At 70.3% G+C, this 112415-nt stretch carries 107 protein-coding genes, 2 tRNA genes and 1 pseudogene (1 of these 110 cut by a window edge); 44 read left to right on the forward strand and 66 right to left on the reverse strand.

All coding sequences use genetic code 11. From position 1 onward, the window contains the following. Positions 1 to 167: 167 nt before the first annotated feature. Entirely contained in the window at positions 168 to 896 is a 729-nt protein-coding gene (locus AB0230_RS04725) for an SDR family oxidoreductase (protein WP_366374240.1), read from the forward strand. Positions 897 to 898: 2 nt separating this feature from the next. On the opposite strand, the gene AB0230_RS04730 is transcribed toward AB0230_RS04725, so the two are convergent. Together AB0230_RS04730 and AB0230_RS04735 are read right to left on the reverse strand one after the other, a co-directional pair. Beyond that, a complete protein-coding gene (locus AB0230_RS04730) occupies positions 899 to 2473 on the reverse strand; it encodes an MFS transporter (protein ID WP_366374242.1) in 1575 nt (524 codons plus the stop codon). Positions 2474 to 2546: 73 nt separating this feature from the next. Further along, positions 2547 to 3371, reverse strand: coding sequence for an SDR family NAD(P)-dependent oxidoreductase (locus tag AB0230_RS04735; RefSeq protein ID WP_366374244.1), 825 nt, complete (start codon positions 3369 to 3371; stop codon positions 2547 to 2549). 57 nt (positions 3372 to 3428) lie between these two features. Here AB0230_RS04735 and AB0230_RS04740 point away from each other — a divergent pair, with 57 nt between their 5' ends. After that, positions 3429 to 3974, forward strand: coding sequence for a TetR/AcrR family transcriptional regulator C-terminal ligand-binding domain-containing protein (locus AB0230_RS04740; RefSeq protein WP_366374246.1), 546 nt, complete (start codon positions 3429 to 3431; stop codon positions 3972 to 3974). 113 nt (positions 3975 to 4087) lie between these two features. On the opposite strand, the gene AB0230_RS04745 is transcribed toward AB0230_RS04740, so the two are convergent. Further along, positions 4088 to 7285: a DEAD/DEAH box helicase gene (locus AB0230_RS04745; RefSeq protein WP_366374248.1), complete on the reverse strand. Its 3198-nt coding sequence runs from the start codon at positions 7283 to 7285 to the stop codon at positions 4088 to 4090. A gap of 101 nt (positions 7286 to 7386) precedes the next feature. Between AB0230_RS04745 and AB0230_RS04750 the strand changes: the two genes are divergently transcribed. Next, the gene (locus AB0230_RS04750; RefSeq protein ID WP_363387224.1) at positions 7387 to 8454 is read left to right on the forward strand and encodes a low specificity L-threonine aldolase; all 1068 of its coding nucleotides are present in this window, start codon (positions 7387 to 7389) and stop codon (positions 8452 to 8454) included. 89 nt (positions 8455 to 8543) lie between these two features. Here AB0230_RS04750 and AB0230_RS04755 read toward each other — a convergent pair whose 3' ends face one another. After that, positions 8544 to 10466 (reverse strand): M3 family metallopeptidase, encoded by a 1923-nt coding sequence (locus tag AB0230_RS04755; RefSeq protein ID WP_366374250.1) that lies wholly within the window; start codon positions 10464 to 10466, stop codon positions 8544 to 8546. Positions 10467 to 10548: 82 nt separating this feature from the next. After that, positions 10549 to 11163, reverse strand: a complete 615-nt coding sequence (locus AB0230_RS04760; protein ID WP_315993683.1) for an NUDIX hydrolase family protein — start codon at positions 11161 to 11163, stop codon at positions 10549 to 10551. A gap of 162 nt (positions 11164 to 11325) precedes the next feature. Between AB0230_RS04760 and AB0230_RS04765 the strand changes: the two genes are divergently transcribed. The 5 genes from AB0230_RS04765 (at position 11326) to AB0230_RS04785 (ending at position 20317) form a co-directional block, all read left to right on the forward strand. Beyond that, positions 11326 to 11994, forward strand: coding sequence for an alpha/beta fold hydrolase (locus tag AB0230_RS04765; RefSeq protein ID WP_366374253.1), 669 nt, complete (start codon positions 11326 to 11328; stop codon positions 11992 to 11994). 280 nt (positions 11995 to 12274) lie between these two features. Continuing rightward, a complete protein-coding gene (locus tag AB0230_RS04770) occupies positions 12275 to 13870 on the forward strand; it encodes an ABC-F family ATP-binding cassette domain-containing protein (protein ID WP_366374255.1) in 1596 nt (531 codons plus the stop codon). 180 nt (positions 13871 to 14050) lie between these two features. Continuing rightward, positions 14051 to 18742, forward strand: a complete 4692-nt coding sequence (locus tag AB0230_RS04775) for an ATP-dependent helicase (RefSeq protein ID WP_366374256.1) — start codon at positions 14051 to 14053, stop codon at positions 18740 to 18742. Continuing rightward, complete coding sequence (locus AB0230_RS04780) at positions 18735 to 19511, forward strand: DNA-formamidopyrimidine glycosylase family protein (RefSeq protein ID WP_366374258.1); 777 nt, start codon at positions 18735 to 18737, stop codon at positions 19509 to 19511. Before AB0230_RS04775 ends, AB0230_RS04780 begins: the two co-directional genes overlap by 8 nt. 398 nt (positions 19512 to 19909) lie before the next feature. After that, positions 19910 to 20317 (forward strand): transferase, encoded by a 408-nt coding sequence (locus tag AB0230_RS04785; protein ID WP_076673580.1) that lies wholly within the window; start codon positions 19910 to 19912, stop codon positions 20315 to 20317. A gap of 110 nt (positions 20318 to 20427) precedes the next feature. On the opposite strand, the gene AB0230_RS04790 is transcribed toward AB0230_RS04785, so the two are convergent. Then, positions 20428 to 20817: a DUF1304 domain-containing protein gene (locus tag AB0230_RS04790; RefSeq protein ID WP_366374260.1), complete on the reverse strand. Its 390-nt coding sequence runs from the start codon at positions 20815 to 20817 to the stop codon at positions 20428 to 20430. 34 nt (positions 20818 to 20851) lie between these two features. On the opposite strand from AB0230_RS04790, the gene AB0230_RS04795 reads away from it, so the two are divergent. From AB0230_RS04795 to AB0230_RS04810, 4 genes are all read left to right on the forward strand, one after another. Further along, positions 20852 to 21574, forward strand: a complete 723-nt coding sequence (locus AB0230_RS04795; protein ID WP_366374262.1) for a LysR substrate-binding domain-containing protein — start codon at positions 20852 to 20854, stop codon at positions 21572 to 21574. A 208-nt stretch (positions 21575 to 21782) separates the two neighbouring features. Further along, a complete protein-coding gene (locus AB0230_RS04800) occupies positions 21783 to 22511 on the forward strand; it encodes a GMP synthase (RefSeq protein WP_315993694.1) in 729 nt (242 codons plus the stop codon). A 230-nt stretch (positions 22512 to 22741) separates the two neighbouring features. Further along, positions 22742 to 23557, forward strand: a complete 816-nt coding sequence (locus AB0230_RS04805) for a tryptophan-rich sensory protein (RefSeq protein WP_366374264.1) — start codon at positions 22742 to 22744, stop codon at positions 23555 to 23557. Positions 23558 to 23714: 157 nt separating this feature from the next. Then, on the forward strand, positions 23715 to 24755 hold the full coding sequence (locus tag AB0230_RS04810; protein ID WP_363387253.1) for a sodium:calcium antiporter: 1041 nt from the start codon (positions 23715 to 23717) through the stop codon (positions 24753 to 24755). A 27-nt stretch (positions 24756 to 24782) separates the two neighbouring features. On the opposite strand, the gene AB0230_RS04815 is transcribed toward AB0230_RS04810, so the two are convergent. Then, entirely contained in the window at positions 24783 to 26921 is a 2139-nt protein-coding gene (locus AB0230_RS04815; RefSeq protein WP_366374266.1) for an alpha-galactosidase, read from the reverse strand. Between the two features lie 53 nt (positions 26922 to 26974). On the opposite strand from AB0230_RS04815, the gene AB0230_RS04820 reads away from it, so the two are divergent. Beyond that, on the forward strand, positions 26975 to 28090 hold the full coding sequence (locus AB0230_RS04820) for an ROK family transcriptional regulator (protein WP_366374268.1): 1116 nt from the start codon (positions 26975 to 26977) through the stop codon (positions 28088 to 28090). A 39-nt stretch (positions 28091 to 28129) separates the two neighbouring features. Here AB0230_RS04820 and treZ read toward each other — a convergent pair whose 3' ends face one another. The 7 genes from treZ to AB0230_RS04855 form a co-directional block, all read right to left on the reverse strand. Then, positions 28130 to 29881, reverse strand: a complete 1752-nt coding sequence (gene treZ / locus AB0230_RS04825) for a malto-oligosyltrehalose trehalohydrolase (RefSeq protein ID WP_366374270.1) — start codon at positions 29879 to 29881, stop codon at positions 28130 to 28132. A gap of 84 nt (positions 29882 to 29965) precedes the next feature. Further along, positions 29966 to 32371, reverse strand: a complete 2406-nt coding sequence (gene treY, locus AB0230_RS04830; protein ID WP_366374272.1) for a malto-oligosyltrehalose synthase — start codon at positions 32369 to 32371, stop codon at positions 29966 to 29968. Positions 32372 to 32376: 5 nt separating this feature from the next. After that, positions 32377 to 34599 carry a glycogen debranching protein GlgX gene (gene glgX / locus AB0230_RS04835; protein WP_315993701.1) on the reverse strand — a complete coding sequence of 741 codons (2223 nt, stop codon included), beginning with the start codon at positions 34597 to 34599 and terminating at the stop codon, positions 32377 to 32379. 97 nt (positions 34600 to 34696) lie between these two features. Continuing rightward, entirely contained in the window at positions 34697 to 35179 is a 483-nt protein-coding gene (locus AB0230_RS04840; protein WP_363387269.1) for a glutaminase, read from the reverse strand. Further along, entirely contained in the window at positions 35176 to 36027 is an 852-nt protein-coding gene (locus tag AB0230_RS04845) for a transposase (RefSeq protein WP_366374275.1), read from the reverse strand. Before AB0230_RS04845 ends, AB0230_RS04840 begins: the two co-directional genes overlap by 4 nt. Positions 36028 to 36070: 43 nt before the next feature. Then, positions 36071 to 36748, reverse strand: a complete 678-nt coding sequence (locus tag AB0230_RS04850) for a GTP pyrophosphokinase family protein (protein WP_315993704.1) — start codon at positions 36746 to 36748, stop codon at positions 36071 to 36073. A gap of 43 nt (positions 36749 to 36791) precedes the next feature. Continuing rightward, positions 36792 to 36944, reverse strand: a complete 153-nt coding sequence (locus tag AB0230_RS04855; RefSeq protein WP_366374277.1) for a hypothetical protein — start codon at positions 36942 to 36944, stop codon at positions 36792 to 36794. A gap of 115 nt (positions 36945 to 37059) precedes the next feature. Between AB0230_RS04855 and AB0230_RS04860 the strand changes: the two genes are divergently transcribed. Then, positions 37060 to 37386: a hypothetical protein gene (locus AB0230_RS04860; RefSeq protein WP_315993706.1), complete on the forward strand. Its 327-nt coding sequence runs from the start codon at positions 37060 to 37062 to the stop codon at positions 37384 to 37386. Positions 37387 to 37389: 3 nt separating this feature from the next. Here the strand turns inward: AB0230_RS04860 and AB0230_RS04865 are convergent, their stop codons facing one another. Beyond that, on the reverse strand, positions 37390 to 37707 hold the full coding sequence (locus AB0230_RS04865) for a hypothetical protein (RefSeq protein ID WP_055959437.1): 318 nt from the start codon (positions 37705 to 37707) through the stop codon (positions 37390 to 37392). 127 nt (positions 37708 to 37834) lie between these two features. On the opposite strand from AB0230_RS04865, the gene AB0230_RS04870 reads away from it, so the two are divergent. After that, a complete protein-coding gene (locus AB0230_RS04870; RefSeq protein ID WP_315993707.1) occupies positions 37835 to 38146 on the forward strand; it encodes a hypothetical protein in 312 nt (103 codons plus the stop codon). A gap of 42 nt (positions 38147 to 38188) precedes the next feature. On the opposite strand, the gene AB0230_RS04875 is transcribed toward AB0230_RS04870, so the two are convergent. Both AB0230_RS04875 and AB0230_RS04880 read right to left on the reverse strand, forming a co-directional pair. Beyond that, positions 38189 to 38443 (reverse strand): hypothetical protein, encoded by a 255-nt coding sequence (locus AB0230_RS04875; protein WP_366374280.1) that lies wholly within the window; start codon positions 38441 to 38443, stop codon positions 38189 to 38191. Positions 38444 to 38536: 93 nt separating this feature from the next. After that, positions 38537 to 39064, reverse strand: coding sequence for a MarR family transcriptional regulator (locus AB0230_RS04880; protein ID WP_315993709.1), 528 nt, complete (start codon positions 39062 to 39064; stop codon positions 38537 to 38539). A gap of 148 nt (positions 39065 to 39212) precedes the next feature. Between AB0230_RS04880 and AB0230_RS04885 the strand changes: the two genes are divergently transcribed. After that, entirely contained in the window at positions 39213 to 39701 is a 489-nt protein-coding gene (locus tag AB0230_RS04885) for a MarR family transcriptional regulator (protein ID WP_315993710.1), read from the forward strand. A 31-nt stretch (positions 39702 to 39732) separates the two neighbouring features. On the opposite strand, the gene AB0230_RS04890 is transcribed toward AB0230_RS04885, so the two are convergent. Continuing rightward, complete coding sequence (locus tag AB0230_RS04890; RefSeq protein ID WP_315993711.1) at positions 39733 to 39972, reverse strand: DUF3072 domain-containing protein; 240 nt, start codon at positions 39970 to 39972, stop codon at positions 39733 to 39735. A 79-nt stretch (positions 39973 to 40051) separates the two neighbouring features. Between AB0230_RS04890 and AB0230_RS04895 the strand changes: the two genes are divergently transcribed. Next, the gene (locus AB0230_RS04895) at positions 40052 to 41017 is read left to right on the forward strand and encodes an alpha/beta fold hydrolase (RefSeq protein WP_315993712.1); all 966 of its coding nucleotides are present in this window, start codon (positions 40052 to 40054) and stop codon (positions 41015 to 41017) included. Between the two features lie 96 nt (positions 41018 to 41113). Next, complete coding sequence (locus AB0230_RS04900) at positions 41114 to 42217, forward strand: FUSC family protein (RefSeq protein ID WP_366374283.1); 1104 nt, start codon at positions 41114 to 41116, stop codon at positions 42215 to 42217. Between the two features lie 15 nt (positions 42218 to 42232). Here the strand turns inward: AB0230_RS04900 and AB0230_RS04905 are convergent, their stop codons facing one another. The 5 genes from AB0230_RS04905 to AB0230_RS04925 form a co-directional block, all read right to left on the reverse strand. Then, positions 42233 to 43477, reverse strand: a complete 1245-nt coding sequence (locus AB0230_RS04905) for an ADP-dependent glucokinase/phosphofructokinase (RefSeq protein ID WP_366374285.1) — start codon at positions 43475 to 43477, stop codon at positions 42233 to 42235. A gap of 19 nt (positions 43478 to 43496) precedes the next feature. Further along, positions 43497 to 44360 (reverse strand): ketose-bisphosphate aldolase, encoded by an 864-nt coding sequence (locus tag AB0230_RS04910; protein WP_076673539.1) that lies wholly within the window; start codon positions 44358 to 44360, stop codon positions 43497 to 43499. 33 nt (positions 44361 to 44393) lie between these two features. After that, positions 44394 to 45293 carry a carbohydrate ABC transporter permease gene (locus tag AB0230_RS04915; protein WP_366374288.1) on the reverse strand — a complete coding sequence of 300 codons (900 nt, stop codon included), beginning with the start codon at positions 45291 to 45293 and terminating at the stop codon, positions 44394 to 44396. 1 nt (position 45294) lies between these two features. Continuing rightward, positions 45295 to 46224, reverse strand: coding sequence for a sugar ABC transporter permease (locus tag AB0230_RS04920; RefSeq protein WP_315993716.1), 930 nt, complete (start codon positions 46222 to 46224; stop codon positions 45295 to 45297). 73 nt (positions 46225 to 46297) lie between these two features. Continuing rightward, the gene (locus AB0230_RS04925; RefSeq protein WP_363577800.1) at positions 46298 to 47590 is read right to left on the reverse strand and encodes a sugar ABC transporter substrate-binding protein; all 1293 of its coding nucleotides are present in this window, start codon (positions 47588 to 47590) and stop codon (positions 46298 to 46300) included. Between the two features lie 234 nt (positions 47591 to 47824). Here AB0230_RS04925 and AB0230_RS04930 point away from each other — a divergent pair, with 234 nt between their 5' ends. Next, on the forward strand, positions 47825 to 48631 hold the full coding sequence (locus AB0230_RS04930) for a DeoR/GlpR family DNA-binding transcription regulator (RefSeq protein ID WP_363387303.1): 807 nt from the start codon (positions 47825 to 47827) through the stop codon (positions 48629 to 48631). 6 nt (positions 48632 to 48637) lie between these two features. On the opposite strand, the gene AB0230_RS04935 is transcribed toward AB0230_RS04930, so the two are convergent. Further along, a complete protein-coding gene (locus AB0230_RS04935; protein WP_363387306.1) occupies positions 48638 to 49750 on the reverse strand; it encodes a PQQ-dependent sugar dehydrogenase in 1113 nt (370 codons plus the stop codon). Between the two features lie 195 nt (positions 49751 to 49945). Between AB0230_RS04935 and AB0230_RS04940 the strand changes: the two genes are divergently transcribed. Further along, complete coding sequence (locus AB0230_RS04940; protein WP_315993720.1) at positions 49946 to 50572, forward strand: TetR/AcrR family transcriptional regulator C-terminal domain-containing protein; 627 nt, start codon at positions 49946 to 49948, stop codon at positions 50570 to 50572. A gap of 10 nt (positions 50573 to 50582) precedes the next feature. On the opposite strand, the gene AB0230_RS04945 is transcribed toward AB0230_RS04940, so the two are convergent. Together AB0230_RS04945 and AB0230_RS04950 are read right to left on the reverse strand one after the other, a co-directional pair. Continuing rightward, positions 50583 to 51392 (reverse strand): DUF1206 domain-containing protein, encoded by an 810-nt coding sequence (locus tag AB0230_RS04945; RefSeq protein WP_315993721.1) that lies wholly within the window; start codon positions 51390 to 51392, stop codon positions 50583 to 50585. Between the two features lie 16 nt (positions 51393 to 51408). After that, complete coding sequence (locus AB0230_RS04950) at positions 51409 to 52089, reverse strand: phosphatase PAP2 family protein (protein WP_315993722.1); 681 nt, start codon at positions 52087 to 52089, stop codon at positions 51409 to 51411. A 119-nt stretch (positions 52090 to 52208) separates the two neighbouring features. Here AB0230_RS04950 and AB0230_RS04955 point away from each other — a divergent pair. The 3 genes and pseudogenes from AB0230_RS04955 to AB0230_RS04965 all read left to right on the forward strand — a co-directional run. Continuing rightward, positions 52209 to 53882 (forward strand): annotated as a pseudogene (locus AB0230_RS04955) (amidase); the annotation flags it as partial. A gap of 365 nt (positions 53883 to 54247) precedes the next feature. After that, a complete protein-coding gene (locus AB0230_RS04960) occupies positions 54248 to 57121 on the forward strand; it encodes an aminotransferase (RefSeq protein ID WP_366374293.1) in 2874 nt (957 codons plus the stop codon). A 58-nt stretch (positions 57122 to 57179) separates the two neighbouring features. Continuing rightward, complete coding sequence (locus tag AB0230_RS04965) at positions 57180 to 58208, forward strand: agmatine deiminase family protein (protein ID WP_315993724.1); 1029 nt, start codon at positions 57180 to 57182, stop codon at positions 58206 to 58208. A gap of 14 nt (positions 58209 to 58222) precedes the next feature. On the opposite strand, the gene AB0230_RS04970 is transcribed toward AB0230_RS04965, so the two are convergent. Beyond that, complete coding sequence (locus AB0230_RS04970) at positions 58223 to 60973, reverse strand: family 78 glycoside hydrolase catalytic domain (protein ID WP_366374296.1); 2751 nt, start codon at positions 60971 to 60973, stop codon at positions 58223 to 58225. A gap of 58 nt (positions 60974 to 61031) precedes the next feature. Beyond that, positions 61032 to 64010, reverse strand: a complete 2979-nt coding sequence (locus tag AB0230_RS04975) for a sugar-binding protein (protein ID WP_366374298.1) — start codon at positions 64008 to 64010, stop codon at positions 61032 to 61034. A gap of 202 nt (positions 64011 to 64212) precedes the next feature. On the opposite strand from AB0230_RS04975, the gene AB0230_RS04980 reads away from it, so the two are divergent. Genes AB0230_RS04980 through AB0230_RS05020 form a run of 9 tightly spaced genes read left to right on the forward strand, consistent with a single transcriptional unit; the run spans position 64213 to position 73721 of the window. Then, entirely contained in the window at positions 64213 to 65574 is a 1362-nt protein-coding gene (locus AB0230_RS04980) for an extracellular solute-binding protein (RefSeq protein WP_363387329.1), read from the forward strand. 58 nt (positions 65575 to 65632) lie between these two features. Then, positions 65633 to 66577 (forward strand): sugar ABC transporter permease, encoded by a 945-nt coding sequence (locus AB0230_RS04985; RefSeq protein WP_315993728.1) that lies wholly within the window; start codon positions 65633 to 65635, stop codon positions 66575 to 66577. Continuing rightward, positions 66574 to 67503 (forward strand): carbohydrate ABC transporter permease, encoded by a 930-nt coding sequence (locus AB0230_RS04990; RefSeq protein WP_315993729.1) that lies wholly within the window; start codon positions 66574 to 66576, stop codon positions 67501 to 67503. Before AB0230_RS04985 ends, AB0230_RS04990 begins: the two co-directional genes overlap by 4 nt. Beyond that, positions 67500 to 68381, forward strand: a complete 882-nt coding sequence (locus tag AB0230_RS04995; RefSeq protein ID WP_366374301.1) for an NAD(P)-dependent oxidoreductase — start codon at positions 67500 to 67502, stop codon at positions 68379 to 68381. Before AB0230_RS04990 ends, AB0230_RS04995 begins: the two co-directional genes overlap by 4 nt. Further along, positions 68378 to 69643 carry an enolase C-terminal domain-like protein gene (locus AB0230_RS05000; RefSeq protein WP_363577784.1) on the forward strand — a complete coding sequence of 422 codons (1266 nt, stop codon included), beginning with the start codon at positions 68378 to 68380 and terminating at the stop codon, positions 69641 to 69643. The genes AB0230_RS04995 and AB0230_RS05000 overlap by 4 nt, the downstream gene beginning before the upstream one ends. A gap of 30 nt (positions 69644 to 69673) precedes the next feature. Continuing rightward, positions 69674 to 70954, forward strand: a complete 1281-nt coding sequence (locus tag AB0230_RS05005) for a DUF4038 domain-containing protein (protein WP_366374304.1) — start codon at positions 69674 to 69676, stop codon at positions 70952 to 70954. Then, complete coding sequence (locus tag AB0230_RS05010; protein ID WP_366374306.1) at positions 70954 to 71868, forward strand: sugar kinase; 915 nt, start codon at positions 70954 to 70956, stop codon at positions 71866 to 71868. The genes AB0230_RS05005 and AB0230_RS05010 overlap by 1 nt, the downstream gene beginning before the upstream one ends. Continuing rightward, positions 71865 to 72698 carry a hypothetical protein gene (locus tag AB0230_RS05015; RefSeq protein WP_366374308.1) on the forward strand — a complete coding sequence of 278 codons (834 nt, stop codon included), beginning with the start codon at positions 71865 to 71867 and terminating at the stop codon, positions 72696 to 72698. The genes AB0230_RS05010 and AB0230_RS05015 overlap by 4 nt, the downstream gene beginning before the upstream one ends. Positions 72699 to 72710: 12 nt before the next feature. Further along, the gene (locus tag AB0230_RS05020) at positions 72711 to 73721 is read left to right on the forward strand and encodes a LacI family DNA-binding transcriptional regulator (RefSeq protein ID WP_315993735.1); all 1011 of its coding nucleotides are present in this window, start codon (positions 72711 to 72713) and stop codon (positions 73719 to 73721) included. 123 nt (positions 73722 to 73844) lie between these two features. Here the strand turns inward: AB0230_RS05020 and AB0230_RS05025 are convergent, their stop codons facing one another. Next, positions 73845 to 74321 carry an SRPBCC family protein gene (locus AB0230_RS05025; protein ID WP_366374311.1) on the reverse strand — a complete coding sequence of 159 codons (477 nt, stop codon included), beginning with the start codon at positions 74319 to 74321 and terminating at the stop codon, positions 73845 to 73847. A 303-nt stretch (positions 74322 to 74624) separates the two neighbouring features. Beyond that, entirely contained in the window at positions 74625 to 75794 is a 1170-nt protein-coding gene (locus AB0230_RS05030; protein ID WP_366374313.1) for a Fic/DOC family N-terminal domain-containing protein, read from the reverse strand. A 394-nt stretch (positions 75795 to 76188) separates the two neighbouring features. On the opposite strand from AB0230_RS05030, the gene AB0230_RS05035 reads away from it, so the two are divergent. Then, a complete protein-coding gene (locus AB0230_RS05035) occupies positions 76189 to 77145 on the forward strand; it encodes a hypothetical protein (RefSeq protein WP_366374315.1) in 957 nt (318 codons plus the stop codon). A 102-nt stretch (positions 77146 to 77247) separates the two neighbouring features. Here the strand turns inward: AB0230_RS05035 and AB0230_RS05040 are convergent, their stop codons facing one another. Continuing rightward, entirely contained in the window at positions 77248 to 77892 is a 645-nt protein-coding gene (locus tag AB0230_RS05040) for a hypothetical protein (protein WP_366374317.1), read from the reverse strand. A 205-nt stretch (positions 77893 to 78097) separates the two neighbouring features. Between AB0230_RS05040 and AB0230_RS05045 the strand changes: the two genes are divergently transcribed. Beyond that, a complete protein-coding gene (locus AB0230_RS05045; protein WP_366374319.1) occupies positions 78098 to 78382 on the forward strand; it encodes a hypothetical protein in 285 nt (94 codons plus the stop codon). A 10-nt stretch (positions 78383 to 78392) separates the two neighbouring features. On the opposite strand, the gene AB0230_RS05050 is transcribed toward AB0230_RS05045, so the two are convergent. Next, positions 78393 to 78701: a hypothetical protein gene (locus tag AB0230_RS05050; protein WP_366374321.1), complete on the reverse strand. Its 309-nt coding sequence runs from the start codon at positions 78699 to 78701 to the stop codon at positions 78393 to 78395. Positions 78702 to 78845: 144 nt separating this feature from the next. Between AB0230_RS05050 and AB0230_RS05055 the strand changes: the two genes are divergently transcribed. Then, entirely contained in the window at positions 78846 to 79223 is a 378-nt protein-coding gene (locus tag AB0230_RS05055) for an ATP-dependent DNA ligase (protein ID WP_366374323.1), read from the forward strand. A 93-nt stretch (positions 79224 to 79316) separates the two neighbouring features. Here AB0230_RS05055 and AB0230_RS05060 read toward each other — a convergent pair whose 3' ends face one another. The 3 genes from AB0230_RS05060 to AB0230_RS05070 form a co-directional block, all read right to left on the reverse strand. Next, the gene (locus AB0230_RS05060; RefSeq protein ID WP_366374325.1) at positions 79317 to 79658 is read right to left on the reverse strand and encodes a hypothetical protein; all 342 of its coding nucleotides are present in this window, start codon (positions 79656 to 79658) and stop codon (positions 79317 to 79319) included. A gap of 186 nt (positions 79659 to 79844) precedes the next feature. Next, the gene (locus AB0230_RS05065; RefSeq protein WP_363391226.1) at positions 79845 to 80021 is read right to left on the reverse strand and encodes a hypothetical protein; all 177 of its coding nucleotides are present in this window, start codon (positions 80019 to 80021) and stop codon (positions 79845 to 79847) included. Positions 80022 to 80405: 384 nt separating this feature from the next. Further along, positions 80406 to 80603 (reverse strand): hypothetical protein, encoded by a 198-nt coding sequence (locus AB0230_RS05070; RefSeq protein WP_363390724.1) that lies wholly within the window; start codon positions 80601 to 80603, stop codon positions 80406 to 80408. A 180-nt stretch (positions 80604 to 80783) separates the two neighbouring features. On the opposite strand from AB0230_RS05070, the gene AB0230_RS05075 reads away from it, so the two are divergent. Further along, entirely contained in the window at positions 80784 to 81026 is a 243-nt protein-coding gene (locus AB0230_RS05075; protein ID WP_366374328.1) for a hypothetical protein, read from the forward strand. A gap of 73 nt (positions 81027 to 81099) precedes the next feature. Here AB0230_RS05075 and AB0230_RS05080 read toward each other — a convergent pair whose 3' ends face one another. From AB0230_RS05080 to AB0230_RS05145, 14 genes are all read right to left on the reverse strand, one after another. Continuing rightward, the gene (locus AB0230_RS05080; protein ID WP_366374330.1) at positions 81100 to 81495 is read right to left on the reverse strand and encodes a hypothetical protein; all 396 of its coding nucleotides are present in this window, start codon (positions 81493 to 81495) and stop codon (positions 81100 to 81102) included. Positions 81496 to 81603: 108 nt separating this feature from the next. Next, positions 81604 to 82317 carry a hypothetical protein gene (locus AB0230_RS05085; RefSeq protein ID WP_366374332.1) on the reverse strand — a complete coding sequence of 238 codons (714 nt, stop codon included), beginning with the start codon at positions 82315 to 82317 and terminating at the stop codon, positions 81604 to 81606. A 22-nt stretch (positions 82318 to 82339) separates the two neighbouring features. Next, complete coding sequence (locus AB0230_RS05090) at positions 82340 to 82963, reverse strand: hypothetical protein (protein WP_366374334.1); 624 nt, start codon at positions 82961 to 82963, stop codon at positions 82340 to 82342. Positions 82964 to 83025: 62 nt separating this feature from the next. Further along, positions 83026 to 83241, reverse strand: a complete 216-nt coding sequence (locus tag AB0230_RS05095; RefSeq protein WP_366374336.1) for a hypothetical protein — start codon at positions 83239 to 83241, stop codon at positions 83026 to 83028. Further along, on the reverse strand, positions 83238 to 83783 hold the full coding sequence (locus tag AB0230_RS05100; RefSeq protein ID WP_366374338.1) for a hypothetical protein: 546 nt from the start codon (positions 83781 to 83783) through the stop codon (positions 83238 to 83240). The genes AB0230_RS05095 and AB0230_RS05100 overlap by 4 nt, the downstream gene beginning before the upstream one ends. Then, positions 83780 to 84166, reverse strand: coding sequence for a hypothetical protein (locus tag AB0230_RS05105; protein ID WP_366374340.1), 387 nt, complete (start codon positions 84164 to 84166; stop codon positions 83780 to 83782). Before AB0230_RS05105 ends, AB0230_RS05100 begins: the two co-directional genes overlap by 4 nt. 33 nt (positions 84167 to 84199) lie before the next feature. After that, positions 84200 to 84272, reverse strand: a tRNA-Arg gene (locus AB0230_RS05110). A gap of 31 nt (positions 84273 to 84303) precedes the next feature. After that, positions 84304 to 84585 carry a WhiB family transcriptional regulator gene (locus tag AB0230_RS05115; protein ID WP_366374342.1) on the reverse strand — a complete coding sequence of 94 codons (282 nt, stop codon included), beginning with the start codon at positions 84583 to 84585 and terminating at the stop codon, positions 84304 to 84306. A 176-nt stretch (positions 84586 to 84761) separates the two neighbouring features. Next, positions 84762 to 85256, reverse strand: a complete 495-nt coding sequence (locus AB0230_RS05120) for a hypothetical protein (protein ID WP_366374344.1) — start codon at positions 85254 to 85256, stop codon at positions 84762 to 84764. 75 nt (positions 85257 to 85331) lie between these two features. Next, entirely contained in the window at positions 85332 to 85577 is a 246-nt protein-coding gene (locus AB0230_RS05125) for a hypothetical protein (protein ID WP_366374346.1), read from the reverse strand. Beyond that, the gene (locus tag AB0230_RS05130; RefSeq protein WP_366374348.1) at positions 85574 to 86032 is read right to left on the reverse strand and encodes a hypothetical protein; all 459 of its coding nucleotides are present in this window, start codon (positions 86030 to 86032) and stop codon (positions 85574 to 85576) included. The genes AB0230_RS05125 and AB0230_RS05130 overlap by 4 nt, the downstream gene beginning before the upstream one ends. After that, on the reverse strand, positions 86032 to 86457 hold the full coding sequence (locus tag AB0230_RS05135; protein ID WP_366374350.1) for a hypothetical protein: 426 nt from the start codon (positions 86455 to 86457) through the stop codon (positions 86032 to 86034). The genes AB0230_RS05130 and AB0230_RS05135 overlap by 1 nt, the downstream gene beginning before the upstream one ends. A 125-nt stretch (positions 86458 to 86582) precedes the next feature. Next, positions 86583 to 86900 (reverse strand): hypothetical protein, encoded by a 318-nt coding sequence (locus AB0230_RS05140; protein WP_366374352.1) that lies wholly within the window; start codon positions 86898 to 86900, stop codon positions 86583 to 86585. After that, complete coding sequence (locus AB0230_RS05145) at positions 86897 to 87034, reverse strand: hypothetical protein (protein WP_366374354.1); 138 nt, start codon at positions 87032 to 87034, stop codon at positions 86897 to 86899. The genes AB0230_RS05140 and AB0230_RS05145 overlap by 4 nt, the downstream gene beginning before the upstream one ends. 140 nt (positions 87035 to 87174) lie before the next feature. Between AB0230_RS05145 and AB0230_RS05150 the strand changes: the two genes are divergently transcribed. Both AB0230_RS05150 and AB0230_RS05155 read left to right on the forward strand, forming a co-directional pair. Further along, positions 87175 to 87756 carry a helix-turn-helix transcriptional regulator gene (locus AB0230_RS05150; RefSeq protein WP_366374356.1) on the forward strand — a complete coding sequence of 194 codons (582 nt, stop codon included), beginning with the start codon at positions 87175 to 87177 and terminating at the stop codon, positions 87754 to 87756. Continuing rightward, a complete protein-coding gene (locus tag AB0230_RS05155) occupies positions 87756 to 88871 on the forward strand; it encodes a site-specific integrase (protein ID WP_366374358.1) in 1116 nt (371 codons plus the stop codon). The genes AB0230_RS05150 and AB0230_RS05155 overlap by 1 nt, the downstream gene beginning before the upstream one ends. 59 nt (positions 88872 to 88930) lie before the next feature. Here AB0230_RS05155 and AB0230_RS05160 read toward each other — a convergent pair. Further along, positions 88931 to 89020 (reverse strand) — tRNA-Ser (locus tag AB0230_RS05160). 125 nt (positions 89021 to 89145) lie between these two features. Between AB0230_RS05160 and AB0230_RS05165 the strand changes: the two genes are divergently transcribed. After that, positions 89146 to 90099, forward strand: a complete 954-nt coding sequence (locus tag AB0230_RS05165) for an L-lactate dehydrogenase (protein WP_363577774.1) — start codon at positions 89146 to 89148, stop codon at positions 90097 to 90099. 167 nt (positions 90100 to 90266) lie between these two features. After that, the gene (radA, locus tag AB0230_RS05170; RefSeq protein ID WP_315993737.1) at positions 90267 to 91634 is read left to right on the forward strand and encodes a DNA repair protein RadA; all 1368 of its coding nucleotides are present in this window, start codon (positions 90267 to 90269) and stop codon (positions 91632 to 91634) included. A 484-nt stretch (positions 91635 to 92118) separates the two neighbouring features. Here the strand turns inward: radA and AB0230_RS05175 are convergent, their stop codons facing one another. The 6 genes from AB0230_RS05175 to AB0230_RS05200 form a co-directional block, all read right to left on the reverse strand. Further along, positions 92119 to 92529 (reverse strand): dehydrogenase, encoded by a 411-nt coding sequence (locus AB0230_RS05175; RefSeq protein WP_315993738.1) that lies wholly within the window; start codon positions 92527 to 92529, stop codon positions 92119 to 92121. A gap of 186 nt (positions 92530 to 92715) precedes the next feature. Next, entirely contained in the window at positions 92716 to 93432 is a 717-nt protein-coding gene (locus AB0230_RS05180) for a GntR family transcriptional regulator (RefSeq protein ID WP_363387362.1), read from the reverse strand. A 24-nt stretch (positions 93433 to 93456) separates the two neighbouring features. Next, positions 93457 to 94236, reverse strand: a complete 780-nt coding sequence (locus AB0230_RS05185) for a 3-oxoacyl-ACP reductase (protein WP_366374362.1) — start codon at positions 94234 to 94236, stop codon at positions 93457 to 93459. A 119-nt stretch (positions 94237 to 94355) separates the two neighbouring features. Then, positions 94356 to 95711 (reverse strand): aldehyde dehydrogenase family protein, encoded by a 1356-nt coding sequence (locus tag AB0230_RS05190; RefSeq protein WP_363577767.1) that lies wholly within the window; start codon positions 95709 to 95711, stop codon positions 94356 to 94358. Further along, positions 95708 to 96484, reverse strand: coding sequence for a gamma-glutamyl-gamma-aminobutyrate hydrolase family protein (locus AB0230_RS05195; RefSeq protein ID WP_315993742.1), 777 nt, complete (start codon positions 96482 to 96484; stop codon positions 95708 to 95710). The genes AB0230_RS05190 and AB0230_RS05195 overlap by 4 nt, the downstream gene beginning before the upstream one ends. Continuing rightward, positions 96465 to 97820 (reverse strand): glutamine synthetase family protein, encoded by a 1356-nt coding sequence (locus AB0230_RS05200; RefSeq protein WP_315993743.1) that lies wholly within the window; start codon positions 97818 to 97820, stop codon positions 96465 to 96467. The genes AB0230_RS05195 and AB0230_RS05200 overlap by 20 nt, the downstream gene beginning before the upstream one ends. A 151-nt stretch (positions 97821 to 97971) precedes the next feature. On the opposite strand from AB0230_RS05200, the gene AB0230_RS05205 reads away from it, so the two are divergent. Further along, entirely contained in the window at positions 97972 to 99507 is a 1536-nt protein-coding gene (locus tag AB0230_RS05205) for an amino acid permease (RefSeq protein ID WP_363577761.1), read from the forward strand. Positions 99508 to 99646: 139 nt separating this feature from the next. Here the strand turns inward: AB0230_RS05205 and AB0230_RS05210 are convergent, their stop codons facing one another. The 3 genes from AB0230_RS05210 to AB0230_RS05220 all read right to left on the reverse strand — a co-directional run bounded on the left by AB0230_RS05210 (position 99647) and on the right by AB0230_RS05220 (position 103516). After that, positions 99647 to 100309 (reverse strand): hypothetical protein, encoded by a 663-nt coding sequence (locus AB0230_RS05210; protein ID WP_315993745.1) that lies wholly within the window; start codon positions 100307 to 100309, stop codon positions 99647 to 99649. Positions 100310 to 100409: 100 nt separating this feature from the next. Next, positions 100410 to 100919 (reverse strand): amino-acid N-acetyltransferase, encoded by a 510-nt coding sequence (locus AB0230_RS05215; RefSeq protein ID WP_366374366.1) that lies wholly within the window; start codon positions 100917 to 100919, stop codon positions 100410 to 100412. A gap of 71 nt (positions 100920 to 100990) precedes the next feature. After that, a complete protein-coding gene (locus AB0230_RS05220; RefSeq protein ID WP_315993747.1) occupies positions 100991 to 103516 on the reverse strand; it encodes an ATP-dependent Clp protease ATP-binding subunit in 2526 nt (841 codons plus the stop codon). A 189-nt stretch (positions 103517 to 103705) separates the two neighbouring features. Here AB0230_RS05220 and AB0230_RS05225 point away from each other — a divergent pair, with 189 nt between their 5' ends. After that, positions 103706 to 104332 (forward strand): hypothetical protein, encoded by a 627-nt coding sequence (locus AB0230_RS05225; RefSeq protein ID WP_366374368.1) that lies wholly within the window; start codon positions 103706 to 103708, stop codon positions 104330 to 104332. Then, entirely contained in the window at positions 104329 to 104562 is a 234-nt protein-coding gene (locus AB0230_RS05230) for a helix-turn-helix domain-containing protein (RefSeq protein ID WP_315993749.1), read from the forward strand. Before AB0230_RS05225 ends, AB0230_RS05230 begins: the two co-directional genes overlap by 4 nt. 17 nt (positions 104563 to 104579) lie before the next feature. Here AB0230_RS05230 and AB0230_RS05235 read toward each other — a convergent pair whose 3' ends face one another. The 3 genes from AB0230_RS05235 to AB0230_RS05245 all read right to left on the reverse strand — a co-directional run bounded on the left by AB0230_RS05235 (position 104580) and on the right by AB0230_RS05245 (position 107149). Further along, positions 104580 to 105332 (reverse strand): hypothetical protein, encoded by a 753-nt coding sequence (locus AB0230_RS05235; protein WP_363387385.1) that lies wholly within the window; start codon positions 105330 to 105332, stop codon positions 104580 to 104582. Positions 105333 to 105419: 87 nt separating this feature from the next. Further along, a complete protein-coding gene (gene cls, locus AB0230_RS05240) occupies positions 105420 to 106886 on the reverse strand; it encodes a cardiolipin synthase (RefSeq protein WP_315993751.1) in 1467 nt (488 codons plus the stop codon). A 65-nt stretch (positions 106887 to 106951) separates the two neighbouring features. Further along, positions 106952 to 107149, reverse strand: coding sequence for a hypothetical protein (locus tag AB0230_RS05245; RefSeq protein ID WP_315993752.1), 198 nt, complete (start codon positions 107147 to 107149; stop codon positions 106952 to 106954). Positions 107150 to 107263: 114 nt separating this feature from the next. Here AB0230_RS05245 and AB0230_RS05250 point away from each other — a divergent pair, with 114 nt between their 5' ends. Then, positions 107264 to 108418, forward strand: a complete 1155-nt coding sequence (locus tag AB0230_RS05250) for a DUF4192 family protein (RefSeq protein WP_315993753.1) — start codon at positions 107264 to 107266, stop codon at positions 108416 to 108418. Here AB0230_RS05250 and lysS read toward each other — a convergent pair. The 4 genes from lysS to AB0230_RS05270 form a co-directional block, all read right to left on the reverse strand. Continuing rightward, positions 108369 to 109889, reverse strand: a complete 1521-nt coding sequence (gene lysS / locus AB0230_RS05255) for a lysine--tRNA ligase (protein WP_363387392.1) — start codon at positions 109887 to 109889, stop codon at positions 108369 to 108371. The genes AB0230_RS05250 and lysS overlap by 50 nt on opposite strands. Before the next feature lie 156 nt (positions 109890 to 110045). Then, entirely contained in the window at positions 110046 to 110900 is an 855-nt protein-coding gene (gene panC / locus AB0230_RS05260; RefSeq protein WP_315993755.1) for a pantoate--beta-alanine ligase, read from the reverse strand. Continuing rightward, positions 110897 to 111619: a DUF2520 domain-containing protein gene (locus tag AB0230_RS05265; RefSeq protein ID WP_363577750.1), complete on the reverse strand. Its 723-nt coding sequence runs from the start codon at positions 111617 to 111619 to the stop codon at positions 110897 to 110899. Before AB0230_RS05265 ends, panC begins: the two co-directional genes overlap by 4 nt. Then, positions 111616 to 112415, reverse strand: the final stretch of a protein-coding gene (locus AB0230_RS05270) for a PH domain-containing protein (RefSeq protein ID WP_366374374.1). Its footprint extends 952 nt past the window's final position; the window shows 800 of its 1752 coding nt (coding positions 953-1752); the start codon falls outside the window, past its right edge; it ends in the stop codon at positions 111616 to 111618. The genes AB0230_RS05265 and AB0230_RS05270 overlap by 4 nt, the downstream gene beginning before the upstream one ends.

Below are 112415 nucleotides of genomic sequence, written 5' to 3' on the forward strand. Positions count from 1 at the left end.
CGAGCGTTCGAGTGTCCAGGACACGCCGCGTTGGGCCGCGAGGAGCGGCGTGTCTTGGACACTCGTCGGGGTCGCGGCCCCTGGCACGAGCCGCGGGGCACTCGCGCGCGCGGCTTGTGACGAGGACACTCGAGGGAACGTGACCGGCCGAGCATGACGGAGGACGCATGAGCGACGTGAGGCAGACGGAGACGCCGACGCCGACGCCGGAGCAGGCACAGGAGCTGGTGCGGGGGCGCCTCGTCCTCCTCGCGGGCGGGACGAGCGCGGTGGGCCGCGCCGCGGCGCGCGCGCTGCTCGAGGCGGGCGCGCGGGTGGTGATCGTGGGCTCCGACGCGACGCGTCTGACCGAGGCCGCGGCGGACGCGCCCGGTGCCCACGCGGAGCTGTGCGACCTCACCGACGCGGATGCCGTGTCCGCGCTGCGCGAGCGCGTGCACGCCGCGCACGGCCACGTGGACGGCGTCCTCCACCTCGTCGGGGGATGGCGTGGCGGCGGCGGGCTGGCCGGTCAGAGTGACGAGGACTTCGCGTTCCTGCTCCGCTCGCTCACAGCGCTCCGGGCCGTCAGCCGCGCCTTCGACGAGGACCTGCGGGCCTCGCCCGCCGGCCGTCTCGCCATCGTGTCGTCGACCTCGGTCGCCCGCCCTCTCGCCGGCGGCGCGAACTACGCGGCCGTCAAGGCTGCGAGCGAGGCGTGGACGCGTGCGGTCGCCCAGGGATTCGCGAAGAACGCCCGCGACGCGGGACGCGCGATCTCCGCGGCGGCCGTCATCTTCCGCGTGAAGAGCCTGGACGGTCTCGAGGAGGCCCTGGCCGCCGCCTTCGTCGCTCTGTGGGACGACACGGCGGACGCGTTCAACGACGTCGTGATCGAGGTCGGGGCGGGCGCCTGAGGTCAGCCTCCGGGATGGGGATCGCGCGCGGCCCCGCGTTCCGTCGACTCTCGGTCTGAGGCGCCGGGTGTCGCGGCGTCGTCACGGCGCGACCCATCGGGAACCGCCGCCGCCGCAGACGCCGTGACAGGGACGACGGCCCCGGCGCCGACGGCATCCCCGTCATCGGATGCGGCGGGCGCGGCATCGACATCGCCGGTGACAGCGGCCGATCGGTACTGCGCCGACAGGACGCGATACGACCGCGTGGAGAAGGCGAGTACGCCGACCACGACCATGACGAGACCCGCCATCACGAAGACCAGCGCGATGCCGCGCGACTGTCCGTCGCCGAGCAGCCATCCCCACGTGGCGCGTCCGTCCGCTCCTTCCATGTAGGGGATGACCACGAACTGGGCGATCGGGGCGATGAGGAACGAGGTGATCGGGGCGGCCGCCGACTCGAATGCCGCGGCGAAGCCGAAGACACGGCCCTGGGTGGTGAACGGCACGACCTTCTGGATGACGGTCTGCTCCGCCGCCTCGACGGGAGGGATGAGCGCCATGTACACCCAGATGCCGATCGCGTAGAGCCACCACCAGTCGCGGAGCGTGAACACCGCTCCGAGCGCGCCCATGGCGATGACGATCCACAGCATGGTGCGGATCGGGTTCTTGCCGAGTCCGAACTTCGCGACGAGCCCTCCGCCGATGATGAAACCGGTCGCGGTCACCGCGAGGACGACGCCCCACACTTCGGCGTCGTAGACACGGCCGTCGATCTCGATGCGGAACAGCTCGAGACCATAGGGGTCCATGAGCGCCATGTAGACGCCGCCGATGAGATTGTTGAACGTCGAGAAGACGATGAGGGCGAACAGCCCCGGTGCGGCTCGGACCGCTCGCACGGCTCCGCCCAGGTCGACGAGAGGACCCCGTTCGACGCCCGCCGCCGGACGAGGTTCGGGGATGCGGATCGTGAGGAGGTGCACGAGCGCCACGATGGTGAGCCCCACGGCGATCGCCAGCGTCCACCCCATGCCGAGGAATCCGACCGAGAGCCCGCTGAAGACACTCGTCACGACGAACGCGAGACCCTGGACCGTGCCGACGAGGCCGTTCGCGTTCGCGTGACGCTCGACCGGCACGAGGAGGGTGACGGTGGTCGAGAGCGCGATGTTGCGGAGGTTCTCGATGACCGCGCCGCCCAGGATGATCCCGGAGAACAGCCAGAACCACGGTCCGCCGAGATCGAGCAGCGCCGCCTCCGGGAAGGCCATCCAGAGCGCGCCCGCGAGGAGGAAGGCTCCCAGCGTCACCACGCCGGAGAAGACCATGACGCGATGCTTTCGATGCCGGTCCACCAGGGAGCCGAAGACCATCGCGAAGATCGCGAGCAGCAGCATGTAGGCGCCACCCACGATGCCCGTCGCCAGCACCGAACGCGTCTCGAGGTAGACCCAGAACGTGAGCGCGAACCAGAGGAAACTCGTCGTGACGTTGGCGGCGGCGGTGTTGATCAGGACGGCCAGGAACGTGCGCTGCCCACCCTCGACGGCGCCGGCCACCAGGGCTTCGGGAGGCTGCGGAGCGGACATGAGCACACGCTAGACCCGCCCTCCGACATCGGCCAGACCCGTTCGCCACCCGGTCCGGCGCCGTGTCAACCGCTCACACGGTCGGGAAGCGGGGGTCGCGGGCGTAGTCGGCGAGACGTGCGTCGAGAGCCGCGCGGACCTGAACCGGTGCGTCCTCGCCGATCAGCACGCGCAGACGCTCATCGCCGTCGTCGCACACGTGCGCGAAGATCTGCTCCGCGGCATCCTCCGGTCGCGTTCCACCGGTCGGTTCGGATGACGCCGGCCAGGGGACCTCGGCTCGACCGAACAGCCGCGTGCGGAGGTCGTCGTAGACGGGGAGAGCCTCCGCGAAGCGCATGTTCGAGCCCGCCCAGTCGGTGTCGAGGGCACCCGGTTGGATGATGGACACGCGCACGCCAAATCCTCGCACCTCGGCGGCCAGCGCCTCGCTGAACGCCTCGAATCCCCACTTGGAGGCGTTGTAGAGGCCGAGAAGGGGCATCACGCCGACACCGCCCACCGTGGAGATCTGCACGATGCGCCCCGATCCCCGCGCGCGCATCAGGGGAACCGCTGCCTGACTGAGCCACAGCGGCCCGAGCATGTCGGTATCGACGACTGCGCGAACCTCGTCCTCGGATACCTCCTCGACCGCGCCGATCAGGCCGTACCCGGCGTTGTTCACCAGGACGTCCAGCCCTCCCCCACTCGCGGCGGCCGTCTCGACCGCGGCGCGCGCCGCCCCCCGATCGCGGACGTCCAGCGGAAGGACCGTGAGCCTGTCGTGGGTGGGGAGTTCCTTCCCCGGTCGAACCGTCGCGACGACGGTGTGACCGGCCGCCAGGACGCGGGCGACCAGCGCCCGCCCCAGGCCGCTGCTCGCGCCGGTGATCATCCACGTCTTCGAAGAGGTCATAGCGTAAATGTACGCGAAAATGGACGGACCGTCTCGTTTCTCGCGTACGATGGCCGCATGGCGAGATCGGCGACCCGCAAACGCGTGCACGACGCCGTCCTCGGCCTCCTCCACGAGGGTCGGGTGGGGTCGCTCAGCATGGAAGGAGTCGCCGCGCGTGCGGGGGTCAGCAAGCAGACCCTGTACCGGTCGTGGCCGACGACCGGCGCGATCGTGTTCGACGCCCTCCTCGCTCGCAGCGAGGGTCCTGACGGAGATGTCGTCGTCCCGGACACCGGCGATCTGAGCGCCGACCTGGTCACCCTGGCATCCGGAATGGTCTCCGAACTCACGGGAGCGGAGACGGAGCCTCTCCTGCGCGCGGTCACCGCGGAGGTGCAGATCGACGCCGAGGTGGCCGCCCAGTACCGCGCCCTGCTCCTGGCTCCGCAGATGGCGGCGATCGCGCGGCGCTTCCGGGATGCCGGCGCCGTCGATCCCGAGGAGTGCGCCGAGCTCTTCGTGGGCCCCCTCCTGCACCGCTGGCTCCTGCGCTCTCAGCCGTTCAGCCGGGAATGGATCGCACGCCACGTCACCCGGACGGTGCGAGCGACGGCGAACTGAGCGACGGCTTTCCGCGACCGCCGGAGGATCGCTCGCGATCGCACCGTCGGACGGACCACCCCGAGGTCGCGACGCGAACGGGCTCCGCGATCGAGCGGCGCCCTGCGTGCGGCTCAGTCGAGGAGGCTCCGGATGTCGTCGGCCGTCAGACGCGGTCCCCCGGCGAAGCTGACGTCGCCGTCGTCGGCGCCCCCGTCGAGCACACGGGAGAAGAGCTCGGACTTCGCCTCCCGAAGGGCCACGACCTTCTCTTCGACGGTGTCGGAGGAGACCAACCGGTACACGATGACGGGTCGGGTCTGCCCGATGCGGTGGGCGCGGTCGATCGCCTGCTCCTCGACGGCGGGATTCCACCACGGGTCGAGCAGCACGACGTAGTCGGCCTCCACCAGGTTGAGCCCCACCCCGCCGGCCTTGAGCGAGACGAAGAACGCCGGGTCATCACCGTCGCGGAACCGGTCGATCTCGGCTTGACGGTTGATCGTGGTGCCGTCGAGATACCCGGATGCCAGGCCCGCGTCGGTGCAGCGCTGGCGAGCCGCTCGAAGGAACCGCGTGAACTGGCTCAGCACGAGCACGCGATGCCCCTCCGCCTCCGCCTCGACCAGCAGGTCTTCGAGCGCGTCGAGCTTCGCCGAGGGCGCGTCGCCCTCGTCGACGAGCGCGGGGTCGAGCGCCAGCTGCCGCAGCATCGTGAGGGAGCGGAAGATCGCGAACCGGTTGCCCTCGGCGTCGTCGTCGAGCAGCCCCAGCAGACGCTGACGCTCGCGGTGGAACCGCCGATCGTAGAGCTTGCGGTGCGCGGGGTGAAGGGCCACCTCGATGATGGTCTCCTGCTTGGGCGGGAGTTCGGCGGCGACGAGGTCTTTGGTCCGCCGGAGCAGGAACGGCCGGATACGCCGGCGCAGGAGATCGAGCCGTCCGGCATCGGCGCCCTTCTCGATGGGCGTGCGGTACAGCTCGGTGAAGGACTCGCGGGTTCCGAGCAGTCCCGGCGCCACCAGCGACATGAGCGCCCACAGCTCGAGGAGGTTGTTCTCCATCGGCGTGCCGGTGATGACGAGCGTGAAGGGCACCGCGAGGGCCCGGGCCGCCCGGTATCCGCGAGACGACGGGTTCTTGATCTGCTGCGCCTCGTCGAGCACGAGTCCCGACCAGGCGACCTCGGCGTACTGCTCCTGCTCGAGACGGAACAGGGCGTAGCTGGTGACGACGACGTGCGCCCCGGCCGCGGCCTCGGCGATGCTGTTCGCACGCCGTGCCCGTGTGGCGGCGATCGTTCGGACCTCGAGGTCGGGCGCGAAGGTCGCGCACTCCCGTGCCCAGTTGCCCACGACGCTCGTCGGCGCGACGATCAGGAAGGGCGGAAGCGTCGGGTCGTCGGCACGCGCCGCTTCCATCATCGCGATCGTCTGCACCGTCTTGCCCAGTCCCATGTCGTCGGCGAGGATGCCGCCGAGCCCCTGGGTGCGCAGGAAGTGGAGCCAGTCGAGGCCCGAGCGCTGGTAGTCGCGGAGGGTCGCCCGCAGGCCCTCCGGGGGCTCGATCCGGGTGAGGGACGCCTCGTCGGTCAGCCCCCGCACGCGCAGCCACCACTCGGCTTCGTGGACGGCGAGCATGCCGAGCTCGGACAGGTCGTCCCACAGCCCGACGTTGTAGCGGTTGATCGTCAGCTCGTCGCCCGGCCGATCGGCGAGGGTCCGGGCCTCGTCGATGACGGACCGGAGGCGATCGAATTCCGGACTGTCGAGCCGGACGTACTCCCCGTCGCCCAGGAAGAGAACCCGGTCGCCGAGCGCCAGGGCGGTGTAGAGGGCGGTGAAGTCGACCTCGACGTCGCCCACGGTCACCCGGGCGTTCAGGTCGAACCAGTCGCTGCCGTCGTCGGGGCCGGTGCTGAGCTGCACCACGGGAGCCTGGGCCGATGCGCGGTACTCGGGGTCGTCGCCGCGCACCTCCACGCGGACGGACGCGAGGGCCCTCAGCTGCGGCAGCATCTCGCCGGCGAACACGGCCGCCGTCGCGGGCGCCATCGCGCGGGCCGGCGCGGTCCCCGTCGTGAAGGGCGCGGGCATGTCGATCCGAAGTTCATCGGCGAGGGCGGAGACCGCGCGCCACACGGCGCCCTCGTGCTCGTCGTGCCGACGGCCCTGCGTCGATGAGCGGTCCCACCGCGTCGCGAGCGACGTGGACCCCTCGAGATGCTCGACGGTCACCTCGAGCACGGGGCGCGGCGCCGGAGGAACCTCGACCGTGCCCCGCGGCGACACCACCGGCGCGTCGAGCTGCAGCCGCGGGAGGTAGTCGTGCAGGAAGGTCTCGGATCCGCGCTCGTCGACCGTGAGCGCACTCGATCGGGCGAGCAGCCCGCGGACCGGTCCCGACGCGGGTGTCGCCAGCCGCGCGAGCGTGATCCGCTCGTCGTCGCCGTCGCGGTCGGCGACGAAGGCCACGGCCACGGCGGGGTCGCCCACCACCCAGGAGGGCAGGGCGGCCGTCTCGACGTCGACGCCCTCCACCGTCCCGCGCACGTGCAGGGTGGAGCCGCGGCGGTCGAGCGACACCGCCGCGGTCACGGGCTCGTCGACGACGCGGACCGGGTGATGGACACCGGCACCCGACACGAGCGGGACCCCGGCGGCGACGACCGCCTCGAGCTGCAGCCACAGCGAGTGGGGCGGGACCGCGGAGAGCGGCATCCACTCGTCGGAGAGGTACGCGCCGGCGCTGAAGCGCCCCAATCGCCCCAGGCTGTCGAGCGCGGCGCGTGCCCGCGGATCGGCTGGAAGGGCCGCGAGGGCGGACCAGCCGGCCCGGCCCTTGATCCACGTGCCGCGGGAGCCCCGGACCCCCGGCCGCGCGCTGAGGGTGAGCGCCGCTCCGTACCCGCGCCCGCCGCCGCGACGGATGGAGAGGAACAGGCAGAGATCGAAAGGGGCCTCGTCGTCGACGACCGGGGCGGCGGCGAACAGTTCGTCGAGCGAGCGCTGCCACTCGGCGCGGGGCGGGCGCCCCGCCGAGATGAGGCGGTCGAACAGCACGAGAGCCGCCGCGCACGAGTGCTCGCACTCGGGGCCGCGCCCGCACGAGCACCAGCCCGACAGGCGGGACAGATCGTCGGGGACGCGGAGCTCGAGGTGTTCGTACCCCGACGCCCCGAAGGACTGCGCCGTGACGACCAGCACGCCGCTGACGGATCGGGCGTCGCCCACCTCGACCGAACCGTAGACGAGCAGGCGATCGGCGCGCATCATCGCGGATGCCGAGAACATCTCGCCGGCGATGCTGAGTGCTTCGGGGTCCAACCGCATGCCTCCATTGTGGTCGGGACCGCCGACACCCCGACGCGGTGTGCGGACATCCGTGGAGCGATCCCCCCTGGGGAGGAGCCGGGAAAAGTTACGCTGGAGGGGTGACTTCCCTCCACGACACGTCGGTGCGCGGCTTCGCGTCCGACAACTATTCCGGCATCCACCCCGACGTGCTCGCCGCGATCGCGACGGCCAACGAAGGCCACCAGGTCGCGTACGGCGAAGACGTCTACACCGCGCGTCTGCAGGAGCTGTTCGTCTCGCTGCTGGGCGACGGCGTCGAGGCGTACCCCGTCTTCAACGGCACGGGCGCCAACGTCGTCGGGCTGCAGTCGATGCTCCCCCGCTGGGGCGCCGTGATCTCGGCATCCACCGCGCACATCAACGTCGACGAAGGCGGAGCGCCCGAGCGCGTGGGCGGCATCAAGCTGCTCACGGTCCCCACCGACGACGGCAAGCTCACACCCGAGCTCGTCGACCGCGAGGCCTGGGGCTGGGGTGATGAGCACCGCGCACAGCCGCTGGTGGTCTCGATCACGCAGTCGACCGAGCTGGGCACCCTCTACAGCGTCGACGAGATCCGCGAGCTCGCGGCGCACGCGCACGGGCACGGCATGCGGCTGCACATGGACGGCGCGCGCATCGCGAACGCCGCCGCCGCCCTCGACGTGCCGCTGCGCGCCTTCACCCGTGACGCGGGGGTCGACGTGCTGAGCTTCGGCGGAACGAAGAACGGCGCCATGATCGGCGAGGCCATCGTCGTGCTCGACCCCGAAGCCTCGACCGGTCTGACGTACCTCCGGAAGCTCGACATGCAGCTCTCGAGCAAGATGCGCTTCGTCTCGGCTCAGCTCGTCGCCCTTCTCGACGGCGACCTGTGGCTGCGCAACGCCCGGCACTCCAACGCGATGGCGCAGCGCCTGCGCGCGGGCGTCGAGGCGGGTCTCGCCGACGGCTCGATCCAGGGCGTGGAATTCACGCAGCCCACGCAGGCCAACGGCGTGTTCGCGACCCTGCCGGTCGGAGTGGCCGATCGCCTGCGCGCGAGCTTCCGGTTCTACGACTGGGACGAGATGCGCCGCGAGGTGCGCTGGATGTGCTCCTTCGACACGACCGAAGACGACATCGACGCCTTCGTCGCCGCGATCGCGCGCGAGACGACCGCGTGATCTGACGCATCGACACCCGTCGCGGGCGGGATCGACGCGAGAGCGAGGGCCGCGGCATCCGGATCGCCGATGCCGCGGCCCTCGTCGTCTCAGGCCCCCGCGAGCCAGTCGCGGTAGGCGTCGAACGTGCTCTCGCGTCCGAGGAAGGCCTCGACGAGCTCGCGCGCGTCGCGCGTGCCGCCGGGCTCGAGGATCTCGCGACGGTAACGCGTCGCCGTGTCGACGTCGAAGAGGTCGTCGCCGAACGCCGACAGCAGATCGCGCGCGATGACGAGGCTCCACTGGTAGGTGTAATAGCAGGCCCCGTAGCCCGTCAGGTGACCGAACCCGGCATACGAGTGCGAGCCGTCGAGCGGGGTCACCGGACTCGCGGCGCGGTAGTAGCCGTCGACCGCGGACTGCAGGTCGGCGGGCCGATCGACGTGCAGGCGGTACGAGGTCGTCGCGTGCCCGAGCTGCCTGGTCACCTCGAGACCGCGCCCGAAGGCGTCGGCCGTGCGCATGCGCGCGACGAGGTCGGCGGGGATGGAGTCGCCCTGGTCGTTCACGGCGAAGGCGGCGAGCGCCTCGGCGTCCCACGCCCATTCCTCGAGCAGCTGGCTGGGCGCCTCGACGAAGTCCCACTCGGTGGCGACCCCCGTCCACCGCGCCCATTTCTGGTGGCCGCCGAGGATGTCGTGCACGAGATGACCGAATTCATGGAAGAAGGTCACGACCTCGTCGTGCTCGAGCAGTCCGCGCGAGAAGTTGCACAGCAGGACCGATTCCGGCAGCGCGCGTCCCGCGATGCCGGAGGCGAGTCCGAAGCATGCGGCGTGGTTGTACTTGCCCTCGCGAGGGTGGAGATCGAGGTGGATGCGACCGAGTCGCTCGCCCGCGCGGACGACGTCGTACGTGCGCACGTCGTCGTGCCACGAGGGAGCCTCGACGGGCACGTACTCCACGTCGAGCAGGCGCCCGGTGGTGGCGAGCACCCCGTCGAGCACGCGGTCGAAGCGGAAGTACGATCGCACCAGCTGCGCGTCGACGTCGTACTCCTCGCGCTTGAGCGCGCTGAGGACGTACCAGAAGTCCGCGATCGTGACGGCGTCGGCGGCGGGGTCGTCGCGGCGCAGGCGGGCGAGGACGCGCTCGTACTCGGCGGTCGCCGCCGGGGCCGCCGCCTCCGCGACCCGTTCGAGGAACGCGGCGACCGCGGCGCTCGAGCCGATCATGCGCGTCTCGGTCTCGTAATCGGCCCAGTCGCCGTATCCGAGGATCCGGGCCCGCTCGGCACGGACGGCGAGCAGCTCGGCCAACACGGGCTCGTTGCCGGGCCACGCGAGGTCGTTGTACGCGCCCACCAGCGCGTGGCGCACCGACCGGTCGCGCGCATACTCGCGCACGGGCATGAGATCGGTGTACTCGGTGGTGAGGGTGACCATCCCCTCGTCGTCGGCGGGGTGCTCCGCGAGGAAGTCGTCGGGCAGGCCGTCGAGCGCCGACGCCGGGACCTTGATCTCGCGACGGCCTTCGCGGATGTTGCGCGAGAACGTCAGCGACAGCTCGGTGTCGCGATCGGTCAGCTCCCGCACGCGCTCTCGGTCGGCATCCGCGAGGTCGACGCCCCCGCGACGGAAGTCGCGCCGCACGTGCTCGAGGAAGCGCTGCTCGTCGGCGTCGAGCCCGTCGGGGTCGGCCTCGGCGAAGACGCTCCACAGCCCGCGATCGAGGAGGCGGCGCGACTGCACGGCATCCACGGCCTGCGCCTGCTTCTCGGCGGCGTCGCGGACACCGGCATCGGGGTGCGATTCGCTGAGGAGATGGGAGGGCGCCGCGGCCTCGGCGAGCGCGAGATCCGCCTCGTTCCAGAGCGCGAGACGCTCCCGCAGCGTCATTTCGGCCTCGGCGACGAGTCGCGCGTCGATCTCGGCCACCCGATCGAGAAGAGTGCGCGGGCGCTCATGGGCGAAGGCGCGCCAGCCGTCGAGGTCGCGGGGCAGGGTCAGGGGTTCCAGGGGAGAATCCGGCATCCTTCGACCCTAGGCAGAGCCTCCGACGCCGGGCAATGGGCGGTGGAGAACCTCCGGGCGACCCGCCGCTGGGGAGGAAAGGTCAGCGCAGGGCGCCCACCGAGGCCAGCGCGAGCCGGATGAGCGTGCCGCGACCGCCCTCCATCTCGTCGGAGAGCGCGTCGGATGCCGCCTCCTGCGGCGACAGCCACGTGACCTCGAGCGCGTCCTGGCGCGGTTCGCACGTGCCGGTGACGGGCACGACGTACGCGAGGGACACGGCGTGCTGCCGGTCGTCGTGGAAGGCGCTCACGCCCGGGAGCGGGAAGTACTCCGCCACCGTGAACGGGGTGGGCTGCGGAGGCAGCAGGGGGAACGCCATCGGTCCGAGGTCGTTCTCGAGGTGGCGGAAGAGCGCGTCGCGCACCGTCTCGCCGTAGCGCACGCGGCCCGACACCAACGTGCGGGTCATCTCGCCGAGCGGCGTCGCCCGCAGCAGGATGCCGACCTGCGTCACCGCGCCCATGCCGTCGGTGCGCACCGGGAGCGCCTCGACGTAGAGCATCGGCAGGCGTCGACGCGCCTCCGCGAGCTCGACCTCGCTCAGCCAGCCCGGATTGGGGTGGGGACCTCCCTGCGCGCCTGAGAACGAGGCGGAGAGCGGTTCGCGCTCGTCGCCGTTGTCGCCGGGTTCGGGGTCGGGGGTGCGCACGGGCATGCTCCCTGTATATCAACGTCTGCTCCGGATGCCGCGTTTCCGATGCCGGCGCGGTCGCCGGGCGATCCTCCGGTGCGGTCCGCGCGCGACGGCTCCCGGGTCCTCGCCCGCGCCACCCCTCGCGCATGCCGCCGTGTCGGAGGCCTTTGCCACAATGGCGGCATGAGTGCGCATCCCTCCCTCGACCCGTCCGTCGTGCGGTGGTCCGTCCCCCCGAGCGAGCGCGGCGACCGGCCGGTGCTCCTCCTGCTCCACGGCTACGGCTCCGACGAGCACGACCTGTTCGGTCTCGCGCCGTACCTGCCCGAACGGTTCGTGGTCGCGAGCGTGCGGGCGCCCCTCGCGCCGCCGTGGCCCATGCCGGGCGCGTCGTGGTACCCGATCGAGGGCCTCGACGGTCGCGACCCCGACGCCGTCACCCTGGCCGCGCGCGCGGTGCTCGCCTGGGTCCGGGATGCCGTGGGCGAGGCGCCCGTGGGCCTTCTCGGGTTCTCGCAGGGCGGCGCGGTGGCCCTGCAGACGCTGCGCGCCGATCCCGACGCCGTCTCCTTCGCGGTCGTCCTCGCGGGGTACGCCGCGGGCGGGGAGCTCCCGGGAGACGCCGTCCTCGCCGCGCGTCGACCCCCGGTGTTCTGGGGACGCGGAGCGGCGGACGACGTCATCCCCGCGGCCCTCGTCGACGCGACGGCGCAGTGGCTCCCCGTCCACAGCGAGCTCAGCGGCCGTGTCTACCCGGGTCTCACCCACTCGATCTCGCAGGACGAGCTCGACGACGTACGGGCGTTCCTCGACGCGCGACTCGCGCTCGCGTCGCCGTCGAGCACCGGGTGAGCCGTGACGCCGGTGCGACCTCGCGCGCACCGGCGGCCGTGCCCACGCTCACGGATGTCGTGGCGCCCTCCCCCGATGCGGCCGGGGGTTCCCCCACGACCGGTCTGCGGTTACGGTGGATATTCCTGTCCCCGAGAACGAGGTCTCCTCCGGTGAAGAACGTCGACGCTTCCGCGCCCCTGTCCGCGCGCTGACCCGTCGACCCGCCGTTTTCTCGGCCGCCCTCCGCTGACGCGGACGGGTCCGGTGTCCGCGCATCCCGCGTCCCCGGAGTCCCGTCATGTCAGCTCTCTCCCCTTCTCTCGTTCTCGACCGCGTCCGCCTCGTGTGGCCCGACGGAACCGTCGCCCTCGACGAGGTCTCCGGCGCCCTCGGCCGGGGGCGCACCGGTCTCGTCGGCCGAAACGGAGCCGGCAAGTCCACGCTCCTGCGCGTGGCCGCGGGGCACCTCACCCCCACGTCCGGCACGGTCTCGGCATCCGGTGACGTCGTCATGCTCCCGCAGCGTCCGGCGGCGGATCCGCACCGGCCCGTCTCGGCACTCCTCGGCGTCGAGACGGCGCTCACCGCCCTTCGCGCCATCGAGTCGGGCGACGTGGCACCGCACCACTTCGACGCGGTCGGCGACGACTGGAATGTCGAGGCCCGCGCCCACACCCTGCTCGCCGAGGCAGGTCTGGCATCCGATGCCCTGGACCGCACGGTCGGGGAGCTCTCGGGAGGGGAGACGATGCTCACCGCGCTCGTCGGGCTCCGCGCCCGCGCGGCCGACATCACGCTCCTCGACGAACCGACCAACGACCTCGACCGCGACGCCCGGGCGCGCGTGAGCGAGCTCGTCGAGAGCTGGCCCGGCACGCTGATCGTCGTCAGTCACGACGTCGGCCTGCTCGAGCGCATGGATGCCACGGCCGAGCTCTACGGCCGCACCCTGAGCGTCGTCGGCGGCCCCTACAGCGCGTGGCGTGCGCAGCGCGACGCGGAACAGGAGGCCGCCGTGCGCGCCGAGCGCGACGCGGCCCAGTCCCTGCGCCGCGAGCGTCGCCAGCGCATCGAGTCGTACGACAAGCTCGCCACCCGATCGCGCGTCGCGCACAAGGCGCAGGTCGAGAAGCGCGTCCCCAAGATCATCGCGGGAGGACGGGCGAACGCGGCGCAGGTGAGCGCCGGGCGGCTGAGCACGGAGATGACGGGCAAGGAGGATGCCGCGCGCGCGGCGCTGAGCGAGGCGTCGGCCCGGGTGCGCGACGACGACGTGGTGCGCATCGAGCTGCCCGATCCGGGCAACGCGGCCGGGAGACGGATCCTGTCCCTCGGCGACGGCGAACGCGAGTGGATCGTCACGGGTCGCGAGCGCGTCGCCCTGGTGGGTCGCAACGGCATCGGCAAGACGACGCTGCTGGAGAGCCTCGTGAGCGACGTGGACCCCGCGGGGCCGATCCGGGCGCGAGCGAGCGTCGAGCACATCGGCTATCTGCCGCAGCGTCTCGACGGCCTGGACGACGCGGCATCCGTCCTCGACACCGTGTGCGCGGCGGCGCCGCGCGTTCCGGTGGCGCTCGTGCGCGATCGACTGGCACGGTTCCTCGTGCGCGGGGATGCCGTCGGTCGACCCGTGGGGTCGCTGTCCGGCGGCGAGCGCTTCCGCGTCGCGCTCGCGCGGCTGCTCCTCGCGGATCCCCCGCCGCAGCTGCTCGTGCTCGATGAGCCGACCAACAATCTCGACCTCGACACGGTCGATCAGCTCGTGGCGGCGCTCCAGGCCTACCGGGGCGCCGTCCTCGTGGTCAGCCACGACGACGCGTTCCTCGCGCGCCTCGGCCTCGACCTCCGGCTGCGGGTGGACGACGGGCGCCTGTCCGAGAACGCGCCATGAGGCGGGCGGATGGGCACCGAGGCCGCGCGCCTGTTCCGAGATCTCCCGCCCCCGCGCCCGATCCCGGACGGTCTCGCTCCTCGTCCGCTCTCACGGCTCGGTGTGACGAGATGCCGCTGTTCCGCGACCAGCGAACGTCAAGCCCGAGCCGATGTCGGAGGTCCGGGAGAGGATGTCGGCATGGCCGACGTGCTCGAGAAATTCGGTCCTGCGACGCAGGACTGGTTCCGGGGCGCCTTCTCCGCGCCCACCAACGCGCAGAAGGGCGCGTGGGAATCCGTGTCGTCCGGTCGCAATGCGCTCGTCGTCGCCCCGACCGGTTCGGGCAAGACCCTCTCGGCCTTCCTTTTCGCGATCGACCGGATCTTCCGCGAGAAGGCCCCCGAGGCTGCGGATGCCGCGCCCGCGCGCCGGGGCAGGAAGACCGCCGCCAAGACCCCGGCGACGAACACCCGCGTCCTGTACATCTCTCCCCTGAAGGCGCTGGGCGTCGACGTGGAGCGCAACCTCCGCTCTCCCCTGGTCGGCATCGGCCAGTCGGCACGACGGCTCGGCATCGACGTCCCGGCCGTGAGCGTGGGCGTGCGATCGGGCGACACCAGCTCGAGCGACCGCCGGAAGCTCGTCACCGATCCGCCCGACATCCTCATCACCACCCCCGAGTCGCTCTACCTGATGCTCACGAGCCAGGCGGCCGAGACCCTGCGCGGCGTGCACACGGTCATCATCGACGAGGTGCACGCGGTCGCCGCCACCAAGCGCGGTGCGCATCTCGCGGTGAGCCTCGAGCGTCTCGACGCCCTCCTCGATGCGCCCGCCCAGCGCATCGGTCTGTCGGCCACGGTGCGGCCGATCGACGAGGTGGCGCGGTTCCTCGGCGGAGCGCAGCCCGTCGACATCGTGGCGCCGAAGGCCACGAAGGCCTTCGACCTCTCGGTCGTCGTGCCCGTCGACGACATGCTGAACCCGCCTCCGCCGCCGGGATCCCCTGCGCCCGACGACGCCGGCGAGGGCGAGTGGTTCTCCGAGCGCCCCGAGAGCACCGAGATGGCGGGGTCGGTCTGGCCCCACGTCGAGGAGGCCATCGTCGATCGCATCCTGGAGCGGCGATCGACCATCGTGTTCGCGAACTCCCGTCGGCTCGCCGAGAGGCTGACCGGACGACTGAACGAGATCTACGCCGAGCGCCAGGGCATCGACGTGCCCGAGCCGACCGTGCCGGCGGTCCAGATGGCGCAGGCGGGTTCGTCCGCCGGGGTGTCCGCGATCCTCGCGAAGGCCCACCACGGTTCGGTCTCGAAGGAACAGCGGGCCCAGGTCGAAGACGAGCTCAAGTCGGGCGCATTGCGCTGCGTGGTGGCCACGAGCAGTCTCGAGCTCGGGATCGACATGGGCTCGGTCGACCTCGTCATCCAGGTCGAGTCGCCGCCGAGCGCGGCATCCGGGCTCCAGCGCGTCGGGCGCGCGGGCCACCAGGTCGGCGAGGTGAGCCGCGCCGCCCTCTTCCCGAAGCACCGCAGCGACGTGCTGCACACGGCCGTGGTCACGGAACGCATGCTGGGCGGGCGCATCGAGGCCATCTCCGTGCCCCAGAACCCGCTCGACATCCTCGCGCAGCAGACCGTCGCCGCCTCGGCCCTGGGATCGATCGACGTCGAGGAATGGTTCGACACGGTCAAGCGCAGCGCACCGTTCCGGTCCCTCCCCCGGTCGGCCTACGAGGCGACGCTCGACCTGCTCGCCGGCCGCTACCCCTCCGACGAGTTCGCCGAGCTGCGTCCCCGGTTGGTGTGGGACCGCGATGCCGGAACGCTGACGGGGCGCCCGGGCGCCCAGCGCGTCGCCGTGACCAGCGGCGGCACCATCCCCGACCGTGGCCTGTTCGGCGTCTTCGTCGCCGGAGAATCGCAGAACGCCCGCGTGGGCGAGCTCGACGAAGAGATGGTCTACGAGTCGCGGGTCAACGACGTGTTCACCCTCGGCACGACCAGTTGGCGCATCGTGGAGATCACCCACGACCGCGTGAACGTCGTCCCGGCGTTCGGACAACCCGGAAAGCTCCCGTTCTGGCACGGCGACGGCATCGGGCGCCCCGCCGAACTCGGCGAGGCGCTGGGGAAGTTCTCCCGAGACATCGCCGGAGTCGACCGCGCCAAGGCCGAGGAGCGGCTGCGCGAATCCGGACTCGACGACAACGCCATCACCAACCTCCTCGCCTACCTGGCCGAGCAGCGCGAGGCCACGGGGAGCCTTCCCACCGACAAGACGCTCACGGTCGAGCGCAGCCGCGACGAGGTCGGCGACTGGCGCATCATCCTCCATTCCCCGTACGGCATGCAGGTGCACTCGCCCTGGGCCCTGGCCGTCAACGCGCGTATCCGCGAACGGCTCGGCGTCGAGGGCGCCGCCGTGGCGAGCGACGACGGCATCATCGCGCGCGTTCCGGATGCCGCGGCCGAACCGCCCGGCGCCGACCTCTTCGTCTTCGAGCCCGACGAGCTCGAGCAGATCGTGACCGACGAGGTCGGCGGCTCGGCGCTGTTCGCCTCGCGGTTCCGCGAATGCGCCGCTCGTGCCCTGCTGCTCCCCCGACTCAACCCCAATCGCCGCTCCCCCCTCTGGCAGCAGCGGCAGCGCTCTGCTCAGCTGCTCGAGGTGGCGAAGCGGCATCCCAGCTTCCCGATCATCCTCGAGACGCTGCGCGAAGTCCTCCAAGACGTCTACGACCTGCCCGCCCTGTTGCGCCTCACCCGGCAGATCGGCGAGCGGAGGATCCGCCTCGTCGAGATCACGACCTCGCAGCCCTCGCCGTACGCCCGCGATCTGCTGTTCGGCTACGTGGGCGCCTTCATGTACGAGGGCGACTCCCCCCTGGCCGAGCGTCGAGCCGCCGCACTCTCGGTCGATCCGGCCCTGCTGAGCGAGCTGCTGGGCAAGGTCGAGATGCGCGAGCTGCTCGACCCCGAGGTGATCGCGCAGTTCGAGCGCGAAGCGCAACGCCTCGACCCCGACCGTCGCGCTCGGGGAGTGGAGGGGGTCGCCGACCTGCTGCGTATCCTGGGCCCCCTCGAGGCGGCCGAGGTGGCGGCCCGTCTCGACAGTGAGGGGGACGCCGTCGCCGAGGCGGAACAGCACCTCGCGACGCTCGTCGACGATCGTCGCGCCATCCGCGTGACGATCGCCGGTGTCGCGCGCGTGGCGGGCATCGAAGACGCCGGCCGTCTGCGCGACGCACTGGGCGCGGCGCTGCCCGTCGGCATCCCGAACGCCTTCCTCGAACCGCTCGCCGATCCGCTCGGCGACCTCGTGGCCCGCTACGCCCGCACGCACGCCCCGTTCACGACGGATGCCGTGGCCGAGCGCCTCGGAGTGGGGGTCGCGGTCGCGCGTCTCACTCTGCAGCGCCTCGAATCGCAGGGGCGCCTGTCGAGCGGGTTCTTCCTCCCGGACCCTTCGACGGGCTCAGGGACCGGCGGCGGGTCGCGCGGCGACGACACCGAGTGGTGCGACGTCGAGGTGCTGCGGCGGCTGCGCATGCGCTCCCTCGCCGCGATCCGGGGCAGCGTCGAGCCCGTGCCGCCCGCCGCCTATGCGCGGTTCCTGCCCGTGTGGCAGCACCTCGGTCGACCGCTCGAGGGCATCGACGGCGTCTTGGCCGTCGTCGAGCAGCTGGCGGGGGTTCCCATCCCCGCGAGCGCGTGGGAGTCGCTCGTGCTCCCCTCGCGCGTCGCCGACTACACCCCCGCCCTGCTCGACGAGCTGACCGCCACGGGAGAGGTCGTCTGGTCGGGCCACGGCACCCTGCCGGGCCGCGACGGGTGGATCGCCCTGCATCCAGCGGAGGCTGCGCCCTTCACCCTGCAAGATCCGGATGACGCCGACGACCCCGCCCCCGACTCGCTCGAGGCGCGGCTGCTCGCGGCGCTCACCGGGGGCGGAGCGTACTTCGCGGCGCAGCTGAAGCAGCTGGCCGGCGCCGAGAACGAGCAGTCCGTCAACGACGCCCTGTGGGCGCTCACCTGGGCGGGGCGCGTGACGAACGACACCTTCGCTCCCGTGCGCACCCTGCTCAGTGGCGGAGGGCAGTCGCACCGCGTCGCACGGCGGGCTCCGCGAGCCCGGATGTACCGCGGCGCGGCCATGCCCCGCGCGACCTCGGCTCCGCGTCCGCCCTCGCTCGGCGGACGCTGGTCGCTCCTGCCCGAGCGCGAACCGGATGCCGCGGCGCGCGCGACCGCGACCGCGAGCCTCCTTCTCGACCGATACGGCGTCGTCACCCGCGGCGCCGTCCAGTCGGAGGGGGTGCCGGGCGGGTTCGCACAGGTCTACCGCATCCTCGCCGGGTTCGAGGAGGCCGGGCACTGCCGACGCGGCTACGTCATCGAAAAGCTGGGCGCCGCGCAATTCGCGGCATCCGCGACCGTCGACCGCCTGCGCGAGTTCGCCGCGGTCGCCGATCCCCCACCGCTGCGGACCGTCACGCTCGCGGCGACCGACCCCGCCAACCCCTACGGCGCCGCGCTCGGCTGGCCCGCGATCGAAGGGGTCACGCACCGGCCCGGACGCAAGGCCGGAGGGCTGGTCGTGCTCGTCGACGGCGAGCTGACGCTGTACCTCGAGCGCGGGGGGCGCAGCGCCCTGGCCTTCACCGATGACGAGGCGTCGCTGCAGGCCGCTGCCCGCCATCTCGCGGAGACGGCGCGGAAGAGGCGGCTCGACACGCTGACGGTGGAACAGGTGAACGGCGAGTTCGTCTACGGCACGGCCGTCGGGCGCGCCCTCCGCGAGGCGGGGTTCGTGGAGTCGCCGAAGGGCCTGACGCTGCGCAAGCTCACCGCGGGCGACACCCTGCGAGAGGCCGCCCGTGCCTGAGGGCGATACCGTCTACCGCGCCGCCGCGAAGCTCAACGCCGCTCTGGCGGGCAAGGTCGTCACGCGCTTCGACATCCGCGTGCCCGGCAGCGCCACCGCCGACCTGCGCGGCGAGACCGTTCACGAGGTCGCCGCCCGCGGCAAGCATCTGCTCCACCGCATCGGCGGGTACACCCTGCACTCGCACCTCAAGATGGAGGGCCGCTGGGACCTCTACCGTCCCGGCGAGCGATGGCGACGCCCCGCGTTCAAGGCCCGCGCGATCGTCGGGGTCGAGGGCGTGGATGCCGTCGGCTTCGACCTCGCCATGGTCGAGGTGCTGCGCACCGCCGACGAGCACACCGTGATCGGGCACCTGGGCCCCGACCTGCTCGCGGACGACTGGGACGAGGCGGAGGCGGTGCGACGGGTCGCGGTCGACGACAGGGCCGCCCATGTCGCCCTGCTCGATCAGCGCAACGTGGCGGGCTTCGGCAACGTCTACGCCAACGAGCTCCTCTTCGTGCGGGGAATCGCCCCCACGACCCCCGCGACGCAGATCGACGCCCGCGCCACGATCGCCCTCGGCGAGCGCATGATCCGAGCGAATCTGCCGCGCCCGGAGCGCACGTTCACCGGCGACAGCAGGCCCGGTCGCCGCTTCTGGGTCTACGGGCGAGAGGGCGCGCCCTGCCGGCGCTGCGGGACCCCGATCCGCGCCACGACCCTGGGGGCGACGGACACCAGCGAGCGCAACGTGTTCTGGTGCCCCACCTGCCAACCCGGCTGACCGCGGCCCGCCCCGCACCACGGGAGTCCGCCTCACGCGCGGCGACGCGCCGCGGGCCCGCCTCGCACCACGCCAGTCCGGATCTCCCGCCCGTGTCGCGCGCCCGGCTGCCCGCGGATCCGCCTCGCACCGCGCGGGTCCACAGCATGCGCCCGCGTCACGGCATCCGCTCGAAAACCGACGCTCCCGCAGGCCGCTGTCAACCCGGCCGCAGCTGTCGGTTCGACATGCGAGAACAAGGGGACAACACAACGCCGGACGACGGCCCGCAGACGATCTCTCGATATCGAGGAAACCGATAGCGGGAGGGGCGACGAAGAACCATTCGAGGGAATGAAGAGCATTCCCCACCCGTTGTCAGACATGTCGGCATACCCGAAGGCCGACCGGAGGGGATCGTGGGAAAGAACTACATCGACATCGAGAACGACCACGGCGAGACGCTGCGTTATCGCAAGCACGTCAATGGTCGAGGACTCGTCGCGCACGGCGCGAAGGTCCACCCGTCGGCGCTCGTGGAGAACGGCGCTTACGTCGAACCCGGCGTTCAGATCGCGGCCGGTGTTCGAGTGGGTCGCGGCGCCTGGATCGAATCCGACGCCGTCATCGGTCCGGAGGCCCGCATCGAACCGCACGCGCACATCTGTGCGGGAGCGGTCATCGGCGCCGGAGCGCACATCGGCGTCCGCACCCAGGTCGGCCACAACGCGCGCATCGCGGTGGGGTCGCTCATCGGTGACGACGAGATCATCAACGACGGCGAAGCCGTCGCGACCGATCGCCGGGGCCTGCGCCTCGCGGCCTGACCCCGCCGAGGGGCATTCATCGACCCGCACGACTCCACGGAGCGTGCGGGTCTTCGTTTTCCCCGGGCGGGATGCCGGCGCGCCGCCGGGGGCGCGTGGTCGCCGGCCGGTCAGGCGAGGATCGTCAACACGAGTCCCAGGAGCGGGAGCGTCCCCTGGATGGCGGCGGGGCGGAGATACTTCCGCCCCGAGGTGACGAGCACGAGTGCGGCTGCGAGCATCGAGCCGAGCGAGAAGATCAACAGCGTCCGCCCCGCGACGTCGCCCGTGCCGTTCACGATCCACAGCACCACGCCCACGGCGGCGCCGATCGCGAGGAACAGATTGTAGAACCCCTGGTTGTAGGCCATCGGCTTCGTGATCTCGGCGGCGCGCTGATCGGCGATGCCGAACACCTTCCACGTCCGGGGCCGCGTCCACCGCAGGCTCTCGAGCACGAAGATGTAGACGTGCAGCAGGGCCGCAAGCCCCGCGAAGACGAGTGCCAGGACGCCGGTCATCCCCCCACGTTAGCGGCGCGGCTAGCCTGGGACCATGGTGAACGGTTCGGGCTCCCGCGGTCGCGGCGGCGCATCGCGACGAGGGGGGCCCGCTCGTGCGGCGTCGAAGGGACGGCCGCGCCCCGCGCCGAAGACCCCGCGCCGCGCCGAGCCGACGCCTCCCCCCGCGCCGCGCGAATTCCGCCTCGGCGCCGTCCCGGGGGCGACGCCCGGCAAATGGATCGGCGTCTGGCGCGAGCGCCTGCCGCATGTGTCGCTGGAGCTCCGCGAGATCCCCGTCGCCGCGCAGCGGGAGGCGCTCGGCGACGTCGACGCCGCGCTGGTGCGGCTTCCCCTCGCGGCATCCGACGACGTCCACGTCATCGAGCTGTACGAAGAACTCCCCGTGGTGGTGACGGCCACCGAATCGCACCTCCTCGCAGCCGATGAGCTCACCCTCGCCGACCTGGCCGGCGAGATCGTGATCGTCCCCGCCGACGACGTGCTGCACACCGAGGTCCCGGATGCCGTGGCCCCGGCGTTCGCGCCCCCGGCCGACACCGCTGAGGCCATCGCGACGGTGGCCGCGGGCGTCGGCGTCGTGATCGTTCCGATGTCGCTCGCCCGCGCTCATCAGCGCCGCGACGTCGACTACCGCGTCCTCGCCGATGGCCCGCGCTCCACGGTCGCCCTGGCGTGGCTGCGCGAGAACACCACCGACGACGTCGAGACCTTCGTCGGGATCGTGCGCGGTCGCACCGCTCGTTCCTCCCGCTGAGGGACGCCGGGTGCACGGCGCACCGCATCCGTCCGTTCCCGTCGGCGTGCGGGAACCCCGATTCCTGCGCGTGGATGCGGGTGCCGCGCGATGCGAGACCCGAATGTCGTTCCCTCGCTCGGGAATGCGCGGGTCCGTTTCCCCGGGAATGATTTCGGCGCATGTCCAGACCTGCGTCGTGTCGGCGCGGCCCGCATAGAATCCCTGAGTGACCGCCCCCCTCCTGTACGTCTGCGCGCGCCCTCAGCGGGTCGCGGCGGTGGCGGAGTGGGCGTCGTTCCGCGACGGGCTGGGGGTGCGCGACGACGAGCTCGTGCACCATGACCTCGTGCGCGAGCCGCTCCCGGCCGACCTCGACCGGTTCGCCGCGGTCGTCGTGGGAGGCAGCCCGTTCAACGTCACCGACCCCGACAAGACCGACGTGCAGCGCCGCCTCGAGAGTGATCTCGAGCGATTGGCCGCCGCCGCGATCGAGGGCCGGACGAGCGCACTGTTCACGTGCTTCGGGATCGGCGTCGTCACGCGCTTCCTCGGCGGCGAAGTGACCCTCGGCCATCCCGAGGGCACGGGCCCCGCCGACATCTCGCTCACCGACGCGGGCCGCGCCGACGAGCTGTTCGGCATCCTGGAACCGCATTTCGAGGCCCTGACCGCGCACAAGGAGGGCACCGCGAGCGTGCCGCCGGGGGCGACGCTGCTGGCCGAGAACGCGGCCTGTCCGGTGCAGGCCTACCGGGCGGGGCGCGCGCTGTGGGCGACGCAGTTCCACCCCGAACCGACGACCGAGGCGTTCGTGGAGCGCATGGTCGTGTACCGGGATGCCGGGTACTTCGACGCCGACGCGTTCGACGAGGTGTCGGCGCACGTGCGCACCGCGTCGGTCGAGCAGCCCACCCGGCTTCTGCGCTCGTTCGCCGCTCGCGCCGTCGCCGCCTAGCCGGCGCCGTTCCGCCGCGCAGCGACGGGACGCGCAGCGACGGGCCGCGCAACGGCGGAGCGCGCGACGGCGGGCCGACGCGGCGACACGCTGCGCGGCTCGGCCCGCACGCCGGCGCGCCATCGGCGGATGCCGCCGTTGTGCACGGACGACGGCCGGCGACGTGACGTCGGGGTGGGGAAAGTCAAGCCCGAGGCACGGATTTACCTAGCTTTTCTAGTGTTCTAGGTATGAACGCAACAGCTCAGTGGCGGGGCGCAGACCTCGCGCGCCAGATCGTCGTCCTCTCCGCGGTGTCGTTCATGCTCATCGCGGCCGTCATCGGGGCGGGCGCCTTCGGCAATTCCGCCGTCGAAGACCAGCAGGGCGGCGCCCTCGACACCGACGGGTCGTACCTCGCGCCGGCGGGACCCGCCTTCTCGATCTGGTCGATCATCTACCTCGGTCTCATCGTCTACGCGATCTGGCAGGCTCTCCCCCGCCAGCGCACGAACCCGCGCCAGCGCGCCCTGGGCTGGCTCATCGCGCTCACCATGACGCTGAACGGACTCTGGCTGGTCGCCGCCCGCTTCGGAACGCTGTTCCTCACCGTCGTCGTGATCGTCCTGCTCCTCGCCGCTCTCGGCTGGACCTTCCGCGTCGCCGTCGCCACCCGCGAGCCGCGCAGCGGCGTGGTCGACTCCGTGCTCATCGACGGCGTCACGGGCCTGCACCTCGGGTGGGTGACCCTCGCGACCGTGGCCAACACCGCCGCGTGGCTCACCACCGTCGTCCCGCCGTCGTGGGAAGAGGGGGCGGATGCCATCGGCATCGCCGTGCTGATCGTCGTGGCGCTCATCGGACTCGCGATCGCCTGGCGCAGCTCGTGGCGCGTCGCTCCGGCGCTCGCCCTCGCCTGGGGCCTCAGCTGGCTGGCCGTGGAGCGCTTCGGCGGACAGCCCCAGAGCGCACCGATCGGGGTGACCGCGATCATCGTGGCCGTCGTCGTGCTGGTGCCCCCCGCGATCGTGAGCACACTGCGCCTGATCCGCCCGAACGTCGACTGACCGGGCACGAGCGCGCGAGGGCGTGCGGGGCGCCCGATCCGCTGCCGCGTCGACGGCCTGGGCGAACGGGGCCCCGACGGAGCCACGACGCCTAACCCCTCGGCATCCGCCGCGCAAGAGCATCGGATGCCACGGCGACCGGTGGTCTGATCGGTGCGTGGACTCGTTGCCCTTCGCCCTTCTCGTCGTCATCTTCGTCGCCGCCGCCGCGGTGGTGTGGGTCGCCGGCATCCAGCTCTCGAAGGCGACCGACGTTCTGGACGCGCGGCTGCATCTGGGCAGCGCCCTGGGCGGGCTCATCGTGCTCGCGGTGGCGACCAACCTGCCCGAGATCGCCATCACCGTGTCGGCCGCGATGTCGGGCAACCTCGAGGTCGCCGTCGGCAACATCCTCGGCGGGATCGCCCTGCAGACCGTCGTGCTCGTCATCCTCGACGCCTTCGGCAAACGCGGTCGCGGCGTCAAGCCGCTCACCTACCGTGCGGCCTCGCTCACCCTGGTGTTGGAAGGGCTGGTCGTGGTGGCGGTCCTGGCGGTCGTCATCGCCGGCAGCCAGTTGCCCGACAGCCTGGAGGTGCTGCGACTGACGCCCGACGTGGTCCTCATCGCCGCGCTGTGGATCATCGGGCTGGTGCTCGTGCAGCGGGCCGGAAAGCACCTGCCGTGGCACGAGGACGGCCGCGCCCCCGACGCGAGCCCGAAGCCCGCGCCCGCGAAGAAGAAGATGAGCACCAAGAAGGCCGCGACGGTCTTCTCGGTCTCCGCGCTCGCCACGCTCGTCGCCGGTGTCGTCCTGGAACGCGCCGGTGACGCGGCCTCCTCCCAGATCGGTCTGTCGGGCGTACTGTTCGGTGCGACGGTGCTGGCCCTGGCGACATCCCTGCCCGAGATCTCGACCGGCCTGCAGGCCATCCGTCAGGGCGACGACAACCTCGCCATCAGCGACATCTTCGGCGGCAACGCCTTCCTTCCCGTGCTGTTCCTGCTGGCCACGGTGATCTCGGGATCGGCGGTGCTCCCGCGCGCGAACGGCGCCGACATCTACCTGACCGCGCTCGCGGCTCTCCTGACGCTCGTGTACGTCGTCGGCCTGATCTTCCGTCCGCAGCGACGGATCATCGGAATGGGCGTCGACTCGTTCGTCGTGCTCGTGCTCTACGCCGTGGGCGTCGGCGGGCTGTTCGCGATCTCCGCCTGAGCCGCAGCCATCACGATCGCGACCCGATCACGCGGAGAGCTCGACGACCACCGCCTGCTGGGGGTTCTGGACGGGCGGCCGCAGGCCCGCGACGGCCAGCTGCCGCCCGGTGAGCACGGTGTCGTGGTGGGCCCAGGGCAGCGGAGACTGCGCCGGCTCCTGCACGAGCCCACCCGGGGTGGCGAGCCGCACCCGGTACGGGCGGTCGGGGTCGAGCCCGGGCAGGCGCACGCGGCCCGCCGGGGAGGCGATGAGCGTCTCGGTCTGCGCGATCGTGAAGAAGGCGTGGTCGCGCTCGGGAGACACCACGCCTCGGACGTCGAGCCCGGGGTCGGTCGTGTCGACGTTCACCAGGCGCCCGGTCGCCACGAGCGGCCGCACCCGACGGGCGAGCGCCACCCACTCGGCCACGAGCGCCCGGTCGTCGCCGGAGAGGGCCGTGAGATCCCATTCGATGCCGAAATGGCCGAACAGGGCCACGGCGCCGCTGAACGCGAGCGACACGGTGCGCCCCGTCGAATGCACGTGCGGGGTGGTCAGGTGCATGCCCATCATCTCGGGCGGAACCACGAGCGCGGTGTGCCGCTGCGTCTCGAGCCGCTCGACCGGGTCGAGGCAGTCGCTCGTCCAGATGCGGTCGGTGCGGTCCAGGATGCCGAGATCCACCCGCGCTCCCCCCGAGGCGCAGCTCTCGATCTCGAGTCCGGGGAACGCGGCCTTGAGCTCGTCGATGAGGCGGTACACGGCGAGCGTGTGGGCGTGCACGGCCGAGCCTCCGCCGGGCCCGGTCGCGGCATCCACGAGGTCGCGGTTGTGATCCCACTTCACGTACGCGATCGGGTAGGCCCGCAGGACCGCCGTCATGCGCTCGAGCAGGTAGGCGTAGGCGTCGGGGCGGGCGAGGTTCAGCACCTGCTGCTGGCGGGCGGAGGGCGGCAGCTCGTCGCGCCCGCGCAGGATCCATTCGGGGTGCGCGCGGGCGACGTCGCTGTCGGGGTTGACCATCTCGGGTTCGAACCACAGACCGAACTCCATGCCCCGGTCGATCACGTGATCGGCCAGCGGGCTCAGACCGTCGGGCCACACGCCTTCGTCGACGAACCAGTCGCCCAGGCCCGCGGTGTCGTCGCGGCGGTGGCGGAACCACCCGTCGTCGAGCACGTACCGCTCCACGCCGATCTCGGCGGCGACGTCGGCGAGCTCGAGCAGCTTCGGCAGACGATGGTCGAAGTACACCGCCTCCCAGGTGTTCAGGGTGATCGGGCGCGGGCGTCGCGGGTGCTGCGGACGCGCGCGCCACGTGGCGTGGAAACGCGACGCGAGCTGATCGAGCCCCTCGCCCCACGAGCCGTACACGATCGGCGACGACACCTCGGCGCCGGGGGCGACGACGATCTCGCCCCACGCGAGCAGTTCGCCTCCCGCGAGCAGCGCCTCGCCGAGCGGCAGCCGCTCGGCGAACACGCGCTGATCGCCGCTCCACCCCACGTGGATGCCGTGCACGAGCCCGCTCTCGAACCCGAAGCCCGGCCGTCCGACGGCCAGGAGCAGCGTGGCGTCCGCACCCGGTCGGCCCCGACGACTCTCGCGCAGGTGCGTGCCGAAGGTGAAGGCGTGACGCTGCGCCGAGCGCTCGCGCAGATGACGCCCGGTCGTGTCGAGGATCTCGGTCGCCTCCCACGGCACCGGGAAGGTCGGCTGCAGCGCCTGCACGACGAGGTCGTCGGCGCCGTCGTTGACCAGCGTGAGCCGCTGCGTGAACACTCCCGCGGCGTCCACCCGCAGCTCCGCGCGAAGGCGCAGGGAGCGCTGCGCGTCGACGAGATGCAGCGTCACGGCGTCGACGGTCGGATCGACGGATGCCAGGGAGAAGACCGTTCCCTGCACCACGCCGCCGCGCCCTCCCTCGAACCCGGGGGCGCCGGGCCACCCGGCCGCCGCGGTCGGCACGATCGTGAGGCGGGGCGTCTGGTCGATGCCGCCCGAGACGCGCTGCGGCTGCGCGGCGACGACCAGCGACGACAGGGCCTCCGCGCCGAGCTCGCCGAGGTCGGCGCCCCAGTGGATGATCGCGGGCGCCGGGTGGGCGGTGAGGTCGACGACGACGCTCGTCCCGCCGTTGCGGAGATGAACGGCGGTCTCGGCGGCGGTGACGGGATGCGACATGGCATTATTTTTATCACGGAAGTTATTCGCGCTCGATCGACGAGGAGGCCGCCATGCTCACCGACAGCGAAGCCGCCGTCGCGCGCGAGGTGCTCATCCACGGGCCGCTCTCTCGCAGCGCTCTCGCGACGCGCCTGCACCTGTCACCGGCGAGCCTGACCCGTCTCACGCGTCCGCTGCTCGACGCGGGGCTGCTCGTCGAGCGCGACGACGGCGGCGGTCCGGGATCGGTCGGCCGCCCATCGCGTCCTCTCGACCTCTCCCCCACCGCCGGGACCTTCGTGGGAGTGAAGCTGACCGGTGAGCGCCTGTACCTGGTCACCACCGACATGCGCGCCCAGGTGATCGCCGCGCACGAGAGCGCCCTCGCCGACATCTCCCCCGACGCGGTCGCCACGACGATCGCGGGCCTCGTGGAGGCCGTGAGCGGGGTACGCGGCGTCGGCGTCGCACTCGGGGGGCACGTGCAGGGCGGTGTCGCCCTGGACGCCCCGTTCCTCGAGTGGCGGAACGTGCCGTTCGCCGAGATGCTCGCCGAGCGGCTCGGAATCCCGGTCGCGCTCGAGAACGACGTTGTAGCCCTCACCGACGCCGAGCGCTGGTTCGGCGTCGGACGGGGCATCCCCGGATTCGCCGTCGTGACGATCGGCGCCGGTGTCGGTCTCGGCCTCGTCGTGGAGGGGCGCACCGTCCGCTCCCCCGACGCGGCCCACGGCACCGTCGGTCACCTCCCCCTCCTCGCCGACGGCCCCTCCTGCCCGCAGGGACATCGCGGCTGCGCCGACGCCCTGCTGACCACCGGCGCGCTGACCGCGCGGGTGTCGCGGGACCTCGGACGCACGGTGGGCGCGGACGACGTGTTCTCGCTCGCCCGCGACGGGGAACCGACGGCCCGGGCCGCGATCGACGACGCCGGCGAGGCCCTCGGCATCCTGTGCGCTCTGGCCGCGAACCTGTCGCTGCAGGCCGACATCGTGCTCGCCGGCGAGGCGACCGCGATCGTCGACCTCGCGCGGGACCGCGTCGACGAGGCCCTCGCGCGCGTCCGTCCCGGCGGCTCGACACCGGTGCGGGTGCACGTCGACCGTGCCGGCTTCTCGGCGTGGGCGCGGGGAGCCGCAGCCGTGGCGATCCAGGCCGAGATGGGGCGCATCCCGCAGACACTCTGACGGCCCCGTCCGGCGCGGGACGGGGCCGTCAGCGAGACGTCAGAGCACCGGCCCCACGATCGCACTCGCCCCCGCCGGCACGCTCAGCGCAGTGCCGTCGAGCACCACGCCCTCCGCGGTGGCGAGCAGCACGCGCGCACCGGAGGCGACGGATGCCGAGGCTTCGGCATCCGAGAGGTTGACCACGACCACGAGGTCACGGCGACGCAGCTCGTACACGCGTCCACCCTCGGCCTCGCGGGCCGCCGCCGACAACCCGTCGCGAGACGGGTCGGTCAGCTCGGGGCGCTCGCGCCGGAGCTTCGCCAGCTCCCGGTAGAGACCGAGCAGCTGCGCATGGTCGCCCTCGCCGACCTCGTCCCAGTCGAGCTTCGAGTTCTCGAAGGTCGACGGGTCCTGCGGGTCGGGGACGGTGGACTCGTCCCAGCCCATCTTCGCGAACTCGGCGATGCGCCCCTCGGCGGTGGCCTTCCCGAGCTCGGGCTCAGGGTGCGAGGTGAAGAACTGCCAGGGCGTGGTGGCGCCCCACTCCTCGCCCATGAAGAGCATCGGCGTCCCGGGAGCGGTGAGCGTCAGCACGGCTGCCGCGGCGAGGTGGTCGTAGTCGAGGGACTGCGAGAGGCGATCGCCCGCCGCGCGGTTGCCGATCTGGTCGTGGTCCTGGGCGAAGGTCACCAGGCGCCAGTTCGGCACATCTTCCGGGATCGGTTTGCCGTGCTTCTCCTCGCGGAACGACGAGTACGTGCCGTCGTGGAAGAAGCCGCCCTCGCTCACCTTGCGGAACGCATCCCGATCGGCGAAGTCCTCGTAGTAGCCGATCGTCTCGCCGGTGAGGGCGACGTGCGCGGTGTGGTGCCAGTCGTCCGACCACTGCGCGGTGAGCCCGTACCCGCCCGCCTCGCGAGGCAGGATGAGCTTCGGGTCGTTCATGTCGCTCTCGGCGATGGTCGTGAGCGGGATGCCGCGGTGCGCCGACAGGGCGTCGGTGCGCTCCGCGATCTCCTGCAGCACGTGCGGGTCGCGGTGGTCGAGCAGCGCGTGCACGGCATCCAGGCGCAGCCCGTCGACGTGGTAGTCGCTCATCCACATGAGGGCGTTCTCGACGATGTAGGCGCGCACGGCATCCTCGTCGAGGTTGACCGAGTCGCCCCACGTGTTGCGGCTGCCCTCGCGGAGGTACTCGCCGAACTCCGGCAGGTAGTTGCCCGAGGGTCCGAGGTGGTTGTAGACGACGTCCTGGATGACGGCCAGGCCCGCGGCGTGCGCCGCGTCGACGAAGCGCTGGTAGGCCTCGGGTCCGCCGTACGCCTCGTGCACCGTGTACCAGAGCACGCCGTCGTAGCCCCAGTTCCACGTGCCGTTGAAGCCGTTCACCGGCAGCAGCTCCACGTGGGTGACGCCGAGGTCGACGAGGTGGTCGAGGCGCCCGATCGCGGCATCCAGGGTCCCCTCGGGCGTGAAGGTGCCGAGGTGCAGCTCGTAGATCAGCCCGCCCGCGAGCTGCTTGCCCGTCCAGGCACTGTCGTTCCACGCGTACACCGAGGGGTCGAACCACGCCGACGCCTCGTGCACGCCGCCGGGCTGGCGCCGCGACCGCGGATCGGGACGCAGGTCGTCGCCGTCGCCGAGGACGAAGCCGTAGCGCTCGCCGTCGGCGAGGTCGATCGGCGCGGTCCACCAGCCGTCCGATGCCGACGTCATCTCGATGTCCTCCACGACGGTGTCGCCGCTGTCGTCCAGCCGGCGCAGCCGCACCCGCGTGCTCTTGGGTGCCCAAACGTCGATGCTCATGAGATGTCCTTACGCGTGAGGTGCCAGAAATTGTCGCTGCGGGAGCGCGTGAGGCGACGAATCTCGGCGCCTCACGCGTTCAGGTCAGAAGATCAGCAGGGCGACCGGGAGGAACGCCAGCAGGTCGGCGAGGGGGGTCGGGCCACCGGCGAACGAGCGACCGGTCAGCACGTCGACGACCGGCACGTCCGGCAGCAGCACGACCGTTTCGCGCCACCCTCCCGCGGCCTGCAGCCCGTGGGGCAGGCGCGTCGCGACGGTGAAGACACCGCCGCGATCGAACGCCACGACGTGATCGGATGCCACCCCGGCAGCCTCCAGCGGACGGTAGATCTCCAACGGGTGCTCCCGACGCAGCCGCAGCGCGCGCGAGGTGACGAGCAGCTTCGCCGCCCCCGTGGCATCCACGAGCGGGGGGCGGGCCCCCGGGGCGTCGATCTCGGCGAGCATCCGACGCCGCTCGGCGAAGTCGACAGCACGACGGTTGTCGGGGTCGACGAGCGACTGCTCCCACAGCTCCGAGCCCTGGTAGACGTCGGGGACGCCGGGGCCCATGATCTGCAGCAGCTTCGCCGAGAGACCGTTCGACCAGCCTGCGGGAGAGATCTCGTCGACGAAGGCGCGGACGCGCTCGGCGGCGGGACCGGTGGCCGCGTCGACGACCGCGTGCATGCGCTCCTCGAAGGCCTCGTCCTGCTCCCACCATCCGGTGACCTCGCTCGCCTCGCGTGCCGCCTTCTCGGCGTAGGCGTGCAGGCGTTCGCGGTAGATCTTCAGCCCCTCAGGAGTGGATGCCGAGGCCGGCCAGGCACCGATGATGGCCTGCCACAGCAGCGCGTCGAAGGGGCCGTGCCCGGTGGAGGCGATACCCCGGAACTCCGCCAGCACCTCGGCCCAGCGCTCCGGGATCTCCGCGAGCACCGCGATGCGGGCGCGCGTGTCCTCGCCGCGCTTGGTGTCGTGCGTCGACAGGGTCGTCATGGCGGTGGGCCATGACGCGTGCCGCAGCGCCTGCGCGGTGTGGAAGCCCGCAACGTCGAGCGAGAACTCGCCGGGGTCGCCGCCCACCTCGGTCAGCGAGCCCAGCCGCGTGTAGCGGTAGAACGCCGTGTCCTCGACGCCCTTGGCCATGACGGGCCCGGTCGTCTGCTGGAACCGCCACGCGACCTCGAGGCTCGTGTCGGCGAGCACCGGGACGAGCTTCTCGATCACGTCGCCGAGCTCCGGCCGGCGCACCTCGGCCTCACCCGCGGCAGCGTCGAGGTGCGCACGACCGGCGGGAAGGTAGGAGCGGTAGACGGGGAAGCACGCGAGGATCTCGGCGAGGGCGTCCTGGAGGACGTCGGCCTCGAACTCCTCGCGGAGGGCCGTCGGGAGGCCGCGCACGAGCCGGCGGATCTCCGAGACCTGTATCGAATCGGCGATCTTGCGCTTGGTGTCGTGGATCAGGTCGTGCCAGCCGGTGAGCGGCGCGAGGTCGCTGTCGGCGCGCAGGCGCGCATCGAGGCCGTCGAGCGCCGCCTCGCCCGCGGGGTCGGTGAGCACGCGGTCGATCTCGGCGAGGGCGTCGTAGCCGGTCGTGCCGGCGGTCTTCCACCAGGAGGGAAGCGCCTCGCCGTGCTCGAGGATCTTCTCGCCCAGCACGTAGCCGACCTCGCCGTCACCGGCCTCCTCGAGCGCGACCGCGAGCCGGTCGAGGTAGCCGCCCGGGTCGACGAGACCGTCGGGGTGGTCGACCCGCAGGCCGTCGGCGAGCCCCTCGCGCACCCAGCGGAGGATCTCGACGTGCGTGGCGTCGAACACCTCGGGCACCTCGACGCGCACACCCGCGAGGGTCGTGACGGCGAAGAAGCGCCGATAGTTGAGGTCGTCCGCCTCGTCCTGCCAGAACCGCAGCTCGAAGTTCTGGGCGTCGAGGAGGGCTTCGATCGCGTCGCGCGAGCCCGAGGCCGCGGCATCCGTCCCCGTTCCCGGCGCGACCGGGAAAGCGTGGTCGTAGTAGCGGATCAGACCGTCGGGTGCGTCGTCGGCGGGCGCCGGGTCGTACGAGATCTCGTCGACCACCGCGTCCAGGTGATCGCCGAGCACCGGCACGCGCACCTTGCCGCCGCCGAAGTCCCAGTCGATGTCGAACGCGTCCGCGTGCGTCGACCCGCGGCCCTGGCGCAGCACGTCCCACCACCACGCGTTGCTGCGCGGCTCCGAGACGCCCATGTGATTGGGCACGATGTCGATCAGGATGCCGAGCTCGTCGGCGCGCGCGGAACGCACGAAACGGTCGAGACCCTCCGCACCCCCGCGCGCGGGATCGACGCGCGAAACATCGACGACGTCGTAGCCGTGGTCGGAGCCGGGCGTGGCTTCGAGGATCGGCGACAGGTACGCCCACGAGACCCCGAGGTCACGGAGGTATCCCGTGACCTCGGCGGCGTCGTCGAGGGTGAACGATTCGCGGATCTGCAGGCGGTAGGTCGAGAGCGGAGTCCGCATGTCGCTCACAGCTCCGGCTTGGGCGCCTGGCCGGGCAGGTCGTCGGTGCCGACCACCGGGATCTGCGCCGTGAGCGAGGCAGCGACCGAGTGGTCGACCTCGGGCTCGGGCAGGTGGTGCTCGCGCAGCACGATGAGCGACTTCGGCTCGAGCGGCAGCGTCTCGCCGGGCCCGAGCGGCTCGGTGTTCGCCCGCTCCCCCGCGGTGTCGACGTACGCGTCCCACTTGGGGGCGTAGTCGAAGTCGGGGAGCTGGAAGTCGACCTTGTCGTCGCCGGCGTTGAACAGCACGAGGAAGTGGTCGTCGCTGATCGACTCGCCGCGGCGGTCGCGCTCGCGGATGCCCTGGCCGTTGAGGAAGACGCCCACGGCGAGACCGAAGCCGTTGTCCCAGTCCTCCGGCTGCATGAGCGAGCCGTCGGGGCGCAGCCAGACCACGTCGGGAACCGGCGCACCCTCCTCCATCTTCACGGGGCGGCCGTCGAAGAACCGGCTGCGGCGGAAGGTGGGGTGCTGCTTGCGCAGGCGGGCGAGGGCAGCCGTGAACTCGATGAGCGGGGCGTCGATGTTCGACCAGTCCACCCACGTGATCTCGTTGTCCTGGGCGTAGCCGTTGTTGTTGCCGCCCTGCGTGCGGCCGAGCTCATCGCCGTGCAGCAGCATCGGCACGCCCTGGCTGAGCAGAAGCGTCGCGATGAAGTTGCGCTGCTGCTGCGCCCGACGCTTCAGCACCTCGGGGTCGTCGGTGGGACCCTCGACGCCCATGTTGCTGGAGCGGTTGTGCGATTCGCCGTCGTTGTTGTCCTCGCCGTTGGCGTCGTTGTGCTTGTCGTTGTACGACACGAGGTCGCGCAGCGTGAAGCCGTCGTGAGCGGTGACGAAGTTGATGGATGCCACCGGGAAACGGCCCGAGTGCTCGTAGAGGTCGGCCGAACCGGTCAGGCGCGAGGCGAACTCGCCCAGGGCCTGCGGCTCGCCGCGCCAGAAGTCGCGCACCGTGTCGCGGTACTTGCCGTTCCACTCGGTCCACTGGGGCGGGAAGTTGCCGACCTGGTAGCCCCCGGGGCCGACGTCCCACGGCTCGGCGATGAGCTTGACCTGCGAGACGATCGGATCCTGCTGCACGAGCTCGAAGAACGCCGCGAGGCGGTCGACCTCGTAGAACTCGCGCGCGAGGGTGGAGGCGAGGTCGAAGCGGAAGCCGTCGACGTGCATCTCGAGCACCCAGTAGCGCAGCGAGTCCATGATCAGCTGCAGCGTGTGGGGGTTGCCCACATTCATGCTGTTGCCGGTGCCGGTGTAGTCGGTGTAATAGCGCTTGTCGTCGTCTTCGAGGCGGTAGTAGGCCTCGTTGTCGATGCCGCGCATCGACAGGGTCGGGCCCATGTGGTTGCCCTCGGCGGTGTGGTTGTAGACCACGTCGAGGATGACCTCGATACCGGCGGCGTGCAGGGCCTTGACCATGGCCTTGAACTCCTGCACCTGCTGACCGTGGTCGCCGGTGGAGGAGTAGGTGTTCTGGGGGGCGAGGAACGCGATGGTGTTGTAGCCCCAGTAGTTCGACAGCCCCTTCTCCTCGAGCGTGGAGTCGTTGACGAACTGGTGCACCGGCATGAGCTCGATCGCCGTGACGCCGAGCTTCCTGAGATGGTCGATGACGGCCGGGTGCGCGATGCCGGCGTAGGTGCCGCGCAGCTCCTCGGGCACGTCGGGGTGCAGCTGGGTGAGGCCCTTCACGTGCGCCTCGTAGATGAAGCTCTCGGCGTAGGGGATCTTCGGCTGGCGGTCGCCCGACCAGTCGAAGAACGGGTTCACGACCACGCCCTTCATCATGTGCGGGGCGGAGTCCTCGTCGTTGAACGAGTCGGGGTCGCCGAACTCGTAGCTGAAGACCGCCTGGCCCCAGTCGACCTGTCCCTCGACGGCCTTCGCGTACGGGTCGAGCAGGAGCTTCGCGGGGTTGAAGCGCTTGCCGTTCGCCGGGTCGTACTCGCCGTGGACGCGATAGCCGTACCGCTGCCCGGGGAGGATGTTGGGGAGGTAGGCGTGCCAGACGAACGCGTCGACGTCGATCAGCTCGAAGCACGTCTCCGTTCCGTCCTCATCGAAGAGGCAGAGCTCTACCTTCTCTGCCCCCTCACTGAACAGGGCGAAATTCGTCCCGTTACCGTCGTAAGTGGCCCCGAGGGGATAACTGGATCCTGGCCATACCTGCTGCACGTCGCTCACGATAGACCAGCGTCGTTTCCGCGAACGGGCGGGGTCACGGCTGTTGACACCCGGGGCGCCCCCGACTATGCGCGCGGGTCTTTGTGCACGGGGGATCTCACGCGCGCTCGGGCGGATGCCGCAGCAGCTCGACGCGCTCGTCGAGGTACCTCGCCAGCGGCATCCAGCCGCCCGCGACGCTCCACCGCACGAGCGTCTCTCCCTCTCGCACCGCGAGCGGCCGCGAGGCCGCCTCGAGCCGGGACGGATCCACCGGATGCCACCCGATGTGCACCGTCTCGCCCTCGGGAACACCGCCGCGAGCGGCGGCGGCGGCGAGCTCGGCGCGGCGCCGTTGCGACTCCGCCGCGAAACCACGACGCACCTCGGCGCGGGCTCGGACGATGTCGCCGGTCGCGAGCACCTCGTCATCGGTCACGAGCAGCACCCCGAGGTGCCACGCCGTTCCACGCGGCACGATGCGGGGAGCACGCCGGATGCCGAGCAGCCGCCGCCCCTCCTGCAGCTCGCCGATCCGCTCGCGCGGGGCGTCGACGAGACGGGCCCGGGCGGCATCGAACAGGGTCGCGGCGTCGGTCATGCGTCCGCTCCCGCGTCTCGCGCGGCCTCCGCGCGTTCGCGTGCGCGCGCCGCGTCGCGGGCGGCCACCGCGGCGTCGCGCTGCGTCTTCTCGTGTTCGGCCACCGTCCCCTCGGCCTTCGTCGCTTCGGCCTCGGCACGGCGCAGGTCGGCGCGGAGCCCGTCGACCCGCTCGCGCAGTCGATCTGCACGCTCACGGGCCGTGGCGAGACGCTTGTCGGCCGCGGCCTTCTCGCGTTCGGCGTCCGCCTGCGCGCGCTCCGCTTCGCGCACCGCGCGCTCCGCGGCCTTGCGCGCGCGACGCGCCGCCAGGTCGTCGGGCGGAGCGGGGGCAGGGGCGGCGGCGGGGACCGAGCCCGCCACAGCGGCGCCCAGGGCGGAGGCGTCGAGATCGGCCAGGTCGATCGCGGCGACGAGTCTGCCGGTGAGCACCACCGCCGCCACGGTCGCATCGACCACCGCGGCGTTGACGGTCTTCTCGACCGCGTCCGTGACGGCCGCACTGAGCGGGGTGCCCGCCTCGGCCGCCAGGTCGGCCGCGCGGCGCGCGAGGGCGGCGACGAGCTGGCGGCGCTGGCGCCCCAGACGCGCCAGCTCCGCGGCGTCCAGGTCGTCCTGGGCCTCGTGCAGGGCGCGCGACAGCTCCACGGCCTCCCCCAGCTGCCCGTCGACGACGAGGAGGTTCACGGCCCACGCCGCCGCCGTCGGCTTCCGCAGCTTCGCGATACCGCGCCCGAGGGCACCGCCCGCGGCGGCAGCGCGTTCGTTCCGGGCGGCGGTGAACCGTGCGGGGGGCAGGGCGAGCAGCTCGGCGGCGGCTTCGTCCAGGCGGGCGGCGTCGTCGCTCATCCCCTCATTGTCGTCGCCCACGGCCGCGTCGACCACCTGCGGATCAGAGCGAGACGACGCCCGGGCGCGGACCGCGGATCTCACGGTGCAGACGTTCCATCCGGGTGTCGAGCTCGGCGGCCGTGTCGGCGGCGTTCTTCAACTCGGCCAGCAGGTCCGCCGGCACGAGCCGGTCGTACTTGTAGTAGATCTTGTGCTCGAGGCTCGCCCAGAAGTCCATCGCGATGGTGCGGAACTGCACCTCGACCGGGACGTCGACCCGCCCCGTCGAGAGATACACCGGCACCTCGACGATGACGTGCAGGCTCTTGTACCCGTTCGCCTTCGGCTCGGCGATGTAGTCCTTGACGTCGCGGACGGTGATGTCGTCCTGCCGGGTGAGAAGATCGGAGAGCCGGTAGGCGTCGTCGATGAAGCTGCAGGTGACCCGGATGCCGGCGATGTCGGTGATGGCGGAGCGGATGGAGTCGAAGTCGGCGTCGATGCCCTTCCGCCGCACCTTGTCGACCAGGCTGTCCGGCGACTTGACCCGGCTCGAGACGTGCTCGATGGGGTTGTAGGCGTGCATCTCCTGGAACTCCTCGCGCAGGATCGAGATCTTGGTCTCGACCTCCGCGAGCCCGAAACGGTACTCCATGAGGAAACGCTGGAACTCGTCGCGAAGAGCCCGCAACGCCGCCCCGGAAACGGTGATCTGCTGATCGTCCAGCGGGTCCGACATGCCTCCGACGGTAGCCGCGGCGGCTACGAGGTCGCTGGGAGCATCATGCGTGCGGAGCTGCGAGCGGCGGCTCCGTCGCGCGCGGAACCAATTCACCGTCCACGACGTCGATGCCGATCAGTCCGCGGAAGACCTCTGGCAGGTCGTCGGGGTCGCCCGCCGGTTCGGGATGCCGAGGGGTGGGGGGATGTGTCACGGCGCCTCCTTCCGTGCAGTGCCTCCACTGTGACAGGCCCTCGGGACGCGAGTGGTGGTCTTGACACCCGTCGATCGCGGGCGTATCCGCGCGGCCCCTGGCGTATCGTGAGGGCATGGGGACCATCCACTACGGCGGAAGCGGCACCACGGTGCACATCGAGGACCGCGCTCTGGCCCACCTGAAAGTCGTGATCTCGACGAAGCTCCGCCGCGGCGAGAGCTTCACGCTCTCGTGGCGGCACCGCGACGACGAGGAGCGCGGTCGCAGCACGCTGTGGCTGCACCCGGCGATCCCACTGCGGTTCGTCTTCGACGATGCCGAACCCACGACCCTCAGCAGGGAATGGATCGAGCGGCTCGCCGACTCGGCGAACTCCTCGGGCGGCATAATGCTCGTCCCCGAGGACGTCGCTCCCGCGCAGGACGCCGAGAAGCGCTAGAGGTCAGCCCTCCTCGACGTGGGCGTCCTCGCTCGGCTCCGGCGTGATGGCCAGGCCGTTAGGGCCGGATGCCGCGAGCATGAGGTCTTCGACCCACACGCGGTTGATGCGCGGCTGACGGCTGCCGTAGAAGTGGAACTGGATCGGCACCGACGGGTGCATCCAGAAGCTGCGGCGACCGCTGCCGTCGCCGACCTCGACATCGAACATGAACGACTCGGAGCGGCGCAGCTTGTTCATCACCACGATGCGAAGGTGCGCCAGCGTGCGGTCATCGATGTCGACGGCGTTCGCGACGGTGTCGTAGATGAATCGGCCCATGCGGAAAATCCTAGTCGAGGAACGCAGCTTCGTCCGGGAACCGCGATCCGGCCGGTCGGGTGCCACGCGCACCGCCCGTGGGGCAACCCCCGGGAGCCGTCGGTCTCTCGGCGAGTAGCGTTCGGGTGTGGGAACGCTGTACTACGGCGACGTTGCGACGCCGATCGAGATCGAGGACCGCGCCCTCGCGCACGTCAAGGTGGTCATCGCGACCAAGCTGCGTCGTGGCGAGAGCTTCACCCTGTCGTGGACGCACGGCCCCGGACAGGAGGTGGGGCGCAGCACCGTCTGGCTGCACCCGTCGATTCCGCTGCGGTTCGTGTTCGACGAGCCCGAGCCCGCCCTCCTCAGCCGCGCCTGGATCGAGGCCCTCGCGACGTCCGCGAACTCCTCCGGCGGTCTGCTGCTCGTTCCGGAACCGGATCAGCCCGGAGCCTGAGCCGGCCGCAGCGCCCGCGTACGCCCTCGCGTGCCGTCCGGTTCAGGCCGGCGGCTGACCGAGGATCTCGCGAGCTCCCTCTTCGACGGCGGCGGGAACGACCAGCGGCCGACCTGCCGAGAACGCCTCCCACTCGCGGAGGACGATCGCCTCGATGCGGGCGGGATCTTCGCCGGGATAGTCTTCGCGCAGACGCGAGAGGACGCCGCGGAACGAGGCGACCTGCACGCCGTCGACCGACGGCAGGGCGTCGGACGCACGAGCGGTCTCGGGCACATCCACCGCCTTGTCATCCATGACTTCATGGTTTCACGGCTCCGCCGGGGCGCCTAATGCTGCGGAGGAAGGAAGGTCGGCTACCTTCTTAGCGCCCGTGCGACCGGCATCCGCTCACTGCGCGGCGTCCACCGTCACGGGGTGGGGGTCGACCTGATCGACCGCATCCTGCAGACGACCGAGACACGCGACGACGGCCGAGCTCTCCTCGGGCGTCATGTCGACGACGGCCGCCATCATGCGGGAGTGCATCGACCCGAGGGTGGCGCGCACCTCCTCGTCGCTCGCCGCGGTGGCCACGATGAAGATGCTGCGACGGTCGGTGGGGTGCGGCACGCGCGTGACATGGCCGGTCTTCTCGAGACGGTCGACGATCGCGGTGGTCGACGCCGTGGAGACGCCGAGGTAGCGCGTGAGCTCGCTGGGCGAGACCTGGCGGTCCTGCCCGGCCGCCTTGAGCAGGTATCGCAGAACGAGGAGCTCGTTCTCGCCCATCGACATCGATTCGCGCGTGCGACGCCGCATCGCGACCTCGGCCGCACGGTACACGCGGAAGGCCTGCAGGACGTCGACGGCGCGGCGGCGGCGATCTTCTTCGCTCGCGCCGTACCAGTAACGCGACGACTCGGACCCGTTTTCCACCAGGGCAGCTTACGTCAGGGGAGCTCGTCCAGCCCCCTGCCGATGCGCGTGGTGCACAGGTACGATGGTAAGTAGATCAGCTATCTACTCGACACACGCGTAGATCGACATCGGAGACACTAGCGCAGCGAGACTGAGGGGAGGCGAAATGAGTGGCACGGCGAGCACGGACGACGTGGTGAAAGCCCTCAACGACCTCACCGACTCGGGCATCGCCTCCGAGCGTGCGGCTCTGTCCACATTGGGGATCGGCCCGAACGACGCGAAGGTGCTGCGCTTCCTGCTGCAGCGGCTGCCCGACGACGAGCCGGTCACGCCGCGGATGCTCGCCGCCATGCTGGGGATCTCCTCGGCGGCGACAACGGCGCTCATCGACCGCCTGGCCGAAGCCGGGTGGGTCGAGCGCGAGCCCTACCCCGGCGACCGACGGTCCATCGTCGTGCGCGAGACGATCGCCGATTCCTCCCCCGCCCGCCGCATCCTGTCGGTACGGCGCGCGTCGGCCACCGCGGCCGCGGCGAAGCTCGGGCCCGCGGAGCGCCGCATCGTCGCCGACTTCCTCGACGACATCGCGCGGGGCGAGCGAGCGGACACGGACGCCATGGCCGCGGACGACGAAGCGTCCCGCACGGCCTGATCGGCACGTACGGGACGCTCGGCGACGCCGGTCACTCGGTGGCGCGACCGGTCTCGTTCTGCAGGCGGTCGATCTGCTCCGAGGCCTCGGCCTTCGTGAGGTCGGCCGGGATCTCCTCGCCTGCCTCGCGAGCGAGGGTGTCGAGGTAACTGCGCTGGGGAGCGGTCATCGGCTCATCACCGGTGACCCAGTCGGACGGGTCCTTCTCGGCGGGGTTCTCACCCTCGCGGACGGCACCCAGGGTCTCTTCTTCGCGGGAGGTATCGCTCATTCCGGCAGGCTAGGCGGCGGAGTCCGGCACACCCCCCGGGATTGACAGGTCGCCCCACCGGGTGCGGCATCCTTGAAGGATGGCCTCCGACCACCGTTCGATCGACGTGCAGGTCGAGTCGTACCGTTCCTCCCGTGCCCGCACGCGCATCACGCGTCTGTCGACCGGCGCGACCGAGGGGCGCTCCTTCGTGCTGATCGCGGGCATCGGGGTGGCGTCGACCTACTTCGAATTCCTCGCGCCGCTACTGGCCGAGCGGGGCGAGGTCTACGCCCTCGACCTCCCCGGGTTCGCCGGGGTGCCGGCATCCGGTGCACAGCCCACCGCCTCCTTCTTCGCCGACCAGGTGGAGGGCGTGCTCGACCACTACGGCCTGACCGACCCCGTGCTCATCGGGCATTCGATGGGGACCCAGGTCGTGACGGAGGTGCTCTCGCGCCGGCCCGAGCTGTCGCACGCCGTGCTCGTGAGCCCGGTCGTCGACGAGGAGGAGTCGGGAGCCGTGGTGCAGGCGGTGCGCTTCGTGCAGTCGACCGCCCGCGAATCCCTGCACGTCGCACTGCTCGCGGTCTCGGCGTACCTGCTGTGCGGCCTGGTCTACTTCCTCGAGACGCTCCCTTACATGCTGCGGTACCGCATCTCCGACCGCATCGGGGCGGGTCACGCGAAGCTGCTGCTGCTGCGCGGCGAGTTCGACCGCCCCTCGCCACGGCGGCTGCACTCGCGCCTGGTCACGCGCGCCCGCGATGCGCGACGGTGGGAGATCGAGGGGGCGGCGCACTGCGTCGTCAACAGCCACGCGGTGGGGGTCGCCCGGCTCGTGCTGCGCCACATCGACGACGACCTCCCCCGGAAGGGGCGGATGCCGGCGGCAGAGGCCGCGGTCCCGCCGGCGCAGCACGCCGACGTGCGCATGGTGCTCGGGGCCGTGGGCAGCCGGCTCGCGGAGTGGTTCAGCGCGGCGCGCGACGACGACGACGGGGTGGAGAAGGCGAAGGCCCGGCACGCGCACGTGCTGTGGAACGCGTACCGTCCCGGGCGCTGACGTACCTCGACTGCTCCGGCGCGGCAACCCCCGCGACGACCGTGCGCCCGACGTTCAGCATGGGAACGTGCCGACTCGCCCCCGCACTCCGCGCCCATGACCGTTCCCCCCGCCCTCGATCCCCGTCGCTGGTGGGCCGACGCCGTCTCCGCCGATCGGCTGCTGCTGGCGGCCAAGACCGCTGTGGCCGCCGCCCTCGCCTGGTACCTCGCGCCGTTCGTTCCCTTCGCCCAGAGCGAGTACTCGTACTACGCCCCGCTCGGCGTGCTCGTGAGCATGTACCCCACGGTCGCGCGCTCGGCGTCCAGCGGCGTCCAGGCGCTGGTGGGACTCGCCCTCGGTATCGGGTTGGGACTCGGATCGCTCGCGGTGGTGGGAACGGGCCTCCCCCGCATCGTCGCGGTCGCGGTCGTGATCCTGATCGGCGTGCTGCTGGCCGGGGTGCGTGCCCTCGGCGTCGGCCGCGACTGGGTGGCGATCGCGGCGCTGTTCGTGCTGCTCCTGGGCGGCGCGGACCCCGACGGCTATTCGTCGTCGTACCTCATGACGATGGCCTTCGGCGTGCTGGTGGGCGTGGTGGTGAACCTCGTCGTCGTGCCTCCGCTGCGCGTCGGGCGGGCCGACGATCGTCTGACGCGGCTGCGCGATGCGCTGGGCGCCGCCCTGGACCGCATGGCGGACGCTTTGGCCGGTCACGCCTTCGACCCCGAGGCCGCGGAGGCCGCGACGGAGGGACTCATGGCGACGCTGGCCGACGTGCGCGAGGAGGTGGATCTGGCCGACGAGAGCCGTCGGTACAATCCCCGCGGGCGTCGCCTCCACGCGCCTCGCGACCTCGGCCGGCGACGTCTCGACGCGCTGACCGGCACCGCGGACGCGACCCGCGAGCTCGTCGCCGCCCTCACCCGGCTCACGGCGGGACCCGACGCCGACACGCGGCTTCCCGACGATGCGCGCCGCACCCTCGCCGCGGCCGTTCGCGCGGTGTCGCGCCTGGTGACCACACCGCCCGAGCCGGAGGGCACCGCCGCGCAGCTCCACGAGGCCGACACCGCGCTCACCGCCTACACGCAGCGCCTTCGACGACTGGATGCCGATGACGAGCCTCTCGACGGGTGGGAGGCCGCCGTGGCGCTGCGCCGGGTCATCGCGGCGTGCGGGCCGTTCTCCGACCCGGATGCCGACACCGGGGCGCGGTGATACGAGCGATCGCGATCAGCGCGCGATCATCGCCGCCGCGTCGAGGGCCCGTTCGAGGGCCGCGGCGGTCGCGATCCGCGCCGCCGCCGGAACGGCCGCGAGGAACCCTCCGACGAAGGTGTCGCCGAGGCCGATGGTGGTGGGGTGCGGGGTGTCGACCACGAACGCGGCGACCCCGGCGGCGGACAGAACCCGCTCCGCCTCCGCGACGACCGCCGCTCCCCCGGCGTGACGGGGCAGACGCGCCGTCTCGTCGAGGTCGGCCGCGGTGCAGGCGTCGCCGAGGCGGTAGCGCGTCGCCGCCGTGCGCACCGCGCTCTCGAGCCCGGGCCGGTGGGCCGCGGCGCGGGGCCCCACCGCGATCGCCCAGTACTTCGTGTGCACGACGAGCGCGCGGGCCGGGATGAGGGCGTGGGCCTCGGCGAGCGCCGCGACGACGTCGTCGGGGGAGAGGAGGTCGACGGGCCGGGCGAGGTACTCCTGGAGCTCGTCCTCGTTCATCCCGTAGACGTCGATGCGGTCGAGCAGGCGCGCGCGAACGACCGCCGACAGCTCGCGCTGATAGAACCCCGCGTCCTCGTAGTACACGAGGGCGTCCGCGGGAAGACGCCGCATCGCCGCGACGAGGTCGTCGAGCCGGCGCGCCAGCAGGTCGGCATCCTGCATCGTGTTGAAGCCCGAGACGAGGAACGCGGCGGCGTCAGCGAGGGCGTCTGCGAGCTCGGCGGCGATCGCCATCTCGCGGTTCGGGGCGTCATTGGCGAAGATGAGGCGGTTCGACGAGGGAGCGGTCACCTCCGCGTCGACCAGGCGCACGGTCGTCCCCGCGGGGTACTGCACGATGAGGTGCGGATCGAGCGTGTCGCGCGTGGCCGAGGACACCACCCGCATCGACCGCGGGAGCAGCCTGCGCACGTTGTCGTCGATGCTCACGAGGTGCTGCACGGTCGGGACGCCGATGCGGTCGAGGGCGATCCCCGCCCGTACTCCGGTCCCGCCGAGGGTGATCTCGACGTCGAAGTGCGCCGCGAATCGCTCCACGATGTCGGAGGAGAGGACGAAGCGCTCGCCTCCCCCGCCCGTGGCGAGGAAGGCGAGCACCGTCACGACGAGCGCCCGCTCGTCGATGATCGGCGTCGTGGTGGTCAGCTCGTCGGAACGGATGCCGTACCCCTCCGCGAGTGCGGACAGGACGGCGGCATCCCACCGGATCTCGTAGTCGACGGTTCCGCCGAGCCCGAGGACGAGGTCTTCTGCCATGGCGCCGATCATCCTCCGATCAGTACAGGTCGGCCTTGCCGGCGGCACCGAACAGGTCGATCTTCTCGGCCGCCGTCACCTTCATCGCCGCGATCGGCTCGGGCTGGATGGCGTTGGGCTCGCGCAGACGACGGTCGGTGCCGAGCACCTCGCGCATGCGGTCGTGGTACGCGACCTTGATGTCGCTGGAGATGTTGATCTTGTTAATGCCGAGCGACACGGCGCGGGCGAGTTCGGCATCCGGGTTGCTGGAGCCGCCGTGCAGCACGAGCGGGATGCCGACGGCCGCCTTGATCTGCTCGAGCAGGTCGTGGCGCAGCTCGGGGTTCTTGTCGGAGGGGTAGAGCCCGTGCGAGGTGCCGATGGCGATCGCGAGGCTGTCGACGCCCGTCTGCTCGACGAAGCGCACGGCGTCATCGACGTTGGTGTAGATGATCTCGGCCGCACCCGACTCGCCGTAGCTGTCGTTCGCCCCGATCGTGCCGAGCTCGCCCTCGACCTGCACGCCGACCGCGTGCGCGGCCTCGACGACCTTGCGGGTCAGGGCGACGTTCTGCTCGAAGGGCTCGAGCGAGGCGTCGATCATGACCGAGGTGAACCCGGCCTGGATCGCGGTGATGATCTGCTCGTAGGTTCCGCCGTGGTCCCAGTGGATGGCCACGGGCACGCTCGACCGGTGGGCGCGGGCGTGCATGGCGGGGATGAGGTCGGTCGTGATGTGCGACACCTCGTCGGGGTGGATGGCGATGATGACCGGAGCGTTCTTCTCCTCGCTGATGTCCATGATCCCGGTGAACATCGCCCAGTCGCTGATGTTGAAGGCCGGGATGGCGAAGCTGTGGGCGTTCGCCACGTCGAGGATGGACTTGCCGGTGTAGAGCACGGATTTCTCCTTGTTCGGGGTGGTTGGTCGGAATCAGCTCTTCACCGAGCCGGCCGTGAGGCCGCTGATGAAGAAGCGTTGGAAGAAGAGGAAGAGCACCAGCACCGGGATCGAGCCGAGGATGCTCATCGCCATGATCTGGTTCCACTCGTAGGAGTGCTGGCCCATGAGCAGCTGGATGCCGATCGGCACCGTGCGCATGTCGATCGTCCGCGTGAGGGTCAGGGCGAAGAGGAACTCGTTCCACGCGATCATGAACGTGTAGATGCCGACCGACACGATCCCGGGGATCGAGATCGGCACGAGCACGCGCCACAGGGCCGTGAAGGAGCCGGCGCCGTCGACGCGGACGGCCTCGTCGAGTTCCTTCGGCAGGGTGTTGAAATACCCGGTCATCATGATGATCGCGTAGGGCAGCGTGAACACCATGTAGGTGAAGATCAGCCCGGGGTAGGTGTTGTACAGCCCCAGCCCGACCATGAGACCGAAGTACGGGATCAGCAGTGTGATGGGCGGCACCGCCTGCACGCTGACAATGATGACGTTGACGATGCGCTTGCCGCGGAACTCGAAGCGGCTGAAGGCGTAGGCGGCCTGGATGGCCACGAGGAGCGTCAGGATCGTGACCGCTCCCGCCACGACGTAGCTGTTGATGAAGAACCGCACGGTCTCGGGGTTGGTGAAGATCGACACGTACGCGTCGAACGAGAAGGTGTCGGTGATCAGACGCGGCGGCAGCTCGAAGATCTGCGTGTTCGATTTGAACGAGCTCGACAGCATCCACAGCACGGGACCGGCGGCGAAGACGGCGCCGAGGATCAGACCGACCATGACGGCGGTCTTGGCGAGGCGTCGTCGGGCGACGGTGCTCGACGGGCGCCGGCGTTCCGGTGCGGTCGACACGCGCGGGCGCGCGGGGGTGGTCAGGGCCATGTCAGTCCCTCGCCTTCTGGTGGCGGACGTAGAGCACCGCGATGATCATCGACATCGCCAGTACCAGCACCGCTGAGGTGGAGGCCATGGAGAAGTCGTACTTGGCGAATGCGAGCTTGTAGGTGAAGGTGCTGAGCATCTCGGTGACGTCGATCGGCCCGCCGCCCGTGGTCAGCCAGATGAGGGCGAACTGCTGCGAGGTCCAGATGAGATCGAGCAGGACGAGGCTGACGATGATCGGACGCAGCTGAGGGATGGTGACGTTCCAGAAGCGCTGCGCGGGGCTGGCGCCGTCGACGGTCGCCGCCTCGTAGAGGTCGCTCGGGATGCCCTGGAGTCCTGCGAGCAGGCTCACCATGAAGAACGGGTAGCCGGCCCAGATGTTGATGAAGGTCACCGTGCCCAGCGCGAGCTGCGGCGACGCGAGCCACTCGATGTTCGTGTTGAGCAGGAAGTTGACGATGCCGTTGGGGGCGAGCAGCATCCGCCACAGCACCGCGATGACGGCGACGGTGAACAGCCACGGCAGCACGTACAGGCCGCGGAAGATCGCTCGGGGGACGGCGCCGATGAGGCGGGAGTTCAGCATCATCGCGAACGACAGCCCGAGGACGAGGTGGGCGGCGACGCTGGTGAGCGTGAAGAAGAGGGTGTTGCCGGTGGCCTTCCAGAAACCGGGGTCGGTGAGGATCGCGACGTAGTTGTCGGCACCGACGACCTCGGGGCTCTTGTTCAGGATGACGTTGTCTTGGAACGAGTAGCCGATCACCATGACGATCGGGACGATCATCAGGACGAACAGCAGGATCAGCGTGGGCGAGAGGAAGACGTAGGCCTCGCCTGCCTTGCGGAGCTGCCGGGTGCGGCGCGAGACCGGTCGTCCGGTGACGATGACCTCGGTGTCGGGGGGAGTCAGGGTGCGCATGGTCATGGTGTGCGGCTTTCGATGGGCGGGATGCCGCACCACCCGCGAAGGCGGTGCGGCATCCCGGATCGGGGTCGGATCAGAACTCCGACGTCCATTCGTCCTGCGTCTTCTTCAGCGCGTCGCTCATCGACTGCTGACCGTCGAGCGCGGACTGGAACTGCTCGCCGAACTGGCGCATGAGTTCCTCGGCGACGGGGAGACCGGTGAACTCGTTCGCCGGGTAGCCCTCCTTGTAGATGTCGAACGCCGTCTTGAACAGCTCGTCGTCCTCCACGAACGTGGGCACGCTCTCGGTGTTGCCGGGGAAGGCCTTCGCCATGGTCGACAGCTCGCTGTTGACGTCCTTGCTCATCAGGAACTGCACGAGCTTGAAGGCGGCGTCCTTGTGCTCGGAGTTCTCGGCGACACCGATGCCCCACGAGGCGTAGGGGATGCCGCGTTCGCCCGAGAAACCGTCTTCGGCGGGGATGGCCGAGATCGAGAAGGTCAGGTCGGGGTTGGACTCGCGGATGAGGTTGATGTGCGCGAGCGAGTCGATCATCATCCCCACGCGACCGTTGGTGAACTCCTCGACCTTGTCCTGCTCCTTCATGGTGAAGGACCCCGGAGCGATGACGCCGTCATCCCACAGCTGCTGGATGTAGTCGGTCGCCGACGACACGTCGGAGTTGGTGAGGTCGGGCTGCCCGTCCTTCAACATGGAGCCTCCGGAGGCCCAGACCCACGACATGACGTCGTTCTGCACGCCGTTGGGGGCCTCGAGCGAGAGCGGGAGCACCCAGCCCGAGACGTCGCCGCCGAGGGCCTTGATCTTCTTCGCCGCGTCGGCGAACTCGGTGCGCGTCGACGGCGGGGCCGAGACGCCCGCCTGCGAGAGCAGACCGTCGTTGGTGAACATCGGGTAGACGAAGTTCACCACCGGGATCATGTAGGTGCTGCCGTCGACCTTGATCTGGCTGGCGAGCTGGCTGTCGTCGTAGCCGGAGTCGCTCATGAGCTGCGACAGGTCGGCGATGACGCCCTGCTTGGCGAAGTCGCTCACCCACGCACCGTCGAGACCGACGACGTCGGGCATGGTGCCGGAGGCCGCACCGGCGAAGAGCTGCTCCTTCGTCGAGGCGTAGGGGCCGCTCACCAGGTCGACCTTGATGCCGGGGTTCTCCTGCTCGAACTGGTCCATGAGACCGCGGAACTGGCCGTCGCCGAGCTCCGGCTCCCACCACTGCGCGAACTCGATCGTGACGTCTCCGTCGGCCGAGGTGGCCGAGGTGTTCGACGAGCACCCCGCCATGGCCAGGAGGGTCGTGGCCGCTGCCGCGACTCCGACGAGCTTGATGGCGTTCCGACGCCGGCGCCCGCTGTTGTCCATCGTTTCTCCTCGTTGAGATCTGCTGCATTTCGCGCTGTTCTGCGCGTTCTTGCGTCTTTCAGCACGAGTATGCGCCGGTCTGCCGGGCGGGTCAAGGGACTGATGCAGATTCGTGACAATTCCGGCAAACAAATGCGGGCAATCAGGGCACATTCACGCACGGAAGCGCACTTCCGTGCTGTTTTGCCGCGAATTCTGCCGCTGTTCGTGCGGTCCTGTGCTAGACACGACCGCATGGACGCATCCACAGCCACGACGAAGCGGCGACTGCCGGCGGGGCGCAAAGCGGAGTTGGCCGCCTACGTCGCCGATTCGGGCCAGGTCACCGTGGTCGACCTCGCCTCGCACTTCGGCGTCTCCATCGACACCGTGCGCCGCGACCTCGACCAGCTCGACCGCGAGGGCATCGTCGTGCGCACGCACGGCGGAGCCGTCAGCGCCATGTCGGTTCCCGGTCGCGATCGCGGCCTCGACGTGCGCTCGCAGATGCAGATCGCCGAGAAGGAACGCATCGCGGCCCTCGCCGTCGAGCTGATCGAAGACGGTTCCGTACTGATGCTCAACGCCGGCACCACGACGCTCGCCGTCGCCCGCGCCCTGCGCAACCACCGCGACCTGACGATCGCGACCAACAATCTGCGCATCCCGGCGGAGATCTCGCCCTCGGCGTTCCGCGACCTCTTCATCTTCGGCGGCGCGGTGCGCACGATCACGCAGGCGACGACGGGGCCCGTCACGCTCGCGATGAACTCGCACTCCCCCGAGGTCGACATCCGGTGCGACTACGCGCTCATCGCGGTCGGCGCGGTCGACGGCTCGGGCTTCTCGACGAGCAACCTCGGCGACGCCACGATGATGACCGAGATGATCCAGAAAGCCGATCGCACGGCGATCCTGGCCGATTCCTCGAAGCTCGATCGCCGCCTGTTCGCGCAGATCGCGCCGCTCGAGAAGGCGGACTACCTCATCACCGACGCGCCGCCGTCGCCCGACCTCGCCGCGGCCCTCGCCGAGGCGGGCGTCACCGTCCTCACGCCCTGAGCGCCCTCAGTCGCGAACGAGCGGCACCCGGAGGATGGCGTCGGTGTCGCCTCCGCCGCGGTCGGTGTTGCTCGTGACCACCCACACGGCCCCGTCGGGCGCGGCGACCACATCGCGCAGGCGGCCGTAGTCGCCCACGAGATACTCCTCGGCCGACGCCAGGTCGGACGTCGGCACGACGCGGACCCGCTGGCCACGGAGGTTCGCGATCACGACCGCGCCGTCCACGACCGCGAGGCCGCTCGGGCTCGCCTCGGCGGGAGCCCACTGCTGCACCGGATCGACGAACCCGTCCCGCCCGCCGATGCCCTCGACCTCGGGCCAGCCGTAGTTCGCGCCCGGCTCGATGACGTTCAGCTCGTCCCACGTGTTCTGACCGAATTCCGACGCGTACATGGTGCCCTCGGCATCCCACCCGATCCCCTGCGGGTTGCGGTGGCCGAGGCTCCAGACGGGCGAGCCGGGGAAGGGGTTGTCGGCGGGAATCGAGCCGTCGGCGGCCACGCGCAGGATCTTGCCGCCGAGCGCCTCCGGGTCCTGGGCGGCTCGCGGTTCCGACGCGTCGCCCGCGGTGACGTAGAGCATCCCGTCGGGCCCGAAGGCGATGCGCCCGCCGTTGTGGATGTTCGCGGACGGGATTGCGTCGAGCACCGTCTGCGCGGCGCCCAGGCGCAGTGCCCCGGGCTCGCCCTCGAGCGGCGACCGCAGCACGCGGTTGTCGTCCGCGGTGGTCGCGTACGCGTAGAGGAAGCCGTCGCGGACGGCGATGCCGAGGAGTCCGCCCTCCCCGCCGGGCGCGACGCCCGGGATCGCCCCGACCAGGCGCGCGTCGCCGTCGACGACCTCGAGGATCTCGCCGGTGTCGCGCTGGCTGAGCAGGATCACGCCGCCGGAGGACGCCACCGACCACGGCGTCGTCAGTCCGTCGACCACGACCGCGGGGTCGCCGAGGGCGGGCGCGGAGCCGGGCGCCGACACGCGGGGAGAGGTGGACGGTGACGCCGTGGGGACGGCATCCGTCCGCCCCTCGGGCGCACACCCGGCGAGCGCCGTCAGCCCGAGGGCGATGAAACCGGCGACACCCGCGCGTCGACGGGGGAAAGCGGCTGGAGCGGTCATGGGTCTCCTCGTCGGCGTGGTCCTCCTGGGATATCCGACCCGCCTGGGTGGCGGGTGGGGGTTGCCCGGACGCCCGCTGCGATCCCCGGCGATCGCACCCCGCGCGGGCGGATGCCTCCGCGTCCCGCGCAGCCGCGCACGGCCCGCGCCACGCGCATCGCGTACCGTGGTCGGACACCACCGAAAGGCCCCGCCGTGCCCCGGCCGACCCAGCCCAAGCTCTCGCGCGACGCGATCGCCCGCGCCGCCCTCGCCCTCGTCGACCGTGACGGCAGCGAGGGCGCGAGCATCCGCCGCGTCGCCGACCGCCTCAAGGTGCACCCCACCTCGCTCTACAACCACGTGCCCAATCTGGCCGCGCTGGTCGAGGACGTGCGCGCGCTCGTGTCGTCGCGCATCGACTCGTCGTTCCTGCGGGACCGGGAGTGGGAGGAGGGGCTCCTGCTCTGGGCCCGCTCGTACCGCGACGCCTTCCGCCGGCATCCGAGGACGATCCCCCTCCTCATGTCGCACCGCTCGTCGGCGCCGCTGTTGATGTCGCAGTACGAGGACTTCGCCGTCGCGGCCGAGGGCGTCGGCTGGACGAGCGAGGACATCCTGCCGCTGCTGACGGCGTTCGAGTCGTTCATCCTCGGCAGCGTGCTCGACATGAGCGGACCGGCGGTGATGTTCGACCCAACCGGGCAGGAGGCGGCCGTGCCGCGCTTCGCCGCCGCTTACGCCACGCTCTCCGCCCACGACCCGGTGGATCCGGTCGCCACGCGCGCGTTCGAACTCGGCCTGTCGCTGCTCATCGCCGGAGCTCGGCCCCGCGCCGCCTGAGCGACGCTCGTCACATGCGGGCGTAGCGCGCCCGGGCGAAGCAGAACAGGCCGTACACGACGAGTCCCGCGCCCACGAGCCACAGCACGAACTGTCCGAAGGGGAGCCCGGCGAGAGCGCGCAGCGCCGCGTCGAGTCCGCCCGCGGCGTTCGGATCGTGCGCGAAGGCGGCGACGAGGAACAGGATGCCGGCGACGCCGACCGCGATGCCCTTGGCGATGTAGCCGACCATCCCGAAGATGCGGATTCCGCGGCCGATCTCCCCGCCCGGGCTCGACAGTCGCTTCATGAAAGCCTTCGTGACGCCGCGCACCACGAACGCGACGCCCACCGCCGCCACGACGAGCCCGATGAGGACGAGCACGAAGACGCCGCCGGGCATCGCCATGAGCTGGGCGCTCAGCGTGCGGGAGGAGTCGGCCGACTCGGAACGGCCTCCGAGCACCGCCGTGAGGGCCGTGGCGCCGATCGCCCCGTAGGCGACGGCGGTTCCGACGTACTTCGCGCGGTGCGCCCAGCGCTTCTTCGTATCCGGATCGCGCTCGGCGACGGCATCCGCGATCTGCCACACGGCCAGAGCGGCGAGACCGATGACGATGACCCAGAGGAGCAGCATTCCCGCCGGCGCCGCCGCCACCTGCTGGATCGCACCGCTCTGATCGGCGCTCTCGCCCCCGCCGCCGGTCGCGATCGAGATGGCGATCGCCCCGATGAGCAGGTGCAGCAGCCCGAGGACGACGTAGCCGATCCGCGCCGCGACGCGGAAGGCGGTGGAGTCCTGTGCCTTATCGGCCGCGGAGGAAGCGGAGGCGGAAGTCATCCGTGCACGCTAGCGCTCAGGAGTCGACCTCGGCCACCCGTTGCGCGCGACGCACGCGCCACACTTCCACCAGCGCCCACACGAGCGTCGACACCGCGACGCCCTCGAGGAAGCCGGCGACGACGTCCGACAGCCAGTGCGCGTGGAGGTAGGTGCGGCTCCACATCATGAGCAGCACCCAGACCGTCCCCGCGACCCAGATCCATCCGCGGCGGAGGATGAGCGCGAGCGTGATCGCGATCGTCGTGGCCACCGCCGTGTGACCGGAGGGGAACGAGGTCGCCTGCGTCTCGGCCAGCGAGTCGGTGGGCCGCGCGCGGGCGATGACGGCCGCCAGGGGGGCGCCGATCAGCACGACCAGGGCGATGGCCCCCGCCACGTTCAGGGCGTCCCACGGGCGCTTGACCAGCAGGAACACGATGGTGGTGGAGATGCCGATCACGATCATGCCGATGGTGCCGCCCACCGTGGCGGGGATCCAGGCGATGATCACCACGACGGGGTTCGCGAGCGCGGCCATGGTGTCGTCCCACCACTGGTCGAAGGCGAGCGGCGCACCCCCGTCGAGGTCGACCGCGAGCCGCAGCGCCACGAAGAGCACGGTCGCGACGACGCCCACGATCAGCGCGACGGGTCGGCGTGCATCGGTGCGTGGGCGGTCGGGCAGGAGTGCGGGTTCGTCGGTCGTGGCATCCATCCTCGAATCGTGCCAGGACGGCGCCGCGGAGGGGTAGCTCTTGCCGAGTGGGGAGGGAACGCTCGTGGGGACGGAAATCCCTCTCGAACTCACAAAACAAACGGTGTAGGTTTTCTGCCATGACCACCGAGGCCTTCACCGTCGTCGAAGCCGACATCGACCGGCTGCGCGCCGCCCTCGACGCCGGCGATGTCACGAGCGTCGAGCTCGTCGCCCGGTACCTCAACCGCATCGCCGCGTACGACCGCACCGGCATCCGGCTCACCAGCGTCCCCGTGCTCGATCCCCGGGCCTTCGCGCACGCGCGGGCGAGTGATCGGCGTCGCGCCCGAGGCGAGACGATCGGCCCCCTCGACGGCATCCCTTTCACGGCCAAGGACAGCTACCGCGTCGAGGGTCTGCCCGTGGCATCCGGCTCCCCGGCGTTCCGCGACCTCATCGCCGGCGACGACGCCTTCGCGATCGAGCGCCTGCGCGCGGCCGGGGCGGTGTTCCTCGGACTGACCACGATGCCCCCGATGGCGGCCGGCGGCATGCAGCGCGGCGTCCACGGACGCGCCGAATCGCCGTACAACGGCGAATACCTCACCTCGGCGTTCGGCTCGGGTTCGTCCAACGGCTCGGGAACCGCCACAGCCGCCAGCTTCTGCGCCTTCGGCCTGGGCGAGGAGACCTGGTCGTCGGGTCGCGCGCCGGCCTCGCACAATGCCCTCGTCGCGTACACGCCCTCGCGCGGCGTCATCTCGGTGCGCGGCAACTGGCCGCTCGTGCCGACGATGGACGTCGTCGTGCCGCACACCCGCACGATCGGCGATCTGCAGCACGTGCTGGACGCCGTCGTCGCCGACGACCCGCAGACCGAAGGCGACCTGTGGCGCACCCAGCCGTGGATCCCGCTCCCCCGCCCGTCCGAGGTGCGCCCCGACTCCTTCACCCGGTTGGAGCCCCTGCCGCTCGCGGGCCTGCGCCTCGCGGTGCCCCGCATCTACGTCAACGGCGATCCCGACAACGCCTCGCCCATCCTCACGCGCGACAGCGTGATGCGACTGTGGGAAGACCTGCGCGGCGACCTCGAGGCCGCGGGCGCCGAGGTGGTCGAGACCGCTTTCCCCGTCGTCGACCGCTACGAGAAGCTGCACGACGGCGACGAGGACTTCCTCGACCGCGGGTTCGTCACGCGGGAGTTCCTCGACGACGAGGTGGGCGACCTCGCGGTGTGGGCGATGGACAGGTTCCTCCGCACCAACGGCGACCCGGCGCTGCCCCGGCTGTCCGACGCCGACCCCGCGCTGATCTTCCCCCACCCGCCCGGCGCCCTGCCCGACCGTTACGGCATCTGGCACTACGACATCTCGTACGACATCGGCGAGTACGTCGCCCGCGCCGCGCAGTGGGAGCCGGATTGGCGCGACGTCGCGAGCCTCGAAGCCGGCCTCCGCGGCCTCGAGCACACCCGCCGCGTCGACGTCGAGCAGTGGATGGACGCCGAGGGTATCGACGCCGTGATCTTCCCCACGCAGTCCGATGTCGGCCCCGCCGACGCCGACGTGAACCCCGCCTCGGCCGACATCGCCTGGCGCAACGGCGTCTGGGTCTCGAACGGCAACCTCGTACCCCGCCACCTCGGCATCCCGACCGTCACCGTGCCGATGGGCACCATGGACGACACCGGGATGCCGGTGGGCCTCACCATCGCCGGGCCCGCCTACAGCGACGTCCGCCTCGTGCAGCTCGGAGCCGCGATCGCCGGCCTCGGGCAGCGCCGCACCGCCCCTGCGCGCACGCCCGCCCTGCCCGACGAGGCGCTGTTCGCCGCCCCCCGGCCGACGGGCGAGGGAGAGCTCGCGGTCGTCGTCGACGAGGTACGCCGCGACGGCGGACTCGTGCGCTTCCGCGCGACGATCACCGGCGGCACGGCCCGCGACCACGCCGCCTACGTCGACGGCGTGCGGGTCGACGTGGAGGTCGAGGGCGACCACCTCCGCGGGATGGCCCGCGTCGCGCCCGACGCGTACGGTGAGCCCGCGAGCGAGTGGGTCGCCCCCTTCGGTCCGCTCGTCGTCGTCGTCGTGCGCGACGCCGGCGGAGCCGTCGCCGGCGCCGTCGGCACGGCATCCGACTCTCCCCTGTGACACCCGCATCACCCGAGGAACAGCCCGTGAACGACACGACCCCCGTCCCGGTGTTCGACTACTTCCGCCAGGTCGACCTGCCCACCCCGACGCTCCGCGACGACGAGGTGCAGTCCCTCTTCGCCGAGACGTTCGGCGTGGAGATCGACGTGCAGGCGCTCGGCAGTCAGCAGGACCAGAATTTCTGTGTGTTCCCTCGCGGATCGACTGAGCCCCTCGGCGTGCTGAAGCTCAGCAATCCCGTCTTCAGCGAGGCTGAGATCGACTTGCAGGATGCCGCGGCGTCCCGCGTGGCCGAACGGAGCCCGCACGTGCGCATCCCCCGCATCGTCGACGGCCCTCACGGGCCGATGTCGACCTGGTGGGACTCCAGCCAGGGGCGCATCCACGCGCGCGTGATCGAGAACATCGCGGGGCGCACGCTCACCGGCTCGAGCTACCTCGCGCCCGCGGTCGTGGAGGGACTCGGCGCCCTTGCCGGTGCGGTGAGCCTCGCGCTCGCCGACTTCACGCACCCCGCGAGCGGCCGCGTGCTGCAGTGGGACCTCCGCCACGCCGCGCGCGTGATCGACACCCTGCTCCCCCTCGATCCGGACGCCGAGGTGCGCGGCACCGTGCAGCGCGCCGCCGACGCGGCCCGGGCCGCCCTCGCGCCCGTCGCCGACGCCCTCCCGCTGCAGGCCGGGCACTTCGACGTCACCGACGACAACGTCCTGCGCGCCCCCGGCGCGACAGTGCCCGACGCCGTCATCGACTTCGGCGACGTGTGCGCGTCGTGGCGGGTGGGCGAGATCGCCGTCACCGTCTCCTCCGTGCTGCACCACGACGGCGCCACCCCCGAGAGCGCCTTCCCCGCGATCCGCGCCTTCGACCGGGCGCGCGACCTCGGCGACGACGAGATCACGGCGCTTTGGCCCCTCGTCGTCCTCCGCGGAGCCGTCCTCGTGCTCAGCGGGCGCGCGCAGGTGCGCCTCGACGACGCCAACGACTACGCCTCGGGGGCGCTCGAGCGGGAGTTCCGCATCCTCGAGCAGGCGGCATCCGTGCCCCTCCCCGTCCTCACCGCGGCGACGCGTGCGGCCCTCGGTCGCCCGCGGCGGAGCGAGCCCGGCTGGACCGGGACGCCGCTGCTGCCGCCCGGGCGCCGCGTCGAGCTGGACGCCTCGACCGAGTCTCCGCTCAACGACGCGGGAGCCTGGCTCGACGCCGCGACCCTCGACGACGCGGCCCTCGCCGCACTCGACGCCGGCGCCGAGATCGCGACCGTCCCCGCGTGGCGCGCGCGCCTCACCGGAACGACCGACCCGCTCCCCTCGACCGCCGAGACCGTGCCCACCGACGTGCTCGTGTGGCTCGCCGAACCGCTGCTCCTCGACGGTGACACCCGCGTCGACGGCGATGCGCTCATCGTGACGGAGGATGCCGAGGCCCTGACGATCAGCGGAGCCGCCGCCGCGGCGGCATCCGGAACCCTCCCCGCGCGGACGCGATTGTCGGTGCGGCGGAGCGTCGACGGGCTCGTCCCTCCCCCGCGCACCACGCGCGCCCTCGCCGACGCGTGGCGCGAGGTCGCCGGCGATCCCGGAGCCGCCCTCGGCCTCCCTCCCACCGCACCGCCGCACGACGACTCCCTGCAACGGCGCCACGAGGTGCTCGCCGAGGTGCAGGAGCACTACTACGGGGTGCCGCCGCGCATCGAACGCGGGTGGCGCGAGCTGCTCATCGACGTCGAGGGCCGCGTCTACCTCGACATGGTCAACAACGTCGCCTCGGTCGGTCACGCCCACCCGCACGTCGTGGCGGCGGGATCGCGCCAGATGCACCTGCTCAACACCAACTCGCGCTTCCATTACCGCGCGATCGCCGACTACGCCGACCGCATCGCCGCGACCCTCCCCGACGGCTTCGACACGGTCTTCTTCGTCAACTCCGGGTCGGAGGCGACCGACCTCGCGATCCGCCTGGCGATGGCGGCGACCGGACGCCCCGACATCGTCGCGATGCGCGAGGCATACCACGGCTGGACCTACGCCAGCGATGCGGTGTCGACCTCCATCGCCGACAACCCCTTCGCCCTCGAGACGCGACCCGAGTGGGTGCACACCGTCGACGCGGCGAACTCCTACCGCGGAAGACACCGGGGAGCGGATGCCGTGCGGTACGCCCCCGAGGCGGTCGCGGTGATCGATGGGCTCGCGGCATCCGGTCGGCCACCCGCCGGGATGATCGCCGAGACGTACTTCGGCAACGCGGGCGGCGTCGCGCTCCCCGACGGATACCTGCGCGAGGTGTACGCGGCCGTCCGCCGCCACGGCGGTCTCGCGATCGCCGATGAGGTGCAGGTCGGCTACGGACGGCTCGGCGAATGGTTCTGGGGTTTCCAGCAGCAGGATGCCGTTCCCGACATCGTCGCGGTCGCCAAGTCCATCGGCGGCGGGCACCCGCTCGGAGCCGTCATCACGCGCCGGGAGATCGCCGACCGCTACCGTACGCAGGGTTACTTCTTCTCCTCCACCGGCGGATCGCCGGTGTCGTCGGCCATCGGCATGGCCGTGCTCGACGTGATCGAGCAAGAGGGCCTGCAGGAGAACGCGCGGGTCGTCGGCGGACACCTGCAGCGCCGCCTCGAAGAGCTCGGCGAGCGGCACGACCTCGTCGGCGCCGTGCACGGATCGGGGCTCTACCTGGGGCTCGAGTTCGTGCGCGACCGCGAGACCCTCGAACCCGCCACGACCGAGACCGCGGCGATCTGCGACCGTCTGCTCGAGCGGGGCGTCATCATGCAGCCGACCGGCGACTTCCAGAACGTGCTGAAGATCAAGCCTCCGCTGGTGATCACGCGGGCCTCGGTCGACGTCTTCGTCGATGCGCTGGACCGTGTGCTGAGCACCGGCTTCTGACCCCGCGCGGCATCCCCCGCCGCTGAATCCGCCCCGTACCGAACCCCAGGAGCCCGCCATGTGGCGCATGCCCATCGAATCCGCCCCGCACGAGCGCACGTGGATGGCCTTCCCGCGCGAGGGCGTCACCCTCGGCGAGGGTGCCGAGACCCGCGACGAGGGCTATCGCGCGTGGACCGAGGTCGCGCACGCCGTGGCGCAGTTCGAGCCCGTGACGATGGTCGTCGATCCGACCGAGATCGCGCGCGCCCGGCGCATGCTGTCGACCGACGTCGAGATCGTCGAAGCGCCCCTCGACGAGTTCTGGATGCGCGACGTGGGCCCGACCTTCGTCGTCGACCCCGACCGCCCGGGCGTGCTCGGAGCCGTCGACTGGATCTTCAACGGCTGGGGCGCCCCCGACTGGGCCGAGTGGCAGAAGTCGGCGCTGCTCGCGCGCGTGGTCGCCGCGCACGCCGGCGCCGAGCGCATCGACTCGCTGCTCGTGGCCGAGGGCGGCGGCCTGCACGTCGACGGTCGAGGCACCGTGCTGCTCACCGACACGGTGCAGCTCGACCCGCGGCGCAACCCCTTCGCCGACCGCGCGCGGGTGGAGGCCGAGATGGCGCGCACGATCGGCGCGACCGACGCCATCTGGCTCTCGCGCGGCCTCACCCGCGACTACGACGACCTCGGCACGAACGGCCACGTCGACATCGTCGCGACCTTCGCCTCGCCCGACCACGTCCTCGTGCACGAGCAGACGGATGCCGCGCACCCCGACGCCGAGGTCTCGGTCCTCGTTCGACGGGAGCTCACCGACGCCTTCGCCGCCCTCGGTCGGTCGGTGACGATCACCGGCGTCCCCGCCCCCTCCACCCTGCGCGACGAGCACGGCTGGGTCGACTGGAGCTACATCAACCACCTCGTCACCAACGACGGCGTCGTGCTGTGCGGCTTCGGCGACGACGCCGCCGACGCGCGCGCCGCGGAGATCATCGCCGACGCCTATCCCGGCCGACGCGTGGTGACGATCGACTCGCGTCCGATCTTCGATCGCGGCGGTGGCATCCACTGCATCACGCAGCAGCAGCCGAAGGTGGGCTGAGCGGGGGCGCGCCCTCAGCGATCCAGATCGCGCAGCGCGGCGTCGACGGCGGCGACCACCGCCGGCGGCGCGGCCACGGCGGCGAGTTCGGCACGCAGGAGGCGGCCGGGCACCCAGCGGATGTAGGCGTCGAACTCGACCTGCATGTCGACGTCGTGCGCGCCCAGGGCGGCCGACACGACCGCGCACGCGCCGGGGGTGTCGGCGACGACGGCGAGGTCGCTGTCGACGCCGACCGGCTCTCGCGGCGGCGCGAGCGGTGCGTCGACCATCCACCGATGCTCCCCCGCCGTGACCTCGAACACCGGCCGATCGCCCAGCTCGACCCGCGCGAGCATGCCGTGCGGGACCGTCGCCGTCACGGCGATCGCCTCCCCCGCGCGCCGCCACCGCACCCGGGCGCGACCGAAGGGGGTGTCGTGCACCGCCTCCGCCCACGTGAGGGCCTCGACGAACCACGGCCGCACGTGCACGCGCGCCTTCTCGACCCCCAGGCCCGCCACCCGGCGGTGCAGCACGTCGCCGACGGCACCGAGCGCGTAGTGGTTGAGCGACGTCATCCCCGAGGGATGCACCGTCCCGTCGGGGCGCACGGCATCCCAGCGCTCCCACATCGTCGTCGCGCCCATCGACAGCGGGTAGAGCCACGAGGGACACATCGTCTGCAGCAGCAGGCTCTCGGCTGCGGCCTCATGGCCGTTGTCGAGGAGCGCGTCGAGCACGACGGGAGTGCCGAGGAACCCCGTCGCCATCCGGTATCCGCCGGCGCGCAGGAGGAAGGCGAGACGATCGGCCGCGGCCTGTCGGCGCTCGGCCGGGACGAGCCCGAAGGCGAGCGCGAGAGCGTAGGCGGCGGGGGCATCGGATGCCAGACGCCCGGCCGGGGTGAGGTACGCCTCGCAGAACGCGGCGCGCACCTCCTCCGCCAGCCGCGCGTAGGACTCCCCGCCGCCGGCGCGCGCGACCAGGTCGGCGGAGCGGAAGAAGTACGCCGTCGCGACGAGTCCCGGGTCGGCCTTGGCCTTGTCGGGGCGCGAGACGGTGGGGTCCAGCCAGTCGCCGTATTGGAAGCCGGTCTCCCACAGCCGCCCGGGTCCCGCCGCCTCGGCGACGGCGTCGACCCACGCCCGCATCGAGGGCAGCAGCTCCGCGACGATCGCCTCGTCACCGAGACGAGCGGCCATCACCGACGGCACGATCGTCACGGCATCCCCCCATCCCGCGGCCATCACGTCGCCGAGCGCCGGCAGCGGGTCGGGCACGACGGTGGGGACCCGTCCCCCGCGCGGTTCCTGTTCGGCGCGCAGGTCGCGCAGCCAGGACGCGTAGAAGGCGCCGGCGTCGAACAGCGTCATCGCCGTCGCGGCGAACACCTGCGCGTCACCCGTCCACCCCAGACGCTCGTCGCGCTGCGGGCAGTCGGTCGGCAGCGCGAGCGCGTTGCCCTCGAAACTGCGCACGATGTTGGCGTGCAGTCGGTCGAGCCGATCGTCGGAGCACGAGAACCATCCGGTGCGCCGGAGGTCGGTGCGCAGGACGTCGATCACCACGCTCGCAGGATCGACCGCACCGCCGGTGATCTCGACGTAGCGGAACCCGTGGAACGTGAAGGCCGGTCCGCACGCGCGGGGCCCGGTCCCGTCGAGCACGAACTCATCGACCGCCGCCGCCGCACGGAGGGGCCGGACGTTCAGGGCGCCGTCCTCGAGCACCTCGGCGTGCCGCACGGTCACGCGCGAGCCGGCGACCCCGTCGGCGACGAGCCGCACCCGCCCGACGACGTTCTCGCCCACGTCGAGCAGAAGGGTGCCGGCGGCGCTCGGTAGCACCCGCGACCCGCGGAGGGTGCGTACGCGGCGCACCGGCTCCACGTCGATCACCGCCGGGAGGCTCATCGGCGCGATGCACGCGGGGGTCTCCCACCCGGACGCATCGAAACCGGGCTCGCGCCACCCGCCCTGCGCGCGGCGGAAGTCGACGCGCTCGCCCGCGTACAGCCCGCTGGAGACGATCTCGGTGCGCCGCGTCAGCCGCCACCGCTCGTCGGAGCCGATCTCCTCGACGCGCCCGTCGCGGTGCGTCAGCCGCAGCACGGCTCCCACGGCGGCCTGGTCGCCGTAGAAGCGCTCGGCGGTGTCGCCGAACCCGTACCGTTCGGTGAACCACCCGCCCGCGGCGCGGACGGACAGCACCTGGGTCGCGCCGGGGCGCAGCAGCGCGGTCACGTCGGTCGTGGCGAGACCCAGCCGTTTCCGGTAGGCCGTCCACCCCGGCGCGAACAGCGCGTCGTCGACCGGGATGCCGTCGATCGCCGCGTCGAAGACACCGTGGGCCGTGACCCACAGGCGCGCGGCGATCACGGTGTCGGCCACGGAGATCTCGCGCCGCACGGCGAACGGCGCGGCTTCCGTGTCGGGGCCGTCGATGGCGAGCAGCGGCGCCGTCCAGGGCCCGGGGAAGACCACCGCTTCGATCACGGCGGGCCCGCTCCACGGCATCCATTCGTCGTCGACGCCTCGCACGCGCACGCGCAGAGTGTGGCGGGCGCCGGCGGCCAGGTCGGCGAAGGGCCACGGCACCAGCACCCCGTGGGCGGGCACCGCGACCGGTTCGGCGTCGTCGAGACGCAGCTCGGCGCTCTCGGCCCGCCATCCCGTCGGCGCGTCGACGGTCCACGACACGGGAGGGCGGGGCTCCGCGGCGACGGAGACGTCGCGGCGGCGGCCGATGCGCGGGCCGATCAGCCGCACGGACGGAGAGATCACACGGGTCCTTTCGGTCGCGATGCCGCCGCCGGACACGACGGCGGCATCGCGAGAGGGGTCAGCGCCGGGCGAGTCGCCGGCGGACGATCAGCGCTCCCGCGCCGAGGAGGAGCGCGCCGAGGGCGGGGAACAGGATGCCGAGCACCGCGGGAGTCCCCGTGCTCGCGAGCGCCCCCGAGCCGGTGGCACCCCCGGCATCGGGCGCGGGGTCCGCCGACCCCCGGCCGCCACCCGGCTGCGTCGGGGTGCCCGGGTCGGTCGGAGTCCCCGGATCGGTCGGAGTGCCCGGGTCGGTCGGGGTGCCCGGTTCCGGCTCGACCGCGGGGAGCAGACGCACGGCGTGGAACTGCGCCGAGTCCTTCTCGGCGGCGATGCCTCCGCCCCAGGCCAGGTAGCCGTCACGGCCCTGGCCGTCGGCCTCGTTCACGATGATCGCGCTCGACAGCAGCGCGGCGTCGCGATCGACTCCGGCGAGCGCCGTCCAGGGCACCGACACCTCGTACACGGTGCGGTGGGTGTCCTCATCGCGGGAGATCGCGACCTCGGTGCCGGGCACGACGCCCGCACCCTGACCGACCGAGAGCCAGCGGTACAGCTGCGGCCCCTCCGAGGTGAGCGCCATGCCGAACTCGTGCCACACGCTCGCCGCCCCCGGCGCGCCACCGGCGACGGTGAACTGCACGGAGTCGCCCTGCCAGATGTTCGCGCCCGTCGCCGGCTGGTCGTGCACGTCGTCGACGACCTCGGCCGAGATGTACAACGCGTCGTCGTCCCAGGTGAGCCACGCGCGCGCCGACTGGTCGTCGACGGCGGGCGGAGTGTCCGTCCCCTCCGGGGTGAACGTCGCCGGTGTGAGGCCGGTCAGGTCGTCGAGCGTGCCGTCGACCGAGACGCGGTGGCGGGCCGCACCATAGGCAGCGGCGACGTCGAGGGGCGCCACGGCGCCCTCGACCCGTACCGCGGCGCCGTCGACGATCGCCTCCGCGGAGAACGTCGTGCGCGCGTCGAGCTCGCCGAGGGGGACGTCGACGGTCACGGCGTCGCTCGCGGGCAGGACGGCGGGCACGTCGGCCGCGGCATCCGTTCCGCCCAGGGTGTACGTCAGGGACTGGAGGGGAAGGTCGGATGCCGAGGCGTTGCTCAGGCGCAGCCGGAGCACGTCCGTGCCGTCCGCCGAGATCGCCTGCGTTCCGGTCAGGGCGACCGGCTCCTCGATCGTCGTGCGCGCCCGCAGCACGCCGGCGGCGCGGTCGCCGTCGAACAGCCGCGCCACGGTCTCGTACGATCCCGTCGACGTGGGTGCGGGCGCGGAGATGGCGGTGGTCGCGGGTGCGGTGCCGTCGGTGCTCTGTGTGAACGCACGCCCGTCCGGAAGGTTCAGACGCCACGTGGTCGCCGCGCCGTCCGAGCGGCCCGCGACGCTCCAGCGACCGGTCACCTCCGCTCCCACCACACCGCCGTCCAACGAGACCGACGTCTCCGATGCTGCGGCGCCGGTCACGTCGCCGCGCACGTAGAGCGGGTCGTCGTCGACCGTGACGACCACGTCGCCGCCGTCGGCATCCAGGGTGTCGGCTCGGCCGTAGGCGTCGGTCACCGTCACGGCGCCGGTGCCGCTCAGCCGCAGGGTCTGCGCGGTATCCGCCCAGAGCACGCGCAGCGGGCCCTCCGCCGTGTCGAAGAGGTATTGCCGCACCCCCGCGACGGCGTCGTCGCGACCGGCGGAGGTCGCTCCCTCGAGCTGCGCGGCGGCGACGGAGTACGACGCGAAAGCGGGCTTCGGCGTGTAGGCCCCGCGCGTGTCGTCGGCGGCGCGCAGCAGACCGAAGTTCTGCTCGGTCTCGGCCGGGTCGACGCCGTCAGAGACGAGGTCGTACACGTAGTGGCGCGCGGCGTCGTGCGCCGCGGCGATCACGGCGGAACGGGCGATGTCGGACGCCTGTTCGCGCTCCGAGACGGCGCGGGCGTTGGTGCCGGTGGGCCAGCCGTGCTCGGTGATCCACAGCGGCTTGCTCACCCCGCCGTTGTATTGCCGCACGAGCGCGTCGATGCGCGTGAGGGTGTCGTCGAGGGCGTCGGCCGAGACCGGGTAGCTGTAGGGGTGCAGCACGATCCCGTCGACGTACTGCAGCGCCCCGAGGCGGAACGTCTGCTCGAGCCAATCGGTGTTGAGGTTCGCCACCGCCGGCCCGATGACGGGCAGGTCGGGCGCCGCCGCCTTGACGGCCGGGGAGGCCGCGGCGAGAAGGTTCACGTAGTCTTCGGGCGAGGTGCGGGTGTTGCCCCCGAGCCCCAGGTCCCACTCGTTCCACAGCTCGATCCCCGTGGCCTGGTCGCCGAACTCGGTCGCCATGGCGGCGGCGTAGGCCGCGTAGGCGGAGACGGCTTCGTCGCTCGTGGGCCCGTCGCCCCCGTCGTAGAGCGGGTTGCCGTAGCCGGCGAGAAGGAGCGGACGGACGCCGGCCTCCCGCGCCGCGTCGAGGAACTCCGCGCGCGGGCGGTCCCAGTCGTACACGCCCTTCTGCGTCTCGACCTCGCTCCAGTACACCTCGTCGCGCAGCTGGGCGAAGCCGCCCGTGGCCAGCGTGGGCAGGGAGTCGACGCTCCACGACTGCCCGTAATGCGTCGCCGCTCCGAAACGTGCGGTCGCCGAGTCGGCGGCATCGCGATCGGGCAGCACGGCGAAGCTCGTCTCGGCCCGCGCGGCGTCGTCGTCGACCGAGACGGCGAGCGCGTACCAGCCGAGGCCGGATGCCGGCAGCTCGAGCGTGCCGTCGGCATCCTCGGCGCCGTCGGCGACGACCGCGCCGGTCTGGTCGGTGACCGTCCACGCCACCCGGGCGGCGTCGGTGGCATAGGCGATCCGCGGGATCTCCCCCTGGCGGAAGAGGTTGCCGGTGACCAGCGGTGTGAGCGCGACGCTCGGAGCGGCGGCGAGGGCGGGGGATGCCGGGACCAGGAGCGCTGCGCACAGCAACCCCGTCCCGATGAGGCCGCCGCGAACGCGCGGGGGACGGTTTCCAGCAGTGGCGGACACGAATTCTCCTCGTCGAGCGGATTCGGAATCTAGGCAAGCGTTTGCCCTCCAGCAGTGTGGGAGAGGCTGATCGATCTGTCAACACCGGAATGCGCGACGGCGCGCCGAAGCGAATCACGCTTTGACGCTCAGCCCATGAGGTGCTAGACATCTCAGGGCAAGCGATTTCCCTCTTGCTTCCGCTCTTCGCCAAGGAGTTTCAATGACGAAACGTGTCCGTTCCGTCGCCGCCGTGATCGCACTCGGCGGCCTGTCGGTCGCAGCCCTCGCCGGCTGCAGCTCCCCCTCCACGGGGACCACCGACGGCAAGGTCTCGATCCAGATCGGCGACCGGCCCAGCGCCGACCGCCCCGAAGACCGCGCCTACTTCGACAAGCGTGTCGAAGCCTTCCAGCAGGCCAACCCCGACATCACTCTCGAGCCGGTCGAGACGAGCTACGACGCGTCGACCTTCCAGGCACTCTCGGCCGGTGGCAGCCTGCCCACCGTCATGAGTGTGCCGCTGACCGAACCCGCCGGTCTCATCAAGCGGGGCCAGGCCGCCGACCTCACCGACGTCCTGAAGGACGAGGGCCTCCTCGACAGCCTCAACCCCACGGTGCTCAAGCTCGCCGAGAACAGCGAGGGGCGCGCCTACGCCATTCCCACCAACGCCTACTCCTTCGGCCTCGTCTACAACCGCGAGCTGTTCACCAAGGCCGGTCTCGACCCCGATTCCCCGCCCGCCACCTGGGACGAGGTGCGCGCCGCCGCGAAGAAGATCCACGACGCCACGGGCGCCGCCGGGTTCTCCGTCCTCACCACCGCGAACACCGGCGGGTGGCAGTTCTCGGGCATGACCTACTCGTTCGGCGGCACCGTCGAGAACGAGGACGGCTCGCAGGCCACCTTCGACGACAAGCCCTCCACGCAGGCGCTGCAGCTGATCAGCGACATGCGGTGGAAGGACGGCACCATGCCTGAGAACACCCTCTACGACATCCCCACCCAGGGGCAGGACTTCGCCGCCGGCAAGATCGGAATGATCATCGGCGCGAGCGACTCGTACTACAACATCGTGCAGAACCTGAAGCTGCCCGCGGACAGCTTCGGCATCGGCGGGATGCCGCAGGCCAAGGCCGACGAGGGGACCCTCGGCGGCGGCACGGTGCAGATCGTCGACCCGAAGGCGAGCGCCGAGCAGCAGGCCGCTGCGGTCAAGTGGGTGAAGTTCTTCTACCTGCAGCGCTACCTCGACGAGACCACCGCCGTCGACGATGCGAAGGCGTCGAACGAGGCCGGCTCCGTCACGGGCCTCCCGGGGCTTCCCGTCGTCAACAGCGACCAGTACTCCACGTACTTCGACTGGATCGCGGACTACATCAACGTCCCGAGCGCGAACTTCACCCCGTATCTCGACGCGTCGGCATCCATCCCCGTCGTCGCCGAGCCGGTCAACAACGCGCAAGAGGTGTACGGCGCCCTCGACACGGTCGTCCAGACGGTCCTGACCGATCAGGACGCCGACATCCCCTCCCTGCTCAGCACCGCTCAGACCGACGTGCAGTCGCGCCTCAGCCGCTGATCACCCCACCCGGGGCGGGTCGCCGCGCGGCCCGCCCCTCCCTCCCCCGGAGACGTCCATGACCGATCTCGACGAGCGTCCGCGCACCGCCGCGCGAACCACCGCCACTCCCGCGCGCACCGCCCGCCGGCGACGCCCCTGGCGCCCCGGCCTGACCGCGCTGCTCATCGCCGCCCCGGCGATCCTCGTCTACGCCTACTTCTCGTGGGGACCCATCCTCAGCTCGCTCGTGATGAGCGTGCAGCGCGTCGTGTTGACCGGGCAGAGCGACTTCGTCGGTCTCGACAACTTCGTCTACGTCCTGAGCGATCCGGGTCTGCCGCAGGCCGCGGGCAACACGGTGCTGTACACGGTGCTCGCCATCGTCTTCGGCTTCCCGGTGCCGCTCGCCCTCGCGGTGTTCATCTCCGAGATGCGCTCGCGCGCCTGGTACTTCAGCGCCCTCGCCTACCTGCCCGTCATGGTGCCGCCGGTCGTGGCGATCCTCCTGTGGAAGTTCTTCTACGCCCCCGACGCGGATGGCCTGTTCAACACCGTCCTCGGGTGGGTCGGCATCGGTCCCCTGCCCTGGCTCAACTCCCCCGCGAGCGCCATGCCCTCGATCGTCCTGGAGACCACCTGGGCGGGAGCCGGAACCGCGGTCATCATCTACATCGCGGCGCTGACGAGCATCCCCGGCGAGCTGTACGAGGCCGCCGAGCTCGACGGCGCCGGGATCTGGCGCCGCGTCTGGCACGTCGCCCTCCCGCAGATGCGCGGGATCATCGGCACGATGCTGCTGCTGCAGATCATCGGCACGATGCAGGTCTTCACCGAGCCGTTCCTGTTCACCGGCGGGGGTCCGCAGGGAGCGACGAAGACGCTGCTCATGACGATCTACGACTACGCCTTCACCCGCGTCGACTACGGGGCGGCGACCGCGCTCAGCGTGCTTCTCGCCCTCGTCCTCGGCCTGTTCTCCCTGGCCTACTTCCGCCTCACGCGCAGCTGGAGCCGCTCATGAGCCTGCTCTCCCTCGGTCGCCGCCGCCCCGCCGCCGCCCCCGAGCCCCTCACCCGCACCAACATCTCGGATGCCGACCGCTCGCGCCCCTCCGTGCGGATCAGCCTCGGCGTCGGTCACGTCCTCGTGCTCGCGGCGCTGATCATCGCCGGCCTCGGGCCGATCGTCTGGCTCGCCCTCGCGGCGGTCTCGCCGACGCAGGACCTCATCCGCGGCCCGTTCTCCTTTTTCTCCAGCGGCGTCGTGCAGTGGGAGAACCTCGGCATCGCGTGGGAACGCGGCCGCATCGGTCACTACCTCACCAACACCGCGATCCTCGCGGCCGGCTCGGTCGTGACCACGCTGCTCGTCTCGACGACCGCCGCCTTCGTCATCACGGTGCTGCGCCCGCGTTGGGGCAAGGTGCTCTCCGGCGCGATCCTCGCCACCCTCTTCATCCCGGGCATCGTCTCGCTCGTGCCGCTGTACCTCACGGTGCGCGAACTGCCGGTCCTCGGCATCTCGCTCATCGACACGTGGTGGGCGGTCTGGCTCCCCGCGGGCGCGACGGCCTTCAACGTGCTGATCATCTCGCGCTTCCTCGAGGCGATCCCCGCCGACCTGTACGAGGCGGCGCGCATCGACGGCGCCGGCCCGCTTCGCATCCTGTGGAGCATCGTCCTGCCCCTGGCGCGACCGATCCTCGGCGTCGTCGGCCTGCTGACCGTGGTGGCGTCGTGGAAGGACTACCTGTGGCCGCTGCTGGTGCTGCCCACCCCCGACAACCAGCCGGTCTCGGTGGCGCTGCCGCGCCTGGCCGATCAGACCGAGCTCAGCGTGCAGATGGCCGCGCTGTTCCTCTCGCTCGTCATCCCGGTGGCGCTGTTCCTCGTCTTCCAGCGCCAGTTCCTGCGGGGCGCGAGCATGGCGGGCGGGGTGAAGGGATGAGCCGCATCCTCGTCACGGGGGCCGACGGAGAGATCGGCCGCGCCGTCAGCGAGAGCCTCGTCGCCGCCGGTCACTCCGTCACCGCCCTGTCGCTGTCGTTCTCGTCGCACCACCCGGCCGACCGCCTCGTCGAGGGGGACGCGACCTCGCCCGACGTGGTCGACCGCGCGATGGACGACGTCGACGCCGTCGCCCACTTCGCCGCGATCCCGCACCCCACCCTCGGCACCCCCATCGACGTGTTCCGCGTCAACACCGCCGCGACCTTCACCGTGCTCACCCGCGCCGGCGAGCGAGGGGTGCGTCGGGCCGTGATCGCCAGCAGCATCAATGCCATCGGATACCCGAACAACCCCCACGGCGCGTTCCCCCCGGCCTTCCCGCTCGACGCGCACACGCCGCCCGACATCGCCGATGCGTACTCGCTGTCCAAGCTCGTCGACGAGCGCACCGCGGCCTACGCCCACCGCCGCTACGGTCTCGACGTCGTCGCGCTGCGCTTCCCCCTGGTGAAGTGGCCCGACGTGCTGCGCGACGTCGCCCTCGAGTTCGAGGCCGACCCGGGTCGGCTCGCCCGCGAGGGCTGGGCGTACCTCACGATGCACGACGCCACCCGCGCGGTGCAGCGCGCGCTCGAAGCCGACGTCGTCGGCGCGCCCGTGATCCCCCTCAGTGCCGCCGACACCCTGCTGCCGATCGACTCGGCCGAGCTGGTGGCGCGATACGCCCCCGGCACCGTCCTCGCGCACCCGGTCGTCGGGCGGGCCGCCCTCGTCGACACGAGCGCGGCCCGCGACCTGCTGGGCTTCGCGCCGAGCGAATCCATCCACGACGGCACCGCCACCGAACGGGCGTCCCTGATCAGGAGCGAACGATGACCCTCGCCGAGACCGACACGGCCTTCCCACAGCCCTGGTTACCGCGCGAGGACGTCCGCATCACCGACCTCCGCGCGATCGTCACCGCCCCCGAGGGGATCCCGCTCGTCGTGGTGCGCGTCGACACCGACCAGCCGGGCCTCTACGGCTACGGCTGTGCGACGTTCACGCAGCGCTGGAAGGCGGTCGTGGCGTTCCTCGAGCACGTGCGCCCGCTCGTCGTCGGCCGCTACCCCGGCGACATCGACGACCTCACGCGCCTCGTGCGCTTCACCGGGTACTGGCGCGAGGGACCGGTCGGCAACAACGCGCTGTCGGGGCTCGACATGGCGCTGTGGGACATCGCCGGCAAGAGAGCCGGGATGCCGGTGTACGAGTTGTTCGGTGGGCGGGTCCGCGCCGCCGCCGACACGTACCTGCACGCCGAGGGCGCGGATGCCGCGGCGACCACCGACCACGTCCGGGAGCTCATGGCGGCCGGACAGCGTCACGTGCGCATCCAGTCCGGCCAGCAGGGCGCGGGCCACTACGGGGCGCCCCCGCTCGTCGGCGAGTTCGCCTGGGCGAAGCACGCCGCGGGGTGGCGGGTCGAGGACTACCTCGTCGCCACGCCGCGCCTCTTCGCGCACGTGCGCGAAGAGCTCGGCGACGGTGTCGAACTGCTGCACGACGTCCACTCGCGCTTGAGCCCGAGCCAGGCCATCACGCTGACGCGCAGTCTCGAGCCCTACCGCCCCTTCTTCGTCGAGGACGTGCTCGCCCCCGAGCACTGGCACCGTCTCGGCGAGGTGCGTCAGGCGTCACCCGTGCCGATCGCGGTCGGCGAGCTGGCGACCTCGTTCACCGATGCCGCCCGGCTCGTGCGCGAGCACCAGGTCGACTACCTGCGCGCGCACCTTTCCGACGTCGGCGGGGTGAGCGCGGCCCGGCGCCTCGCGGTCCTCGCCGACATCGAGGGCGTGCGCACCGCCTGGCACTCCCCCGGCGACGCCTCGCCGTTCGCGGTCGCCGCCGCCGTCGCCCTCGACGTCACCTCGCCCGCCTTCGGCATCCAAGAGGGGCACGTCTACAACGAGGCGGCCCACGAGGTGTTCCCCGGCATGATCGACATCGTCGACGGCTGGCTGACCCCCAACGACGCCCCCGGGTGGGGCATCGAGGTCGACGAGAAGGCCGCCGCCCGCTTCCCCGCGGGGCTGTCCGGCCACGACGCGTGGGCCGCGAAGGTGCGCGCGCCCGACGGCGCGTTGATCGCCCCCTGACCCTTCCGCCCCCTCGAAGAGAGATCCCGCATGACCTGGTCCCTCGCGCCCTCGCGGCGCTGGCTGCTCCGCGACGGCGAGCCCGCCTTCCTCCTGGCCGACACCGTCTGGGCCGCCTTCGGCGGCGCCCGCCCCGACGAGTGGCTCGATCACCTCGAGCGCCGGCGTCGTCAGGGGTTCAACGCGCTGCTGTTCAGCATCCTGCCGATCGAGCACGATCGCTCCAGCGGCACGCTCTCGCCCTACGCGATCCGCGACGGGCGGCTCGACTTCGCCGCCGGCGACCCCGCCTACTGGGACGACGCCGAGCGCGTGCTCGCCGCCGCCCGCGCGCACGGCTTCACGCCGATGCTCGTGCTGCTGTGGAACAACTTCGTGCCCGGCACGTGGGGGGCCGGTCTCACCCCGGATCACGTGATGGATGCCGAGCAGACGGCGTCGTACGTGGCCGACGCCGTCGCCCGCTTCGCGCGCTTCGACCCGGTCTGGATCGTCTCGGGCGACGACGACCTCAACGACGACACCGCTCTCGCGCGCTACAGCGCGGTCGCGGCGCAGGTGCGCGAGCTCGCGCCCGACCAGCTGATCACCTGGCACGACACTCCCACGGCCCGGATGCCGGCATCCCTCGCCGACGGCGGACTGCTCGACTTCCACGGCCTGCAGTCCGGTCACAACGAGGCCTGGGACACCCTCCCCGCCGAGCTGACCCGGTACTACCGCGCGATGGACGTCGACCGCCCGATCATCAACCTCGAGCCCTGCTACGAGGGGCTCGGGCGCTTCGCCGGGCGCGCGCGGCACTCCGCCGCCGACGTCCGCCGGGCGAGCTGGACCGGTGTCGTCGCGGGCGCCGCGGCCGGCCTCGGCTACGGCGCGCACGGCGTGTGGTCGTGGCACCGGCGGGGCGAGGGCTTCGCCGCGGCCGACGTGCACGGCGATCCCTTCCCGTTCGCGGTGGCCGCGGAATTCCCCGGCGCCGACGACGTCGCCCTCGTGCGGCGCATCGTGGATGCCGAGCGGCTGTGGGGCCTCGACGGCGATGACGATCTGCTGGTCGACGAACCCTCCGGCGCCGTCGCGGGCCGCACGCCCGACGGCGTCGTCGCGGTGTACGCGCCCGAGGCGTTCGCCCTGACCCTGCGCGGGCGCGCCGACGCGAATCTCGAGGTGAGCGTGTACGACCTCGCCGCGCGCCGCCCCGACGCCGCGCGCTGGAGTCTCGTCGACGGCGGCGTGCGGCTCGCGCAGCCGGAGTTCCCCGGCGACGCCCTCTACGTCATCCGCGGACTCGCACCGATCGGCCGCTGATGGCGCACGTGTTCACCCTCGGCGAGGCGCTCGCGACCTTCTTCGTCGATGCCGGCGGGGAGCCGTCGATGGTCGCCGTCGCCGGAGCCGAACTGAACACCGCCGTGGGCGTGGCTCGTCTCGGCCACCGTTCGTCGTGGATGTCGCGCCTCGGCGACGACGCCTTCGCCGGCCTCGTGCGCGCGACGCTGGCGGCCGAGGGGATCGACGACCGCTTCGTGCGCGCGGCGCCCGGGGAGAAGACCGGTCTCATCGTCAAGCAGCGCCTGAGCGACGACCTGGTGCGCAGCGAGCACTACCGCGTCGGCTCGGCGGCCTCCGGACTCACCGCCGCCGACTTCACGGCCGACGATCTCGCGGACGTCGACCTGGTGCACGTCTCCTGCATCACGGCCTCCCTCGGCGAGGGGCCGCGTGCGCTCTTCGAACGCGTGGTGCACGAGGCGGCGGGTCGCGGCATCCCGGTCTCGCTCGACACGAACCATCGGCCGCAGCTCATCGACGACGCCGGGCTGCGTGACGCCGTCGACGACGTGATCGAGCACGTGGACACCCTGCTGTGCAACGAAGACGAGGCGCGGGTGCTCACGGGCCTCGACGATGCGGAGGAGGCCGTCGCGACCCTCCTGGCCCGCGGACCGCGCACGGTGGTGGTCAAGCTCGGCCGCCACGGAGCCGTCGCGGGCGACGCCGCGGGCGTGCGACGCTCGCCCGCCGTGGAGATCCCCCCGCCGCACCACCCGGTCGGCGCGGGCGATGCGTTCGCCGCCGGGTGGATCACCGCGGTCCTCGAGGGGCTCCCCGTCGACGGAGCCCTGCGCCGTGCCGCGTGGTGCGCCGCCCGCGTCGTCGCCGACCCGGGCGACCACACCGGCTTCCCCTCCCGCGACCGCCTCGCCGAGGTCGCCGCGTGAGCGCCGGGCCGGCGCGCGTCGCGCTGCGATCGGACGACCTGCTCGTCGAGGTCGACGCCGAGGGGGCGCGCATCGCCCGCCTGACCCATGTGCCGACCGGCCGGGAGATCCTCGCGACCACCCCCTGGGCGGACGAGGCGCGCGACGCGTTCTCGCTCCCCGACTCCAGCGGCGAGTGGCACCGCCGTTACCCGGGCGGGTGGCACGTCCTGCTCCCGCGCGCGGGTGACGCCCCCGCCGGCGTCGCGCCGACGCAGCCGTTCCACGGCGAGGCGGCCTGGCGCACGTGGACGCTGTCGCAGGAGGGCGGCTCGTGTCGCGCCCGCGTGCACCTGCGCACGGTCCCCCTCGAGGTCGACCGCGTCGTCTCGCTCGTCGAGAGCGGGCTGCGCGTCGACACCGCCGTGCACAACCACTCGTCCGAGACCGTCCGCATCGGGTGGGCGGAGCACCCGGCCTTCGCGGGCGATCTGTTCGATGACGCCGCGGTCTCGACCGGCGGCGGCGGCCTCGCGGTCGCCCCGCCGCCGTCGGCGGGTTTCGACGACGTCTCGGGGGCCGCGGGCTCGCTCACCGTCGAGGGTCGTGAGCTCGCGCTCGCGCTGAGCTGGGACGCGCGGCTCTTCCCCCGCCTGTTCGTCTGGCGCGAGCGCCGCGGATCGACCGGTTTCCCGTGGTGGGCGCAGGTGGATGCCGTGGGACTCGAGCCCTCGTCCGACCCGTACGCCCAGCCGGGCGACGCCCTCGGCTCGATCGAGGTCGCCCCCGGGGCGACGGTGCGCTCGACGGTGACCCTGCACGTCCGCGGCATCGGCGCCGCGACGGCCTAAGATCGATCCGCAATGGCGAAAGACGCGATCTCCCTCCGCGACGTGGCGGCTCTGGCAGGAGTGTCGGTTCCCACGGCGTCGAAGGTGCTGCGCGGACAGGGCAAGGTCTCCGAGACCACGCGCGAACGCATCCTGGCCGTCGCGAAGCGCCTGGACTACCAGCCCAACGCCCTGGGGCAGTTCCTCGCGCAGGGGCGCAGCGCCACCGTCGCGGTGCTGACCGTGAACGCCCCCGGTGCCTTCACGATGCCGGTGCTCACCGGCGCCACCACCGCCTTCGGCGCTCGCGACCTCTCCGTGCTCGTCTCCGACGCCCATCTGGACCGCGCCCTGTTCGCGGCGACGGCCCGCAAGCTCCGCGCCCGCAGCATCGACGGCCTGCTCGTGATCGGTGACGGCTCGAGCTCCGACATCCACTCCATCAGCGCCGGCTTCACGGTGCCCGTGGTCTACGCCTACGGCCACTCCGACGACGCCGAGGACGCGTCGTTCCTCCACGACGGCTACGGGGCCGGTCGCCTCGCCGGCGAGCACCTCGTCTCGATCGGATGCCGTCGCATCGCCCACGTCTCGGCCGCCGACCACGACCGCTCCGCACGCGACCGCTCGACGGGGCTCTCCGACGCGCTGAGCGAGGCGGGACTCGCGCTCGACCCCGCCCTCGTGCTGCGCGGCGACTGGTCGCAGGCGTGGGGCCGCGCGGCCGCCCAGCGCCTCATCGCCTCGGGCGTCGCCTTCGACGGCGTGTGCTGCGGCAACGACACGATCGCCACCGCCGTCGCCGGGGTGCTGGCCGAGGCCGGCATCCGCGTCCCCCACGACGTCGCGATCACCGGAATGGACAACCTCGCCGGCTCCACCGGCCAGGACGACGACAGTCTCACCACGATCGATCTGCGCCTGAGCGCTCTCGGCGACCGTGCCGCGAACTACCTCGCCGACGTCATCGGCGGCACCGAATACGCCCCGGGCCGCCACGTCGAGCCCGCGCAGCTCGTCCTCGGTCGCTCGACCGCCCGCTGAGCGCGAGGCGGTTCCTCGAGCGCGGGCCCGAGTGTCGTTCCTTCGCCGGAATCGGTGACGGGATCGAGAGAAATCGAGCCGCCGCACAACGGGGCTCCCCGTCGCCCTACGCCGGCGACGCGGTCAGCGCACCGCGGCCAGCACGAGCGGGTCGCTGCATCCTCGAGCGAAGCCCCGGATGCGCCGGTCCATGTCGTGCTGCAGCAGCAGCGCGCCGATCAGTTCGGCGAGCGGCGCCAGCCACCGGGGGCGGCACGCGAAGTTGTAGCGCCACACGGCGAGAGTGCTGTGCGGGTCGTGGGCGACGGGGGTGAACTTCCACCCGCCAGCGAGTCGTTCGAAGAACCACGACCCCTTCGTCATCTTCATGCCGACGTTCGACGGCGGGTTGTACGAGACGTACTCGCTCTCCATGCGGAAGCCGAAACGCTGCACGGTGTGGGTCCGCACGCCCTTGCCCGGGGCGGTCGCGCCGTCGACGAAGTACTGGCGTCGGATGAACGGATCCCATCGCTTGCGGATCTCACCGGTGGTCTGCGAGACGGCGAACGCCGTGCTCGGATCGACCGGGACGACGCAGCGGGACTCGATGACGGGCATGCACTCATCGTGGCAGGCCGCACCTGTCCGCACATCTCGGGAAGAACATGACGAAGGCCCCGAATCCGTGAGGATTCAGGGCCTTCGTGGTGGCGGTGACGGTGGGATTTGAACCCCCATGCGAGCCGCGCCGCGCGCTTCACGCCATGACACTTCCTCAGATTCTGCGCTGTTTCGATTTGCAGAGATCGCCTCGTGTCCGGTCAGCGTCGCTCAGTTGTTGTCAGCCCGTTGTCACGAACTCTTGTCCGCGTGGCACACCGCGGCTGACTATCCCTGAGATGGCCGGAGCCTCAATCAGAGTCATCGACGGTCCCGACGAATCGGCGCATCGCGCGTTGGCACCTTCCCCACCGGTGAGGTCACGGCCGCAAACATGTCCTCCGCAAGGTACTGCCGGCCATACGTTCCAAACGGGCCGACGAGGATGTCGTAATCGACGAGCTTTTGCAGAGCTTGCGACACCGCGGGCGGGGTCTTTCCGAACCGCTCACACATCATCGAGACGGTGACGATTGGGTCCGCGACGAGTGCATCCACGATGTCTCGGATGACACCCTTCGCGTTTTCATCTTGGAGAATCTGAACATATCGGGCCTGCACCGCCAGCATGCGGTCGACGCGAAGCGCCACGTCCTCGGCCGAAGAGGCAACCCCCTGGGCAAAGAACCGAACCCACTCGTCCCAGTCGCCGGTGGCTGAAACGTGGGCCAGTCGTTCCTGGTACTCGGTGCGCCGAGCTTCGAACCACGGCGACACGCTCAGCAGCGGCTCGCCGATAAGGCCGTCGACCATGAACTGCAACACCACCATCAGGCGCCCGATACGGCCGTTGCCATCGTTGAACGGATGAAGCGTCTCGAACTGGTAGTGAGCCATAGCTGCGGCAACAATTGGATCGCGGTCACCAGGGGCGTCCGAAATCCACCGCACAAGATCCTGGACAGCCACGTTCAATTGGGTACCGGCCGGCATTGGAACGAATCGCGCGTCCTCGATGGCGCCCGTCGGGCTACCGATGGCCACCTGAGTGGTACGGACACGTCCAGCCTGGTCAGTGTCCGCGTCCGTGCCGCGGACCAGGATTCCATGTACGGTCTCGATCAATCCGACGTTCAGCGGTCGACCATCTTCCACAATGTCGTATGCAAGAGTCGCAGCCTCGACGTAGTTCAAGACCTCGCGGAGCTCCTTGCTCTTAGACGCTTCGTCGGTCGCGTCGGATGCAAGCACTTGCTCCAGGGGTGCGAAGGTGCCCTCAAGCGCCGAGGTACTCTGCGCCTCGCGACGCAACGTGGGGCGCAGGAACGTTCGGGGGTTTGGAACCAACCGAGACGCCTGATCCAGACGAGCCAGCGCGCGGCTCGCCGCGGTCACCGCGTGCCAGGTCGAGGAGGCGAACGACGGCTCCTCTCCTAGCGGCGACGCGACGAACGCAACGTGCTCATAGGAGCGATTGAATCGACCGTCCATCCCCGAGATGGGAACAAGCGCACCGACGGGGCTAGCTTCGAACCGCGTGACATCCACAAATGAAAGTTATCACGCAAAAACTAACATTTGGCTGAGTAGATATGAAGCTCGCCAACAGTGTGGTGAGGGCAATGAAAGCCAACAGGCGCGGGACCAATAGTTACACCGGTGTAATTAAGGTCCCGCCTGTATCAATCTCCTAGGCGCCGCCGGGTGCTACGCGTGTCGATTTGCGAACCCAATTGACACTTTGGTATGCACCACCGGAGGAGACTCCCGTCGCCCGACACGGTCTCCCGCCCCGTACCAGCTGGAGGGGCTTGGCCGTCATGGTGGACGCTGCTAGTTTGCCCCGCGTGAACAGAAGGTGCGCAGGCAGCGTGGGCTCCCAGTGATGCCCGATGAGCACCGCCGTCCCCTCGCAACTCAGGACGAGGGCGCGGATTGGCTCTACCGGGACGTTCCGAAGCGCGTCTATAGGCGCGTGGTGCTTCTGGTTGTGCCGAGCGATGCCCCCAAGCGCGTACGGATCCAGCACCTCGACCCGGAAATGAGGGGGACCGCCGAGTGGGTACCGGCGGCGCGACTCGAGGTTCCGTGGGAGGCGCGGGGGGTGTACTTGGTCGCTGTCGACGCCCTGCACCGCTTGCAGTCCCATGCCCCGAAGACGCTGGTCACGGATCTCGCGTCACGGCTTCTGCCCGGCTACATCCACCCAGGTACGGCCGACCTCTACTACAACGGGGCGGGAGGTGTCCTCGAGATCTTCGATGTACAGACCTTCCGGGCTGAGGTGGGAGAGGACGTCCAATCCCTGATGGGGCACCCCGATTCGATCGTCGATGATCACCGAGCGTTCATCCCGTGGCCGGCTCTCGAGCGAATCCTGGTGGCACTCATCGAGGCTGACCCTGACCCGGCCATGCGGCTACTCGACGAACTGACCCGGGAGCAGGAGCGCTTCGATCTGACCGTCGACCGGGATGGCCCGCGCTGGTGGATGTTAGACGATGAGGACAGTCATGAGGCGGCGAGGCTGCGCCAATGGCACGAGCGGGATCTTGAGACGATCGCTACTCTCCGCCGGTGGTTGAACCTGGACACGCCGTCACTCGCGGAGAGCTACATCGAGTTGCGTGGCATGTACACCGACCTCGCCGCAATCGTCCAGGCGGCAATACCTCGCGTTCAGATGGACCGGTCACAGAAGTCGGCGCGCCTAGCTAAGCGCATGGCCGAGCTCCTAGACCGCCCCCTCCCGATCGTCGACGTCCGCGGAGTCCGTTTGATGCCTGACGATGAGGGTTACCCGGATCCCCTCGGCGGACCTGATGTCGGCGGCCCACCGTGACCGTATAACCCGAGCCGGCCGCGCCGCTCCGATCCCCCTCACACGCGGGCGACGGTCCTCGCACGCCCGAAGGGTTCGAGTACCGCTGGACGAAGCATGCTCTCACCAAGGCTCGTCGACGGACGGCTCACCAAACGTCAGTCGCACGTCGGCACCCCAACGCGGATCCTTTGCCCACCCAGTGAAGACCGATGAGGTGGCCATTCCGTCCAAGAACTCCTGCAGATCAAATGGGGGGAACGTCTCTTGATGCAGATCCAAGGTGAAGAACATTGCGTCGCAGACGTAGTAGAGCATCGATTGACGCAGATGCCACTTCCAAAAGGCCGCCGGGGTAAAGGACATACTCACGGGAAAGCCGCGGCGGTCGAACCGTCCGCTCTCGAGCAGGTACGGCAGATCCCCATCCTCAAATTCGGTCTCCGACGCGAAGATTTTTGTCCAGTCAGGTCCGGGTGACCAGTGTGCGAGCTTGTTCCGGTGGGCCCCAACGTCCCGCAAGCCATTCAAAAACCGATCACGACCTGTCCACGCCCGCGGCCAGAGGGCAGAGATCATGCGAACCTTCGATGAATACGACTCGCCCGCCGCCAGACCCAAACGAGCGTGCTCCTTGTAAACAAGGTTCCCGATGAGCACGGTCAATGTCCCGTCTAGCTTGTTGACACCGCCCACATACAAGCCCACGTACAGCGCTAGTCGCCGCTCCGCGTTCAGCTTCTCGAGCTCTTCCGCAGATGGCTCCACTGGCCGACGCTTAGGAATCTCCACAAATACACAGTAGGCGCCTCATCGCAAAGCTTTGCGGACGGACCGGTGGGGGAGCCGACCGGAGAATTGGGGTGGTGGGTCATTGGCTGGTGATGCGGCTTACGCGATCTCGCTCGGCCCCGATGTCGGCGGTCCACCGTAGCCTGGTGTCCTCTCGGCCGGAGGAAGGATCCGGCGCACCGTGGAGAAGTGGCACCCCATCATGGCGGCCGTCGAAGGCCCCACAGGCACATGGCGGATGGTCGACCCGCAGGACCGTGAGTACGGATCTATCGAGATCCGCCGAGTCATGAACGGTGAACAAGTCGCATACAGAGTGACCGTGCGAGGTGAGGTCATCGGGTGGGCCCACACGCTCCGTCTCGCATGCCACAAGGTGCACGTCGCCTACCTCGCGACGATGGGCAATCCCGGTCCGCCAGCCGCCGACTGGGGAGAGAAGACCGGACGTGATCGCACGCGATGACCCGCGCGCGCTAGAGGTAGTCGTACGGGTCGTCGCATTCACCGAAGACGTCTGGCGGCTGCGATTGACGAACTGATGCGTCGCCGTCGGCCGCTGCGCTGTCGAGCGCGACGGTATTGGAGGTGATCACTATCGACGTCGTCGACGCGACGAAGATACTAAGTCGCTGACCGCCATCTGTCGTGACCCTCAGAAATCCACCCCCAGCGCGTGTCGCGCCTAAGACTTGAGCCTCGATCTCTTTGACGGCTTCCAGAGGAGCGAGAGGGAAGGTGGTATGACCGACGGTCAGTTGCACTCGCTCGATACTGTCCGACATGCGTGAACGGTACCGCGCTTGCCCGATCGCACCACCCCCGTTGTAATGGGTGAGGAGCACGTCGCACACTGCCGACACTCGACGCTGTCGGGCCACCCATTGAAACCTGCCCAGGCCCCGATCCAGTCGCTAGCAGGAGGAGCCATGGGCAAATTTACTTACGAGTCGAACACGTCGGTCACTTTCGAAGACCGCCTGCTCGCTCACCTCCAAGCCGTGATGATGGCCAAGATTAGACGGGTCGAGAGTTTCACCTTCACCTGGAAAGACGACATGAGCACGGGCGGCGGCCGCACGACCGTGTACATTCACCCGCGCGTATCGCTCGTTTTTAAGTACAGCGGGGGTCGGACCCCGAGTCTCAACCCGGCTTGGTTGCACGCGCTCACCTATACGGCCAACTCAGGACGAGGTCTTTACATCGTTCCCGAACCTCAGGGCGAGTACACCCCTGAGACGCAGGGAGAACCTATGACGTTCAAGGAAGTCCCCACCGACGCGCCCCCTAGCTCCGTGGACTGACCGGTGTCTCATCTGCGACACCCTCGCCGGGGAGCAGAAGCGCGGCCCCTGCCTGCTTCGTTGAAGGCGGGGGCCGCGGTGGTGGACCTGCGGCTAGAGCGTCGCGGGCGTGCGGACGAAGGCGATCCGGGCGGCTTTCGCGCCGATGGCTTCGGCTCGGGATCCTTCGGCTTCTGCCGCTGCTGCCAGCCGTGACTGCTGCGCGAGACGTTCCTTCTGCAGGCTCGCTGTGATCGCGGCAAGGTGGTCGGCGATGAAGGTTGCCAGACCATCCTGAAGTTGGTCGAGGTTCGTGTTCTTGATTTCGAGACGCCTGTCCGACACGCGCAGCGTGACCTCGGGGTACCCGGCCGCGCTGAGCGCTTTGAGGCTGTCTGGCGAGTGGATCGCGGAGACTTCTTGGGGCTCTGGGCGTCGGCTGAACACAGCGTCCACCTGGTAGGTCTCGGGGGCGTTAAGAGTCCCAAGACTGGGCGGCAGTGAGCCGGGAAGAACGGAAGTCAGCCCAAGGGGGTTGGGGTAAGCGGTCGGGGTCGGAGCCCCGCGCGTTGCGTGGTTTGGGGTGGACATGGGTTTCGAACCCTTTCAGGGTCAGCGCGAAGAGTGCTGCGGGCGTTCCGATTAGGAGGCTCGACGGCCCGCGCGGGTGCGAATGATGCCAAAGATGATGGTGGCGACGAAGAGGATGATGCCGATAATGGCGAGCCACAGCAGCCCCTGGAACGTGAACCCGACGATCGTCAGCACCGCCCAAGCGACCAGTAAGACGAGAAGAGTTATCCACATATTCGTGACCATACGCTCTTCTCGTCGAATAGATAGGGGGCACTATTTGCAGCGAGAAAATGGCCGCATTTCGGTTGACTGCACTTTCGCAGTGTCTCGTCAAGGCCCTCCGCAGGTGGCCTACTGACCCGCACCGGAATCGATCGGCTCTCGAACGCGAACTCGCCGCCTGCCGCCCCTCGATCGGCGGGAAACGACGAACGTCGAAGTGTCTACCAGTAATACTGCAGCGAAAGATACGCCCCCCCATTTGGGGGACAGGGCCGATAGCGTGCGAAAGTCCCCGTCGTCAGGCACCTTTGATGCCCCTCTTACTGGCGGCGGGGACCTTCGCGCATGAATTTATTCTCCATCGCTGCGAACCGGCTCGGGACTTGACTAACAATAGGTTCGCGCCTACTCCCTCTGCTCCCGATCCACTTCCACGTCACGCCGAGCCTGCGTCTCCGCAGTCGGCAAATACTCGTGCCAATGCGCGCCCGTCGCCTCATCCCAACGATCCGCACGGTCCTTCTTCATCTTCGCCGCAGATTGCCCGCCGTCATCATCCCAATGCTCGGCCGCAACCTCGTCGTCGTTCTCTGTCTCACCCATAAGCGGACACTACGCCGCACATGCAGAGCCAGACAGGGGGGTACTGCGTCGACCAAACGGCCGCCATCGTGCTCACGATCTGGCCTCAGGGCCGTCTACGCGACGGACACCCCTCGACCTGGACAACTGGGAACCGGCCCAAGCGCTCGCGATGTCGGCGGTGCGCCCTAGCCTGCCGTTATGTCTCAGCCCATCGCAGAAGTGTCCGGTATCAACATGTCCCTCGTCGTCACACGCACGCCCGCGGCTGGCGACGACGAGTTCATCATCAATGTCCAACTCCCGGACGGGCAACAGATCGAACTCTTCGCCCGACAAGCTCGAGCACTCGGCACCGCACTCAAACTCATGACCGGCGACGCCATCACACCCGAAGAGCTCACCGCAGACCCCGACCTGCGCGTCCACTTCGACGGCAACTAGACCAGGGCACCCCACCCCCACCCATGCCCGAACTTCGCTCCCTCGGCATTGCGACTTTCACACACGGAGATCGTCAGGCGCGGGTGCGCATCAGACGGACAACTAGTCTGCGGCGCCCGTAGACGCTCAGATACTCGATGCTCACTAACCCGCGTTTCGCGAGAGTGTGGGCCGCGCGCCGCGTGTTTCCGCCGTTGTCTCCGGGCAGAACACCTGCGCCGACGTTCAGGTCGCGCAGTTGCTCGAGCACGCGCTGCTGTGTGGTTCCGAGTCCTCTGCTCAATCCGTGGTCCGTCCTAAGTGAGGTGGGGGTGTGGAAAAAACGACGGGGAGAGATCTCGCACTCGTCGTAACGTTCCTCGAGATCGAACCACGTCGAGTCGACGATCCCCGTCGGGGCAACAACGAACCGAGCGACCTCAGATAGCGGTCGCTTCGAACGTTCGCCGAGAACCAAAGCCTTCGACATGATGCTTCACCGCCTAGGGGGGGGTACGGGGAGGGATTTCGCAATGCCGAGGGAGCGAGCAAAGGTGCACCCCGGGGGGAGGGTTGCCGGGGAGGCGTCTGGCCGTCCTTAGCTCCCGTCCGACTTGCGGACGTAGCCGTCTGCGCCGTGCATCATGACGCCGGCGGGTAGTCCGGTGCCGGTCCGCGCCGGAACAGCTCCGGGCGACATGCGGATGCCGTTGGCGTTGATCTCGACCACGTTTCCGCCGTTCTGCAGACGTGCGTAGCCATCCGTGACCTGGACGACGCTGTTCCCCTTGTAGAGCTGCACTGTTCCCGCGTCGGTGAAGACCTGCGCCCCGTTCGCGAACGTGAGCGCGCCCCCGGAGACGGTCGGATCCATCGTCATATCGCCCGCGCTGACCTTGCCTGTTTCACCGTCGATCGTGACCTGCGCCGCCCCAGTGCCGGCGGTGATCTTGCCGTTCTCGATGACGACGTTCCCGACCTTTATCTTGCCGGGTCCGAGGATCTCAATCCCGCCGGTCACGTCCATCTGCCCGGTCAGGTCGAAGTCTCCCGTGAGCTTGACGTTTCCCGCGATCTCGCCGTCGCCGGAGTTGAACCGCCACGGACCGGACCACTCGAAGTCACCCGTCCCATCGAAGCGGCCGACTACCTGCAGGGTGCCGCCGGAATCGATCAGCAGCAGCCCGCCGATGAAGCGCATGCGGCCTTGCGAGACGCTCGAGTTCTCGAGGAACGCCCCGGACTTGAGGCGCGCTACTTCGGTATGAAGGTCGCGGATCCAGGCGAACGCGTCATTGAGATTTTGTGCCATTGGTCTTTCCCTTCGAGTGATTTCAGGTGCCGTCTGACTTGCGGAGGTATCCCATGGCCGACTGGATGACGACACCCGCGATAGGTAGGCCGGTACCAGGTGTGGAGGGGATCGCGGCGGGTGACATGCGTATCCCCATCGGGTCGATCTCGACGACGTTCCCCCCGTTCTGCAGACGTGCGTAGTCGTCGCTGACCTGCATGACGCTGTTGCCCTTGAACACCTGGATCGTGTCGTCGTCGGTAAAGACCTGGGATCCGTTGGGGAACGTGACTGAGCCGCCGTGATCGGTGGGGTCGAGGGTCATGCCTCCGACGTGGATGCGGTTGCCCTCGATGCGGATGTCCCCGTTGATGAGCCTTCCGATGAGATCGAACTCTCCGGTCAGCTTGACGTCGCCAGAGATCTCACCGTTTCCCGAGTCGAATCTCCAGGGACCGGACCATTCGAAGTTTCCGTTTCCGTCGAGGCGTCCTACGACCTGCAGCGCGCCGCCTTCGTCGATGAGGAGGAGGCCACCAATGAACCGCATGCGGCCGTTGCTGATGGATGAGTTCTCGAGCATTGACCCGGCTTCGAGGCGGTCGACCCGGAAGATCAGTCGTCGTATCCACCAGAACGCGTCGGATAGGTCGCGAAGCTGCATGTCAGGGGGCCTTTCGTTGTTCGGGCCGGTGCTCTCGGATCACAGCCACCGAGGGCACCGGGTCAGGATCGGCCGAGCGCGATCGCCCGGAGTGCTCTGTCGTCGTTGAGGGCAACGCCCGCGCCGTGCTGCAGCGCGGTCTCGAACGTGGCGCGAGCCTGAGGGTTCTCGAAGCCGTCAGAGTCGCCGCGCATCATCTGGTCGATCTCTTCGTCGGTCAGGTCGGGCCGGGTCGCGCGGATGAGGGCGCGCAGGACGGGGTCGGGGGCGTCGGTCACGGGGCACCGTAGATTAGGGCCGCTTCCATCTGACCGGCGAGATTGTTCTGGAACACGGTGAGCTGGTTGAGGTCAGAAACGTCCTGGGCCTTCAGGGGGTACTCCGCCGCGTACGCCTGGATGACGTTCGCCCAGTTCTGGTCGAAGGCGCGGGCGAGCAATGCGTCCGCCATCCCCGCGTCTTGATTGACCAGTGCGCGCGTCATGACCGGGAGCGCGTCTTCCTCTTTGGCGAGACGGCCGGCTCGTTCCTGTGCGTCTCGGAAGCTGATGACGGCGTCGGGTGTGGTGCCGGCGGTGCCGTACACGCGGCGCTGCAGGTCGCGGATCCCGTCGGCGACGAGCTGCTTCTCTCGGCCCCAGAGCGCGTCTAGCTTCTGCTGCAGCTCCTTCTTGCCGGCGTTCTGGTCGTCCTGCTTCGCGAACAAGGTCAACCGAGGGTCGCTCGCGACCGTCTGCGTGAAGTCGCGGTGGTTGGCCTTCAAGCGATGGGCCTCAGCTCGGTTGGCTTCGATGCGGTCATCAAGGATCTTCAGGCTCATGCTGTTCTCTTCCTGTTCGCGATGTAGGTGCGGGCGTCGGCGTCGGCGATGATCCAACTGCGCCCTGACTTGGTGGCTGCGAGTTCGCCGTCTGCGATGTCCTTTCGGACGGTGCGTTCAGCGCGGCCCGTAGCTGTGGTGACTTGTCTGGTTGTCCACCACTCACGTTCCTCCGATGCCGTCATCTGCCGCTGTTCATTGCCGTCGGCGGCACCCCGCAGGCGGAGCAGTCGCACCTGATGCATGTTCATCAGCAGCGCGTACAGAACGGTGTCGCCGCTGCGGTGCTTGAGACGCAACGCTTCGAGGCCGGCCGACCGCCACAAACGCTCCACATCGGACGCGGTCAAAATGACAGCGGGCTCGCGAGGCAGGTAGCTCATGCGATGTGTCCTTTCGTTCTAATCAGTTGTGCGTCCCCTCGGCAGGATTTGAACCTGCGCGGATCCGGGTAGAAACCGGCTGCTCTGTCCACTGAGCTACGAGGGGGTGAGGGTCGGACCGGCCTCCGACCATCGGGTCACGCTGTCTTCGCTGCTGCCCTCTCGGGCTTGCCGTAGGCGATACCGGCCCAGTACCCGGCTTCGGGTTTGGCGGTGCGTGCGTAGTCCCCGCACAGGTCGAAGAGGGGGCACCGGGAGCACACGAGACGCATCCGTGACAGCTCGGGCGGGAGGAGCGTCCCCTTGTCCGCAATGAACGCGTCGTCCCCCTCACACGCGGGCGGTGTATCTACACCGGCTCGGGTGAGTGCGTCGAGCTTGCAGGCGGCTTCGGTGAATCGGGAGCTGTTGCGGGTCATGCGTTCTCTGGGTTTCCGTTCCAAAAGTTATCCACAGGCTTTAGTGAGGTGGTTGCGATAGGCGCGCATATTTCCTGTTGTCTGGTCCTAAGTGAGTCCTGCTGTTTCCTTGGGGGAAGGGCGAGCCTTCCGCATTAGGAAGGGCGGACCTTCCTAATGACGAAGGGCGAACCTTCCTAGACCGGAAGGGCGAGCCTTCCTCTTTCCGTCTCTGGTTGGGGGTCATCCGTAGGGTCAACTGATGGGTCATCGGTAGGGTCAACGGCTCGGTTCCGGCGAGGTTTTGGGGAAGGGCGAGCCTTCCTCTTTCTCCACTCGTCGGTGCCCCTGCTCAACATCGGGTCGAGCCGTATTGCGTACTCGGCGCGCTGGCCCCTGTGACCCGTCTTGAGTCGTTCGATAGCCCCTAGACCGACTAGGCCGCGCGTCGCCGTCTTCACCGCCTCGAACGCGGCCAGACGCTCCGGTAGCTCCGGTTCGCCCGGTGGCGGAGGGTCCGGGATGCGCCGACCCAGCGCGTAAGCCGAAGCCTCGCGACTGTCGAAGTACCGGGGCGGATTATCGGCGTCCAGCGCAGTGAGCGCCATATTCAGCAGCAGGCGGTACTCGTTGATGTTGAGCGGAACGTCGACGGAGTAGGCGATGAACTGCTTTACGAGCTTCACCCCCATGTGTCACCTCGTTTCAGGCAAGGCAGGGCACCGGGAGAACCCCTACGGACTCCCGGTGCCCTGGTCATGTGCGGGTCAGTCATTCAGCCCGCGGAGCTGGTCTTCCACCGCAAAGGGCCGGCGGAGAGGCTTGTAGTTGTCGAAGTCATCCGCGAGCTGCGTCAGCTTGCGGGCGAGATCTCGGGCTAGGTCAGGCGATAGCTCGGCGGCGACGTTCTCTTCCGTGTCGAGGATGAGGATGACCGATGGGTATTCGGTATCCGCGTCGTGTGCGATGTGAACGAAGTCGATCCGGTCGGTCGACGGTGCGGCAGTGGTCATGCTGTGGCCTCCTGAATTGCGACGAGCGTTCCCATCCGGGTTTCGTTGTCGTAGGCGATGAGCACCCACGAGCCGAGGAACGTGTGCCAGCCCCGTTTCGGCTCTCGGGTGTACGGGACACGTACCTTCTCGCCCTGACGTTGGCCGCACCAGAAGAGGCGGCGACGCTCGGGGCACTGGTCCGCGCGGTGAGCATCGTGTTCCGTGGTGATCCACGGGCGGCATTCCGACTCGAAGTGGGAGACGTGATAGACGGTCCCGATCGGCGCTTCCGTGATCCCACGGGCGTCGTAGGAGGGAATGTGGAGCACCTCGCCGCCCATGAACTCGGCATCCTCCGCGATGTGTGATGCGACCTCAACGCGGCGGGCGATGAGCGTCTCGAGCTGATCCCGGATCTGCAGAAGCTCAGCTACGCCGGAGACGTTCGTGCGGGGGTCGAGGGTCAGCGTCATCACAGCACCCCTGCTTCGGTCGCTGCGGCGCGGATCTGGTCGAGGACGGCCCCGAGGTGCCGGGTCTCGATCCAGAAGTCTTCGTCGGCATGTGCGACGCGGACGGACTCGATCGTGTGGGCGACGGTGCCGGCGCCCGTGATCGCGGTTTCGCGGTTCATCGACACTCGGGCGAGGTCGGTGGTGGCGATCGTGGCCCTATCGTTGATCCAGTAGCCGCCGTCGTGGTCTTCCCAGTCCCGCTCATAGTCGGGACGATCGGCCCAGGAGGGGACGGGCGCGAGGGCGTCGGCCTGTTTCGGGGTGATCTTCGGCGTCGGCGGGGTGAAGAAATCGACCCCGTCGAGCTTCGCGACGAGCGGATCGCGCACGATCTCGGCTTGGCGAATACTGGGGGTAGGTGATACCTTCGGGTTACTAGACATTTGGAATCTCTCCGGTTCCTTGGCCCCGGTTTTCGTGCTGGTAACACGAGCCGGGGCATTTTTGTGCGCGAGAGCCGCTAGCGCGTCGGTGGAATGGGTAAGGCTTGGCGTATGCGTAGGGTCCATCACCCTGTCAATCGCCAGCGTGTAGCGGTGTTGCCCCGCTTGCTGAGTCCGGATTTCGGGTCAGCTCCTACAGCACCCCGCCGGACCATTGCGGCGCGGGCCGTGCGGATGCGCTGCTCTGAAACGGCCGGCACGTCTGGGTAATGCTCGACACGGGAGTCGTAGATCGCGATGATCTGGTCGTCCGTGCCAGCTCCGATGCGACGGAGAATGTCGCGGATTTCGACCTCGACACGAACCTTCACGGCAGGATCCACGGAGCAGTCCGCCTCAAGCGAGTGGCCATCGAGGGCGGCGGGTCGGGTGCGGGTGGTCATCCTGCCTCCTGAAGCGTGGACTGCAGCCAGGCGTTCACCTTCTCGAGGTCGTAGACCACCGTTTTAGGCGTCGGCTTGTAGTACGCGGGCCCCTTGTTCTGAAATCGGAGTTGCGCGAGCTTGGCTTTCGTCATGCCAGGGATTCGTGCCACCACCGCTTCAGGGCTCAACAGCTCTCCCATGAGTTAGTCCCTTCTGGTCTTTCGACTAAGACCAAGCTAGTCGATACCATCCGAGTTTGCAACAGCAAACCGAAACGGGCTAAATTTGAGGTGTGACCGAGCCGAGATTCTTCGAAACCAGCGATGCAGCGTTCGCCCACTTTTTCCGTGAGGCACGCGAGCGACGCGGTCTGTCACAAGATCGGGTTGCCCTAGACATGCAGCGGATGGGCTTCGACTTCCACCAGCCGACCGTCTACAAAATCGAGAAAGGCATCCGCAAAGTCACGGTCGGAGAGGCAGTGGCTCTTGCGGAGATTGTTCAAGAGCCCGTCGACTCGCTCGTAAACAGAACGCCCGACAGCCCGGAGTCACTCGCAAACGAGGTGCGTCGCGCGGCCCGCGATCTCGTCGAGACGTTCGACAGCATGTTGGGATCCGTGCAGTTCGCCCACGTACAGCAGATGACCCTTCAGGCGCGGCTCGACGACTACGCAAAGTCGCCCACGGCCTTTGTCGAGTGGCAGGGCGAGACAGTGCCGATGCATGACGTCTGGGCTGTGCTGACGGAATTTCAGGGTGTCAGCGCGTATCGCGCTCTCTGGTCAGAACTCATGGCGGATCGCCGCATGCAAGCGATCCTTGCTGCGCTGGGGTATGACCCCGACCACTTCAACCCGGAGAACTTCGTCTAATGGGTAGCGTCCACGCGTACACGAACGCCGCGGGCAAGCGCCTGTATCGGATCGCGTACAGGCGCCCCGACAACGTGCAGACAAATGAGCGCGGCTTTACGAAGAAGAAGGATGCCGAAGACCGGCTAGCCGAGGTCGAGGTGTCGAAAAACCGCGGCGAGTACGTCAACCCATCCGACGCAAAGGTGACGATCGGGACCCTTGGCCGCGAATGGATCGAAGCTCGAGAGCATGTGATGAAGCCCTCAGCGTGGAGGCCGCTCGATTCGTCTTGGCGCACTCATGTTGAGCCAAAGTGGGGATCTCGTTCGGTAGGCACGATCCGCTCCACAGAGGTGCAGGCGTGGCTATCCGAGCTCGCAAAGAGCAAGAGCGCCACGACCACGCTGCGGGCTCACGGTGTCTTAGCCGGCGTCCTCGATGCCGCTGTCGACGATCGCCGCCTGACACGGAATGTTGCGCGGGGGCTGATACTGCCCCGCAAGGTGGCAAAGGGAAAGCCCTACCTCTCGCACGCTCAAGTCCAGGCTCTGGCGGATACAGCGGCTCACCCGTCTCTGGTGCTGTTCCTCGCGTACACGGGTCTTCGATGGGGCGAAGCTACAGGCCTACGCGTAAAGCACGTCAACGCCCTGAAGCGTCGCGTGAATGTCGAAGAGAACGCCGTGATGGTAGGCAGCTTGATCGAGGTAGGCACGCCGAAGACTCACGAGCGCCGAACGGTCCGATATCCGGCGTTCTTGTCGGAAGACATTGCGCGCGCGTGCGAGGGCAAGGGGCGCGATAGCATCCTGTTCGGCGAGGGGCAGTGGCACATGCGTCTGCCGAACTCTCGGGATGGGTGGTTCGCCGCCGCGGTCAAACGCGTCATGTCCGAGGACCCGAGCTTCCCCCGCGTCACCCCCCATGATCTACGACACACCGCTGCGAGTCTTGCCGTGCAGTCGGGTGCCAACGTCAAGGCCGTGCAGCGGATGCTAGGGCATAAGTCTGCGGCGATGACGCTCGACGTCTATGCGGACCTATTCGATGACGACCTCGAGGCGGTAGCTGTAGCGCTCGACAGAGCGCGGGCCAATGCGGGCGTTGTCAGGTTGTTGTCACGCACGTCCTAGAACGAATAGCGAAGGCCCCGTCTTCCGCATCATTCTGCGGATAGTCGGGGCCTTCGTGGTGGCGGTGACGGTGGGATTTGAACCCACGGTAGGGGTGAACCTACACAACATTTCGAGTGTTGCACCTTCGGCCGCTCGGACACGTCACCGCCGACTAGCTTACGACACTCTCCGGGATGCCGCGAATCGGCGCCGAATCGGCATCCGGCATCCGTTCCTCCACCGTCGAAGCACCCCTGTGGAGCCGTTTCGCGCGCGCTGCCAGGATCGAGCCATGAGCGTGATCGAGAACTCGAAGCTGACGGTCGTGGGCGCGGGAAGCGTGGGGGCGAGCGTCGCGTACGCGGCTCTCATCCGCGGGTCGGCCCGCCACGTCGCGCTGTACGACATCGCCGCCGAGAAGGTCGAGGCCGAGGTGCTCGACCTCGCCCACGGCACGCAGTTCACCGGATCGAGCGACATCACCGGCGGCAGCGACGTCGCCGTCGCCGAGGGGTCGCACGTCGTCGTCATCACGGCCGGAGCGAAGCAGAACCCCGGCCAGACCCGCACCGAGCTCGCCGCCACCAACGCCCGCATCATCCGCGACATGATGCCGCAGCTGCTCGAGGTCGCCCCGAACGCGATCTACGTGATCGTCACGAACCCGTGCGACGTGCTCACCGTGCTCGCTCAGGAGGCCACCGGCCTGCCGACGCGGCGCATCTTCGCCTCCGGCACGGTGCTCGACACGTCGCGCCTGCGGTGGAAGATCGCCCAGCGCGCCGGCGTCGCCACCTCGAGCGTCCACGCGTGGATCGTCGGCGAGCACGGCGACACCGAGTTCCCCCTGTGGTCGACCGCGACGATCGGCTCGGTCCCCATCACGGAGTTCGAGCTGCCCGACGGCTCTTACTTCGACCAGGACGAACTGGATGCCATCGCCGTCGACGTCCGTGACGCCGCCTACAAGGTGATCAAAGGCAAGGGCGCCACCAACTACGCCATCGGGCTCTCGAGCGCCCGCATCGTCGAGGCGATCCTGCGCGACGAGCACGCGATCCTCCCCGTGAGCACCGTCCTGTCGAACTTCCACGGCGTCGACGGCATGGCCCTGTCGGTGCCGTCGATCGTGTCGGCACGGGGCGCGGTGCCCATCGCCGCGACGCCGTTCTCCGACCACGAGAAGACGCTCCTGCGCCGCTCGGCGGACGCCCTCACGACGGTCGCCGACTCGCTCCGCGGCTGAGGCGCCCTCGCCTCCACCCGCGATGAACGCTCTCCCTGCCGATAGATACGCTCTCGCGCCGTTTTCCCGCACAGGGGGCGTTCATCGGCGCGCTCCCCTGACGTGCCGATTCCGGATGCCGTGGACGAGGCGCGGGCGATGTCGGAGGCCCCGCGTAGCCTGAACCCATGGCATCCCGTCGTCCGGCAACCGCTCCCGCTCCCTACCGGTGCACCGAGTGCGGGTGGACGACGCTGAAGTGGGTCGGGCGCTGCGGCGAGTGCCAGTCGTGGGGCACGGTGGTCGAGGCCGCCGAGCAGACCGGCATCGTCCGATCGATCACGCCGGTGGCGCCGGGAGCGGCCCGCGCCGCGCGGCGCATCACCGAGATCGACACGCAAGACGCCCCGCGTCGAACGAGCGGCGTCGGCGAGTTCGACCGTGTCCTCGGCGGGGGCATCGTCCCGGGCGCCGCGATCCTGCTGAGCGGCGAGCCCGGCGTCGGCAAGTCGACCCTGCTGCTCGAGGTCGCGGCGCAGAGCGCCCGCGCCGGACGCCGCGTGCTCTACGCCAGCGGCGAGGAGTCCGCCGCGCAGGTGCGCCTGCGCGCCGAGCGCACCGGAGCACTGCACGACGAGCTGTTCCTCGCGGCCGAGACCGATCTCGCCACGATCCTCGGGCACATCGACCAGGTGGAGCCCGGGCTGCTCATCGTCGACTCCGTCCAGACGGTCTCGTCGGCCCACAGCGACGGGGCGGCGGGGCAGCCCGCGCAGGTGCGGGAGGTCGCGTCCGCTCTCATCCGCGTCGCCAAGGAGCGCGGGCTCCCGGTGATCATCGTCGGCCACGTCACCAAAGACGGCTCGATCGCCGGTCCGCGCATCCTCGAGCACCTCGTCGACGTCGTGTGCCACTTCGAGGGCGACCGTCAGACCTCGCTGCGCTTCGTGCGAGCGCTCAAGAACCGCTTCGGCCCCACCGACGAGGTCGGGTGCTTCGACATGACCGGCACCGGTATCGCCGAGGTCGCCGACCCGAGCGCCCTCTTCCTCGGCCACGGCGAGCCCGAGCCCGGAACCTGCGTCACGATCGCGATGGAGGGCCGCCGCGCCCTGCCGGTCGAGATCCAAGCCCTGGCCGTGCGGCAGACGGCTCCCAATCCCCGCCGCATCGTGAACGGCGTCGACTCCTCCCGCGTCGCGATGGTGCTCGCGGTGCTCGAGAGCCGCATGGGTCTCACGCTCTCCGACCGCGACGTGTACGTCTCGACCGTGGGCGGTGTGCGCCTCGTCGAGCCCGCCGCCGACCTGGCGATCGCCATCGCCGTCGCCAACGCGGTGAAGAACCGCAAGGTGTCGAAGCGTCTCGCGGCGATCGGCGAGCTGACGCTCACGGGCGAGATCCGCAACGTCACGCAGGCCGCTCAGCGCGCGTCCGAGGCGAAGCGGCTGGGCTATCACACCGTGCTCGACGCCTCGTCGCGCAAGCTCGCGCAGGCGTTGAACGAGCTGCAGGTGCGCGGCGTCCCGCGCGACGACACCGACCCGGGATTCTGACCCTCCCCCGACGTTCGGCGCGACAGCGGCGGTCGACCCACCGAGGGCGATGCATACCGTGACGGGAACGCCAGCCGTCCCCCCGTTCGCGGCGCCCGGGGCGGGCTGAACGTCCCCGCCGTCAGCGGCCCGGAGGAGCCGACCGGCGACGGCGGTGCGGGGAGGTCATTCCCAGGACGACGGGGATGACAAGTCCGGCGGCGCACACGGCGCCGGCGATCACGTACTCCATGCCGTCGAGTCTCGCACGCGTCCTTCACCCGCGCGACTCGGGTCCTTCACCTTCGACGCATCCCCCGGCCGGAGCACCCGCGACGACCGCCACGCCCCACTGCTCGGCCACCGCCCCGTCCGAGCACAACGGCGGGCCCGCTGGACGACACGCCGTCCCGTACGCACACTCCACCGGCGAGTCGACACCTCCACCCGCCGCTGTGCACACGGACGGCGGCGAGCCGCCGGTAATCGCGCCGCGGCCGTCGCCTCAGGCGTCGAGCGCGGCGATCAGGTCGGCGGGCGACGCCTGGATCGGGTGCGGCCCCGCGATGTCGATGAACACCGTGGTGATGGCATCCTGATGCGCGCCGAGGAACGATCGGAGCCACTGCGGCGACTGCAAGGCGACGTGCGGCGGCAGTGTCTCGGGCTTGTGCGCCGCGTCGCTGAAGAGCAGCAGCGCCAGCTGCCCGGTGTTCGGGTCGCGGTAGGTCCAGACCTCGCCCACGCTGCGCGGGTCGTCGGCGTCTCCCGGGGTCATGAGCGGAACGACCGTGGGTCCGTGCCGGAGAGCGAAGGCGATGGCGGCCATGTCCTGCGTCTGCAGGGCGTCGGTGAGCGCGGTGTTCTTGAAGTCCATGTCGTGCTTCTTTCCCTTGCGCTTCTTGCTCCCGGCCATCCTCCGAGCCTATCCGCGGCATCCATTCCCCGCCCCTCCCGCCCCGGCGTCCGCCCGCTGCCGCAATCCCGGGTTCGGGGCGGAACCTGCGATCCCAGGCCCTACGGCGAGCAACGCGTCCCGAACGGGCGCGCGAGGCCGCGAGGCCGCGACGCCGCGACGCCGCGACGCCGCTGGGCAGCCGACCTACGCCAGGAACCCCCGGAGCAACGCCTCGGATCCGGCGAGGTGATCGCGCATCGCCGCGTGGGCGGCATCCGGTCGGCCCGAGAGGATCGCCGACACGATCGCGGCGTGCTGCGAGGTGGAGTGATCGATGTTGCGGGGCAGCAGCGGGAACGTGTCCAGCCACGCGTTGACCCGCGCGCGGTTGTCGGCGACGAGGGGAACGAGAGAGGGGATGCCGGCGAGCTCCGCGATCGTCAGGTGCAGCAGCGTGTCGAGCCGGCGGTAGTCCACTCCCCCGGCGACGGCGGCGGCCTCGTGCCGGGCCCACAGCACGTCGCGCTCGTCGGCGGAGAGCGAGCGCCCGGCGGCCGCCCACGCGGCCCCGGGCTCGAGGACGCCGCGCAGGGCGACGACGTCGCTGAGCTCGGCGGGCGACACCACGGCCGGCTCCGACGGGCGCGGCACCGGATCGACGACGAACGTCCCGCCGTAGCGACCGCGCCGCGTCTCGAGCCACCCGGCATCGGCGAGCTCGCGGATCGCCTCGCGCACCGTGTCGCGGCTCACGCCGTACAGCGCCGCGAGCTCGCGCTCGGCGGGCAGCGACTCCCCCGGAGCGACCAGGCCCAACCGCACGGTCTGGACGATGCGCGCGGTGGTGTCCTCGAGCGCGTTGCCGCTGCGGACGGGTCGGTAGACGGCCCGGCGCAGATCGTCCAACGGCGCTTCGGTCATCACCTCAGCCTGTCATGCCCCAGGTCACAGGGGCGTCACGTACGCGTTGGTGATCCCGCCGTCGACCACGAAGGCCGTCGCGGTGATGAACGACGCGTCGTCGGATGCCAGGAACGCCACCGCCGCGGCCATCTCGGCGGGGTCCGCGAACCGGCCCATCGGCACGTGCACGAGTCGGCGCTGCGCCCGCTCGGGGTCCTTGGCGAACAGCTCCTGCAGGAGGGGGGTGTTCACCGGTCCCGGGCACAGGGCGTTCACCCGGATCCCCTGCCGGGCGAACTGCACGCCGAGCTCGCGGGTCATCGCGAGGACGCCGCCCTTCGACGCGGTGTACGAGATCTGCGAGGTCGCCGAGCCCAGGAGCGCGACGAACGAGGCGGTGTTGATGATCGAGCCGCGGCCTGCGGGCACCATGTGCCGCAGCGCCGCGCGGGAGCACAGGTACACGCTCTTGAGGTTGACGTCCTGCACGCGATCCCAGGCAGGCAGCTCGGTCGTCTCGATCGAGTCGTCGTCGGCCGGCGAGATGCCGGCATTGTTGAAGGCGATGTCGACGCTGCCGAGGTCGGCGGCGACGTCGTCGAAGAGGGCGTCGACGGATGCCTCGTCGGCGACGTTCACCTGTCGGAACACCCCGCCCACCTCGGTGGCGGCGGTCGTGCCCGTGGTCTCATCGAGATCAGCGATGACGACGCGCGCGCCCTCGGCGGCGAAGCGGCGGGCGGTCGCGAGGCCGATGCCGCTGGCCCCGCCGGTGATGATGGCGACGCGGTCGCGCAGACGCTGGGTGAGGTCGATGGTCATGGTGCGGTGGTTCCTTTCGAGCCGAACCTCGTCCCACTTATGGCTGGTTGGGAGCCTCCGAAGTGGCCATAAGTGGGACGAGGACCGTCATAAGTGGGACAAGGGGGCGAGGGGGCAGATCACTCGGTGGCGTAGAACACGTTCTTCACCTCGGTGAAGTGCTCGGCGGCATCCGGACCGAGCTCCCGGCCGAGGCCGGACGCCTTCATACCGCCGAAGGGGGTCGCGTAGCGCACCGACGAGTGAGAGTTCACCGACAGCACACCGCTGCGCACCCCGCGCGAGACCCGGATGCCACGCCCCAGGTTCTCGGTCCAGATCGAGCCCGCGAGGCCATAGGCGGTGTCGTTCGCGAGGCGGATGGCATCCGCTTCGTCGTCGAACGGCATCACCGCGAGCACGGGCCCGAAGACCTCGTCGCGCGCGATGCGGTCGCCGGGCTGGGCGAGCACGACGGCCGGGGCGAACCAGAAACCGTCACCCTCGGGCGCCGATCCTCGGAAGGCGACATCGACGCCGTCGAGGAAGCTCTCGACGGTGGAGCGGTGGGATGCCGAGATGAGCGGGCCCATCTGGGTCGACTCGTCGTGCGGGTCGCCGACCTTCCACGCGGCCACCGCGGGTTCGAGCATCTCGAGGAACCGGTCGAAGACGCTCCGCTCGACGAGCAGGCGGCTGCGGGCGCAGCAGTCCTGGCCGGCGTTGTCGAAGACGGACCCCGGCACCCCCGCCGCGGCCTTCTCGAGATCGGCGTCGGCGAAGACGATGTTCGCGCTCTTGCCGCCGAGCTCGAGGGTGACGGGCTTAAGCATCCGCGCGCACCCGGCAGCGACCTCGGTCCCGACCTCGGTGGACCCCGTGAAGACGACCTTGTGCACGTCGGGGTGCGAGACGAACCGCTGACCGACGACCGAGCCCGACCCCACGATGACCTGGAACAGCCCCTCCGGGAGACCTGCTTCGAGGGCGAGCTCCCCGAGACGCATGGCGGTCAGGGGCGTGAGCTCGGCGGGCTTGAGCACCACGGCGTTGCCCGCGGCGAGCGCGGGCGCGAAGCCCCACGCGGCGATCGTCATGGGGAAGTTCCACGGCACGATGATCCCGACGACCCCGTAGGCCTCGTGGTAGGTCACATCGAGACCGCCGGCGACCGGGATCTGCGATCCGATCAGGCGTTCCGGGGCACCGGCGTAGTAGTTCAGCACCTGGGCGACGTGCTGCGCCTCCCACCGGGCGGACCCGATCGGGTGGCCCGAGTTGCGCACCTCGAGCGCGGCGAGTTCCTCGACGTGCGCCTCGACGACGCGCGCGAACGCCCGCAGCGCGTCGGCGCGGGCGACGGGGGCGAGCCCGGCCCACGCGCGTTGCGCGCGCACGGCGTCGGCGACGGCGGCATCCACCTGCTCGATCTCGGCGCGCGGCAGCGTCGTGATCGGCGATCCGGTCGAGGGGTCGATGACGGTGAAGGTGCTCATGCGGAGACTCCCTGGTGCGCGGAGGAATGCGAGGCGCGGTAGCGTGCCGCGGCGGCCACGAGACCGAGGAACAACCGCCGGTCCTCGGCGTTCTCCTCCGGATGCCACTGCACGGCGACGAGGTAGTCGTCCCCCTCGGTCTCGACGGCCTGAACCAGACCGTCGTCCGTCCGGGCGGTGACGACGAGACCCTCGGCGACGCGGTCGACTCCCTGATGGTGGTAGCTGTGGACGGTGAGCGCGCCGGCCCCGACGAGGCCGGCGAGGCGGGTGTCGGCATCCACCTCGACGACGTTCTCGGCGAAGACGCCGCCGCCGATGCGGTACCGCTCGGTGCCGAGCGCATCGGGCAGGTGCTGGTGCAGCGTCCCGCCCATCGCGACGTTGATGAGCTGGAGCCCGCGGCAGATGCCGAAGACCGGGATGCCGCGCTCCCGCGCCCCCGCGAGCAGCGCGATCTCCCACGCGTCGCGGTCGGCGCGCGCGGGGTCGGTGGTCGGGTGCCGTTCGGCGCCGTAGAGCTCGGGCTGCACGTCGAGACCACCGGTGAGGATGAGCCCGTCGAGGCCCTCGAGCACGGCGGCGGCGGCCTCGGCGGGTCGGGGCTGCGGCGGGAGCAGCACGGCGGCGGCGCCCGAGGCGGTAACCGCGTCGAAGTACTGCTGCGGCAGGAACGATGCACGCACGTCCCACACGCCCTGCTTCGCTCGTTCGAGATAGGTGGTGAGCCCCACCACGGGGGTCCTGCTCGGATCAGAGGCGCTCGAAACCACGCACCCGCTCCCAATCGGTCACGGCGGCGTCGAAGGCCTCGACCTCGATGCGCGCCTGGTTGAGGTAGTGCTCGACGACGTCGTCGCCGAAGGCGGCGCGGGCGATCGCCGACTCGCTGAAGAGTCGCGCCGCCTCGCGCAGGGTCGTGGGCAGGGTGTCGACGCCCGCCGCGTACGCGTTGCCGGTGAGCGGGGCGGGCAGCTCGAGCTCGTTCTCGACGCCGTAGAGGCCTCCGGCGATGATGGCCGAGATCGCCAGGTAGGGGTTCACGTCTCCCCCGGGCACGCGGTTCTCGACCCGCAGCGATGCCCCGTGTCCGACGACGCGCAGCGCGCATGTGCGGTTGTCGACGCCCCACGCGACACCGGTCGGCGCGAACGAGCCCTTCGCGTAGCGCTTGTACGAGTTGATCGTGGGGGCGTACAGCAGCGTGAACTCGCGGAGGGTGGCCAGGATGCCGGCGATCCAGTGCTCCATGAGCGGGCTGAAGCCGTGCTCCCCGTCGCCCGCCATGACGGGATCGCCGCCGTCGCCGCGCACCGAGAGGTGGATGTGGCAGCTGTTGCCCTCGCGCTCGTTGAACTTCGCCATGAACGTCAGCGACTTGCCGTGGCGGTCGGCGATCTCCTTGGCGCCGTTCTTGTAGAGCGTGTGATTGTCGGCGGTCTCGAGCGCCTCGGCGTAGCGGAAGGCGATCTCCTGCTGACCGAAGTTGCACTCGCCCTTCACGCCCTCGCAGTACATTCCCGCTCCGTCCATGCCGAGACGGATGTCGCGCAGCAACGGCTCCAGGCGCGTGGTGGCCAGGAGGTTGTAGTCCACGTTGTAGTCGGTCGAGGGGGTGAGCCCGGTGTATCCCTTCGCCCATGCGTCGCGGAACGAGTCGTCGAAGACGATGAACTCCAGTTCCGTCCCCGCGTAGGCGGTGAGACCGCGCTCCGCGAGCCGCTCGCGCTGGGCGTTCAGGATGCCGCGGGGCGACTGCACGACCCGTTCGCGGTCCTCCCACGCCAGGTCCGCGAAGACCAACGCCGTACCCGGCTGCCACGGGATGCGACGGAGGGTGTCGAGGTCGGGGACGAGCAGCATGTCGCCGTAGCCCTTCTCCCAGCTCGACATCGCGTAGCCGTCGACGGTGTTGAGGTCGACGTCGACGGAGAGCAGGTAGTTGCACGCCTCGGCCCCGTGCCCCCGCACCTCGTCGCGCCAGAACCGCGCGGCCACGCGCTTTCCGACCAGCCGGCCCTGCGCGTCGGGGAAGGCGACGACGACGGTGTCGATCTCTCCCGCCTCGATCGCGGCATCCAGGTCGTCGGTGGTGAGATTGCCCGCCATGTGTCGTGTCCCTCTCGCCTCTTCGACGCCCTCCGGTGCGGAGGACGTAACGAGGAACTTACACGCCAAAGGTAGACAGGTCGACCAATAGAGGGCCATGATCTTCGGCAAAGCCGAGCCCGACGCCTGCCCGCATCTTCTTGGAGGTCACATGTCCACCTCGAGCAGTTCCCGCAAAAAGGTCGCCGGAGCCACCTATACGGCAACGGATGCCGGCTACTTCGAGAAACGCACCCTGAAACGCTCGGCGGGCGTGTGGGGCCTGTGGGGTCTCGCGGTCGCCGCGGTCATCTCGGGCGACTTCTCGGGGTGGAACTTCGGCATCGGCTTCGCCGGTTTCGGCGGCATGCTGATCGCCTTCGTCGTCCTCGTCGTCATGTACTACGGCCTCACGTTCTCGATCGGCGAGATGGCCGCCGCCATGCCCCACACCGGCGGCGCGTATTCGTTCGCCCGCTCGGCGATGGGACCCTGGGGCGGTCTCGCGACGGGCCTGGCCGAGACGATCGAGTACGTCGCGACCACGGCGGTCGTCGTCTACTTCTCGGGCCAGTACGCCGATTCGGCACTCGAACTGCTGACCGGGGTGAGCCTTCCGGCCTTCGTGTGGTGGATCATCCTGTACGCGCTGTTCATCGCTCTGAACGCCGCGGGGGCGAACATCTCGTTCGGTTTCGCCATCGTCGTCTCGATCATCTCGATCGGCATCATCGTCGTCTTCGGCGCGATGGCGCTGATGTCCGGCGCGTTCGACTGGGGCTCGCTGTGGAACATCGCCCCCACCGACGGCAACACCGAGTTCCTGCCCTTCGGCGTGGGCTCGATCCTGCTGGCGCTCCCCTTCGCGATGTGGTTCTTCCTCGGCATCGAGGAGCTCCCTCTCGCCGCCGAGGAGTCGCACGACCCGGCCCGTGACATCCCGCGCGCCGGCCTCTGGGCGCGGGGCACCCTCATCGTGACCGGCCTCATCGTGCTGTTCCTGAACACCGGCGTTCTCGGAGCCGAGGAGACCGGCGGGTCGCTCGAGCCCCTGCTCGACGGATTCCGCGCGATGGTCGGCGATCAGGCCGCGGCCCTCCTCTCGCTGCTCGCACTGGTCGGGCTGCTGGCGTCCCTGATGGGCATCATGTTCGCCTATGGCCGCAACATGTACTCGCTCTCGCGCGCCGGCTACTACCCGCGCTGGCTGTCGCTCACCGGGGCGCGCAAGACGCCCTGGGTCGCCCTCGTGTTCGGAGCGGTCCTCGGCTTCCTCGCGCTGGTGATCGTGCAGGCGGCGGGCGGGGACGCGAGCCCCGCCGGAGCGATCGTGCTGAACATCGCCGTGTGGGGCGCGGTGCTGGCGTACTTCCTGCAGATGGTCGCGTTCATCGTCCTGCGGCGGAAGTTCCCGAACGCCGTCCGGCCCTACAAGAGCCCGTGGGGGCTGTTCGGCGCCTACTCGGCCGCGATCATCGCCGCGGTGGTGTTCTTCGGGCTGCTGCTGAACCCCGCGTATCTGCTGGCGATCGTCGCGATCATCGTCGTCTACGCGGTGATCTTCATCGCCTTCGCCGTCTACGGCCGCCACCGCCTGGTCCTCTCCCCCGAGGAGGAGTACGCCCTGTCGGGCGGACTGCACGGCGACCCGCAGAGGGAGGGTTACGACGCGATGGAGGGCGAGGTCTTCGGCGACCGACGCTCCTGAGCGAGAACGGCGGAGGGGCGGATGCCGCGGCATCCGCCCCTCCGCCGCGTTCCCTCGGCAAGGGAGCCCCCGGGTTCGGGGCGCGTTCCGTCGTTCGGGGCGCGAGGATCACGCCCCGAAGGGATGCCGCGACCCGGCGTCACTGCAGGACGAACGACGCCGTCCCCGCGGACGGGATGCCGCCGATCGACACGCTCAGGTGATACGTCGCCCCTCCGCCCGGGGCGTACGGGCGCTCGCTCTCGCACGACCCGACGGACGACCGCGTGCGGTCCCACGTGAGCGGGGCGGAGCTGGTGACGACCTGGCCGGCGGCCAGGGTCACCTCCATGTCGCTCGGCTCGGTCTGGCAATCGGTCGAACGCCACCAGACGTCGGATCCGCTCGTGACGGTGAACGACTGCGCGCTGGTGCCGACGTTCATCGTGCACGGATTCGCCGAGGTGTTGGTGAGCCGGATCGACAGCTGCGGGTTCTCCCCCTGGCCGTACTCGCCCTTGTCGGAGAGCGCCTCGACGGTGATGTCGGCCGCGCTGCACTCGACGGGCCCCGAGGGCGCGCTGGCGGTCGGCGTCGGAGAGGTCGACGGTGCCGCCGCGGGGGCGGACGACGAGGGGGCGACGGCGGGAGTGCTCTCGGCGGGCGCGGGGGCGTCGAGCGCTGTCGGGGCGGAGCGCCACGGCGGAGCCGCGACGAGCCACACGACGAGGCCGATCACGACGAGGGCCAGGAGGCCCGCCGCGAGACGACGACGACGGTAGACCGCCGGGGACTGCCTCCGCCTACGGGGGGCATCGGTCATGGTTCCAGGGTAGGCGCCACGGCCGTGGCCGCATTCCACGGCGCGCACGCAACGGCGCGCTCACAGGCTCTTCCGGGCCTGTCCGCGGAGGCGGGGACGATCAGAGGTGCTTGAGCATCCGGGTGTTACCGAGCGTGTTGGGCTTCACGTGCGCGAGGTCGAGGAACTCCGCGACGCCCTCGTCAGGGCTCCGCACGAGCTGCGAATAGACGTCGGGGTCCACGACCTGCTCGCCGATCGGCGCGAATCCGCGCCGCGTGAAGAAGTCGACCTCGAAGGTCAGGCAGAACAACCGGGCGACGCCCAGCTCTCGCGCGCGCTGCTCGAGGTCTTCGACGATCGCCCGCCCCACGCCGTGGTGCAGCCAGTCGTCGCGCACGATGAGCGTGCGGATCTCGGCGAGATCGTCCCACATCACGTGCAGCGCACCGCAGCCGATGACGACACCGTCGGCCTCGGCGACGACGAACTGCTGCACCGAACCGTAGAGCACGACGAGGTCCTTGCCCAGCAGGATGCGCTTCTGCACGAACGGCTCGAGCAGTTCGTGGATGCGTCGGACGTCGGCCGTTCCGGCGGGGCGGACGACGAACGGCGCGGATGAGGTCATCGTCCCAGCGTACGCCGCAACGCAGAAGGGACCTGGATGCCGTGGCATCCAGGTCCCTTGTCTGTTACGCGTCAGCTCCCGGCGAGGGTGTCGGGGGTCGCGGCGATCTCGCCGGCCGTCCCGACGCCGATCGCGACCTTCTCTCCGCGCGGGGCGGTGTCGAAGGTGAACTGGCCGTTCTCGACGCCGACCTTCACGTGGTCGCCCGACTCGAGCTCACCGTGCAGGATCTTCTCGCTCAGACGGTCCTCGACCTCGCGCTGCATGGCGCGGCGCAGGGGACGCGCACCGAGCGTGGGGTCGAACCCGATCTCGATGAGCTTGTCCTTCGCGTCGTCCGACAGCTCCACCGTCATGTCGCGGTCGAGCAGACGGTCGGCGAGGCGCTTCACGAACAGGCCGACGATCTGACGGAGCTCGTCCTTGTTCAGCTGCGGGAAGACGATCACGTCGTCGACGCGGTTGAGGAACTCGGGCTTGAAGTGGCGCTTGAGCTCTTCGTCGACCTTGCCCTTCATGCGCTCGTACGAGGTCTGGGCGCTGCCCTCGACCTGGAAGCCCACGGGACCACCGGCGATCGCCGACGAACCGAGGTTCGTCGTCATGATGATCACGGTGTTCTTGAAGTCGATGACGCGACCCTGACCGTCGGTCAGGCGACCCTCCTCGAGGATCTGCAGCAGCGAGTTGAAGATGTCGGGGTGGGCCTTCTCGATCTCGTCGAAGAGCACGACAGAGAACGGCTTGCGGCGCACCTTCTCGGTGAGCTGGCCGCCCTCTTCGAAGCCGACGAACCCGGGAGGGGCACCGAACAGGCGCGAGACGGTGTGCTTCTCGCCGAACTCCGACATGTCGAGGGAGATCAGCGCGCCCTCGTCGTCGAACAGGAACTCGGCGAGCGCCTTGGCGAGCTCGGTCTTTCCGACACCGGTGGGGCCGGCGAAGATGAACGAACCCGAGGGGCGCTTGGGGTCCTTGAGGCCCGCGCGCTGACGACGGATCGTGCGCGAGAGGGCCGCGATCGCCTCTTCCTGGCCGATGACCCGCTGGTGCAGGGCCTTCTCCATGAACATGAGGCGGCTGGACTCCTCCTCGGTGAGCTTGAACACCGGGATGCCGGTCGCCTGGGCGAGCACCTCGGCGATCAGGCCCTCGTCGACCACCGCGTGGGAGGCGACATCGCCCGAGCGCCACTGCTTCTCGAGGCGCAGACGCTCGGCGAGCAGCGACTTCTCCTCGTCACGCAGCGACGCGGCCTTCTCGAAGTCCTGCTCCTCGGAGGCCTGCTCCTTCTGCTCGCGGACCTTGGCGATCTTCTCGTCGAACTCGCGCAGCTCCGGCGGCGACGACAGGATCGACAGCCGCAGGCGGGCACCGGCCTCGTCGATCAGGTCGATGGCCTTGTCGGGCAGGAAGCGGTCGCTGATGTAGCGGTCGGCGAGGTTGGCCGCCGCGACGATCGCGCCGTCGGTGATCTGCACCTTGTGGTGCGCCTCGTAGCGGTCGCGCAGCCCCTTCAGGATGTTGATCGCGTGGGGCAGGCTCGGCTCGGCCACCTGGATCGGCTGGAAGCGGCGCTCGAGAGCGGCATCCTTCTCGAAGTGCTTGCGGTACTCGTCGAGCGTGGTGGCACCGATGGTCTGGAGCTCACCACGGGCGAGGAGGGGCTTGAGGATGGATGCCGCGTCGATCGCGCCCTCGGCGGCTCCCGCACCCACGAGGGTGTGGATCTCATCGATGAAGACGATGATGTCGCCGCGCGTGCGGATCTCCTTGGTGACCTTCTTCAGGCGCTCTTCGAAGTCGCCGCGGTAGCGGGAACCGGCGATGAGCGAACCGAGGTCGAGCGAGTAGACCTGCTTGTCCTTCAGCGTCTCGGGGACGTCGCCCTTGACGATGGCCTGGGCGAGGCCCTCGACGACGGCGGTCTTTCCGACACCGGGCTCGCCGATGAGGACGGGGTTGTTCTTCGACCGGCGCGACAGGATCTGCATCACGCGCTCGATCTCCTTCTCGCGCCCGATGACGGGGTCGAGCTTGTTGTCGCGCGCGGCCTGGGTGAGGTTTCGTCCGAACTGGTCGAGGACGGCCGAGCCGCCCTGCGCACCCGAGGACTGCTGCTCGCCGGCACCGGTCGCCACTCCCGCGGGCTCCTTGCCCTGGTAGCCCGAGAGCAGCTGGATGACCTGCTGGCGCACCTTGTTGAGGTCGGCGCCGAGCTTGACGAGCACCTGCGCTGCGACGCCCTCGCCCTCGCGGATGAGGCCGAGCAGGATGTGCTCGGTGCCGATGTAGTTGTGGCCGAGCTGCAGCGCTTCGCGCAGCGACAGCTCGAGCACCTTCTTCGCACGCGGCGTGAAGGGGATGTGGCCGGTCGGCTGCTGCTGACCCTGGCCGATGATGTCCTGCACCTGCTCGCGCACGGCGTCGAGCGAGATGCCGAGCGACTCGAGCGCCTTGGCAGCGACACCCTCGCCCTCGTGGATCAGCCCGAGCAGGATGTGCTCGGTGCCGATGTAGTTGTGGTTGAGCATCTTCGCCTCTTCTTGGGCGAGGACGACCACACGACGGGCACGGTCGGTGAATCTCTCGAACATCTCAGTCCCTCCAGAAATGGGCTGACAGGCACGCCTCCGCGCGCCGTACATCGAGAGTAACCAGCGCCCGGATGCCAGAGACGCGTGTTCGCCGTGGGCATACCGCCGTGACACCCGGCATTGCGAAACCCATCGATCATCGATACCTTATCGACGATCGATAACAACGAATATCGTTAAGGAGCGACCATGGCATCCCCCCGATCCACCTCGCGCACCCTCTCCCGCGGCGACACCGGCAGCTTCCTGCTCTTCATCGTCGCCGGCGTCGCCATCGCCCTCTGGGCGGTGATCCGCTCCGTGGGAACGATCGTCGCGGCGGCCGGCAACCGTGACGTGCGTGTCCCCGTCGACTTCCTCGACACCATCGCCCAGGCACCGATCGGCCCCGACGGAGCGTCGGTGCCCGTCGAGCTGACCGGCGCGGTCGTCACGGCCCCCTCGCTCCCCCTCGCCTCGCTCTGGGCGCTGTTCCTGGCGGAGGGGACCTTCGCCGCTGCCGTCGTGACGGTGGTGACTCTGCTCCTGATCCTGTGCATCGGCATCCTCCGCGGAGGGATCTTCAGCCGCCGGCACACCCGACTGGTGGTCGCGGTCGGCATCGTCTCGCTCATCGCGGCCTTCGCGGTGCCGTTCTTCCAGAACATGGTCGCGAACGGTGCCCTCGCCTGGCTGTCGGATCGCACCTACGACCGCGGACTGACCCAGCAGATCGATCTCCCGATCCTCATCGTGATCGGCTTCGTCGCGGGACTCTCCAGCACCGTCTTCGCGGTCGGCGACCGCCTGCGTCGCGACACGGAGGGGCTCGTATGAGCCCGGCGGTCGCCGACGAGGGGCCGACCGGCATCCACTGCCGTCTCGATGAGCTGCTGGAAGCACGCGGGATGACGCTGACCCGCCTCAGCGAGCTCGTGGGCGTCTCGGTCGTCAACCTCTCGGTGTTGAAGAACGATCGGGCGCGGGCGATCCGCTACTCGACGCTGTCGGCCATCTGCCGCGTGCTCGAGTGCGAGGTGGGCGACCTGCTGGTCGTCGCCCCATGAGGCCCCTCAGGCGGCGCTCAGCGCGAGCCGAGCACCGGGATGGGGTCCGTCGCGTCGACGCCGTCGCCCGACAGAACCACTGACGCCGCTCCGGCGGGCGCCCCGTCTCCGACGTCGGCAAGGGTGATGCGGGGGGCGAGATCCATCGTGCACACCTGATCGGCGGGCGGGGCGGCGAACTGCACCGCGATCTCCGTTCCGGTCGTGGTGACCGACTCCACCGTGGGCGGGCAGCCCGAACTGCCGTAGGTCACGAGGGCGATCGTGCGGGCGTCGACCCACCCGGCGCTCGGCGCGAACTGCCCCGCGTCGGACGGGGCGGTGGTCAGCGCCGCGAGGGTCGTGCGGCCTTCGGCCGCGCCCTGCACGGTCACCTCGAGCGGTCGAGTCGGATCGACGCCCGCGGGAACGCCCACCAGCGTGGCCCGCGGAGCCATGTCACGCGTGCAGTCCGTGCGCGCCGACTCCTCGAGGGTGACGGTGAGGGTGTCTGCGGACGCGCTCGGCTCGCCGCTGACCACGGGCACGCACGTCGAGCTCCCGCGGGTGACGACGGCGATCGCGCGACCCGCGTCGAGCCAGGCGGCGCCGAGTTCCGCGGGCGACGCCGACGCCCCGGAATCCGGACTCGACGTCGCGGTCGAAGGGGCCGCCTCCGGCGACGACGACGCGCCGGTGGCGCAGCCGGTGAGAGCACCGACGGCCAGCAGGCCGGCGCCGAGTGCGGCGACGAGAGTCAGACGGTGACGGGACAGGCGATCACGGGACATGCGAACCTCCGGGGCGAGTTCCGCCCCATGATGGCGGAGATTCCTGGATGCCGGCGGCGAGAACCGCCACGCGCTGACGCCGTGGGATCACTGCAGCGCGGAAGTGAGCCGCGCCAAATTGTCGAGGATCGTGGAGCGGAGGGGCTGACGCTTCCACTCCTCGATGGTGAGCTGGCGGCTGAGGCTGCGGTAGGTGTGCTCGACGGCGCGCATGTCGCGGACGAACTCCTCGCCCCGCACCAGCATCGACACCTCGAGGTTCAGACCGAAGGAACGCATGTCCATGTTGCTCGAGCCGATGACCGCGACCTCGTCGTCGATCGTGACGCTCTTGCTGTGCAGGATGAACGGCTTGCGGTACATCCAGATGACCACTCCCGCGCGCAGGAGCGCCTCGTAGTAGCTGCGCTGGGCGTGGTAGACCATCGCCTGGTCGCCCTCTTCGGAGACGAAGAGTTCGACGTGGACGCCGCGCTGGCACGCCGTCGTGATCGCGAGCAGGAGGGCCTCGTCGGGAACGAAGTAGGGGCTGACGATGATGATGCGCTCGCGTGCGGCGAAGAGCAGCCCGAGGAAGAGCTTGAGGTTGTTCTGGAAATCGAAGCCGGGACCCGAGGGCACGATCTGGCAGTCGAGGTCTCCGGGGCCCGAGCTCACCGAGAACAGGTCGATCTCGTCGGTCAGCGTCTCGTCGGTCTCGCTGTACCAGTCCGAGAGGAAGACGGCGTTGATGCTGGCCACGACCGGACCCTCGACGCGCACCATGAGGTCGACCCAGTGCAGGCCGCGACGGATGTTTTTGCGCAGGTTGTACGACGAATCGGTGACGTTCTGCGAGCCCATGTAGGCGACGTCGCCGTCGATGACGAGGAGCTTGCGGTGGTTGCGCAGGTCGGGCCGCTGGTAGCGCCCGCGCAGCGGCTGCACCGGCAGCATGAGGTGCCAGTGCGCACCCATCGCCTCGAGGCGCCGGAGGGTCTGCTTGTAGAAGGGCTTGCCACGATTCGCCCAGTGGTCGAGCAGCACGCGGACGACGACGCCGCGCTCGGCCGCCTCCTCGAGCGCCCGGAAGAAGTTGTCGGTCGAGTCGTCGGTCTGCAGGATGTAGAACTCGACGTGCACGTACCGCGTGGCGCGGCGGATGGCCTCGGCCATGGCATCCAGGCTCTGCTGGTAATCGGCGATGAGCGTGGCGGCGTTGTCTCCGGCGATCGGCATCGCCCCGAGGTTGCGGTTGAGGCGAACCAGGGCGCGGAACCAGTCGGGGGCGTTGGGGCGCAGGGTGCCGAACTCCAGCGACGCGCTGGTGTCGTGGATGTACTCGTTGATGGCGGCCTGCTTGCGGCGGCGCGTGCGGGGCAGGCGCGGGTTGCCGATGAGCAGGAAGAGGAACACCCCGAGGAAGGGGATGAAGTAGATCGCCAGAAGCCAGGCCATCGCGGCGGTGGGACGGCGGTTGCGCGGGACGATGATGATCGCGGCGATGCGCACCACGAGATCGACGACGAACAGCGTGATGACGAGCCAGCTCGCGTCGAACGTGGCGTTGATCACGTGTCCTCCTGGGCGGGGTTGTCCACCCAGCGTAGCGACGGGCCCCGACACCCGTCGCGCGTACGTCAGTTCGCGGAGCCGTCGCCGGGGGAGGCGACCGGCGGAAGTCCGCGCTTCGCGCGTTCCTCGGCCTCGATGCGCGAATAGACCTTGCGCTCGGTGCGGTCCATGCGGATCACGTTGCGGAGGATGAAGAAGAACACGACCGAGACGACGATCGTGGGCAGGATCGCCCACAGCATCGCGACCCAGGTGTCATCCATACGGTCCAGGATACCCGCGCACCACTCCTCCCCACGCGCCGGGGGCGCCGGGTTATCCACGATCGAGCTTTCCGACGCCGCGCCGGGATCCCGTCCCCCGGCACCCTCGTGCTCATGATCCCCACCGTCGTCCGCACCGCCTCGTCCGCCTCTTTCCTCGCCCTCGTGCCGCACGTGCTGGAGTGCACACCGCGGCGCAGCCTCGTCGTCGTCCCGTTCGCCGACGGTCGATCGCTCGGGGCCATGCGCGTCGATCTGCCCCGCGGCGGGCCCGCCGAAGCCGAGAGCATCGCGTCGACCGTCATCGGCATGGCATGCAAGGTCGCCTCCACCGATGCCATCGTCTCCGTCGTGTACACCGACGAGGCGGTGGCCGGCGACTCCGGGCTCCCGGAACGTGCGCTGATCGACGAGGTCGTCTCGCGCGCGGGCATCTGCGGCCTGCGGGTGCTCGACGCCCTCGTCGTCGGTCCCGACGCCTGGGCCTGCTATCTCGACCCCGCGGGTGCGGCTCCGGGCCTGCTGTCCGAGATCTCCGACGCAGCGGCTCGGGTGCCCGACGGTCTCCCCCGCACCGATCAGTTCTCCGCCGCAGCGCTGCCCGCGGTCGACGCCGAGGCCGTGGAATGGGTGGCACGACTGCTCGGCGACGTCGACGACGCCCTCGGTCGGCCGAGGGACCGCCGTCGCCTGCCGCTCGCGCGCCGCGCGCAGGCCGACGAGGTCGTGTCGCTGCTGACCGATCCGCCCGCCCTGTTCGAGAGGGCGGTCACCGCGACGGGGGGCATGCGGTCGCCGGTGATCGCAGCCCTGGCGTTCTGCCTCGAGCGGCCCTCGTTGCGCGACGTCGCCCTCATGCAGTGGGCCGCCGACGTCGCCACCGGCGATGCGGTGCTGCGCGCGCAGACCGCGTTCAGCGCGGGCACGCCCTTCCCGGAAGACCTCGCGCGCCCGATGTGGGGAGAGGGCGAGCGGCCCGATCCCGAGCGCCTGCGCACCGCGCTGGAGACCTCTCGGCGAGTCGCCGCGGCCGTTCCGCTCGATCGCCGACCCGGGCCCCTGTCGGCCTGCTCGTGGCTGGCGTGGGCCCAGGGGCGCTCGTCGCACGCGGCGACCTACGCCGAAGAGGCGCTCCGCATCGACTCGCAGCATGGTCTGAGCACCATCATGCTGAGCCTGCTCGACGCGGGCCGCCTCCCGGAATGGGTCTTCGAGAGGCCTACTTCACCAGCGGGAAGAGGATCGTCTCGCGGATCCCGAGCCCGGTGATGGCCATCAGCAGACGGTCGATGCCCATGCCCATGCCACCCGTGGGCGGCATGCCGTGCTCGAGGGCCCGGAGGAACTCCTCGTCGATCGGCATCGCCTCGGCGTCGCCGCGCGCGGCGAGCTTCGCCTGCTCGACGAAACGCTGGCGCTGGATCACCGGATCGACCAGCTCGGAATACCCGGTGGCGAGCTCGAACCCGCGCACGTACAGGTCCCACTTCTCCACGACGCCCGCGATGGACCGGTGCTCGCGGACGAGAGGGCTCGTGTCGACGGGGAAGTCCATCACGAAGGTGGGGCGCGTCAGGCCGCCCTTCACGAAGTGCTCCCACAGCTCCTCGACCCACTTGCCGTGCGTCTCGTGCGGCGGCGCGTCGACACCGGACTTCTCGCCGAGAGCGCGCAGCTCGTCGAGCGACGTCTCGGGCGTCACCTCATGACCGGATGCCGCCGACAGCGAGTCGTACATCGAGATGCGATCCCACTCGCCGCCGAGGTCGTACTCGGTGCCGTCGGCCCACGTGACGGTGGTCGAACCGGCGACCGCGATCGCGGCATCCTGAATGAGGGTCTGGGTGAGATCGGCGATGCCGTTGTAGTCGGAATAGGCCTGGTAGGCCTCGAGCATCGCGAACTCGGGGCTGTGCGTGGAGTCGGACCCCTCGTTGCGGAAGTTGCGGTTGATCTCGTACACGCGGTCGATGCCGCCGACGACGGCGCGCTTGAGGTAGAGCTCCGGCGCGATGCGCAGGAAGAGTTCGGTGTCGAAGGCGTTCGAGTGCGTCGTGAACGGTCGCGCCGATGCACCACCGTGCTGCACCTGCAGCATCGGGGTCTCGACCTCGACGAAGTCCCGCTCGGTGAAGGTGCGGCGCAGGCTCGCATTGACCTTCGCGCGGGCGAGCACGGTCTCGCGAGCGCGGTCGCGCACGATCAGGTCGAGGAAGCGGCTGCGCACGCGGCTCTCCTCGCTGAGCTCGGTGTGCAGGTTGGGCAGCGGCAGCACGGCCTTGGCCGCGATGCGCCACTCGGCGACCATGATCGACAGTTCGCCGCGGCGGCTCGAGATGACCTCGCCCGACACGAACACGTGATCGCCGAGATCGACGAGCTCCTTCCACGCCTGCAGCGACTCCTCGCCGACCGCGCCCTGCGAGACCATCGCCTGGATGCGGCTGCCGTCCCCGGCCTGCAGCGAGGCGAAGCACAGCTTCCCGGTGTTGCGGCTGAACACCACGCGGCCCGCGACGCCGACGGTCTCGCCGGTCTCCGCGCCGGCTTCGAGCTCTCCGAAGCGGGCGCGCACCGCGGTGATGGTGGTGGTGACCGGCACCGACACCGGGTAGGCGCCGCCCGCGGCGTCGTCGCGCTCGGCGAGCAGTCGCTCGCGCTTGGCGAGGCGCACCGCCTTCTGCTCGAAGACCTCGTCTTCGGTGGGTTCGGCGGCGTCGTTCGCGGGCGCGTCGGTCATCGTGGAAGCTCCTCGGGGTCCTCCCCAGTGTATTCGCCCGGCCCGGGCCCCTCGGGGCACCGCGACCCCCGGCCGTCACCGGTCGGAGGCCGTCGACCTCGGCGAGCCCACGCCCGCACGGCGCTCCCGCGCCGGTGGCGTCGGGCCTGCGGCGCGTCAGCGCAGCGAGATCTCCGCGTTGTCGATGAATCGATGGCCCCCGACGGTCGCGGCGATGAGCGCGAACGCGCGGCCGCGGTGGCCCTCATCGACCGGCAGGAAGGTCGCCGGGTCGACGACGCTCAAGTACTCCAGGGAGATGCGCTGTTCGCCCATGAGCGCCGACTGGGCCGCCGCGATGCACGCGTCGACGCCCATGTCGGCGTTCGAGGCCGCGGCCTCCAGAGCACGCGGGAGCTTGGCGACCGCGCGGCGATCCGCCTCGTCCAACAGGGCGATCCGGCTCGACACCGGCAGGCCGTCGTCGGTGCGCACCGTGGGAACCGTGTCGATCTCGACGCGGAAGTCCAGGTCGCGCACCATCCGCCGCACGAGGAAGACGCGCTGCAGGTCGCGCTCCCCGTAGACGGCGACATCGGGAGCGACCAGGTGGAAGAGCTTCGCCTCGACGGTCAGCACTCCGTCGAAGTAGAAGGGGCGCACCCGCCCTTCGTAACGGAGTCCGACGTCACCCGCCGACACCCGCGTGGTGGCCGTGCCGGCCGGCAGCAGTTCCGCCGCGCTCGGAGCGAACACCACGTCGACCGCGAGGTCGTCGAGCACGCGCGCATCGGCCTCGGGAGAGCGGGGGTAGGCCGCGGTGTCGTCCGCCGTGCGGAACCGCAGCGGGTTGACGAAGGTCGAGACCACGACCACGTCGGCCTGCTCCCGAGCGCGCGTGATGAGGTCGACGTGGCCCTCGTGCAGGGCTCCGAGCGTCGACACGAGGGCGATACGCAGTCCCTGTGCGGCGCGGTCGGTCCCTCGGATCTCGTCGAGTCGGGCGCGCAGATCCTCGAGGGTGGCGATCATCCGTCGATCGTAGCGTCGCCGTCGAGGCGGCCCGCGCCACTGCCCTCGACGAGCGCCTGGTCGACGCTCGAGCGCACCAGGGCCGACAGGTACCCGCCGGGATTGTCGACCCCGACGCGGCTCAGCAGCTCCGACGATTGGCGCACGATCGAGCGGGAGAACTCCGTCGCCGTCGCGATCGCCTCCGCGTACGTCGGCCGATCCGCCTCCGCCACGACCACGGGTTCGCACCCGAGCTCGACGGCGAGCGCCTGGGCGATCGGCAGCACGGGCGCCGGCGCCGTCACCGCGGCGTACGCCTGGGCGAGCTGGCGGAGGTCGATCGACGACGCGCCGGTGAAGACGATCGCGGGGTGGATGGCGAGAGGGATGGCCCCCCGCTGCGCGGCGGGATCGAGCACCCGCGCACCGTGTGCGGCGTCGGTGTGCAGCACGAGCTGTCCGGGCTGCCAGGCACCGAGCTCGGCGAGTCCCGCGACCAGTCCGGGCAGCTGGTCGTGCGGCACCGCGATCACCACGAGTTCGCTGCGGCGCACGACCTCGTCGGCCGTGAGCTGCGGCACCCCGGGGAGGATCGCCTCGACGCGATCGTCATCCGACCCCGAGGTGATCCCCGTCAGGAGATGTCCCGCGCCCGCGAGAGCCGCCGCGATGACCGGTCCGACCCGTCCGGCACCGATCACGCCGACGCCGAGGCGCCCGTCGCGACCGGCGTTCATCCGGCCCACCGGTGCGTGCGGTCACCCGCGGCCGCCGCCACGCCGCCGCGCGCGGTGGCTTCGAACACGCGCAGCGCGTCGTCTCGGTCGATCGCGGCGAGATGGGTCTGCACCGTGCCCGTGATGACGTGACCCGTGAGGGTCGCGGTGCGGGCCGCACGGGCGAGCGGACCCTGGCGCACACCGATCGACTGCAGCCGGGCGAGCGGCAGCACGGTCAGCGAGCGCCACACCCAGCCCCGGCGCAGCAGCAGCGCGTCGGCGGTGAGAAGGACGCCGTTGCGGCGCCACGACAGCGGCCGCAGCCACCGCGCGCGGCGCGGAGTCGTCACGTAGGGGTCGTCATCCACCGGACCCAGGATGCCGTCACGGAACACGAGTGTCCATTCCTCGCTCGACAAGCCGGGCGCGAGGATCCGCAGCACCCGCTCGACGTCGGCGCGTGTGCCGATGGGCAGCACCGCCGCGACCTGATCGGCGCTGGAGTCGGTGGAGGAGCGTCCCGACAGCCGGTTCACCGACACCGCCCACCAGCCGAACGGACGCCACATGAGCGGTTGACGGACCTCGATCGCGTGCACCCGACCCGGCGGAATCACCTCGCTCACCGTGGTGAAGAGTCCGAACGTCACCCGCACTCCGTCCGAGGTCGGCGCGATCGAGTACCGCAGCCCTCGCGCGATCGAGCGCACGTAGTACGCACCGAACGCGAGGAACATCGGCACGACCGTGAAGAGCAGCCACAGCGTCGACACGGAGGCCGCGACGGCGATGCCGATCACGAAGGCGATCAGCA

The sequence above is a fragment of the Microbacterium sp. NPDC089190 genome (assembly GCF_040701795.1).
GTDB lineage: Bacteria > Actinomycetota > Actinomycetes > Actinomycetales > Microbacteriaceae > Microbacterium > Microbacterium galbum.

Excerpts from the sequence above, each read along its gene's own strand:
- AB0230_RS04725 (WP_366374240.1), top strand. The coding sequence starts at position 168 with ATGAGCGACGTGAGGCAGACGGAGACGCCGACGCCGACGCCGGAGCAG.
- AB0230_RS04730 (WP_366374242.1), bottom strand. The coding sequence starts at position 2,473 with ATGTCCGCTCCGCAGCCTCCCGAAGCCCTGGTGGCCGGCGCCGTCGAG.
- AB0230_RS04735 (WP_366374244.1), bottom strand. The coding sequence starts at position 3,371 with ATGACCTCTTCGAAGACGTGGATGATCACCGGCGCGAGCAGCGGCCTG.
- AB0230_RS04740 (WP_366374246.1), top strand. The coding sequence starts at position 3,429 with ATGGCGAGATCGGCGACCCGCAAACGCGTGCACGACGCCGTCCTCGGC.
- AB0230_RS04745 (WP_366374248.1), bottom strand. The coding sequence starts at position 7,285 with ATGCGGTTGGACCCCGAAGCACTCAGCATCGCCGGCGAGATGTTCTCG.
- AB0230_RS04755 (WP_366374250.1), bottom strand. The coding sequence starts at position 10,466 with ATGCCGGATTCTCCCCTGGAACCCCTGACCCTGCCCCGCGACCTCGAC.
- AB0230_RS04760 (WP_315993683.1), bottom strand. The coding sequence starts at position 11,163 with ATGCCCGTGCGCACCCCCGACCCCGAACCCGGCGACAACGGCGACGAG.
- AB0230_RS04765 (WP_366374253.1), top strand. The coding sequence starts at position 11,326 with ATGAGTGCGCATCCCTCCCTCGACCCGTCCGTCGTGCGGTGGTCCGTC.
- AB0230_RS04770 (WP_366374255.1), top strand. The coding sequence starts at position 12,275 with ATGTCAGCTCTCTCCCCTTCTCTCGTTCTCGACCGCGTCCGCCTCGTG.
- AB0230_RS04775 (WP_366374256.1), top strand. The coding sequence starts at position 14,051 with ATGGCCGACGTGCTCGAGAAATTCGGTCCTGCGACGCAGGACTGGTTC.
- AB0230_RS04790 (WP_366374260.1), bottom strand. The coding sequence starts at position 20,817 with ATGACCGGCGTCCTGGCACTCGTCTTCGCGGGGCTTGCGGCCCTGCTG.
- AB0230_RS04795 (WP_366374262.1), top strand. The coding sequence starts at position 20,852 with ATGGTGAACGGTTCGGGCTCCCGCGGTCGCGGCGGCGCATCGCGACGA.
- AB0230_RS04805 (WP_366374264.1), top strand. The coding sequence starts at position 22,742 with ATGAACGCAACAGCTCAGTGGCGGGGCGCAGACCTCGCGCGCCAGATC.
- AB0230_RS04815 (WP_366374266.1), bottom strand. The coding sequence starts at position 26,921 with ATGTCGCATCCCGTCACCGCCGCCGAGACCGCCGTTCATCTCCGCAAC.
- AB0230_RS04820 (WP_366374268.1), top strand. The coding sequence starts at position 26,975 with ATGCTCACCGACAGCGAAGCCGCCGTCGCGCGCGAGGTGCTCATCCAC.
- treZ (WP_366374270.1), bottom strand. The coding sequence starts at position 29,881 with ATGAGCATCGACGTTTGGGCACCCAAGAGCACGCGGGTGCGGCTGCGC.
- treY (WP_366374272.1), bottom strand. The coding sequence starts at position 32,371 with ATGCGGACTCCGCTCTCGACCTACCGCCTGCAGATCCGCGAATCGTTC.
- AB0230_RS04840 (WP_363387269.1), bottom strand. The coding sequence starts at position 35,179 with ATGACCGACGCCGCGACCCTGTTCGATGCCGCCCGGGCCCGTCTCGTC.
- AB0230_RS04845 (WP_366374275.1), bottom strand. The coding sequence starts at position 36,027 with ATGAGCGACGACGCCGCCCGCCTGGACGAAGCCGCCGCCGAGCTGCTC.
- AB0230_RS04850 (WP_315993704.1), bottom strand. The coding sequence starts at position 36,748 with ATGTCGGACCCGCTGGACGATCAGCAGATCACCGTTTCCGGGGCGGCG.
- AB0230_RS04860 (WP_315993706.1), top strand. The coding sequence starts at position 37,060 with ATGGGGACCATCCACTACGGCGGAAGCGGCACCACGGTGCACATCGAG.
- AB0230_RS04865 (WP_055959437.1), bottom strand. The coding sequence starts at position 37,707 with ATGGGCCGATTCATCTACGACACCGTCGCGAACGCCGTCGACATCGAT.
- AB0230_RS04875 (WP_366374280.1), bottom strand. The coding sequence starts at position 38,443 with ATGGATGACAAGGCGGTGGATGTGCCCGAGACCGCTCGTGCGTCCGAC.
- AB0230_RS04885 (WP_315993710.1), top strand. The coding sequence starts at position 39,213 with ATGAGTGGCACGGCGAGCACGGACGACGTGGTGAAAGCCCTCAACGAC.
- AB0230_RS04890 (WP_315993711.1), bottom strand. The coding sequence starts at position 39,972 with ATGAGCGATACCTCCCGCGAAGAAGAGACCCTGGGTGCCGTCCGCGAG.
- AB0230_RS04895 (WP_315993712.1), top strand. The coding sequence starts at position 40,052 with ATGGCCTCCGACCACCGTTCGATCGACGTGCAGGTCGAGTCGTACCGT.
- AB0230_RS04900 (WP_366374283.1), top strand. The coding sequence starts at position 41,114 with ATGACCGTTCCCCCCGCCCTCGATCCCCGTCGCTGGTGGGCCGACGCC.
- AB0230_RS04905 (WP_366374285.1), bottom strand. The coding sequence starts at position 43,477 with ATGGCAGAAGACCTCGTCCTCGGGCTCGGCGGAACCGTCGACTACGAG.
- AB0230_RS04915 (WP_366374288.1), bottom strand. The coding sequence starts at position 45,293 with ATGGCCCTGACCACCCCCGCGCGCCCGCGCGTGTCGACCGCACCGGAA.
- AB0230_RS04920 (WP_315993716.1), bottom strand. The coding sequence starts at position 46,224 with ATGACCATGCGCACCCTGACTCCCCCCGACACCGAGGTCATCGTCACC.
- AB0230_RS04925 (WP_363577800.1), bottom strand. The coding sequence starts at position 47,590 with ATGGACAACAGCGGGCGCCGGCGTCGGAACGCCATCAAGCTCGTCGGA.
- AB0230_RS04930 (WP_363387303.1), top strand. The coding sequence starts at position 47,825 with ATGGACGCATCCACAGCCACGACGAAGCGGCGACTGCCGGCGGGGCGC.
- AB0230_RS04935 (WP_363387306.1), bottom strand. The coding sequence starts at position 49,750 with ATGACCGCTCCAGCCGCTTTCCCCCGTCGACGCGCGGGTGTCGCCGGT.
- AB0230_RS04945 (WP_315993721.1), bottom strand. The coding sequence starts at position 51,392 with ATGACTTCCGCCTCCGCTTCCTCCGCGGCCGATAAGGCACAGGACTCC.
- AB0230_RS04950 (WP_315993722.1), bottom strand. The coding sequence starts at position 52,089 with ATGGATGCCACGACCGACGAACCCGCACTCCTGCCCGACCGCCCACGC.
- AB0230_RS04965 (WP_315993724.1), top strand. The coding sequence starts at position 57,180 with ATGTGGCGCATGCCCATCGAATCCGCCCCGCACGAGCGCACGTGGATG.
- AB0230_RS04980 (WP_363387329.1), top strand. The coding sequence starts at position 64,213 with ATGACGAAACGTGTCCGTTCCGTCGCCGCCGTGATCGCACTCGGCGGC.
- AB0230_RS04985 (WP_315993728.1), top strand. The coding sequence starts at position 65,633 with ATGACCGATCTCGACGAGCGTCCGCGCACCGCCGCGCGAACCACCGCC.
- AB0230_RS04990 (WP_315993729.1), top strand. The coding sequence starts at position 66,574 with ATGAGCCTGCTCTCCCTCGGTCGCCGCCGCCCCGCCGCCGCCCCCGAG.
- AB0230_RS04995 (WP_366374301.1), top strand. The coding sequence starts at position 67,500 with ATGAGCCGCATCCTCGTCACGGGGGCCGACGGAGAGATCGGCCGCGCC.
- AB0230_RS05000 (WP_363577784.1), top strand. The coding sequence starts at position 68,378 with ATGACCCTCGCCGAGACCGACACGGCCTTCCCACAGCCCTGGTTACCG.
- AB0230_RS05005 (WP_366374304.1), top strand. The coding sequence starts at position 69,674 with ATGACCTGGTCCCTCGCGCCCTCGCGGCGCTGGCTGCTCCGCGACGGC.
- AB0230_RS05010 (WP_366374306.1), top strand. The coding sequence starts at position 70,954 with ATGGCGCACGTGTTCACCCTCGGCGAGGCGCTCGCGACCTTCTTCGTC.
- AB0230_RS05020 (WP_315993735.1), top strand. The coding sequence starts at position 72,711 with ATGGCGAAAGACGCGATCTCCCTCCGCGACGTGGCGGCTCTGGCAGGA.
- AB0230_RS05025 (WP_366374311.1), bottom strand. The coding sequence starts at position 74,321 with ATGCCCGTCATCGAGTCCCGCTGCGTCGTCCCGGTCGATCCGAGCACG.
- AB0230_RS05030 (WP_366374313.1), bottom strand. The coding sequence starts at position 75,794 with ATGGACGGTCGATTCAATCGCTCCTATGAGCACGTTGCGTTCGTCGCG.
- AB0230_RS05035 (WP_366374315.1), top strand. The coding sequence starts at position 76,189 with ATGCCCGATGAGCACCGCCGTCCCCTCGCAACTCAGGACGAGGGCGCG.
- AB0230_RS05050 (WP_366374321.1), bottom strand. The coding sequence starts at position 78,701 with ATGTCGGACAGTATCGAGCGAGTGCAACTGACCGTCGGTCATACCACC.
- AB0230_RS05055 (WP_366374323.1), top strand. The coding sequence starts at position 78,846 with ATGGGCAAATTTACTTACGAGTCGAACACGTCGGTCACTTTCGAAGAC.
- AB0230_RS05065 (WP_363391226.1), bottom strand. The coding sequence starts at position 80,021 with ATGGTCACGAATATGTGGATAACTCTTCTCGTCTTACTGGTCGCTTGG.
- AB0230_RS05070 (WP_363390724.1), bottom strand. The coding sequence starts at position 80,603 with ATGGGTGAGACAGAGAACGACGACGAGGTTGCGGCCGAGCATTGGGAT.
- AB0230_RS05075 (WP_366374328.1), top strand. The coding sequence starts at position 80,784 with ATGTCTCAGCCCATCGCAGAAGTGTCCGGTATCAACATGTCCCTCGTC.
- AB0230_RS05080 (WP_366374330.1), bottom strand. The coding sequence starts at position 81,495 with ATGTCGAAGGCTTTGGTTCTCGGCGAACGTTCGAAGCGACCGCTATCT.
- AB0230_RS05085 (WP_366374332.1), bottom strand. The coding sequence starts at position 82,317 with ATGGCACAAAATCTCAATGACGCGTTCGCCTGGATCCGCGACCTTCAT.
- AB0230_RS05090 (WP_366374334.1), bottom strand. The coding sequence starts at position 82,963 with ATGCAGCTTCGCGACCTATCCGACGCGTTCTGGTGGATACGACGACTG.
- AB0230_RS05100 (WP_366374338.1), bottom strand. The coding sequence starts at position 83,783 with ATGAGCCTGAAGATCCTTGATGACCGCATCGAAGCCAACCGAGCTGAG.
- AB0230_RS05105 (WP_366374340.1), bottom strand. The coding sequence starts at position 84,166 with ATGAGCTACCTGCCTCGCGAGCCCGCTGTCATTTTGACCGCGTCCGAT.
- AB0230_RS05115 (WP_366374342.1), bottom strand. The coding sequence starts at position 84,585 with ATGACCCGCAACAGCTCCCGATTCACCGAAGCCGCCTGCAAGCTCGAC.
- AB0230_RS05120 (WP_366374344.1), bottom strand. The coding sequence starts at position 85,256 with ATGGGGGTGAAGCTCGTAAAGCAGTTCATCGCCTACTCCGTCGACGTT.
- AB0230_RS05125 (WP_366374346.1), bottom strand. The coding sequence starts at position 85,577 with ATGACCACTGCCGCACCGTCGACCGACCGGATCGACTTCGTTCACATC.
- AB0230_RS05130 (WP_366374348.1), bottom strand. The coding sequence starts at position 86,032 with ATGACGCTGACCCTCGACCCCCGCACGAACGTCTCCGGCGTAGCTGAG.
- AB0230_RS05135 (WP_366374350.1), bottom strand. The coding sequence starts at position 86,457 with ATGTCTAGTAACCCGAAGGTATCACCTACCCCCAGTATTCGCCAAGCC.
- AB0230_RS05140 (WP_366374352.1), bottom strand. The coding sequence starts at position 86,900 with ATGACCACCCGCACCCGACCCGCCGCCCTCGATGGCCACTCGCTTGAG.
- AB0230_RS05145 (WP_366374354.1), bottom strand. The coding sequence starts at position 87,034 with ATGACGAAAGCCAAGCTCGCGCAACTCCGATTTCAGAACAAGGGGCCC.
- AB0230_RS05155 (WP_366374358.1), top strand. The coding sequence starts at position 87,756 with ATGGGTAGCGTCCACGCGTACACGAACGCCGCGGGCAAGCGCCTGTAT.
- AB0230_RS05165 (WP_363577774.1), top strand. The coding sequence starts at position 89,146 with ATGAGCGTGATCGAGAACTCGAAGCTGACGGTCGTGGGCGCGGGAAGC.
- radA (WP_315993737.1), top strand. The coding sequence starts at position 90,267 with ATGGCATCCCGTCGTCCGGCAACCGCTCCCGCTCCCTACCGGTGCACC.
- AB0230_RS05175 (WP_315993738.1), bottom strand. The coding sequence starts at position 92,529 with ATGGCCGGGAGCAAGAAGCGCAAGGGAAAGAAGCACGACATGGACTTC.
- AB0230_RS05180 (WP_363387362.1), bottom strand. The coding sequence starts at position 93,432 with ATGACCGAAGCGCCGTTGGACGATCTGCGCCGGGCCGTCTACCGACCC.
- AB0230_RS05185 (WP_366374362.1), bottom strand. The coding sequence starts at position 94,236 with ATGACCATCGACCTCACCCAGCGTCTGCGCGACCGCGTCGCCATCATC.
- AB0230_RS05190 (WP_363577767.1), bottom strand. The coding sequence starts at position 95,711 with ATGAGCACCTTCACCGTCATCGACCCCTCGACCGGATCGCCGATCACG.
- AB0230_RS05200 (WP_315993743.1), bottom strand. The coding sequence starts at position 97,820 with ATGGCGGGCAATCTCACCACCGACGACCTGGATGCCGCGATCGAGGCG.
- AB0230_RS05205 (WP_363577761.1), top strand. The coding sequence starts at position 97,972 with ATGTCCACCTCGAGCAGTTCCCGCAAAAAGGTCGCCGGAGCCACCTAT.
- AB0230_RS05210 (WP_315993745.1), bottom strand. The coding sequence starts at position 100,309 with ATGACCGATGCCCCCCGTAGGCGGAGGCAGTCCCCGGCGGTCTACCGT.
- AB0230_RS05215 (WP_366374366.1), bottom strand. The coding sequence starts at position 100,919 with ATGACCTCATCCGCGCCGTTCGTCGTCCGCCCCGCCGGAACGGCCGAC.
- AB0230_RS05220 (WP_315993747.1), bottom strand. The coding sequence starts at position 103,516 with ATGTTCGAGAGATTCACCGACCGTGCCCGTCGTGTGGTCGTCCTCGCC.
- AB0230_RS05225 (WP_366374368.1), top strand. The coding sequence starts at position 103,706 with ATGGCATCCCCCCGATCCACCTCGCGCACCCTCTCCCGCGGCGACACC.
- AB0230_RS05230 (WP_315993749.1), top strand. The coding sequence starts at position 104,329 with ATGAGCCCGGCGGTCGCCGACGAGGGGCCGACCGGCATCCACTGCCGT.
- AB0230_RS05235 (WP_363387385.1), bottom strand. The coding sequence starts at position 105,332 with ATGTCCCGTGATCGCCTGTCCCGTCACCGTCTGACTCTCGTCGCCGCA.
- AB0230_RS05245 (WP_315993752.1), bottom strand. The coding sequence starts at position 107,149 with ATGGATGACACCTGGGTCGCGATGCTGTGGGCGATCCTGCCCACGATC.
- AB0230_RS05250 (WP_315993753.1), top strand. The coding sequence starts at position 107,264 with ATGATCCCCACCGTCGTCCGCACCGCCTCGTCCGCCTCTTTCCTCGCC.
- lysS (WP_363387392.1), bottom strand. The coding sequence starts at position 109,889 with ATGACCGACGCGCCCGCGAACGACGCCGCCGAACCCACCGAAGACGAG.
- panC (WP_315993755.1), bottom strand. The coding sequence starts at position 110,900 with ATGATCGCCACCCTCGAGGATCTGCGCGCCCGACTCGACGAGATCCGA.
- AB0230_RS05265 (WP_363577750.1), bottom strand. The coding sequence starts at position 111,619 with ATGAACGCCGGTCGCGACGGGCGCCTCGGCGTCGGCGTGATCGGTGCC.